The sequence below is a fragment of the Bacillus sp. NPDC093026 genome, assembly GCF_044754665.1.
Taxonomy (GTDB): Bacteria; Bacillota; Bacilli; order Bacillales; family Bacillaceae; genus Bacillus; species Bacillus maqinnsis.
On sequence record NZ_JBIVPN010000002.1, the window covers coordinates 287,754 to 403,096 of the forward strand.

A 115,343-nucleotide genomic window follows, 5' to 3' on the forward strand; every position below is an offset into this window, starting at 1 on the left:
TACGTATATATAAAAGAGTGAACATTCTGATCGTGATTTTTTACATAAATTTCTATTGAAGGGGCGAATGATGTGGACAGAAGGTATACGATGGTGTTGGTCATCGTCAGTGTACTATTGATTGTGAGTGCTTGCGGTAAACCGAGCTTTAAAAAAGAGGCGGCAGCATTTGGGGAAAACTATAAAAAAGCACAATACACAGTGAATCGAACGGATGACCTATCTGAATTGAAAGAGAAGTTGAAGTTTTATTTAACAGAGCATGAATATCAGGAATATACACAAGACAGTATGTTTCCAAGCGTGTTAGAAGCAGCCAAGGACCAAGATTGTCAAATTAAGCTGAAAAAAATAACGTTTACATCTTCAGATGAAAGCGATGACAGAATTGAGTTTGACTATAAAATGATGATTCAATTTATTGATCAAAAAGGAAATGTCAAAAAGGAAATCGAGAAAAAAGGACAAATGACTGTCATTCAAACGGAATCAGGTTTGAAAATTAGCCGAGATTGGGACGGAAGGCTTTATCCGTCTGACTACCAATCATCCCCCCAAAGTCGTTCATAAAAGGAACGGCTTTTTCATTTATCTCTCATAGTCTATTAAAAAATTCATTTTCTTGTTTATGAAAAGGGATTCCTGGACACAATGTTTGTAGCAAAGCGAAAAAGCGGGGGGAATCACATCATGTTAAAAAATAAAATGTTGATCTGTCTTTATATGTTTCTATTATTATGCGGAGCTTTTGCACACCTAGGTCAAGAGGAGACGGCGACAGCATCTGCCAATCAACCAGTCGTGATACCAGATGAAGCCATACGGTTACGTATTTTAGCAAACAGTAATCGTTCGGCTGATCAAGATGTGAAAAGAAGCATTCGAGATGAAGTGAACGCCAATATAACTGAATGGGTCAAAGACCTGACATCGATTGAACAAGCGAGACGTGTCATTCGGTCAAAGCTCCCAGAAATCAATCGAATGGCCAAAGCGAAATTGAAAGAACAAAATATCAATCAATCTGTATCGGTCAGTTTTCAAAAAGCCTCCTTTCCAACGAAACTATATGGAAACTTTGTCTATCCGGCCGGAGAGTATGAAGCGATTTTGATCACCTTGGGAGAAGGGGATGGAGCGAACTGGTGGTGTGTGTTATTCCCGCCTTTATGCTTTTTAGATTTCTCTAATGGAGAAGCTGTTGCTTCTCCAGAAAGTGATCATGAAGGTCAAGCAGTGCAAACAAGTGAGTCCGTCAATGAAGCGGTCAAAGAAGATGATGGCGAGACTGGTGAAGTGAAATTCTTTCTTCTTGAATGGGTCTCTAGTCTTTTCTCTTAAAAAAGGTATAAATCTGTTTTTGCCTCATAGAGTTGAAGTAAGAGAACAAAAAGAGGTGAAAGCATGTATTATCAATTAAGGATTGCCACAGAAGAAGATGCTCCAGCTATCAATGCTTTTCTGGAAAAGGGACAAGCCAAAGGTGGCGTGACGATCGCGGACCGTACACAATTTGTTGTCATGGAAGATGCAGATCATCAACTTGCGGGCTGTTTAGGCCTTGAACGGCTAAATGAACAAGAAGGGCTACTGCGCTCGCTTGTTATATCAGACAAACTCGGTCAAGGTCATATTGTATCTTTATTTCAAAGTGTGCAAACATTGGGAGAAAAACGAGGTGTGGATACTTTCTATGTAGTGGCGAATCATGCATCCTCTCAAGAATTTTTAGCATTAATGGGCTTCTCACCTTTAAAGGAAATGCCAAAAAGCATTTGGTTATCGGAGCATGCGAAAGAGTCATTGGGGATAGAACAAGCCATTGTGCTGCAAAAAAGGGCAGTTAGTCACAAAACATAGGACTTATACACATACTTATCCACTGATAAACAAGTGTTGTCCACAATTTGTGGACAACGCTTGTTTTATTTAGCGCCATCTTTTATACTTTCAAAAGGATAATTGAGATATATCAACAGTTTTATCTTTTTTAGAAGGAGTTTGTCTGATGTTAAATACAAAAAGGTGGTCTGTGGATTCAAAGAACGATTTATCCACATACTATCCACAAATTGAACAAGCAGCCCTGCTACTGCAACAAAACGAAGTTGTCGCTTTCCCGACAGAAACTGTTTATGGGCTAGGGGCAAATGCCAAAGAGACAGAGGCAGTCTTGAAAATTTATGAAGCGAAAGGACGTCCGAGTGACAATCCGTTGATTGTGCACATTGCGGAGGTTCAGCAGCTTCATGAATTTGCGCAAATAGCAAACGAGAAAGCGAAAGCACTGATGGACGCTTTTTGGCCAGGGGCTCTAACTATTGTTCTTCCTTGTAAGCCAGGTACTTTATCGAAGCATGTCACAGCTGGCTTATCCACAGTGGGTGTGAGAATGCCTGATCATCCTGTTGCGCTTGAACTCATTCGAACAGCTGGTCTGCCGATTGCCGCACCGAGTGCCAACCGCTCAGGTAAGCCATCTCCAACTCAAGCGGACCATGTCGCAAGTGACTTGGATGGAAGAATAGCCGGTATTGTCGATGGTGGGTCTACTGGTATAGGTGTTGAGTCAACTGTTGTATCATGCCTAGATGAGATTCCGGTGATTTTAAGACCAGGCGGTATTACAAAAGAGGCTTTGGAAGAAGTGGTAGGAACAGTTAACGTGGACCCAGGGTTAACGAAAAAGGACGAGGTTCCTGTATCACCCGGCATGAAATACACACATTATGCACCTGAGGCACATATGTATATCTTTCATGGAAGTGATGAAGACATGCAGCATCACATTTTTGCCTATCAGACTGCTGGTAAAAAAGTAGGTGTTCTTACAACAGAGGAAAAGAAGCACTTATTTTCAGCAGATGTTGTGTTGAGCTGTGGATGGAGGGAGAAGCCTGAAACCATTGCTGCCAATTTATATCATGTGCTGAGACAATTTGATGAAATAGACATAGACCTCATTATTTCAGAAGCTTTTTCAGAACAAGGAGTTGGTTCAGCCATTATGAACCGCTTGCAAAAAGCGGCAGGAGGGCGTACGCTCTCTTAGTTGTCAAACAGTTCTAACCTTTCTTGGACAAACATAGGTTAAAGGAGAATGCGTGTCCAAGGGGGATTTACATGTACGAAATAACTGGCGAATTGTTGACTCTCAGTATCATGGCTTTTGCACTTGGCATGGATGCCTTTTCGGTTGGACTTGGCATGGGGATGATTCAATTAAGAGCCCGCCAGATTATTTATATTGGTCTTGTGATTGGTGTATTTCACATGTTTATGCCGCTTTTTGGCATGCTAACAGGTCAGCTTTTATCTGGATGGCTAGGTTTCCTTGCGACCTATATCGGTGGATCGCTGCTTTTGGTACTAGGTTTGCAAATGATCATTGCTTCTATTAGTCATCAGGATGAACCATTTATTGTTCCTGTTGGGGGTGGTCTTGTACTTTTTGCCACCAGTGTCAGCTTAGATAGTTTTTCGGTCGGATTAAGCTTGGGAATTTACGGCTCAAGGGTGTGGATGACCATTTTATTATTTGGTTTTTTTAGTATGATGCTTACATGGATTGGATTATTACTCGGTAAACAGGTTCGTTCATGGGTCGGTTCATACAGCGGGACGCTTGGTGGAATTATTTTAATAGCATTTGGTATCAAATTATTATTTCCGCTATAGCCAACCTTCTTACATAACAATTAGAATGAATTCCATATATAATAGAAGAAAAGGAGGGCAAAACATGAATATCTTATTTGTTTGTACTGGTAATACATGCAGAAGTCCAATGGCTCAAGCCCTTTTTACTTCAATTGCTGACGAAAAACGATTGCAGGTAAAAGTGAAATCAGCGGGCATTTTTGCATCTGATGCTGGAAAAGCTTCTCCCCAAGCGATCGAAGCATTATTTGAGAAAAGTATTCCATTAAATCATTCTTCATCGAGACTGACAGAAGAACTTATTTCAGAAGCGGATTATGTTTTTACAATGACTTCCCAGCATAAACAGTTGATCTTGGAGCAATATGAGGATACAGAAGGGAAGGTATTCACATTAAAGGAATTTGCGACAGGGATAGATGGAGATGTATCCGATCCATTTGGAGGAAGCCTCTCCACTTATCAGGAAACACGTGATGAATTAGAAGATTTGCTGTATCAGTTGGCTGAAAAGTTGGAAAAGGATATAGAATCCACATAAATGAACAAACTGTTAAACCGTTGCGTTAACAGTTTTTCTGTCTTGTTTGCAATTAAGTAGGCAGAGGTTAAAATATAACTGTGAATATCAATTTAACAGAACGCATTTCAGATGAACTCACCATTAGGAGGAATTGTCCGATGAAAGTAGCCATTGCATCCGATCACGGCGGAACGAATATTCGAGAAGAAATCAAACAGTTGATGGACGAATTGAAGATTGAATACATTGATATGGGTTGTGAATGTGGATCAGGTTCAGTAGACTATCCAGATTATGCATTTCCTGTCGCCAATATGGTCGCAAACGGGGAAGTCGATCGTGGAATTTTAATTTGCGGGACAGGTATCGGCATGAGCATTTCGGCAAACAAAGTGAAAGGCATCCGCTGTGCACTAGCACATGATACATTTAGTGCGAAGGCTACAAGAGAACACAATGACACGAATGTTCTTGCGATGGGAGAGCGTGTTATTGGGCCAGGTTTAGCAAGAGAGATTGCACGCATTTGGCTGACGACAGAGTTTGCAGCAGGACGTCATGCGATTCGTATTGGCAAAATCACTGAGTATGAAGAAAAGCACCTATAAGGAGCGCTTGAATATGAACATTGGTCAAGATTGGCTTGAAATGTTAAAAGAATTTCATCAAACAGTCAAATTGCGGGCTGGGCAAATTCTGGTGATTGGTTGCAGTACTTCAGAAGTAGCTGGTGAGCATATCGGGACAGCTGGGAGTGAGCAGATCGCAGAGGTGATCTACAATGAGCTGAATCAACTTAGACATGAGACAGGCATTGAGCTTGCCTTCCAATGCTGTGAGCACTTGAATCGTGCGCTTGTCATCGAAGAAGAAATGGCCTGCCGGTTGCAATTAGAGATTGTGAAAGCTGTGCCCGTTCGCAAAGCGGGCGGCTCCATGGCTGCGTATGCTTATCAGCAAATGGAGCATCCAGTGTTAGTTGAATCGATTGCAGCGCATGCAGGAATTGATATTGGAGATACATTGATCGGGATGCACTTAAAGCGTGTAGCAGTACCAGTACGTATCAGTCGCCATCAATTAGGACAAGCGCATGTCACATTTGCGAAAACAAGACCAAAACTGATTGGCGGGGAACGAGCGGTTTATACAACACCGTAACTCGAATATATTTCTAATATAATGTTGAATGATGAAGGCGATTTACCACTCGAATATTCGGTTTTTCATAAAAAAGAAGTCATTTTTCCAAAAAAACTTTTACATTTTACTCAAAAACCGTGTACAATGAGATGGTAAAAACATCGAATGGAAATAGATTGGAGAGGATTTCGCTGATGAAACATTTACCTGAGCAAGACGCACAAGTATTCAAAGCAATTCAACTAGAGCGGAAACGCCAACAGGACAAAATCGAATTAATTGCATCAGAAAACTTCGTAAGCGAAGCGGTCATGGAAGCGCAGGGCTCTGTCTTAACCAACAAATATGCTGAGGGTTACCCTGGTAAACGCTATTATGGCGGCTGTGAACATGTAGACGTTGTAGAAGATATCGCACGTGAGCGCGCAAAAAAAATTTTTGGCGCTGAGTATGTGAACGTACAGCCTCATTCAGGTGCTCAAGCAAATATGGCTGTATACTTTACGATTCTTGAGCATGGCGATACGGTGCTAGGTATGAACTTGTCACATGGCGGACACTTAACACACGGTAGCCCTGTCAACTTTAGCGGGGTACAGTACAACTTTGTAGACTATGGTGTAGATAAAGAAACGCAGCTTATTGACTATCAAGATGTACTTCAAAAAGCACGTGAACATAAACCGAAACTAATTGTTGCCGGTGCAAGTGCATATCCTCGTCAAATTGATTTCAAAAAGTTCCGTGAGATTGCTGATGAAGTCGGTGCATACTTTATGGTAGACATGGCTCATATTGCGGGTCTTGTAGCAGCAGGTCTTCATCCAAATCCAGTTCCTTACGCAGACTTTGTAACAACCACTACACATAAAACATTGCGCGGCCCTCGCGGAGGAATGATTTTATGCCGTGAAGAGTTTGGTAAAAAGATCGACAAATCCATCTTCCCTGGTATCCAAGGTGGGCCACTGATGCATGTCATCTCTGCAAAAGCTGTTTCTTTCGGTGAAGTATTGAACGAAGATTTCAAACTATATGCACAAAACGTCATTGATAACGCAAAACAACTTGCTGAAACACTTTTATCTGAAGGCATTCAGCTTGTATCTGGTGGAACGGATAACCATCTTGTTCTCATCGACTTGCGCTCTCTTGGCATTACAGGGAAAATTGCAGAAAACGTTCTTGACGAAATCGGCATCACAGTTAATAAAAATGCAATCCCTTATGATCCAGAAAAACCATTCGTCACTAGCGGTGTACGTGTAGGGACGGCTGCAGTGACAAGCCGCGGCTTCGACAAGGAAGCGATGAAGGAAGTCGGTTCAATTATTGCGCTTGCTCTAAAACACCATGAAGATGAAGCGAAATTAGAAGAGGCGAAAAAGCGTGTGTCAGATTTGACAGATCGTTTCCCTCTATATAAAGGATTAGATTATTAAAAACAGACCCATTTGCCTATTTCTGGCATATGGGTTTTTTTTTGTAGGATTTGCGAATCATATTGAAAGATGATGTCTTTTTATGTAGAATTGTAGGAAGTGTGCAAAGTTCACCGGAAGATGACAGAAAAGGAGTTGTCGCAAGCAATGGCAAAGGTTTATGTATTTGATCACCCGCTTATTCAGCACAAACTTACATATATTCGTGACGTTCATACAGGAACAAAAGAATTTAGAGAACTAGTGGATGAAGTAGCAACGTTAATGGCATTTGAAATCACGAGAGACTTACCGCTTGAAGAGGTAGAAGTAGAAACACCTGTACAAGTAGCAAAATCAAACATCATTTCAGGGAAAAAACTCGGTGTTGTGCCAATTTTAAGAGCAGGTCTTGGAATGGTAGACGGGATTTTGAAACTCATTCCAGCCGCAAAAGTGGGACATGTCGGTTTATACCGTGATCCGAAAACATTAAAGCCTGTTGAATATTACGTGAAGCTTCCATCTGATGTGGAAGAGCGTGATTTTATCGTAGTAGACCCAATGCTTGCAACTGGTGGTTCAGCTGTCGAAGCGTTAAACAGCTTGAAAAAACGAGGTGCGAAAAACATTCGCTTCATGTGCCTGATTGCTGCCCCTGAAGGTGTAGAAGAAATGCAGAAGCATCATCCAGATGTGGATATCTACATTGCGGCATTAGATGAGAAATTGAACGAAAAAGGTTACATCATTCCAGGTCTTGGAGATGCCGGCGATCGTATGTATGGAACAAAATAAGGTCTATTTAAGTGAGAACCCACATGCTAAAGTGCATGTGGGTTTTTTGGAAAATATGACAAACGATTGATACCGATCTTAGGAGAATCAATGTATACTGAATATTAACTGTTTTTTTCAATGTATGTCATATCTCTCCTAAAGTTTGATGAAATTGTGAACATTTTGTGTGCTCTATCAGTATAGAAAAGTTTTTTAACTTTCAACCGATTGACACATCATAGACGCTATTGTATGCTAAACGAGGGTATTATGGTAAGGTTTTCATAGCCTGTAGCACTCTACTAATCCTCATTGTGAACCCTTTAATCATCAGGGTTTGCATCAGCGAATGAAGCAGAATCCCATAGATCTAAAGATTTCAAGTCTAATTGTACAATTAGACCGATGGGTGATTGATTTTTTTCGAACAGGACAGCTTATCATAAGCGTCTTCTACGCAGTTCTCATCACCATTTATCACCTTTTTTACAATATTTTTCATCGGGAGCCAGATGATGAATGAACGATCCAAATGCTATTTTCCGCAGACAGAGTAAATACATGATGTATCTATTGGCAATTTTTGTGTTTGGCTATGCCATGCCTGGTTTTAAACCATTGTTTCTTGGTTTCATTATCGGCACAATTTTTGCTTTCTTTAATTTATTCCTACTTATACGGAGAATGCATGTTTTTGATCGGGCGGTTAAAAAAGGGAAATCCATTCGTTCAATGGGAAGTACAGCCAGGTGGGCCAATGCAATTCTTGCAGTAGCGATTGCTTGGCGTTACCCTGATGAAGTTCATCTGGCAGGAGTGATTATAGGGTTAATGACAATATATCCTGTCATCATGATAGATTCCTTCATTCAACTTAAACGTTCTAGTATGGAAGAGAGGTGAATACTCTTTGGGTCACAGTTCAAAAATGATAGAATTTTTAGGGTTAACGTTCAATTTATCTAATATTCTCATGATCACGATTGCTAGTATTATCGTTTTTTTAATCGCAGTGTTAACTACTCGTGTTCTGTCAATTCGTCCAACAAAGGCGCAGAACTTCATGGAATGGATTGTTGATTTTGTTCGAAATATCATAGGTAGTTCGATGGACATGAAAACAGGAGCCCCATTTCTAGCGCTTGGCGTTACATTGCTCATGTACATATTTGTTTCAAACATGCTTGGACTGCCATTTTCGATTACGGTTGATCACAATTTGTGGTGGAAATCACCAACAGCAGACCCTGCAATCACAATGACACTAGCGATTTTGGTCATGGGATTGACCCATTATTATGGTGTCAAGGCAAAGGGTGTCAAGGAATATACGAAGGACTTTTTAAGACCAATCCCATTTTTAGTGCCGCTGAAAATCATTGAAGAATTTGCAAACACATTAACACTCGGTTTGCGTCTTTATGGAAATATTTTCGCTGGGGAGATTCTTCTTGGTTTACTTGCAGGACTTGCGACTAATTTCTATTCGCAAAACATTGCGCTTGGGATTATAGGTACATTAGGCGCTATTGTGCCGATGATTGTATGGCAGGCATTCAGTTTGTTTGTTGGAACAATCCAGGCATTTATTTTTACCATGCTGACAATGGTTTACATTTCTCATAAAGTCAGTGACGAACATTAAAAAAATTGAGAGTCCAAAAAGGACGTTAATTTAAAGGAGGAGCTTTTTAATGAATTTAATAGCAGCAGCAATTGCAATCGGTTTAGGAGCACTAGGTGCAGGTATCGGTAACGGTTTAATCGTCTCTAGAACAGTTGAAGGAATCGCTCGTCAGCCAGAAGCGGGTAGAGAACTAAGAACACTTATGTTCATCGGGGTAGCTTTAGTTGAGGCCCTTCCAATTATCGCTGTCGTTATCGCATTCTTGGCATTCTTTCGTTAATATGTGAGAAGCGTTCTAATATGAATTTTAATGGCGAAGATCAGATAAGTTCGAAACTTCGCCATTCCTTTATGTTTTGTTTCTTAACATATTATTTAAAGAAGGGAGTTGCCGTACTAAATGTCACAGTTACCAGTGGTTTTAGGAGCAGGAGGCTTAAGCTTCAACGCTGGGGATATGTTGTTCCAGCTTATTGCCATGCTCGTCCTGCTTGCACTTTTAAAGAAATTTGCGCTTAAACCTTTATTAGGTATTATGAAGCAGCGTGAAGACTATATAGGGAATGAAATTTCAAGTGCTGAACAAAAGCATGTTGAAGCTGAAAAGCTTCTAGAAGAGCAACGTGTCTTATTGAAAGAAGCACGCGAAGAATCACATACACTCATTGAAAATGCGAAAAAACTTGGCGAGAAGCAAAAAGAAGAGATCATTCAAGCAGCACGTCAAGAGTCAGAGCGCTTGAAAGAATCTGCTAGAGCGGAAATCGTCAAGGAAAGAGAACAAGCTGTTGCTGCACTGCGTGAGCAGGTCGCATCACTTTCTGTAATGATTGCATCTAAAGTGATTGAAAAAGAACTAGATGAACAAGCACAGGAGAAATTAATTCAAGAGTACCTTCAAGAGGCAGGCGAAAGCCGATGAGCGTGACTATTGTCTCTAAGCGTTACGCTTCTGCTCTTTTTGACATCGTTCTTGCTTCTTCGGCAGTAGACGAAACTGAAAAAGAGCTGAATGAGATCAAAAAAGTTCTAAAGACTGATCAAGAACTGAACGACTTTCTTGTTCATCCGAAAATTACTGCGGACAAAAAGAAACACTTGATTGCAGAAGCCTTCAAAGGTGTCTCAACTTATGTATTGCATACGCTGTATTTACTGATTGATCGTGGACGCACGAACATTTTTCCTGAGATGACTACGGAATTTGTGAAACTTGCAAATCGCACGAAACAAATAGATGATGCGATTGTATATTCAGTTAAACCGCTTAGCGGTACGGAAATTCAATCTTTATCTGAAGTATTTGCTAAAAAGGCTGGGGTCACATCACTTCGTGTTGAAAATGTGATTGACAAGGATTTAATAGGCGGAGTGAAAATCCGTATCGGAAACCGCATATATGACGGCAGCATCAGCGGAAAGCTTTCCCGCATTGAACGTCAGCTTGCAGGCAAAAATCGTTAGAAGGGGTGAAACCTTAGTGAGTATCAAAGCTGAAGAGATTAGCGCGCTGATAAAGCAGCAAATCCAAAACTATCAATCTGAAATGGAAGTAAAAGATGTCGGTACAGTCATTCAAGTAGGGGACGGTATCGCGCGTGTACATGGCCTTGACAACATTATGGCAGGAGAATTGGTTGAGTTCTCCAACGGTGTTATGGGCATGGCTCAAAACCTTGAGGAGTCTAACGTAGGTATCGTAATTTTAGGACCTTACACAGATATTCGTGAAGGTGATGACGTTAAACGTACAGGTCGTATCATGGAGGTTCCAGTAGGTGAAGAATTAATCGGACGTGTTGTGAACCCGCTTGGTCAGCCTGTTGATGGAATGGGACCAATTTTAACAAGCAAAACTCGTCCAATTGAAAGTGAAGCACCAGGCGTGATGGATCGTAAATCTGTACATGAGCCGCTTCAAACAGGTATTAAAGCGATTGATGCCTTGATTCCAATCGGACGCGGACAGCGCGAATTGATCATCGGTGACCGTCAAACAGGTAAAACATCTGTTGCGATTGATACAATTCTAAACCAAAAAGATCAAAATATGATCTGTATCTATGTAGCGATCGGACAAAAAGAATCAACAGTTCGTGGTGTTGTAGAAACACTTCGTAAACATGGTGCGCTTGATTACACAATCGTTGTAACAGCTTCTGCATCACAGCCAGCTCCACTTCTTTACCTTGCTCCTTATGCAGGTGTAACAATGGCTGAAGAATTCATGTATAACGGCAAGCACGTACTTGTTGTGTATGATGATCTTTCTAAACAAGCGGCAGCTTACCGTGAACTTTCTTTATTGCTTCGTCGTCCTCCAGGTCGTGAGGCGTTCCCTGGTGACGTTTTCTACCTTCACTCTCGTTTATTAGAACGTGCAGCAAAGCTTAGTGACGAAAAGGGTGGCGGTTCTATCACAGCATTGCCTTTCGTTGAAACGCAAGCTGGCGATATCTCTGCATATATCCCAACAAACGTAATTTCGATCACAGACGGACAGATATTCTTACAATCTGACCTCTTTTTCTCGGGCGTACGTCCAGCGGTAAACGCAGGATTGTCTGTATCACGTGTAGGTGGCTCTGCACAAATTAAAGCGATGAAAAAGGTAGCAGGTACACTTCGTCTGGATCTTGCTTCTTATCGTGAGCTTGAAGCATTCGCTCAGTTTGGTTCTGATTTAGACCAAGCAACTCAAGCAAAACTAAACCGTGGTGCAAGAACAGTTGAGGTCTTAAAACAAGACTTGAACAAACCGCTTAAAGTTGAAAAACAGGTTGCGATTCTTTACGCATTAACAAGAGGATACTTAGATGATATAGCGATTGCTGATGTGAAACGCTTTGAATCTGAGTTATTCATATACCTTGAAGAAAACCATCAAGACTTGCTTGATACAATCTCTCAAACAGGAAACATGCCTGCTGATGAAGAATGGAAAGTAGCAATCGAAGGCTTTAAACGTACGTTTGCGCCAAGCAACTAATTAGTCATCTTTCCGAGAGAAAAAGATTCTCTTTTTCTCTCTTTTCACGTAAATGAACACGGATTCCTGAAAAAAGGTGGTGAAATCTTTGGCCTCATTACGCGATATCAAGTCAAGGATCACGTCAACGAAAAAATCGAGCCAGATCACAAAAGCGATGCAAATGGTTTCAGCTGCGAAACTTAATCGTGCTGAAAACAATGCGAAGTCTTTTGTTCCTTACATGGAGAAAATCCAAGAAGTCGTTGCTGCTATAGCAAATGGAACAAGTACTAAGCACCCAATGCTTCTTTCAAGACCTGTCAAGAAAACAGGATATCTCGTCATTACATCTGATAGAGGGCTTGCAGGACCTTTTAACAGCTCGATTTTGCGTACCGCTTACCAAACCATTCAATCTCGTCATCAATCCGTTGATGAATATGCGGTGATTGTCATTGGTAAAATCGGACGCGATTTCTTCAAAAAGCGTGGTATTCCAGTCATTTCTGAAGTAACAGGGCTTGGAGACGAAGTGGCGTTTGCTGAAATTAAAGAGTTAGCAAGCAGTACAGTTCAAATGTTCTCTGATGAAGCGTTTGATGAACTTTACATGTTCTACAATCATTTTGTCAGTGCCATTTCTCAAGAAGTAACTGAGAAAAAATTATTGCCGCTAACGGACATTTCGACCGTAGCTACAACAAATAAGCGTTCAGCATCATATGAGTTTGAGCCTTCAGAAGAAGAAATTCTTGAAGTCCTCCTTCCTCAGTATGCAGAGAGCTTGATTTTCGGTGCGCTTCTTGACAGCAAAGCAAGTGAACATGCTGCAAGGATGACAGCAATGAAGAGTGCAACAGACAACGCAAAAGAATTGATCGACAACTTGACACTCTCTTATAACCGTGCTCGTCAAGCAGCGATTACACAAGAGATTACAGAAATTGTCGGCGGAGCAGCTGCCTTAGAATAGAAATAATTGTCAGGAGGGAATGCAATGAAAACAGGACGCATCTGTCAGATCATGGGACCAGTCGTAGACGTTCGTTTTGAAGACGGTCACTTGCCTGAGATTTATAATGCGATCAAAGTTTCGCATAAAGCGGAAAGTGAAAGTGAAGTTGATATCGACTTAACTTTAGAAGTAGCACTACATTTAGGTGATGATATAGTCAGAACCATTGCGATGGCATCAACAGACGGTGTTAAACGTGGCATGGAAGCTGTGGACCTTGGATCGCCAATTTCAGTACCAGTTGGTAACGCAACACTTGGACGTGTATTCAACGTACTGGGAGACAACATTGACTTAGATGAGCCACTTGGAGTGGAAGTACCGAGAGATCCAATTCACAGACAAGCTCCATCTTTTGATCAACTATCAACAGAAGTTGAAATTCTTGAAACAGGTATCAAAGTTGTTGACCTTCTAGCCCCATATATCAAGGGTGGTAAGATCGGTCTATTCGGTGGAGCCGGTGTAGGTAAGACCGTTCTGATTCAAGAATTGATCAATAACATCGCACAAGAACACGGCGGTATTTCAGTATTTGCAGGTGTTGGAGAGCGTACACGTGAAGGAAATGACCTTTACTATGAAATGAAAGATTCAGGTGTTATCGAAAAAACAGCAATGGTCTTCGGTCAAATGAACGAGCCTCCAGGTGCACGTATGCGTGTTGCTTTAACAGGTTTGACAATGGCTGAGCATTTCCGTGATGAACAAGGTCAGGACGTATTGTTCTTCATTGATAATATCTACCGCTTTACACAAGCAGGTTCTGAAGTATCAGCCCTTCTTGGACGTATGCCTTCTGCGGTAGGTTATCAGCCGACGCTTGCAACAGAAATGGGTCAGCTTCAGGAGCGTATCACATCTACAAACGTAGGATCGGTTACATCGATTCAAGCGATCTATGTACCTGCAGATGACTATACAGACCCAGCTCCAGCTACAACATTTGCTCACCTTGATGCAACGACAAACCTTGAGCGTAAGCTGACAGAAATGGGGATTTATCCAGCGGTTGATCCACTTGCATCAACATCTCGTGCACTTGCACCAGAGATTGTTGGCGAAGAACATTATGCCGTTGCGCGCGAGGTTCAGCAGACACTACAACGCTACAAAGAGCTTCAAGATATCATTGCCATTTTAGGTATGGATGAATTATCTGAGGAAGATAAGCTTGTTGTACACAGAGCACGTCGTGTTCAATTTTTCTTATCTCAAAACTTCCACGTAGCAGAACAGTTTACTGGTCAAAAAGGTTCTTACGTGCCATTAAAAGAAACTGTTCAAGGCTTTAAGGAAATCTTATCTGGTAAATACGATCACCTTCCTGAAGATGCTTTCCGCTTAGTCGGGCGCATTGAAGAAGTGGTTGAAAAAGCCAAAGAGATGGGTGTAGAGGTCTAATCTGGTCCTTAGGAGGGTAAAAGCATGAAGACCATTCAAGTCAATATCGTTACTCCCGACGGCCCAGTGTATCAAGCGGATGTGGAAATGGTCAGTGTAAGAGCAGAAAGCGGTGAGCTTGGCATTTTAGCTGGCCACATTCCAATGGTTGCTCCGTTAAAAATCGGTGCTGTTCGCTTAAAGAATGGGAATTCAACTGAATTGGTAGCTGTCAGTGGCGGATTCATTGAAGTTCGTCCTGACAAGGTGACAATTCTCGCTCAAGCCGCTGAAACATCAGAGCAAGTTGATGTAGAACGTGCAAAATTAGCAAAACAGCGTGCTGAAGAGCATTTGAACCACCCGAATGAAAGTGATGTACGCCGGGCGGAACTCGCATTAAAACGAGCGTTAAACCGTTTAAATGTAGCAGGGAAATAAAATGGAAAATCCTTCTTATCACTAAGATAAGAAGGGTTTTTTTAAGAATTACATGAACGAATGATATAAAGACACATAAGGATGAGATGCTTGTTTTTCAAGATATAAATGCTCACAAAACTGCATACTATGCCACGTTTTATTGTTTCGGCGCAAACCAAGCGTATATTGATGCGAGGAGTCCATATAAGGGCGCACGACCCAGTCAGCATCGGGATGATGTCGAATCACTACCTCTCCCACATATACACTCATCATGGCTTCTAATGCATCAATTGGCATTTTCCACTCAGCAAAAAGCTGCTGAGCAAAAGCATGAAAATATAAAAATTCTAGCTGATAAAGGCTCTCTTCTGAATAATCCAAAGAAATGTGATGAAAATGACACAATTGTGCTAATTCTTCTAGCTGTGACTGTCTATAATCAAAGTAGAATGCAATGGCCTCCCATTCATGATCGAAGGAGGGAAGCAGTTCTCCGTACAAATCAACAAAGTGGGGAACAGAATCTTTCAATATGTTCAGCTCCTTCCACACGCAGTATATCATCTCCTTGGCATCAACATAAGAGGAGATTCACACTAAATGTAGCTCTTTTTTCCAAATGAATCATCTTTCCGATTTTTCGGGGATATAATGAAAGGGAGTTTTCCTTTACAGAAATAAATAAAAGGAGGATCCAACTGTATGGAAGATCTGGGACAACAAGCAATTGTCAGTATTGTAATCCATCTATTTTTTATTGCTGTTACCTGGTGGGCTTTGCTTGCCGTTAATATTGAACCATTGATTAAAAAAGGGAAAGTCGTTCAAGCCAGATTGCTAATGATGCTACTCACCATTGCCATTGCATCAACAGTCAGCAATTTCTTCCTAGATTATTTAAATTTCTCCAGACAAATCCCTTATATGTTTTAAATGAAGGTTTGGCCACATCCACCTGCGGGAACATAAACAGAAGCGTCAAAAGTATGGCTTTTTAATCACTTTTTCCACGTATGCATTCCTCTCCTTGCGGCAACACTTGTAGCAAGGGGGAATGACAAGTGAGAAAGTATTTAAAGGGTTGGCCATTGTTTGCGTTTATTCTTTTATTTGTCCTTATGTTTCAGGGTGTTCGTGCCGAAGAATTATCACCGCTCGCTCAAATGGCGAAAGGTCTCAAACAACAGCAAGTGGAAGTCGATGGCTGGACACTTCACGCCAAAACAAATGTGGACATCACCTCAAAACAATTTTCAAAAAAAGTGAAACGTTTGAAAGACGAACTACGACAGTATGAGTGGACTGAAAAAAAAGAAAAACATGTCACCAAAGTTACTGGAACGTACAAAGACAAAAAAAATGATACATTTTCAAAAATTTTACTCGTAAAGACCGACACAAAAAACAAACAAAAGTCGTATTTATTATATGAGCAAAAAGGTGCTCGCCCCCTGAATACTTGGAATAATACATATGATCAGTTCGTACGTCATGCAAAAAGCATATTACAAGAAAAAATTGTGATTTTTACTTGTCTCGATGGTCATGTAAATGGTATGATGGATGTTGTTTTGCAAAAAAAAGCTGAAATGTTAGCTAATGAATTTCAAGCAAAGCCAGTTGAGTATCTCGTTGAGTCTAAATTTGTATCGCTTTCCGCTTACACAGATAAGTGGGAACAGTTCATTATGACTTCAAATGATAAAATGAATCTTCAAATTGCCATCAGAAGTTCGGAAATGAACGAAAAACATACGATTACGGTTGGCACACCAATCGTAACGACTGAATATTAATATAGAGAATTTGGGACGCGGAGGGGAAGACCTTGGAAAAAATCATCGTCCGCGGCGGTAAAAAGTTAAACGGCACAGTTAAAGTAGAAGGTGCGAAAAATGCCGTTTTACCAGTTATCGCTGCATCTTTGTTAGCAAGTACAGAAAAAAGCGTAATTTGTGATGTACCTACGCTCTCCGATGTATATACAATCAATGAAGTGTTACGTCATTTAGGAGCAGAAGTACATTTTGAAAATAACGAAGTATCAGTAGACGCATCTAATGCATTACAAACTGAGGCTCCGTTTGAGTATGTCCGTAAAATGAGAGCATCTGTGCTCGTCATGGGACCACTTTTAGCTAGAACAGGTCATGCAAGAGTAGCATTACCTGGCGGCTGTGCAATTGGTTCAAGACCAATTGACCAGCATTTAAAAGGTTTCGAAGCGATGGGAGCTAAAATTCAAGTAGGTAATGGTTTCATTGAGGCTGAAGTAAAAGGTCGACTAAAAGGTGCGAAAATCTATTTGGATTTCCCAAGTGTAGGAGCAACTGAAAACATCATTATGGCAGCAGCATTAGCAGAAGGAACAACAATCTTAGAGAATGTTGCAAAAGAACCAGAAATCGTTGATTTGGCAAACTACATCAATGCCATGGGTGGTAAGATTCGCGGAGCAGGTACTGGTACGATTAAGATTGAAGGTGTAGAAACACTTCACGGTGCAAAACATACCATCATCCCTGACAGAATTGAAGCAGGTACTTTCATGGTAGCAGCAGCCATTACAGAAGGAAATGTCCTTGTAAAAGGTGCAGTACCAGAACATCTTACATCGCTTATTGCGAAAATGGAAGAAATGGGTATTCAAATCATTGAAGAAGAAGAAGGTTTAAGAGTGATTGGACCATCTGAGCTCAAGCCAATTGATCTAAAAACAATGCCGCATCCTGGGTTCCCAACGGATATGCAATCTCAGATGATGGCGCTATTGCTTCGTGCGAACGGAACAAGCATGATCACAGAAACTGTTTTTGAAAATCGTTTTATGCATGCTGAGGAATTCCGCCGAATGAATGGCGATATTAAAATTGAGGGTCGTTCTGTCATTATCAATGGACCAGTTCAACTTCAAGGAGCTGAAGTGGCAGCTACTGACTTGAGAGCAGGAGCAGCACTTGTACTTGCTGGATTAGTGGCAGAAGGTCATACACGTGTCACTGAATTGAAGCACATTGACCGTGGTTATGTAAATTTCCATCAAAAACTTGCAGCAATCGGTGCGGATATCGAAAGAGTAAGCGAAGAATCGGCAGATATCACAAAGGAACAGGTCGTTTCAGATCTGAATGCGTAATAAAAAGGAATCAGTGTGTCGACAGCGGCATGCTGATTTTTTTTAGAATCATAGAATGAATAATTCAAAAGCTTATCATTAGTGTATCCAATTGTCTTACATTTTATTCATAAAGACGACCAGTAAATCTAATCAGAATGATCATATACCTAGTAGCATAATGACTTGTCTAATGAATGAAAGAAGCTGTCATATTAGCTTGTCCTTGTCCATAGGATAAAAGAGATTCAATGACAAATGGGGGCAGCCAAATATGAAACCAATGATATGGACAATTGCAGGAATATGCATCATCATCTTAATGATTCCAACCTTACTTGTGTTGCCGACGTTCCAAGGGGAAACGGCGGCCAATCAACACATAGCAGCAGAACCATCATTGAAAAAAGAAGTGAAAGGTTCAGTTAGATTGAAGCAATCACCCGTCTCCATACCCGTGTATCGTTCAGTGCATCAGCAGGTAGAGAATATCCCTTTAGAAGAGTATGTCATCGGGGTAGTAGCCTCTGAAATGCCGGCAGAATTTGAAATTGAGGCACTGAAAGCGCAGGCTCTCGCCGCCAGAACGTATATCGTCAGACAAATGATCATTGATAAGACAGTAAAATCACCTAAAGGATCACTTGTCGATGACACACAAATGTTTCAAGTCTACAAAAACAAGCAAGAACTAAAGAAAATCTGGGGGAAAGAGTACAATTGGAAACTGAAAAAGGTCACAGAGGCTGTGGCTAGCACACAAGGTAAAGTACTGACTTATGATGAAAAGCCAATTGATGCTTCTTTCTTTTCAACAAGTAATGGACAGACTGAAAATGCTGAAGCCTATTGGAAAAATGAAATCCCTTATTTAAAGAGTGTCTCAAGCAAATGGGATTCAGCTTCACCGAAATTTCAAAACACAAAAACGATGACGGTAAGTGAATTTCAGCAAAAATTAGGTGTGACCCTCAACAATCGAAATCAGGTTGGAGAGATCACAGAACGGACACCGGGAAATCAAGTAGCTAAAGCAGTCATAAACGGTAAAACCCTAACAGGTAGAGATATTCGAGAATCACTCGGACTCCACTCTGCAGACTTTACTTGGAAGCGAAAGGGTCAACAAATTGTCATTACAACAAAAGGATATGGTCATGGTGTAGGCATGAGTCAATACGGTGCACATTATATGGCGCAGTCAGGAAAAAAAGTAGAAAGCATCGTGAAACATTACTATAAAGGGATTCAAATTGAGTCAGCTGATCGCTTTCTCAACACATACATGGCAAAAAAATAAAAACAAAGGTGTCTCCTAAACGGGGCATCTTTTTATTTGTTCAAAAAGGTTTGAACAGATTGTGTCAAATTGAGACTTAAGACGCAGGTTAGGCAATCTTAAACATTTATGTCCTGACAAGCACTGATGGCTGATACAAAGTCGCTCGAAAGACAGAGAAATTTAGGAAAAAAATGATGCGTTAGGTGAAAATATCTAGACATCTAACTGCTTTATAGTGATTTAGATGAAAGAGAAAAAGGGATCGTGTCCTATACCATTCCAAGAAAGAATCTTTTACGATTAAGGTGTTTCAATCAAATACATAAGGAGGAATGAAAAGTATGTTAAAAAAAGTATTCACACTCGTAGCCTTAGCTGTATTGACATTATCAATGTCAGTCTCTTCACCAGTATTTGCAGAAGCAAAAGCAGCCAAAAAAGATCAGAAAGATGTAAGAGTGACAATCTTGCTTGATGCAAGTGGAAGTATGGCGAGAAAAGTAGATGGTGAGCGCAAATTTGACCTAGCAAAACAAGAGGTATTTAAATTTGCACAGTCACTTCCGAAAAACGCCAACATTCGTATGAGCTTGTTTGGTTCTGAAGGAAATAACAAAAATTCAGGTAAAGCTCAATCTTGTGAAGTCATTAGAGGAGTTTACGGCGTACAGCCTTATGAAAAACAAAGTTTTGAAAACTCATTAAACGGACTTGGACCAAATGGCTGGACACCAATAGCACGTGCTCTTGAAAGTGCAAAACAAACGGATATACAGTTGCATAAGGGAACCAAACATATTGTTTATCTAATTACTGATGGCGAAGAAACTTGTGGCGGAGATCCAGTGAAAGTAGCAAAAGAATTGCATAAATCAAAAGGATCTACTGTCGTAAATGTCATTGGATTAGACTTTAACGAAGGCTATGAAGGCCAACTGATTCAAGTTGCCAAAGCTGGTAAAGGTCATTACTATCAAGCCAGTACTGGAAAAGAGATGGAGTCTATATTAACGGCAGAATCATTAAAACTACACGAATAACTTGCTGAAGAGAAGGGGAACGATTGATTCGTGCTATCGTTTCTCTTTTTCCGTACAAAATGTGAAAAAGGAGTGTCACAATTGATGAAAAAGAATATCATCTTGACGATTTTAGCTAGTCTTGTCTTACTTCTTTCTTCACCGGTTCATGCTGTTACTAAGAAGGAACCTGCTCACGTGGTCATATTACTAGACTTAAGCGGTAGTATGGCACAATCAATTGAAGGTGAGAAGAAAATTGATATTGCCAAGCGCTCTATCCAGAGCTTTTCAAGTATTTTATCAGAAGATACGCAAGTCATGCTTCGTGTTTTTGGTCATGAAGGCAACAATAAAAATGCTGGAAAAGCCATTTCATGCGCTAGCTCTGAAGCAGTCTATGGATTTGGAACATATGAACAAACGGCATTTAATCAAGCATTAAATGTTTATGGACCAACAGGTTGGACGCCATTGGCGAAAGCACTAACTGATACAAAGCAAGATTTTGAAGATCATCAAGCCGAAGGAAAAAATATCGTGTATGTTGTCAGTGATGGTCAAGAAACTTGTGGCGGAAATCCTTCACAAGCAGCAAAAGAATTACATGAAGACGGAATTGATACGATCGTCAATATCATTGGCTTTGATGTGAAAGAAAATGAAGCAAAAAGTTTGCAATCTGTCGCAAAAGCTGGTGGTGGAAAATATCAGTCGGCAGCGAATGCAAAAGAGCTGAATTACATTCTGCAGAAAGAAGCGAGTTCATTCGGTCAGTAGACACTTAAGAGCAGCTGGGGAAAACAATGCCCCAGCTTTCTTTAATTTAAGGTTGTTTCAAGTTCATCGATTCGTTTCTCGACATAGCGCTGATCCTTTCTTGCATGAAAGGTTTCAGCTTTTTCTAATACCGCTACCGTATGATATTCTGGAATCTGAGAATAGCTCTCATACACGCCTTTCGGTATTAGCACGTTCCCTTCTGGCCAATAAATGGCGATATTGCCACGTTTCAACTCTCCAAATTGAGCGACACCTTGATAGGATCCATATTGATTAAAGAGAACAACTAGGTCACCCGCTTCGACATATAGCTCTTTTGCATCTTCTTCATTCATTAAAATAGAATGGCGCATTCCTCCATTAAAGGCATCCTTTTCACTGTAAATCATTGAGTTAAACTGTTTCCCTCGTCTTGTCGTAATTTTGAAATGTCCCTCCGTTTTCCGATATTTAGGAAGCTGCGCTGGAAGAAGGTGTCCTTTTCCATCTGGCGTCGGACAGATTCCATCTTCGCAAAGCCAAGCACCTCCCCATTGAAAAACGTCCCCTCTATGACGCAAATGCTGAATTCCATCATAGTTTCGGTTAGCAATTGCAATTTCACGACGAATGTCGTCAGCTCTTTCAAAATGTATAAGTTCTGCATCTTCTGGACGGACTCTTTTAGCAAGATCTATATAAATTTTCCATTCTGCTCTTGCTTCTTCAATACGTGGACCCTCAATTTCTGGACTGAAATAAACCATCCTTTCTGTGCTGGTCGACGTTCCTCCGCCTGGCTGTTCGTATCTCGTCATAGCTGGCAGGACAATTACAGCTTCTTCTGCCTCTACAAGTGTAGAGGTGTTCAATATAATATCTTGATGGACACGCAGTTCTAGTTCAGATAAAGCTTTTTCAATCGTTTCTGGATTAGGCATGGTTTCTAAAAAGTTTCCTCCGCTAGTAAACAGTATTTTGAGCTTTTGCGGGTGTTCTTTAGGAAGTGCCATCTTTTCAAAAGATTGACCAATGGTATCACCATGCCATTTAGGAAGATCAAAGCCCCATATTTTCTCGACTCTTTTAATATTCTCTTCATCAAAATCACTGCCTGGTAAAACAAATGGATCGGCACCCATTTCTCCTGACCCCTGTACACCGCTGTGTCCGCGAATCGGCATGACACCACAATGTTTTCTGCCAATAAATCCACGTAACATGGCGAGATTTGCGACTTGCGATATATTATCTGTTGCAAAACGATGTTGAGTCAGTCCCATGCTCCAAATAAAAACACCTGAATTGGCACTCGCTAGCAATACTGCGAACTCCTTCATTCTTTCTTTCGATATGCCTGATGATGCTTCTAAGTCCTCCCATTTTAGCTGCGAGACATGCTGCTCTAAATCCTTTATGCCTGTCGTGTGTGCTTGAATGAACTCATGGTCGAGAGCGGAATGAGGAGCTTTTTGCTCCATATCAAACCAGTGCTTCATGACGCCGTTCATAAATGCAATATCGCCCCCTATATTGACTTGGTAAAAATCATCAGCAATTTTTGTGCCGAATAGAGCACTTTCTGGGATAGAAGGAATCCAATACTTTTCCATAGCTGGCTCTTTATATGGATTGATAACAATAATCTTTGTTCCCTTCTTTTTAGCAGCATACATATATTTAGTGGAAACAGGTTGATTGTTTGCTGCGACAGAACCCCAAAAAACCAATACATCAGTTCCAATCCAATCACTGTAGTTACAGCTAGAAGCGCTTATTCCGAGAGAACGTTTAAGGGCTGTTTTGCTGGGCGAATGGCAAATGCGGGAAGCATTATCGATATGATTTGTACCAATAAATCGTGCAGCCTTAGCAGCGGTATAATAAACTTCATTCGTAATCCCTCTAGCCGTTAAGTAGAAAGCAAGCTGACGCTTATCAATCGATTTGATCTTAGCAGCGATTTGATCTAATGCATCATCCCAAGAAATTCGTGAAAAGGCATTCTCGCCTTTTTTTCGGATAAGTGGATAAGGAATACGCCCAAGTTTACGAAGAGAGGTGCTATCCATTTTTTGTAATTGGCGAATATCTTGAAACCATTTTGGATCAATGGCTGGCATGGTGTTAAGCCGAAGTAGATTTAGCCTTGTCGTGCATATATGAGGTCCTGCAAGTGTCTGATCGTGTAAACCTGATACACCAAGCGCACATCCGTCACAAACGCCCTGCGTTAAAATACGATAAGCGTAAGGAAGGTTATCTTTGTTTTCCCAAGCCACTTTCATTGTATCTCTGATATGTTTAGGTTTCACTTTTCCAATTCCCATAGGAGCAAAAGAGGCCCATAGCTTAGGCGAGGGTTTTTTATTGAGTTTAATAGGTCCCTTGTGTTTGCTTTTTCCCATGATATCATCACCCTCCTATACTTTTTTGAAGCGTTTTCATATCTAAAAATTACCTTTACATTGCGATTCTGTCAAATTTAATTTAAGTACGAGCAAAGATGGAAGAAGTGGCAGCGAGGCTTAATTCTCTAAGCTGATAGATATCCTTTCGAATGAGAAGGGATATGATGATGGCAATAAAAAATTAAGCCAGAGTACCAACAGAATCTATCATTCGTCAAAACACTCCATTCATGGAAATTCTATTGACAAATGGATTTCAACAGCAATCGTAGCGATAAGCCAACGATTTTTTGATTTGTTCATTGTGTGCCCACCCATATAAAGCCATTAAAAAGTTTGATAAGATAGAACCATGTTTCCTTTTTATGACTTTTAAAAAATATCATATTTCTATTGGTTCATATAAAAAATTGATGTTGAAAGGAAGATTATAAAATGAATCTATCTGTTAAAAAAGAACGAGTTATTCATCAATATCGTGCGGGCAAATTTAATTGCAAAACAGATGAAGTTGTAGAAGAATTTCCGTTAACCATTTTGGTAAATGGCGAAGAGTTTGTGACACTTGTTTGTTCACCAGACCATTTGAGAGAATTGGTTATTGGATTTTTAGCTTCCGAAGGAGTCATTCGATTTAAAAATGAGATCAAAAGGTTTACAATAGATGAAAGTATGGGTTTTGCCTATGTTGAATTGAATGACACAAAGAGTTTTCGTTCATCGGATTTTACCAAAAGGGTTATTGGATCTTGTTGCGGCAAAGGTAGACACTTTTACTTTCTTCAAGATGTGAAGACAGCTAAAACAGCAATTGATAAAATTAATATTTCTGCCGAAACCTGTATTCATTTGATGATGTGTTTACAAAATGAAAGTCAGTTATTTCAACATACAGGTGGCGTGCATAATGCTGGGCTGTGTGACACAGAGAAGCTCATCATCACTAGAACTGATATAGGAAGACATAATGCGTTGGATAAAATTTATGGATATTGCTTACTTCACCGAATTCTTGTAAGAGATAAAATACTTGTGTTTAGCGGTCGGATATCTTCAGAAGTATTATTGAAGGCAGCAAAGCTGGGAGTTTCAATTGTGATATCAAAATCAGCACCTACTGAACTAGCACTTGAAATGGCAGAAGAGTTAAACATCACAACCGTTGGATTCGTAAGAGGTGATTCTTTTAATATCTATACTCATCACCAGCGCATTATAGAATAGGAGGCAAAGAATGGTCAGTATTTTAGATAAAAGAAATCGGCCATTGCGTGATTTGAGAATATCGGTAACAGATCGCTGTAACTTCAGATGTACTTACTGTATGCCTGCTGATATCTTTGGACCAGATTATCCTTTTTTAAATAAAGAAGAACTGCTTAGTTTTGAAGAAATTGAACGACTTGCTAAACTCTTTGCAAAAGATTTAGGTGTTGTTAAATTGCGCATAACAGGCGGTGAGCCTTTAATGCGAAAGGACTTACCAATTTTAATAGAAAAGCTTGCTAAAATACCAGGTATTGAAGACATTGCAATGACCACCAATGGCACCCTTTTACCTATATACGCAGATAAGTTAAAGAAAGCAGGTCTTCAGCGAGTTACCATTAGCTTGGACTCATTGGACCCTGAACGTTTTAAGAAAATAAATGGACGACAAATCTCTATACAAAAAGTTTTTGATGGTATCGAAGCAGCGAAAAAAGCTGGACTTGCTATTAAAGTGAATATGGTTGTTCAAAAAGGTGTGAATGAGCAAGACATTTTGCCAATGGCATCCTATTTTAAAGAAGCGGGACTCATTCTTAGGTTTATTGAATTTATGGATGTTGGCAATACGAATAAATGGAATCTAGAGCATGTTGTGACTAAAAAAGAGATCATTGAATTGATTCATTCCGAATACCCTATCAAACCTGAAGCACCTCATTATGCAGGTGAAGTAGCAAATCGTTTTTTTTATGAAGATGGTTCAGGAGAGATTGGAATTATTTCCTCAGTTTCGGATGCCTTTTGTGGTTCATGCAATAGAGCAAGATTATCTGCGCGAGGCGAGCTGTTTACTTGTCTTTTCGCATCCTCAGGTTTTGATCTGAAGCAAATGATTCGTGCAACAGAAGATGATCAAGAAATAACGAAATTATTAAAGGAAGTATGGTCAAACAGACATGACCAATATTCAGCTGAGAGAGAGCAACAGAAAGCAAATAAATCAAATCACAAAAAAGTAGAAATGTCTTACATTGGTGGCTAGTGAGGTTAGTGACATCAATGTATCATGAACATTTATTCTTGAAAAGAAGAGAAAATGCCATAATAAATGAGGAAAATGCTTTTTTGAAAAAAGAACGATAAGAGTCTTAACTCAATCATCATAAGAAAAACAGCAGATATCCTGCTGTTTTTAAAATGCTATTTTATCTATCAGAAATGTCAGAGTAAGGTTGGAAAATAGATTTTTAATCATTGAACTCAGCTTTACTTTTACATGTTCTGTGATAAAATCAAATCAATCTTTACCAGCTTGATTTTCTCACTCCTGGAATATGACCTTTATAGGCAAGCTCACGAAATGCAATCCTAGACATTTTAAATTTTCGCAAATAACCTCTAGGACGACCAGTTAATTCACAACGATTCTTTAAACGAGTAGGAGAGGAATCTCTAGGCAATTTCTGCAAAGCCTCATTGTCACCTTTTTCTTTTAACTCTTTTCTTAATTCTGCAAATTTCAAAACGAGCTGTAGTCGTTTTTTTTCTTTTGCGATCTTTGATTTCTTGGCCACTCAAAACCCTCCTGCCGGTTTAATTTTGTATTTTCCATTGAAAGGGGTATTCAAACGTTGTCCAGTCTTGATTCAATTCCTTAGGTGTTAATAAGCATTAAATCAAGTGTATGAATGATGTCTGTTTTAGGCAAGTCTACACCGGTAAATACAAGTATTGTGTGTCGACCCGCCAAACTCTGCATCCCATTCATCAAGAAGCTCTGGTTCCTCATTGAAAATTCGAGATTTTTCTTTCTCAGACAAGGCGGCAATCCAATATACAATCGGTTCAATAGCAACTGATTTTCTGACCTGTGCAATTAAAATGGTTAGATCGTTATGTGTTACCAGCCATGCAAATCCTTTAGCGCGAACGATCTGTTCTAGCATCTAGCCATGTATTTAGCCTAGCTGTATGAAAGGGAAGTCTTCGTTTGTTAACAAAGGAGGAGAGTTGGTATTCTTCTGTTTCAGGCGTAAGCTGGGTATGTTCTGCGTTGATTTCTTTTATCTGCCTGCGGATGCACTTGATTTTTCAAAGTCAAACAGTCCAGTATTTAAAATGTCATTTGGCTGTACCTGTCCTTTTGAGGTTCCAATGATTTTTGCTTCTGGTTGAAGTGTAGTCAGTACATGCTCAAGTCAATTTAGTACAGAACATGATTTAATATAATTGTTTTTCCAGCGCCTAAAAATCCGCTTAATACAGTAAACAGGTATTCGTTTATTCATTTGTTTCTGTTCCTGTGATCATTTTCTTTCCTGTCGCCTTAAAGAGTAATTATTACGATTTGTAGTTTAAAAAATTATTTTGTTTCTCTATGAAGGGTGTATTTCTTTAATCGAGGAGAATATTTGTTTAACTCCAATCGATCTGGATTTGTTCGTTTATTTTTTGTAGTGATATAGTTTCTGTCACCTGTTTCAGTACAGGCTAAGGTAATTTTCACACGCATACGGAATGTCATCCTCCTTTATTTCGTAATTATTACGATTTGTATTCTAAAATGATTAGAGCTTATTGTCAAGTATCATTGTTGATGAGATGAATTTAGCAGAAAGGGGTAGCGCAAATGAATAGGATACCCCTTTACTTGAAAATTCACAAATGTAAATGCACATTTAATCTTCATTCATGAAGATAAAACTTCAAATGGTTCCTTATTGCTTCAATTCCTGCCTGATTTATACACGATCTTTATATAATGATGAAACTAAGGTGAGGTGACTGTCGTTTTACAACCGATTCTCATTGAAGAACAGGTGATCATTTTTCAAAGAAAATTTTTCTTCAAGAATGCGAAACAGTTTCAACAACTGTTACTCGCATCATAAAGCGACTTTTTCGCAGAGAGACGCTCTGCTTTAAAGTTCTTTTCCTAAGATATCTAGGTCGTATCGGCTTCCATCCATTTCAGCGATACGTGGCAAGTGTCCCCATGTGTGAAACCCGTGCTTTTTAAATAGCCTAATACTGGCTTTGTTGTGGCCAAAAATAAAGGCTAACAACGTACGAATGCCTAGTGAGGGTGCTAATTCAAGGGCTTCCTGTAAGAAGAGCGAACCTAATCCTTTTCCTCTATAATCTTGATTTAAATATATACTAATTTCAACGGTCCCGTTGTATGCAGGTCTCCCGTAAAACGTTTCAAAGCTGAGCCAGCCATAGATGGTGCCTTCATGATCTGTTTTGACATAGAGTGGGCGCTTTTCTGAATGATTCAAGAACCAGTTTCGCCGGTCTTCCACTGTGACAGGTTCTGTATCAGCTGTGGCTTTTCTTGAAGCAATGGTTGAATTGTAAATATCTACAATCGCTTTAAGATCATCTTCTGTTGCCAAGCGGTTAAATGTTTTCACGATAGAGTCCTCCATTTTTTTCATTCGTCATACATATTTTTTATGTGATTGCGCAAAATAAAAAGAAAAATGATTTCGTGTGTATATATTTTCTGAAAAGTGTTCAGAATGTTGCTGAGGTGATGAAAAATGAGAGAGGAAGAAAAGAAACGTACTTCCAAAATCACAAAAGTTCAGCAATTTTTCCGTAAGCGCTGGGTATTCCCTGCTATTTATTTGGTCAGCGCGGCGGTCGTGTTAACAGCAGTACTTTGGTATCAAGCGGTATCAAATGATGTGAAAGACCAACTATCTGATGGGAATCAAACAGGGCAAGAACAACGTGATGATGCCGTTGAAGTTGGAAAGCCAATTGAAAATGTTGCTATGCCGGTTCAGAATTCTGATAATGTTTCTGTCGTGAAAAAGTTCTATGAAGCAGATGCTGATCAAAAAGAAAAAGAAGCAGCACTTGTAAACTATAATAACACCTATACCTTAAGTAAAGGTATTGATCTTGCAGATAAAGATGGCAAAGTGTTTAATGTCACAGCTGCTCTTAGTGGAACTGTTGTTCAAGCGAAAAAAGATCCAGTCCTTGGTCACGTGGTTGAAATTGAGCATGAAAATGGTTTGTCGACTGTATATCAATCATTGTCTCAAGTGAATGTAAAAGAAGGCGATGAAGTGAAGCAGAATGATGTCATCGGTTCTTCTGGAAAAAATTTATATGGTGCCGAAAGTGGAAACCATGTCCATTTTGAAATTCGTATGGAAGGTCTAGCGCTTAACCCGCTTAGCTTCATTGATAAGCCTGTATCATCAATTGAAAAGGCAGCGCAAGAAGTGACGGAAGAAGCGAAGGAGCCTGCTCAGCCAAAAGCTGAGGATAAAGCGAAGGAACCTGCTACTGAAGATAAGACCAAAGAGCCTGCTGAAGATCAATCTGAAGAAAAGTCTGAAGAGAAGGGGAAATCCTCTGATCAAGAAAAGTCTTCAAATCCATCTAAAGATAGCAGTCAGTCTGAAGAAACAAAACAATCTTAATCTCTTGCAAGATCCTCTGTGCATTCGTCACAGAGGTTTTTTTGTTTCAAAAGAATCCTCCGCCTTATGGCGGGGGATGCGTTATAAAGCGGCAGGTCCTTCTTCACCTGTCCGGATGTTGATCGTATTCTCTATTTCATATATAAAAATTTTCCCATCCCCTGGCTCGCCTGTGCGGAGTACCTTTTGAGCTGTTTCGACAACCTGTTCGACAGGCACTTTGCTCAGCACAATTTCGATCTTTAAGCGTTCATATACATTGCTTTCTTTTTTGACGCCGCGATATAGCTCCGTATGTCCCTTTTGTAATCCGCAGCCGTGTACGTTTGAAAATGTGATAGAGGTGACACCTATTTTCCCAAGCTCCACCTTTAATGCTTCGAAATTAGCTGGACGTGTGACAATCTCCACTTTATACATTTTGCTCATACAGACACCCCTTTTCCTTAATCTTGATAAGCTTTTTCGCCGTGCATGGTTAAATCAAGACCTACTGATTCTTCTTCTTCGGTTGCACGAATTTTGAAGAATATATTGACGACCTTTATGATCACGTAAGTCACAATCGCTACAAAGAGGTAAGTTGCCACAATGGCCACAATTTGTTTCCAAAGCAAACTTGGATCTCCATAGAACAATCCGTTGGCTCCTCCATCATTGATGGATGTTGTCGCGAAAAGACCTGTTGCGATTCCTCCCCATGTACCACCAATTCCGTGAAGACCGAATGCGTCAAGTGCATCGTCATAGCCAAATTTTGCTTTGAGTGAGAAGACACCCCAGAAGCAGACGACTCCGCCGATCAAGCCTATCATAACAGAAGCAAATGGTGTGACAAACCCTGCCGCGGGTGTGATGGCAACCAGACCCGCAATGGCTCCTGAGATGGCCCCGAGCATGGTTGGTTTTTTATTGATCATCCATTCGACTAAAAGCCAGCCGATTACTCCAGCGGCGGCGGCTGTATTGGTGTTGATAAAAGCAAACATGGCGACACTGTCTAGTGTGAGGGCACTTCCAACGTTAAAGCCAAACCAGCCAAACCAAATGACAGCTCCGCCAAGAAGTGTGTAGATCAAGTTGTGAGGTGATGAACTCGCTGCTTCTTTTCGTTTACCTAGGACAATGGCAACGACAAGACCGGCTACACCGGATGAAATATGAACAACGTTTCCACCAGCGAAATCAAGTGCACCCATTTTGCCAATCCAACCGCCACCCCAAACCCAATGTGCGACTGGTGCGTATACGAAGGTGACCCACAGGAGTGTAAAAACAACCACAGCCGAGTAACGAATTCGTTCGGCGAAGGCCCCAGAGATGATGGCTGTCGTTAAAACGGCAAATGTCATTTGGAACATCATGAACAATGAATGTGGAATGGTGTCACTATATGGACCAGGCTCGAAGCCGACGTCTTTTAGACCAACCCAGTCAAAGCCCCCGATCAATGCGTTTCCTGGCGCAAAAGCCAATGAATAGCCAAACACGATCCAGACGATGGATACAATGGCTAGTGATGTTAAGCTATGCATTGTTGTACTTAACACGTTTTTGCTTCTCACGAGTCCTCCATAAAATAAGGCTAAACCCGGTGTCATTAACCACACGAGTAATGCGCAGAAGAACATAAATACTGTATCACCCATTTGCATGCTGTATTCCCCCGAATCATTCAGAATTAATAATTTCTTAATTCTTCATTATAGAGAGAAAAGTAATATATAACATAATTATGTTAGTTTATCTGACATTGTTTTTGGTTATTTTAAATATACATGGATGAAAAGTTCGTGAAAAATGAGAAGAAACGTGTGGTGACCGGTAAAAATGGAGGGCGTTTGACCTATAAAATAGAACTGAGAAAAAGTTTGGTTCGTTCCTCCTGAGGGGAATCGAACAATTCCTCTGGTATTCCTTGTTCAACAATGCGTCCTTCGTGCATATAAACTACTCGGTCCGCTACTTCTTTGGCAAAGCCCATTTCATGTGTAACGATCACCATTGTCATGCCGTCCTTTGCAAGGCTTTTCATTGTTTGCAAGACTTCTCCTACAAGCTCTGGGTCAAGAGCGGATGTAGGTTCGTCAAATAGCATGACATCAGGTTTCATAGCGAGAGAACGTGCAATTGCGACTCGCTGCTTTTGTCCGCCTGATAATTTTGATGGATACACCTTTTCTTTATCAGCAAGCCCGACTTTTTCTAACAAAACTTTGGCTTCAGCTATGGCCTGCGCTTTCTTCGTTTTCTTGACCATAACAGGCGCCTCAATGATGTTTTCAAGGACGGTTTTGTGCGGGAAAAGGTTGAAATGTTGAAACACCATGCCGATTTTTTGCCTCATTTTATTTAATTGGTCACGTTTTGGATGAATCGGATTGCCGTCGATCATAATGACTCCATCACTTTTCATTTCTAAAAAGTTCATACACCTCAGTAATGTGCTCTTTCCAGAACCGCTTGCACCAATTAAGACGACGACATCATTTTCATATACTGTCAGATTAATATCTTTTAAGACATGTAAGTTTCCGAAGTATTTATTTAATTTTTCAACACGGATGATTTCTTTTGACTCTGTCATGCTTCTCCTCCTATTGGTCACTGACTGAAAGTTTCTTTTCAAAGGCTTGGACTGCGAATGTTAACAGTAGGACTAGGATCAAGTAGTAAACAGCAACAACGAGCAAATACGTCATATTGTCAAAGCTGTTCGAGCCTTGAGTGGTGGCCACATTAAACAATTCATTGACACTGATAAAAGCTGCGAGTGATGAGTCCTTTAAGCCGATAATAAATTGATTTCCAAGAGGGGGAAGGGCACGCCGCATCGCTTGTGGAAGAATAATTCGTCTCATGGTTAAAAAACGTCCCATGCCAAGAGAGCGTCCTGCTTCCTTTTGCCCTTGGTCAATTGATTGGATGGCTCCTCTGAATATCTCTGCAATATAGGCACCATTATGAAAAGCAAGCGCAATGGAAGCTGCCCAGAAGTCAGGTATATTTAATTCTGTGAGTCCAAAGTATAAAATGAAGATTTGGACAATAAGCGGTGTTCCCCTCACAAGAAATATGTAGGCGTTGGCGATATAACCGAAAACGGCCACACGAGATATTTTCAGTAAGGCAAAGAAGAGTCCGATGACCATTCCAATTAAGATGCTAATCACAGTCAGTTGTAAGGTGAGCAGCATTCCTTCAATGAAAACCCCTCTAGAGCCAATGAGCGTTTGAAAAAAGTGTGATAGGCTAGGCAAAACCATCATCTCCATTTGAAGAAAGTGCGCCTTAGGGGGGCGCACAATCGTGGTTTTAATCTTGTTTGACAGTAATATCTTCGTTAAAGTACTTTTCGCTAATATGTCTTAATGTTCCGTCTTTTCTTAGGGCGTCGATTGCATCGTTAATTTCTTTGATCAGCTTTTCATTACCCTTTGACACAGCAATCGCTTGCTCACTTTGTCCGAGTCTTTTTTGCGCTTCGATTGTTAGTTTTTTCTTCATCGCTTCTGCTCCCGTGGCAAAATCAGTCACTACAGCGTCGTGCTTTCCATTGGCTAATGCTTCTAAGGCGACCACATCACTGTCGTAATATTTTGGTTCCTGTCTGCTATGTTCCTTTGCAATCTCGGCGTAGGATGAGCCTTTTGAGACAGCGATTTCTTTGCCTTTTAAGTCTTCAGCACTGTTGATATCTGATCCAGGTCTTGTAAAGATTTGTGGACCTGAGTAATAGTAGGGCTTAGAAAAAAGGACGTGTTTTTTTCGTTCCTCATTGATGGTATGACTGGCAACTGCAGCATCAAATTTTCCTACCTTGACGCCTTCGACAATGCCAGCGAATTTGTATTTTTTCTGTACAGGCTCTAGGCCGAGCTTGTCGCTAATCGCATTACCTACATCAATGTCAAAGCCGGACATATGGTTTCCAACCATATAACTGAATGGGTGAAATTCCCCTGATGCTGCAAAAATAAATTTTCCATCCTCCAAAATCGGGGACCCTTTCGCTGTAGAATTACGTTTATCTCCGTTCCCATTTGTTTCATTTGAACTACACGAAGACAGAAGTAATACTGCAACCGATAAAAAAACTGGGATCCAAAACCGTCTTTTTTTAAAAATATGCTTCTCCTCCTTCTTAGCCGTGCTCCTGATAAGGAGATCGTAGGCTTTAGATATGTGTGTGTTTCCAACAAGCATGCTTTTTAATAATGTATGTCTTGCTTTTCCGAGAGAGAACTGTCCTTTCTCATGAATTACAGGGGGTAAAAAAGGAAAATGAAACTCATAATAACGAAAGGACAGGCGAAGATGAAGTCAATTGTAAGGAAGGAGCCGGTGTATTGAACGTATCAAGAGACAACCGTAAAATCTTTTTAACCGCTATCGCATTTGGTACGATGCTAAACCCGTTGAATTCCTCGATGATTTCTTTGGCCCTACATCAAATTCAGCACGAGTTTGGTTTGTCGTTTACGACAGTTTCTTGGCTCATTTCGACATTCTATTTAGCCAGCGCTGTCACGCAGCCGGTGAGCGGACGAATTGGGGATGATGTGATGAGCCGAAGAACATTATTTTTATCTGGATTAGCTCTTGTTGCCATCTCTGCAGTTAGTGCACCGTTTGCTCCGACATTTGCGGTACTGATTGTGATTCGTCTTTTACAGGCGATTGGCAGCAGTGCCATCTATCCATCTGGTGTTGGATTAATTCGTGATCATATTAAGGTAAGACAGGCGTCTGCAATGGCGGTGTTGTCGATCTTTGCTTCTGCAATGACAGCGCTTGGTCCGACGCTTGGCGGATTTCTCATAACAATTGGCGGCTGGCCCGCTATTTTTTTAGTGAATCTGCCTTTTATCATCATCAGCTTTGCCCTTGGGATGTACTTGTTTCCTAAGGAGCAGAAAAAAAGAGGGCTTCGAATAGGAGATGTAGTGAGAAAGCTTGATTTAACAGGAATGCTCCTTTTTACATCTTGTATTGTGCTGTTACTTTCTTTCTTATTGTCACTAGTTGATGGCATTGAGTATGCACAGGGAGTACTCTGCCTATTAAGTGCCGGTGCTTTTATATGGTGGGAATGTCAAGTGGATCATCCGTTTATTCAAATTCGAATGTTTCGAGAGGAGAAGCGGCTTTCACTCGTATATGTACAATTTATAATTTTAAATATTTTCTTTTATTGTCTCTTTTTTGGTCTACCGAGTTATTTTCAGGATGAATTGGGCTGGCGGGTCGAGATGACGGGTCTTTTTATGCTGTGCATGTCAGGGGTGAGTATCATTGTGTCACCGCTGACAGGTAAGTGGGTTGATCGCAGTGATGAACGTCAACCGATTTTAGCAAGCACTGTTTTGATGTTGGCAGGGGCTTTTGCAATGACTTTCTTTTTTATTCTTGCGCCATTATGGGGGAAAGGAGTGATCCTTGCTTTGTTTGGCTTTAGTTACGGCATTGGCAATGTGGCGCTTCAAGCCGCGATGCTCAAAGCAAGCCCTCAGCAAATGGTTGGCACGTCTTCTGGGCTTTTTCAAACATGTCGTTATCTTGGTTCCATTCTTTCATCAGCTATTCTTGGGATGCTGTTTGGTCACGAGATTGCCAGAGCCCACTTTGAGCGTTTAGGCTGGACATTGATCATCATTTCTCTCATCGGCATTGGGGTGAGTCTGTATTTCTCAAATATGGTGAAAGGGAGAAAAGCAATAAAAAAAGCGACAGGATAGAGCAGAATCTTCATCACTTTATCACAAGTCGCTTAGGAGTTTGAAAGGCCAGAGCTTTGATTTTTTTGCTTCCTTCTGAATACTTTCCCGACAATTGTCTCATAGAATGTCACGATGCGATCAATTGGAGAGTCGAAGAATTTCCTTAATTTATTCATCATAAAGACAACCACAATTGACACGATAAAGCTGGCTAAGACATCAAATGGATAATGGTGACCGACCCAGATACGTGAGAAACCTGTTAGTAAACCAAAGATGAGCAAGAGGTTGCCAATCTTTTTATTACGGGACCTAATGGCTAATGAAAGAGCCAGAGCGCCTGTTGTATGGTCACTTGGGAAGGAAGCGTCTGCCGAGTGTGGAATGAGTATATCGACTTTATGTGCAACAAACGGTCGCTCTACATAATAAAACAGTGTAATGGCAAAATTGACAATGAGCGCCATGATGCCTGTTACACCAGAGAAAAAGACGTGCTTTTTAAAATTATGATTACCTAAAAACCAGCAAATCAGTAATAAAAGGACATATACTAAAATGGCTTTTTTCGTAATAAAAATCATGGTCTGATCTAAAAACTTAGAATGATGAGCCATCCCGTGTATGACTTTAAACAATTCGTAATTCAAAACATCACCTATACTTTCACTTAATGCCATCTATTTTTTTTAAACGAGTCTGTACGTTTTAATTGAAATATCCTATATTTTAGCATGTTTCAAGTGAAGTTTAAAACAGTATCCTATTTTGAGACTGAAACCTTTTTGGCTTTTGCCTCTTGAGGTTTTCGTTCACTCCAATAAAAAACAGCCATGCTCAGCAATACAAAGATACCTGCAACAAGATAAACGTTGGAAAAGTCTGTAAAGCTGACAAGGATGCCGAATACAAATGAGCCAGCAGCAATACCAGTATCATAAAGTGTAAAGAATGTAGCCGTTGCATAGCCTGTGCGGTGGGCTGGAGAGTGTTGAATCGCAAGTGTTTGCAGACATGGAACTAAAGAACCATAGCCAAGGCCGATCACAGCGCCTGATAAAAGAAGCATTGTCGCTGAGTGTATGGCTGTCAGCATACACAAGCCAACGGCAAAAAGAGCAATAGACGGGTAGATCACAATATTTGGTCCTACTCTGTCAAAAAGCTTACCTGTAAATGGGCGTGATCCAAGCATAGCTGCTGCAAACACAATGAAGAAATAACTGCTCGCATCCATGAGATGAAGAGAGTTTGCATAGACTGAAATAAATGAAATAATAGGCGAATAACAGAATGAAATAATAATGCCGACTGTCGCTGTTTTTAGTGCACCTTTTTCAAATAGGTGTGAAAACGTGAATCGGAATATGACACTTCCGCCTGTTTCAGGTTCTGGCTGTCTAATCATCATTGTAAAAGCTGCTCCGATGGTCACGATGATGGAAAACAGAAGGAATAATGAATGGAAACCTACTTTCCCTACTTGATTCAGTGCGATAAACGGACCGATGACGACTGCTAGGTTCATGGACATCACAAAGTATCCCAATCCTTCTCCGCGTTTATTTTTTGGAATCATATCTGCAGCGATAGCACTGGCTACTGTGGTCAAAATGCTGAAAAAGATCCCCTGTACAAAACGTAGCATAAGAAGCGATTGAAAATGATCAGTCGGAATGTAAAGATATGTTAGTAAGGCAAAAGCCGTGGAAGAGAAAATCGCCATTCGTTTTTTGCCGAATTTCTCAATAATGGCCCCGGAAAATGGCCTTGTCACAATAGCAGATAATAAAAACACAGTTACAAGCAGACCGCCTTGTGATTCTGTTCCATTTAATTCATTCATTGTGTAAATGGGCAACAATGTCAAAAGGGCATAAAAAGAGGTGAAGGTAAATAAATTCACCAGGACAATCATGATAAAGTCTCTCGTCCAAATGCGTTCGTTCATGAAATATGTCACTCCCTATTCAGTTGATAATTTGTGTAAAAGTGTATGGAGTAGTAGTTTCTCTTCATAGGTAAAGTCTGAAAGACATTCTTCTTCAAATCGTTCCATCGTAAGTTTGATTTCTTCAAATTTTGCCTTCGCATTATCCGTCATCACGATGAGATTTTCTCGTTTGTCTTTTCCTTGTACACGTTCCACCCAGCCGTTTGCTTCTAATCGGGTAACAGTTCGGGTAATAGTAGGAGCTTCGACATTTAAATACGTCCAAATGTCTTTTTGCGTTTTAGGACCAAATGTGTCCAAACAAAAAAGCACAGTCCATTGGGACATGTACAAGTCATAAGCAGCGAGCGCCTCGTTTGCCTTTTTAGAAAGCAGGCGTGCGCTCTGATGTATTTGATGTAAACACTCTCTGTTTAACGTATCCATATGCTCACCTTTATTAAATAGTTAGCTAGGTAAATAAAATGACCTTTCCTATTTTACGTGTTACTCACACCCTTGTAAAGTGAAAATGTACGGTGCTCGAAATGATTTTCTGTTTCGCATTTTCTGATAAATCCCTTGTCCCATCTTCATTTTTAGCATAATCCCTATGCAATGCTAATACACTGTTACAAACCTGACAAAGAGAGTGTTTGAGGTGAGGGGTCGTGTTTGGCATTTACTACCTAATGGATGTTAAATTAAGATGAACAAGTGCCGCTGAAAATGCATAGTCTTTATACGGATCTCATTTCACACTTCTCACATCCATTTTAGGGAGGTCGAGTGGTGTGCACGATTACATCAAAGAGCGAACAATCAAGATAGGCAAGTATATCGTGGAGACAAAGAAAACCGTTCGTGTGATTGCGAAAGAATTTGGAGTCTCTAAAAGTACTGTACACAAGGATCTAACAGAAAGGCTGCCAGAAATTAATCCAGATCTGGCTAATGAGGTTAAGGAGATACTGGATTATCATAAATCAATCCGACACCTTCGAGGGGGAGAAGCCACCAAGTTAAAGTATAAAAAAGAAGAAATTTTAGAAGGTGAGCCTGTTAAACAGTAAGCTTAGTTCTTTGTTCATAAACATGATATATATATCTTCCTCATATCGGTAGTTTCTAACCACAAATTTTGTAAAGACTTTTGTAAAGAAATATCTTTTTTTCAGCAAATTATGATAGAATATATAATTAGGGCAGAATGTGGTATTTGCTATGGAAACAGATTTTTCAAGGAGGATATATATAGATGTTTGCTAGGGATATTGGAATTGATCTTGGTACTGCAAATGTACTGATTCATGTCAAGGGAAAAGGAATTGTGTTAAATGAACCATCTGTTGTAGCGCTTGACAAAAACAGCGGGAAAGTACTGGCTGTTGGAGAAGAGGCTAGACGTATGGTTGGACGTACGCCTGGGAATATTGTTGCGATTCGTCCATTAAAAGATGGCGTGATTGCTGATTTTGAAGTAACGGAAGCAATGCTCAAACATTTTATTAACAAATTAAATGTCAAAGGGTTATTCTCTAAGCCGCGTATGCTCATCTGCTGCCCAACAAACATTACATCTGTTGAGCAGAAGGCGATCAAAGAAGCTGCTGAAAAAAGCGGCGGGAAGCATGTATTTCTTGAAGAAGAGCCAAAAGTAGCTGCAATTGGTGCAGGTATGGACATTTTTCAGCCAAGTGGAAACATGGTCGTAGATATTGGAGGCGGAACGACAGATATCGCTGTCATCTCTATGGGTGACATTGTGACCGCCTCTTCTATTAAAATGGCTGGAGACAAATTTGATTTGGAAATTCTCAACTACATTAAAAAAGAGTACAAGCTGTTGATCGGTGAGCGTACAGCAGAGGATATTAAGATCCAAGTTGCAACGGTATTCCCAGACGCACGTCACGAAGAGATCTCTATTCGTGGCAGAGACATGGTGACAGGATTACCTAGAACGATTACCGTTACAAGCAAAGAAGTAGAAGAAGCATTACGTGAATCTGTATCTGCTATTGTTCAGGCAGCTAAGCAAGTTCTTGAGAGAACACCGCCTGAATTATCAGCTGATATTATTGATCGTGGCGTCATCATTACAGGTGGCGGAGCACTTCTAAACGGGCTTGATCAATTGCTTGCAGAAGAACTGAAAGTACCGGTTTTCGTTGCAGAAAACCCAATGGACTGTGTGGCAGTTGGTACAGGTGTGATGCTTGATAATATGGATAAGTTGCCAAAGCGCAAACTCAGTTAATGAAATCCCTCATTCTTTTTTAGAAAGAATGGGGGATTTTGATTAAAGAACTTTAAAATATGCCGATATAGATCGTAGAAGATTGTGTACAGATTGTTTGACGTCATGAGAGAACATAATGAGGTGAGCGCACGTGTTAAAAGGACTCTATACAGCAACATCTGCAATGATCGCTCAGGAGCGACGGACAGAAATGCTTTCAAATAATATCGCAAATGCGAATACACCGGGGTATAAAGCGGATGAAGGGGCAATGCGAGCATTTCCAGAAATGCTGCTAAGCCGAATGGAATCTGGACGTTTTCAAACATCTTCAGGCAAAAGCTTTAGTATCCCGCAGCAAACGCCGATTGGTGGAATCAATACAGGGACATATATGCAAGAACTCATCCCGCAATTTACACAAGGGACATTAAAAACGACTGATCAAACAACCGATGTCGCATTAGTAGAAAATAATGTGCCAATGAATCCGGAGACCAACAAAAAAGCGGCTCTGTTTTATGCAGTCAATACACAAAATGGTGTTCGATATACGAAAAGCAGCTCATTCACATTAAATGAACAAAAGCAGCTCACCATTAATGGACGTGCACTTCTTTCAGTGACTGGTCAGCCGATTACTGTTCAAAGTGAGAATTTCAAAGTAAATGCGGATGGAATAGTGAGTGAAAATGGGCGAAATCTCGGACAAATAGATGTACGAGTAGCCATGGATACAAGAAATCTTGCACGTGAAGGAAATGATTTGTACCGCACGGCTAATAACCAGCCCCTTCCAAGTGCAGTAAATAACGGTCAAATGTCCTATACGTTAAGTCAAGGGGTATCAGAGCTGTCGAACGTAGATGTCACCAAATCATATACAGAAATGACAACGGCCTATAGATCGTTTGAGACGAATCAAAAAGTTGTTCAAGCGTATGATAAAAGCTTAGAAAAAGCAGTCAATGAAATTGGAAGAGTTTACTAATAAATAGAGAAAATAAAAAGGAAGGGAGGATTCGCATGCTAAGAACGATGATCAATGCAGCAGTGTCAATGAATGAGGTGCAAAAGCAGCTTGATATTATCAGCAATAACATTGCCAACAGTGAAACAACAGGGTATCGTTCGAAAAATACCCGCTTCTCAGAGCTTGTCAGACAGCAATTTAACCAGGTAGATGAAAAGAATGAACAGGTGACAAAAAGCCGACTGACACCTGCTGGACTTAGGCTTGGCACAGGAACCATGGTGAATGCCTCAATCAACTCATTACAAGGTTCCATCAAAGAGACAGGTCGAGATCTCGATGTTGCGTTTGGGGCACCATCACAATATTTACAGGTCAATGCAGGCGGTAATATTCGCTATACAAGAGATGGTTCTCTTTATTTGCAGCCTGGTACAAATCCTAATCAGGTCCAGCTAGTCACAAGTGAGGGCTATCCGATTCTTGATGAAAACGGAAAAGCCATTGTCTTGAATGCGAATTTCCGTGATATTTCAATTGATAAGAACGGAAGACTAACCGCCATTTCAAGAAACAATCAACCGAATCAGCAGGTGAATCTTGGTGTTGTTCAAGTGAATAATTCTTCAGCTCTGATCTCTGAAGGAGATAATTTATTCTCAGTAGACGGCAACTATCAAGGTGCGTTAACAGCACTAAATGGTGCGAATCGCCAAACCATCCAGCTTCAGCAAGGTGCACTTGAAACGTCGAATGTTGATATGTCTAAAGAATTAACAGACTTAATGACGACACAAAGATCTTATCAGATGAACGCAAGAACCATTACAATGGGCGATCAGATGCTAGGATTGATTAATCAAATGAGATAATAGAGAAGGCAGGCTTGTGTCAGCCTCTCATGATAAAAAAGGCGGCTCGCTCAAAGTCGCCCTTTTTTTTATAATAATCTGAGACGTCTGCAAGCAAATCCTCAAGATCAATCCAGGCTTCTTTTCTTTCAAGGCTTGTGACGAGCGTTGCAATTTGTTCGTCTGCCTTTGGTGTTTGGCTGTAGAGAAGAGATAAAATTTGGAACTTCATTCTTAATATATCAAACTGAGAGGCAATCGCTTCGTTTAGCCCCTTTTGGAGATACTTCTTTCCTTCCTCTGTTAAATTTTCTTTAAAACAGGATCGCACAGTTTCATATAAGCACGATACATATGAATGAGTTGATTTCCGGTATGCTGGGAGGCGAAGCGCCTTTTTAAAGTATTCAAGTGCTTCCTTATGCCGGTTTTGTCTTGATTTAATAAAACCAGCGTCATAATAAACGATGCCAAGCAGTTCTTGGTCATTGATCATCTTGACGTATTCGATAATATCAATAAAAATCGCTTCCGCTTCTTCATATTTTTTCTGGTCACTAAAATTAAGTGCGAGCACAATTTTACATCGATAGATACTATGGATATCCCCGTATTTGGAAAAGATGTCCATTGCTTTTTGAATATGACGAATCGATAACAATGAATAGCGGTTGTTATAATAAATACCGCTTGTGCGAAAGTGGAATTCCGCTTCCTCGAGTTCATCGTTAAGTGCAGGAAGTCTCTTTTCTGCCATTTCAATATAATGAATTGCACTGTTTTGATCACTTTTTACAGATTCGTATAATCCGAGAAAAAAGTAAAAGTAATATTGTAATTCTTCGTTCATTTGATCTTTGTGAAGCAGCAGCTGATGTTTGAGTTTCTCTAAGTCTTCTATCTGGTTCATCCAGAGTTGATGACGGAATAGCATGAGTTGATAATGTAAATATAGTTCCTGTTTCTTTGCTAATTTTCGTTTATATTTTGATAAAGTGGCTTTGATTTCTTCAGCCTTTGAAAAATGTCGATGCTTTAGCATTGTATACCAGGAATGGAGAAGTTTTTTAATGGATTTATCGCTTATAAAATTCATTTTTACCCTCTTATTCAATCATTGTTGTAATATATATTACCATATTTGTGAAAAAACAATGAGAGTAGAGTGGATTATATTTGAAGACAATAGGTAATGATTTATGTCAACTTTTACCATATGATGAGGTCAGACATTGAAAAATGACAGCATTCATAATATACTTCTAGAGGAATCAATTGATGATTAGCGATATATAAAAGAAGGAGAGATCAAGATATGCTTGATGCTCAGCAAATTAAAGAAATTATTCCACACCGTTATCCATTTTTATTGGTCGACCGTATTTTAGAGGTTGAAGATGAGAAAAGAGCGGTTGGTCTTAAAAATGTAACAGCAAATGAAGAGTTTTTTAATGGTCATTTCCCAGGATATCCTGTCATGCCGGGCGTGTTGATTGTTGAAGCACTGGCACAGGTTGGTGCGGTCATTATGCTAAGCAAAGAAGAAAACAAGGGGAAAATTGGTTTGTTTGCTGGTATTGACGGCTGCCGATTCAAAAGACAGGTCAAGCCTGGCGACCAGCTTCGCTTAGAGGTCGAAATTACGCGACTCCGCGGTCCTATTGGAAAAGGAAAAGCAGTAGCGACAGTCGATGGTGAGATCGCTTGTGAAGCGGAACTCACATTTTCTATCGGTCCTAAAGTATAGTGATATGTACGGCGGTTCATCTTGCATGAGCCGTTTTTATGTGGAATTGTTCAGCTTGGATAAGAACTTGCTTTTCTGATAAACAACATCACATGAAATAAAAAATGAGGGTGATACAGATGCTGAAAGAATTTAGAGAGTTTGCAGTCAAGGGGAACGTCTTTGACTTGGCTGTAGGTGTCATCATTGGGGGAGCATTTGGCAAAATTGTCACTTCTCTTGTGAATGATCTGATCATGCCGTTTGTTGGCATAATCATTGGAGGGCATGATTTTAGTCGTTTATCGATCAAGGTCGGTTCTGCTCAAATTTTGTATGGTAACTTTATTCAAACAGTGATTGATTTCCTCATTATCTCGTTTTCCATTTTTATCTTTATTCGTTATCTACATAAACTCAAACGGAAAAAGGTACAGGAAGAAGAGATAGTGGAAACACCAGATCAAACAGAAATTCTGTTAACTGAAATTAGAGATTTATTGAAAAATCAGAGCCAATCAAAAGATATGCAATAGAAAAAGAGCGGCTATCCGCTCTTTTTTACGTGTTTTGTTTAAAAGCATCCAGCAGTTTTTCTCCTGAGAGCCCCTCTTTGACGAGGTCTTTTAATACTTCTTCGGTTTCTGTTCTGTAACGATTTGTAATCATTTTACCGTCGAGTAAGACCGAAATGTGTTCTTCCAAGGCAACGATGTTTTTGACTTTGACAGATAGGTGAACAGGTCGGTTATTTTCTTTTGTAATCGTCACGAGAATCTTCACTTCTGTGTGCTGCTGAAAGAGCACTTCAAACACCTGTCTATGTTTCTTTGGGATGAGTGCCTCGATCATCCAGTGATTTTCACCGTCTTCTTTATTAATGATTAAACCGTCGCTAAGGGGTATACTGGACATTTTATCCTGCTTTGGATCAAGTTCGATTTTTAAGTCAATGAGCCTAAAGGTTTTCAATATTTATCACCTCACAAGCGTTCGTTATTCGTAAGTATCATTATAGCATACAACTTCTGTATAAATGAAACCGCTGCCCATAAAGTGAAAGGAGATGTTTTATGGAATCCTATAAACTTCGAGAAATACATTTTGACCAAGATAAGGCGAAAAGCAATATGCGTGTGTACTCATGGGAAGATTCGTTTTGTGATGTGTATATGGAAGAAGGTCAGTCTTTGATATTTCATGATGTAACGCAAGATCAGATGGACTGCTTAGAATTCCATTTGTCCATAGATGATGGGGAGCTTGACTTTTATTGGTTTGCATGGGATGGCTCGGATTATATTTATATGCCTTCTAGTAAGTGGATTCATTCAGATGTTTTTTATCAATTGATTAAAAATAAGTATTTCTTGAAGCAAAAGAAGATAATGTTTTATGCTCAGGCAGTAAAAACCAATAATTAAATGGTAAATAGAAGATGTTAAAGATGGAAGATACCATTTTAGCGTTTTGTCTTATATTTTGTTTCCGAGTAGACTAGGTGCTAGTTGAAAGGAAAGGAGGCGAGATTTTGAGATAAAAAGGTAAGGTTCTAGCGGTCAGCAGCCCCCCTCTAGCTAAGGCTGATAGACTTTGCCTGTTACACACTGCGTAATAGAACCAAATGCTTCAATGTCATGTCATGTTTCCCCTGCCAATCCTCGTAATTGTATCCGGTCATTTCTGGTGACCGGATACCCTTTTTACCATGCTAAACCGATCATCTCTTGCAAATTAGGGATGCTCATTACATAATGATGATTGATTTTATAAACGGATTTTCAGCTAAAAATGGAGAAAAAAGGAGAGAACCATGGCAAGCATTCAATTAATCGCGACGGATTTAGACGGAACTTTATTGAATAGTGAACACAAAGTGAGTCCAGAAAACGAACAGGCATTAAAGGAAGCAGTAGCGAGCGGAATTGAAGTTGTGGTATCAACAGGAAGAGCGTATTTTGATGTGAAGTCCATCTTTGATCAGCTTGGTATGAATACATGGGTCATTAGTGCGAATGGAGCCGTTATTCATGATCCATCAGGACAAGTGTATTATTCAGCCTCTTTACAAGAAGAGAAAGCCAAACAGATTTTATCATGGCTTGAGGAACGTGACTATTACTATGAAGTATTTACGAACGAGGCGATTTTCACACCGAATCATGGCAGAGAGTTGCTTGCAATAGAAATGGACCGCTTAAAAAGTGCAAATCCCAAAACAGATATGACGGTCTTAAAACAAGCAGCAGAAGTGCAATACAGCCAGTCAGGTTTTGCTTATATTGATACATATGAAGATTTGTTTCGTGAGGGTCAGGAGCTTTTATTTTATAACATCCTAGGTTTCTCCTTCCTTCAAGACCGACTGAAGGCCGGATGGGAGATGTTTAGACAAGATCCAAATGTAACGCTGGTCAGTTCAGCAGATTATAACTTTGAGATTGGTTCAAAGGATGCGTCCAAAGGGCAGGCATTGACAAGGTTAGCAGAGCGACTAGGCATTCCTTTAAGCAATACAGCAGCTATAGGTGATAGTTTAAATGACCGTTCAATGCTTCAAGTAGCTGGTGTAGGTGTCGCCATGGGGAATGCGAGGAAAGATATCAAAGAAATGGCTGATCAGATGACTTTAACAAATGATGAGAATGGCGTTGCTCATATGATTCGTCAACTTTTAAATATAGACTGAACGTATGTATTTGAAAAATTATATAGAATGAAGCGTCTTCTACGTAAGAGTAATTCGGGCTAAATCAATTTCATTTTCATAACAGGTACTGAAATGATTGTGACGGTTTTAAACGATGATAATGGGATAAATAAGAGAGGATTCCCTTTTTATATACTTTTATAAACGTGAAAATGCTTCTATATGAAATGATCAAAAGAGGACTTTTCGTCGTCATGAGAAAAGCCCTCTTATATTAGGATGATTGTGCTGAAGTACTTAATGTGAATAAATCTTCTAGTTCATTCGTCGATAGCTCTGTAATCCAGCTTTCGCTTTGGATAATTTGGTCATTTAAAGTTTGTTTTGTTTCGAGCATTTGATCTATTTTTTCCTCAATGGTGCCAGTTGTGATCATCTTATGGACATGAACAAATCGTTTTTGTCCAATACGATAGGCTCGGTCTGTCGCCTGATTTTCCACAGCAGGGTTCCACCATCTATCGTAATGAATGACATGGTTAGCAGCGGTTAAGTTAAGTCCGGTTCCTCCTGCTTTTAAGGAAAGAATTAAGATTTTAAATTCTTTGTTTTGGAAGCGTTCCACCATTCGATCCCGGTCATGTTTTGATAAGCTTCCGTTTAAAAATTGAACAGGCTCTCCAAACATTTTTTCGGCTAGCCGTCTGATCATGTTGCCCATTTCTATATATTGTGTGAAGATAAGACAGCTTTCTTCCTGTTCATGAATTGCTTTTAACAGCTCCGCTAATTTATCCATTTTTAATGAACGTTGGAGCAGCTTTACATCTGTTCCATTTTCCTTTAAATAAAGGGCAGGATGGTCACAAATTTGCTTTAATCTGCCAAGCATACTGAGAATGATTGCTTTACGCTGCATGCCTGTCAGGGATGCCATATGTTCAAATGTATCTTTTACCAATTGTTCATATAAAGAAGCCTGTTCAGCAGATAACGGGATGAATTCTTTCTCTTCTAGTTTCTCAGGTAGATTGAGGGCTACCTCTTCATCTTGTTTTGTTCGTCTTAATAAGAATGGCTTAATCAGTTGTTGTAGCTGTTCAATTCTTTTTTCTTCACGATCCTTTTCAATCGGAAGGACGAACTTTTTATGGAAACTTGTTAGGCTGCCAAGGTAGCCTTTGTTGATGAAGTCAAAAATGGACCAAAGCTCCGTCAATCGGTTCTCCATCGGTGTACCGCTGAGTGCAATGTGGTGTTGTCCTTTTAATTGTCTAATGGCCCTGGATTGTTTTGTATGTGCATTCTTGATATTTTGCGCTTCGTCTAAACAAATGGTACTCCACTGAGCAGAAGCCAGTTCATCACGGTCAGAGTGTGACAGTCCGTAGGATGTCAGTACAATATCTGTTGACTCATATGCCTTTGTAAAGTTCTCACCTTGTGGTCGTGATGGGCCATAATGCAACGCTACACGTAAATCCGGTGCAAACGTTTCAAGCTCTCTTTGCCAGTTTCCTAAGACAGATGTAGGTGCAATGATGAGAGATGGGTAGGCATTTTGCTGATGTTCTTTCAAATAGGTGAAATAAGCAATCATTTGAATGGTTTTACCAAGTCCCATATCATCTGCTAGACATGCCCCGAATCCATGAGATCTTAAAAATAAAAGCCAATTCACGCCTTGCTGCTGATACGGACGCAGTGTGCCTTTAAATGCCTCGCTCATTTCGTAGGAAGGGAGCTCGTGTGTATCATTTAACTGATGGACAAGTCTTCTTAATTGAGAAGAAAGTTCAAATTGGATATGGGCAAATGCCGAGCTGTCCAAAAGCTCTGGCATTGCTGCTGATGATGCCTCTTGATTTGCCAGCTCACGTGCCAATATGTCGGACATATGCAGCCCTTCGTTTTCGGCACGTTCCATCCATTTTTTCATTTGCTGGATGAAAGTCGGATCGATTTTAATCCATTGTCCCCGAATGTTGACGAGGCGGCGTTTACTTTGTACAAGCTCGTTGAATTCATCTTCAGTGAGCTCAATACCATTTGTAGCAAAACGCCAATTGAAATCCATTAAGGCATCCATTCCGACGTGCGAATCGCCTCTTGGTGTAGAGGAAATTCTTGCTTTTAGCATCATCGTACTTTCCTTCACGATTTGCCACCATGACGGAAGTAGGATCTCAATTCCCATATTCACTAGTGTTTCGCTTGCTTCAGATAAGAAGAGCCACGCTTCTTCTTCTGTCATCAGTGTTGTGCCAGATGTAAAAGAAAGCCAAGGCACAATTTGACTGAATCGTTCAAGCTCTCTCGTGATTTTATCTTGATAGGGACGCCATGATCTCTTTAAAGAACTTGAGCCTTCAAAAAAGTGAAGATCGTTCTTCTTTTTATCGCGCAAAAACATTTCAATTTTCCAATCATCACCGTCATATTCTGGCTCATTTAAGCGCAGACCGACAGTGAAAGGTGTCTCATCCTCGATCCAGCCAATCGTCTCCAAGAAGTCCTGCTCATCTAAAAAATGTCCTTGGAAGGATGAAAGGGCAGGTGATTGTGCAGTCATTCGGTTCCATTTATGCTGCAAGGCATCATCATATTGAATGTAGTCCTGTACAGCATAGGAGAACCAATCGGCTGTATATCCATCTAATAAGCCTTCTTTATCTTTAAATCGAAGTACACCTTCTGTCCATGCTTGATAATCAGGAACAAAATCTTCATCCTCAATGAATTCATAAATGGTAGAGGCTGTTTTCATAAGCGGCTCGGTTTCATCTGTTAACGTCACATGACTAAAGGTATTAAATGAATTTTTTCCTAACAATTCAACGGTCATCCAAGGGCTTAACAGGAAGGCAGGTGTCCCAATAAAACTTACATCTTCTAAAAAAGTTCCGTAAAAAGATGATTCATGCCATTGGAAAAGCTGCCTTTTCATTTCGTTTAGCGGTACAGGGTGTCCGTCCTCTGTTTGCGCCGAAATGGTGAAAGAGAAATCTTCTGTTTGTTCTGCATGAATGACAATTTGTTTATGGCGTGTCATCAATCAATTTTCCTTTCTTCATTTCCTCTTGGAATGCACGCAGCCGTTTTGTTGCACTTTGTAGCTGCTTTATATATCTTTCCCAAATTGCGGTTTTTTTCGTTTTATGATAGAGCGTACGTAGTTTTTTTAACATCTTTACAGACTCTCGATAGGCACTGCGATTCTTCTGATCAAGAAGCAGTGAAATCTCACGGTGATATGATGGGATCAAGGCTTCTGGTTCTTCTTTTGCAATCTGTTTGATCAGTTCCTTTTCCAGTTCGCTGATGGAAAAACCTACAAGGCTGTGAATTTCAATCCATTCTGCATATCGCTCCTGTGCATATAAAAGCTGGCTATACTCCGTGAAGGCGTAAGGCATGCAGATTTGGCAATAGTGTTCATATAAGTGAGCATCCTTTGTCTGCTTGTAATACGCATCTAAATAAAAGAAGAAATCACTGACTGCACCTCGTAGCTCTCTGTAGGAAAGATTCAGGTCACAGTACTCTTCTATTAAGTAAAAGATTTCATTGTACCAGATATTGAGTCGTTTCCAGTCTTTGCGGTTTGTGAGATCCTTCAGCCAATTCAGTACATTTGGCAGCATATTTGCATTGAGTAGACGTAAATGCTGAAAGAGATGTTCATCTTCTTTCAACAAGTAATCCATATGCATAAGCCCGATAGCGCGTTCTACCGTTTGTACTTGCTTTTGAGCGTTCTTCAGTAATTCGGTTTCTTTTTTAACCCATTTTCCTCTATTTAATATGGTTCCCCAAATTTCCATAAACACCGCCACTCGTTCATGCTGGAAAGGTCCATTGATTTGAAGAAGTGTCCGAACGGCAGTTGGCGTGTTTTCAAGAAAAGGATCGAGAGAAAAGGAAAGTGCATATGTTTTTAAATGATCAACTGAATCAAAAATGGTGTTCATAAGCTGTTCTATATATGGATTCATGGAGTAAAAATCTTTTTCAGCATCGAGTCGACCAAATGCTATAAGCTCATGTAACCTTAACCACACATCAATTGACATATGAATCGCATACAAACTTTTGAATTCAGGTGAAGTAGGTGCGTGTTTTTTCAGGATTGATAAATAACCGTAATACAAATGTTGTGGTGTCTGCTGATGCTTCGGTGTCCGTTTCAGCCAGAGGTTAAATTCCTCTTGGAAAAAAGTCAGCCAGCTTTGAAGTGATTGTTCGTCTGGGCGCTTCACTTGGAAGTGCTGTCGAATAAGTTCTTTACTACGCTGTAACTCATCCTTTTCTGACCAATTTTCTGTAAAGCCGGTCACACTCTCTACTTGAGCGTATAGCGAAAAGAAGACAGCGAGAATGTGTTTACAAAGTCCATCAGCAGGACAAGTGCATCTACTGATGATTGGTAGCAATAGTTGCAGATTAACCTTTGCTGCCACGACATCATGTACATAAGCTGACCATTCGGTATCAGACTCTTGCTTGAGACGATACACGCTGTCCTGTCTATAAGTAATCAAAGCTTTTTTGATGAGTTGTTTGTTTTCATCTGTTGTAGGAAGAAGTTCTTTGATCTGTTCGGCTGTTTGTTTGATTTCTTCTTCGTTGATGTTGTGCTGAAGCATTTGATCCGCTCCTAACCAAGTAAAAGATTCCAATTCTTTTATTATAGCTCAATGGTGATTGATAAAAAAGTTTTTCATGAAAATGGTCATAAATTTCAAAAGCTGTCGAATGATGTATTAGGGTATTGCAAAAACCAACTATACAGCATATAATAATGAAATTAGTGGAATCGAAAGGATATAGACATGGATAATAAGGGTTTAAATCAAGAAGAGTTTTTAAAGATTTTGATGTACGCTCATGATATTGGTGAAAATTCAAATGATGTCACAACAAAAGAAATGCTTGAAAATTTGATTACTCATATCCGAAATGGTCTTGTTTCATAAAGTTGCCTCCTGCTATGTACAGCAGGGGGTTTTTGTATGCTTTTAATGAATGTAAAGACCGTTCCTGGCATACGCTGACATTACAAGAATAAGGAGTATTGGGAGCTGATGGTGTCATGAACATTGCTATTGCCGGCTGTGGATATGTTGGACTTGTCACAGGGGTGTGTTTAGCGGAGGCAGGTCATGAGGTGACGTGTATTGATATTGATAGGCGCAAGATTCAGCAGCTCAAGCGGGGAAATTCACCGGTGTATGAGCCAGGTTTAAACCAGCTACTCAGACGGAATATGGGGCAAGGAAGAATTCGTTTTCAGGTAAATGGAGAGGAAGCCTACCGACAGGCTGATGTGTTAATGATTGCAGTTGGCACACCGCAGCAGGCGGATGGTCAAGCCGATTTGCAATTTGTGTTTCAGGTAGCAAAGGAAATGGGGAATGAAGCGAAACCGGGAGCTGTTCTCGTTGTGAAAAGTACGGTGCCTGTTGGAACTTGTGATCAGATTGATCGTTATGTTCATCAAGAACTTGGGCGGAATGAGCGGTTATATGTGGCTTCTAATCCAGAATTTTTAAGAGAAGGTTCAGCCATTTCAGATACATTGAGAGCGGACCGTCTTGTGATTGGGGCAGAAACAAAGGAGGTAGTCGACCGACTAGAGGAAATGTATGCTGATTTTCATCTTCCATTTGTGAAAACAGACCGTAAAAGTGCAGAAATGATCAAATATGCATCAAATGCTTTTCTTGCGACGAAAATCAGCTTTATCAATGAAATTGCATCGATTTGTCGAAAAACGGGTGCTGATGTCGAGTTGGTGGCAAAGGGGATGGGGCTCGATCAGCGCATTGGTTCTTCATTTCTCAGAGCAGGAATTGGATATGGAGGTTCATGTTTTCCGAAGGATACAAATGCACTCGTCCAAATTGCAGGGAATGTCTCTCATGATTTCGAGCTATTAAAAGCCGTGATTAAGGTAAACAATGAGCAGCGAACTTGTTTCATCCGCAACATACAAGAGCGGCTTGGATCGCAACTAGAAGGGAAACGAATCGCACTTCTTGGGCTGTCCTTTAAGCCCAATACAGATGATTTGAGAGAAGCGCCGTCTATTCCGATTGCTCATGAATTGCACCAATTAGGTGCGGAGCTTGTTGCCTATGACCCTGTGGCTATGCATCAGGCAGCGCGCAAACTGCCTGATGGTGTCAGCTTTGCCCAAACTCTAGAAGCAGCGATTAAGGACGCCGATGCGGTTTGTATTTTAACGGAATGGGCAGAAATTCAGTCATATTCGTTAAAGAAATACAGAGAATTGATGAAGCAGCCGATCATTTTTGACGGACGAAACTGTCATACGCTTGAAGAGGCAGAAAAGGCAGGTATCGAATATCATTCAATTGGAAGACGACCTATTTTACCTGTTTATATGTAAAAAATCGTTGTCAGATCTCGAGTATCGGTGCTCACGAAGGTCTTATTCACTCCGCATAAATTGCTCGGGTCTTCCTAGTCTTCAAGGGTTTTCGATTCACGCTAATAAAGAGGACAAAGAGCAAAAATAAAAACCATTTTAGCCCTTTGTCATATATCGGCTTTTTTAATGCGGAAGGATCAATCCTCCATATAAAAAGGCGGCGACAATGAGAAAGGCAGGGTGCATTTTGAGCTTTGATATAAAGAAAAATGAGATCGCAGCAATGGCAAGTGATTGGTTCCAGCCGATTGCTTTCACAGCATCGCCGGCAATTTCCCATGTTAATAATAGCATCATCATGGCAATAACAGGCTGTACGGATAATGTCATCCCTTTGACGACAGGAGATTGACGAAAGTGGTCAATGAGCTTAAGCAATAAAATGAAGCCTGCTGCGGAGGGGAACACGGTGGCAAGCAGCGCCACAATAAACCCTGGCCAGCCCATGACATCATAGCCCACATATGCCGCAATTTTAGTGGCAATAGGCCCTGGCAGCGCATTGGCCAAAGCCAGCATATTAGAGAATCCTTCATTTGTCATCCAATGAAAATGACTTACGATCTCTTCGTAATTCAAGGGAATTGACGCAGGTCCTCCCCCGTATCCCAGTAGATTTGATAAGAAGAATGCCCAGAATAAAAAGAGAATCAGCATCATGAAGAGACTCCTTTCTTTTCTCTTCTCTTTTTCCAGCGATTCTTTAGGTTCAAATGAAATGCACCATAGAATAAAAAGATGATGACGATAATCCCTGGGTGAATGGTCAGCACGTGAAGACCGATAAACGCAACAAGAAACAGTGCGACCCCGAATACCATGCCAAACCCTTTTAATGTTTTTTGACCAAATTCATATGCCATGATGCCTAAAAGAACGGCAATGACTGGTGTCACTGCACCAATCATGTTTTGAATAATAGGTGCAGAACTTAAGATGCTGACAAGTGTAACGAGTGCAACCATAGCTAGACATGTCGGTAAAATATGGGCTACTGTTGCGACGATAGCACCTGAAACACCCTTTAATTTATATCCAAGGTAAGCAGACATCTTGGTCGCGATCGGTCCGGGAAGTGCATTGGCAATGGCGAGTGTTTCTCCGAATTCGTCATCACTGATCCACTGATATTTCATCACAGCTTCATGGCGGATGAGGGGAATCACAGAAGGTCCTCCGCCAAAGCCGAGAATACCTGTTCGTACCATGGCGATCATCATTTCTATATATGAATTCAAGTTGTTCAACTCCCTTTCTATAATTTCATGCCCATTCGGCTTTTATATCGTTTAATAAGCATCTGGCAATCTACACTGACAACGCCTTCAAGCGGATACAACTTCTTTGTGAGGAACGTTTCCATTTCCTGTTCATTTTGAAAAATGCCATGCATATGCAGTTTGCTTGGTCCAGTCATATGATAAAGGCTTGTGACGGCTGTTTCCTGTTCAAGCTGCAGGGCAACAGTTTCTAAACATTTCGGCTCAACTTCCACATTGAAAAAGACCGACACATGAATCCCAACCTTTGCAGGATTAATCACAGCGGTAAATGTTTCAATGACTCCTGTGTCGATGAGCTGCTGTATTCTGGCTTGGACAGCAACACGTGATAGCCCTACTTTTTTACCGAGATCTGTATATGAAATGCGCCCGTCTTCATGTAAAATGGATAAAATTTGCTTATCTCTTTCATCTAATGTCAAGTTCGGAATGGTATATTCATTTGACACAATATTCCCACCTTTCTTCTGTTGGTATTTTATCATATTTACTTACGATTAGAAGTAACTATTTTAATATTGACGACGAAATGAAATTATAAAAGAAGTCTAATATTCTAATTGCATAAAAAAGCACCCCAGTTTGCGCTGGGGTGCTCTTCATCTTATTGGTTTGGGTTGCTTTCAGCACTGGCAATTTGCTGTGCAAGATCAGCACGATCAATGTTTGCTTGTAAAAAATCCTTTGTGTTTGGCAGATGTAAATTCATATGCCTCTTTTGTGAAATTCGGATGGTGACTTGATCGACGGAGTAATCAAACACGTGCCCGCCGACACGTCTATCATCATCAATAAAATGTAAATGGTATCCACTCACTGCAATTCCATGGGCGTATTGTGGTGTACGAAAGCCTGCGATCGTTCCTAGAATATCCTCGAAATCGAAAATCGGCTGTGATTTGACCGCTTCCACCATAGGGACATAAGGTTTTTCCTGTTTTTCAACAGTACGAGTTTGAACCTTTTTGAAAGCCCCATCAATGCGGATCGCATAGAAAACATTTTTACTTGGTAAAATGCGATCTATTTCCTCCTCTAATTCTTTGGAATTCATGGGTGTGTCAATGCGATGAACGATATCTGTTTCAAAGAATGCTAGAGAGCAGAATGGTGAATAATCTTGATCTGTTACTGGTGTTGCAGTCCCATCAGAACGAAGTCTATAAAATGCTCCGTCGAAACCGATCAGCTCTCCGTCTAATTGATTAAATGTACCAATGCCGAAATCACCGTGTTCAGGAATATGAGATAGTGAGAAATCACCATCATATACAGCTTCCAGCAAAGAGGTCATAGTCGAGACTTGATAGACCTCTTGTTTTTTGTCTTGTTGTCTTGCTTCTTTATGCTGATTCATTGGGTGCATAATATCCATATCTTCTCACTCCTTTGACGTACATATTATGGAAGGCTTATCTTACTTTCAATGTTCGTTTTTCACGAAAGACTTCTGGCCATTTTTGACTGGCGAGGTCTGAGTTGTCTTGATAGTCAATCGGAATATCGATGATGACGGGTCCTTCTATTTCTATACCCTTTTGAAGCACAGTTGAAAGCTCTTCAGGTGAGTTGACTCGTAACCCTGTTGCTCCAAAGCTTTCTGCATACTTCACTAAGTCGATCTGTCCGAATTCGATACAGGACGTACGGTCATATTTCATTTCCTGCTGAAATGCGACCATATTGTATGTGCTGTCATTCCAAACGAGATGGACAAGGTTTGTTTTCATTCGGACGGCTGTTTCTAATTCCATAGCAGAGAAGAGAAAGCCGCCATCACCTGAGACAGAAATAATGGTTTCGTCAGGATTTAATATAGAGGCAGCAATTGCCCAAGGTAACGCAACGCCCAGTGTTTGCATACCGTTACTGATCAATAATGTATTCGGCTCATAGGTACGGAAGTGACGTGACATCCAAATGGCGTGTGATCCGATATCACAGGTCACCTTCGTGTCATCAGTAATCAGACGTCTTAGCGTATGAATGACATCAAGTGGATGAGACAGTTGACTTTCTCTTTCTGGTGTTTTTTCTATTTCAGTTAATAGCTGCTGCAATTCAGCCAGTAACTCTTGTTTATCTTCGCATAGTGAGAGTGGAACGCTGTCATGTGCTAGATGTTCAACCGTGGCTGATATATCACCTATAAGTTCAAGAGCTGGTTCATAGAAATGATCGATATCGGCTGGAATGTCATCCACATGAATGACTTGGCGCTGCTGTGGCTTTATATTCCAATGCTTTGGATCATATTCTATTGGATCAAAGCCGATAGTTAATATCACATCTGCTTGTTCGATCAGAAGGTCTCCCGGTTGATTACGGAATAAACCGATTCTGCCAACGTATTGATGTTCAAGCTCTCTTGAGAGAACACCAGCTCCTTGGTACGTTTCTACAAATGGGATACCAAGTGTTTTCAATAATTTTCTTGTTGCTTTTGCAGCAGCAGGACGACTAGCTTTCATCCCTACAATGGCAACAGGTAAGTGTGCATTTTGGATTTTGGCGATTGCCGAACTAATGAGTGCATCCGGTGCAGGACCTAGTTCTGGAGAAGGGTGAGCAGACACAGGTGTTTGTGTGGTATGTTCTGTCACGACATCTTGCGGAAAGCTGATAAATGCTGCTCCAGCTTGACCTCTTTGTGCCGCACGAAAAGCATTTGTTAACGCTTCTGGTATATTTTTTACATCTTGTACTTCAACACTATATTTTGTCACTGGTTTGAATAATGCCGCATTGTCGAGTGATTGGTGTGTTCGTTTCAGCCGATCCGCACGGATGACGTTTCCGGCGATTGCTACAACAGGATCACCTTCTGTATTGGCTGTTAAAAGGCCTGTTGCTAAATTGGACGCACCCGGACCTGATGTGACGAGACAAACGCCTGGTTTGCCAGTTAAACGACCGACAGCAGCTGCCATAAAGGCTGCATTTTGTTCATGTCTGCATAATACAAGCTCTGGACCTCGATCTTTCAATGCATCAAATACAGCATCAATTTTTGCACCTGGAATGGCAAAAACATGGGTGACACCTTGAGCAATCAGCGTATCGACAATCAACTCTGCTCCTCGTTTTGTTAGGGGTTGTGTTTGACAATTCATGTATCCCGCACTCCTTTCGGCAAGTAAAATTTTTTATGAAAATATATTTTCATGATATGATTTACTATACATTTCATAAAATAAATTTTCCAATATATGTTTAACGTGGTTTTAATATGTTTTACGAATAAGTGTTAGAGGAGTGAAAGGATGGAACTGAGACATTTGCAATACTTTGTCACCGTTGCAGAGGAGCTGCATTTCGGCAGAGCGGCCGCACGGTTGAATATGACACAGCCTCCACTTAGTCAGCAAATTAAGCATTTTGAGGAAGAATTGGGATTTCCTTTGTTTCATCGGTCTAAGCGAGTGGTGGAGTTAACCGCTGCTGGAAAGGTATTTTTAAATGAGATTCGAGGGGTGTTGCATCAGCTCGATAAAGCTGTTGACCATGCGCGTCATACAGCAAGAGGAGAGCTTGGGAAAATCATTATTGGTTTTGTTGGGACAGCGACCTATGATATTTTACCCCCAGTCGTTCGTGAATTCAGGGAGATGTATCCCTCTGTCAGCATTGAGCTGAAGCAGCTTTCGGTTCTGCAGCAGCTACGTGAGCTTTTGAATGGTGAGATTGACATTGGGTTCTTACATCCAACCGCTCCCCATGATGAGCTTGTCAGCCGGAAGGTGAAGCAAAGTGAGTGTATTTTTGCGATTCCAAAAAATCACCCACTGGCTGAAAAGGAAGCAGTGACTATAGAAGACATTCGAAATGAACCAATTATTTCTTTATCGAAGGAGGCATGGCCGTCTCTTTATCAACATTTTGTCTTGCTCTGTGAAAAGTACGGATTCTATCCTAATATTGTACAGGAAGCAGAGGAATATCAAATGGTCATTGGGCTTGTCACAGCAGGTATCGGCATTGCTATTATTCCAAAATCGGCTCGTCGCTTATTCAACCTTGATGTCGTCTATCGGTCTATTGAACATGAGCAGCTACTTGCAGAGTGGACGATTTCATATAGACGTGAAAATCATAATCCTGCTTTATTCCACCTTGTCCATCACATTCTGAATCGGGTAGAGGCGGAGTAGCCTTCATAAAGGAATGAATGTGTTATGATGACGATAGATCAAGAGGAGGCGTTTGAGATGATTACTTTGCAAATGGATGAGCTGTCACAAAAAGAGGCTTATCAATTATTATCTGGTTCCATTGTTCCGAGACCAATTGCTTTTATCACTAGTCTTTCAAAAGAACATGTGGTAAATGCCGCACCATTTAGTTTCTTTAATGTCATCAGTGCCAATCCACCTCTCATAGCCGTTTCTATTGGACGACGAAATGGGCAGATGAAAGATACAGCGCAGCATATCACAGACAGGGAAGAGTTTGTGGTCCATGTCAGTGATGAAGACATCATTCAGGATATTAACGAGACCGCCGCTACATTACCACAGGGAGAGAGTGAGTTGAATCAAACCCGTCTTCACCAAGTAAAAAGCACTGCTGTGGCAGTTCCAGGTATCAAGGAAGCGCGCATTCGTTTTGAATGTAAGCTAGAAAAGCACATGACCTTTCAAAATGATGAAGGTGACATCACGGTTGACCATATCATTGGCCGGGTCGTTTGTGCACATGTAGATAAAGCCGTGTACGATGTGGAGAAAGGATATGTTTCAACGAAGTTATTAAAGCCTGTCGCGCGTTTAGCCGGAAATGATTATGCCCGTTTAGGCGAGTCTTTTGTGCTCAAAAGACCAGAATAAGGTGAAAACCCCCGAATTGAAATCGGGGGTTCCATGTTTACTTCTTTTGTACTAATTTGAGCGGGGCTGCAATGTTTTTTTGTACTTTCTTCCCGTTTAATACGTCATGTGCAGCATCAACTGCAAGTTTTCCAATGAGCTCTGGCTGCTGGGCAACAGTCGCAGAGAGCTTCCCTGCTTTGATTGAATTCAGTGCATCTTCGTTTCCGTCAAAACCAACGACGAGGATGTCCTTACCTGAGCTTTGGATTGCCTCTAAAGCACCAAGTGCCATCTCATCATTGTGTGCAAAGACTGCTTGGATGTCAGGATTTCCTTGAAGCAGGTTTTCCATGACGTTCAATCCTTTTGTCCGATCGAAATCAGCAGCTTGTTTTGCTATTACATCAAGGTCTTTGTCAGCTTTTTGGTGGAAGCCTTTCCCGCGCTCACGTGTAGCCGAAGCTCCAGGCACACCTTCTAATTCAGCAACCTTAGCCCCTTTTCCAAGCTTGTCAATGATAAAGTCAGCTGCCATCTCGCCACCTTTTACGTTATCTGAAGCAACGAGAGCTTCCACTTTCCCGCTTTCAGCTGAACGATCCAATGTGATCACAGGAATATTCGACGCATTTGCTGATTCGACAGATGTTGATATCGCAGAAGAATCGGCCGGATTAATGAGCAGTGCGTCGACACCTTGCTGAATTAAGTCTTCCACATCACTTGTTTGTTTGGCTGAATCATTTTGCGCATCTGCAATGACCACTTCAATACCAAGTTTTTTCGCTTCCTTTGTCACCCCGTTTTTTAGAGAAACAAAGAATGGGTTATTTAAAGTCGAGATCGACAGTCCAATTTTGATATCCTTTTTCTTGCCACCCTCTGATGACTTGGCCCACTCTGGTGGTTCAAGTGAGCAGGCAGAAAGCATGAACAACGAGAGAGTCATGATGAGAATCAAATATTTTTTCATAGCAGCTACCTCCTTAAGCAGATTTCTTTCTGTCTAGCAGGACTGCAATCAGGATCACAATCCCTTTGACGACAGATTGATAGAATGATGATACACCAAGTAAATTCATTCCATTGTTTAATACGCCAATGATGAGTACACCGATAAGAGTGCCGACTATTCGTCCTCTTCCGCCTGATAGGCTTGTACCGCCAAGAACAACGGCTGCAATCGCATCAAGCTCGTAGGAAGTACCAGCAGTCGGCTGTGCAGAGTTCAAACGAGATGTTAAAATAGCACCTGCCAGAGCAGACATGAAACCTGCCAGTGAATAAATCATGATTTTCACACGCGGCACTTTAATACCTGAGATGAGAGCTGCTTTTTCATTACCGCCAATGGCATACGTTTTTCTGCCGAAAGGCGTTTTATGAAGCAGAGTCCATAATACGATAAAGGTGAGAAGCATGGTGATAGCTGGAACAGGGATACCTAAGAAATAGCCGCGGCCAAATAGCTGAAAAGCATAATTAGAGCCTAGTCCTGTAATTGGGTTTCCATCTGTGTAAACAAGCGTCAAACCTCTGAAAATGGTCATGGTTGCAAGTGTGGCAATAAATGGGGCCATTTTTCCCTTTGTGATGAAAAGACCGTTGATCATTCCAAGGATGGCACCAATGATACATCCAATGATAATGGCTAGAATCGGGTCCATACCGGAAACGATAAAGCCAGCAGTCAGTGCACTGGACAGCGCAAGAATCGCACCGACAGACAAATCAATCCCCCCAGTTAAAATGACAAAGGTCATGCCAAAGGCAATCAATGCATTAATGGAGATTTGTCTGAGTAAGTTTAAGATATTTAATGGCTCTAAAAATGACGGATTTAAGATAGAAACGATGACAACAAGGAAGATGAGCCCTAAGAATGGTCCAAGTTTTTGCATAATGTTGTCAAACCGTCCATTTGAAGTAAGTGGTTTCATGTTACTTCCCTCCTGTAGCTAATGTCATAATTCGTTCTTGTGTGGCTTCGGTTTTGTCTAGTTCTCCGGCGATGGTTCCTTCATGAATGACAAGGATACGGTCGCTCATACCGAGAACTTCTGGGAGTTCAGATGACACCATCAAAATGGCAACACCGCGATCGGTCAGTTCATTCATTAATTGATAAATTTCTCGTTTTGCTCCGACGTCTACACCTCTTGTTGGTTCATCTAAAATTAGAACCTTTGGCTGAATTCCAATCCATTTGGCGATAACCACCTTTTGTTGGTTTCCTCCAGATAGGCTTCGTGCAGAGGTTTCAGAGGAAGCGGTTTTAATCGTCAGTCTCTTGATAAGGAGATCCACAAATTCCTGTTCGGTTTTCTTGTCAATCAATCCCTTTGGAGAGAAACTTTCTAAGTTCGGCAAACCGATGTTTTCCCGAATAGATGCATCTAACATCAATCCTTCATCCTTGCGATCCTCTGTGATAAAACCAATACCCAGCTTGACTGCATCACTTGGTTTTTTGATCACAGCCTTTTTCCCATGCACCCATATCTCGCCTTGATCAAGAGGGTTAAGACCAAACAGTGACTGCATTATTTCAGTCCGTCCAGCCCCCATTAGACCTGCAACACCAACGATTTCGCCTGCTTTTACAGAGAACGTGATATCTTGAAAGAGTCCTTTTTTCGTTGCATGTTTGACCTCTAGCACGACATCTCCTGTTGAAGGTGTGCGTTCTGGATAGCGGTCGGTTAATTCTCGTCCGACCATTTTTTTTACGACTTCATGGAAATCTGTTTCAGGTATTGCTTTCGTATCGACAGTTTTACCGTCACGCATGATTGTAATTCGATCACAGATCGTGAAGATTTCCTCCATTCTGTGAGAAATATAAACGATGGAGACGCCTTCCTTTTTTAATGATTTAATGACTTGGAACAGTTTTTCAATTTCACGTTCTGTCAGAGCAGCCGTTGGTTCATCCATAATGATGACTTTTGCATCAGTCATTAAAGCTTTCGCAATCTCAATCATTTGTTTTTGACCAACGGAACAACTTCCAGCTTCTTGATCAAGTGATAGGTTGACTGATAATCGATCCAGTTGTGTTTGGGCAAGCGTTTTCATTTTCTTCGTGTCTAGGAAACCGAGTTTCGTATAGATTTCTTTGCCAATGAAAAGGTTCTCCAAAACCGTCATGTCAGGCCAAATATTTAGCTCTTGATGAATGAAGGCAATCCCATGTTGTTCCGCTTCCTTCGGGTTTTTGAAAGCGGTTTCTTTTCCATCAATTTTAATCGTTCCTTGATCTAATGAATACAGACCTGTCAGCAGGTTCATCAGTGTGGATTTTCCAGCCCCGTTTTCACCCATGAGTGCATGTACTTCACCTGTGACGAGGTCAAAGGTGACCCCGGAGAGAACGGTGTTTTTTCCAAAGGCCTTATGGATGTTATGCATTTCAATGTTCATATGTGGCTCCTCCTTTTAAAAAATGACACCGGCATGAAGAATGCAGTTTGCATATGGGGTTGCTTCACCCGTTCGAATAACCGCTTTTGCTTGTTTGGTCATTTCTTTGAATGCTTCGTGATCTACATAGTCTAAGGATTGGGTTGTAATCGCTTTCTTTAGAAACGTATGTTCACGCTCATTGGCTTTTTTGATTTCATTTGCTATAGTGATTTTTTCAACCGCCATTTCTTGAAGAAGGAGGGAGGTGACCTCCTGAAAGGACGGTGTGCCGATAGATAAAGCAAGATCAATTTTGATCGGACCTTCTGGGACGGGCAGACCGCAGTCTGCGATGACCACTGTATCTGTATGACCAAGGTCAGCTAGCACCTTGGCAATATGACTATTTAATATGCCGTTCTTTTTCATTTCGCACGCTCCAGTTCTTCTCTTGTCGGCATGCCGCCTTGTGCGCCAAACTTCGTCACAGAGATTGATGCTGCCAAATTGGCAAAGAGAAGTGCATCATATAATGATTTGCCTTCTGTCAGTGCAACAGCCAAAGCGCCATTAAAGGTGTCACCAGCACCTGTCGTATCTACAGCCTTAACAGGATAGCCTGGCACAAGAACTTCTTGCGTCCCATCAAAATAGCGAACACCATTTTTCCCTTCTGTGATCAGTAATTTATTTGGATATTGACGTAACGCTTCTTCTGTCGTGAGACCGTCAAAAATAAGAGCAGCTTCGTGTTCATTCGGTGTCATGTAGGCAACTTGATTTAATACCTCTTGTTTCACCTTGCGAGCCGGTGCAGGATTTAAGATGACTGGAATCTCTTTTTCGTTGCAAATGGCGCATACAGCTTCTACCGTTTCTTCAGGAATCTCCTGCTGAATGAGGACAATACTGATATCGTCGATGGAATGAAGGGCGTCTTTTACATAGTCTGGTGTGACTTCCTCATTTGCCCCTTTGACCACGACAATGCTGTTATCACCCTCTGCTAAAATGATATGAGCCGTCCCGCTTTCCATTTCAGTAACCGGTTTCATATAAGTGGTACGAACACCTTGTGCGTGTAAATTGTTTAAAATATCCTGTCCATAAGCATCATCCCCAACTCTGCCGATCATATACACATCTGCGCCAAGCCTTGCACTTGCTACTGCTTGATTGGCTCCTTTTCCGCCTGGGACTGTTTTAAATGATTTGCCTAAGACGGTTTCTCCTGCATTCGGCCGTTTGTCCGATGTGACGACAAGATCCATTGAACAGCTTCCTATAACAACAATTTGACTCATTGTGAATCCACCTTTCTCGTTGTCTCTCGTTCAATAAAAGAGACGGGCATTTGAATAACTGGTTGATGTATCGGTTGTTTCTGAATGGCTTTGATTAATAGCTTTGCTGCTTCTTTTCCCATTTCATAGGCAGGTTGCCTGATGGTTGAAAGGGAAGGGAAGAGTAGTTCGCTTTGCGGGATATCATCGAATCCAATAATTTGCAATTCATCTGGTATTGGTTTCCCAAGCCGGAGAGCTTCATGCATCACAGCAATTGCGACGATGTCATTGCTAGCAATGATGCCATCTGTTTCAGGATATAACTGGAAAAGAGCTGTAGCGATTTTTCTAGCTTCCTGAAAGGAAAAAGAAGCAGTAGACATCAAGTGAAAATCGACACCTTTTTCAGTGAGGACATCCAGTGCACCTTTAAACCTTTGTTGTGCTGTTTGGAGATGAGCAGGTCCTTTTAGCAGTGTGATCTTACGGCTACCGCGCTTAATCAATTCCAGAGCCGCCATTTTTCCGCCTGTTTTGGCATCTGCATAGACAGAAGGAGCATTTGAAGCTGTGCGATCTAAAAACACAACAGGTAAATCATGATCATTGTACAACTCAGACTCGGGCTCATTTGTCACAGCGATGACACCCACTACTTGATTTTGTTTAAAGGTTTGCAAGTAGGCAAGTTCCTTCTCGTGATCTTCATCACTGTTACCAAACAATAAACGAAAGCCATGGGCATGAATTTCATCCTCAACGCCTCTTGCTAGCTGAGGGAAGAAAGGGTTTGTGATATCAGGTAAGATTAAACCGATTAATCGGGATTCTCTTTTAAAAAGGGATCTGGCCACTTCATTGGGAAAGTAGTTCAGCTCTTGCATCGCTTGTGTCACACGGGCTTTTGTATCTGCATGTACATAGCCAGTATTGTTGAGCACGCGTGAAACGGTGGCGACGGACACTTGTGCCGCCTTTGCAACATCTTTAATTGTAGACAATGGAGTGCCTCCCTTCTTAAATGTGTAACCGTTTACATGGATAGATTATCATGAAAGTGAGAAAAAGACAATCTTAAAAAATAAAAAAAGAAAAGAAAGATATCCACTTCCTTTTCTTAATTAATAATCCCTGTTTTTGTAATATTCACTTTGACTTTTGGAATGATTTTCACCTTTTGATAATCCTTTGTCCAGTTCATTTTCATATACTCATCATAGTGTCTTACCCGGTATTTTCTTCCAAGACTTAGGACGTCAGAATTCGTTTCTTGTAAGGTAGCGATGACTTTCTCTGCTTCCTTTGTCAAAATGGCTGATAGCCTCTTATTTAAGGCTTTAATCTTCTTATCTGTATCTAAATTATCCGGAGGGTATTCAAGGACAGACGTATTGAATTCATATTCGAGTGAGAATGTTAAGTCTCGATGATCAGGATTCACAATACGAATGTCTCTCTTTGAATCTGTGACTTGGATGGTGATGTAATTGTTCTCTTTCGATGCCATGTCATTTCTGATTTTCTTCGTGAAATTCGCATAATTGCCCATTTTCCCGTCCATGACAGTGAGAAGAATCGCATCTTGTCCATACAGCTCACCTTTCTTTTTCTCATTATCAAACAGGGCGACCCCTTTCACACTAATTAATTGCTTTGATTTATCAAAGTGGATTAACGGCAGTGTGAAGTCCTCTCCTGTTTGTAGCATTTTGGACCGGATACTTTGAATGTTTTTAGGTGATACTTGTGAGGATCTTGATGCGGTTGTAATTAAATTGTTTAAATAGTCGCTGACAATGAGTTTTTCTTTTAGTAGCTGGTTAATTACGTCTACACAACTTCCGCCTTCAACAACAGCGAGGTTTGCGAGTAAAGGGCTATTGGGATCACGATAAAACATATCTAAGTAAGGAAGAAGACGATCTTGGGCAAACTCATCACCTATCAGCATGACCCGCATTTTCGATATATCAATTTTTTGATCGACAATGCGGCTAAAGTTGCTTCTTGCTTTTCTTAAAGTGGGTGCTTCTGTTGTGAGCACGGTGGTTAGATAGCTGCCTGTGTTTCCTTGCTCCATGCCTTGAGACTGTTGTACTTTTCGATAGGTGATAGAAAATTTCGCATTGTTATCTTCTCCTTGATCAACAGCGGAAGTTAAGACAAGAGAGATGTTTTTTAATAAGTTTTGATCCCAACAGCCTGGCATGAAGGTAAGAGAAATACACATAATCAGCGTCAGCATATACTTATGACGCATGTGATTTCACCTTCCCTTTGCGATGTTTGATAAAGATGATAATGGCCATAAAGATCGGGAGTGTATAAATAAATGAATATTGAGCAATGGTTGTAAAGTCATTAAAGCGCTGAATTCTAAAGTTGTCATTTGAGAGAAAACAGCTAGCGACGTAGATCAAAATGGCGAAAAAATAGACATATGTTTTGTGTTTCTTTTTTTTGATAATGGTGGACATACCATTTGCACAGAAATAAAGGTAGTTGCTTAGCGTTGCAAGAATGACAAGCACCCAGAAACTGAGAAAAATTAAATCTGTCCTCTCAATGACACCAAAAGTAATCGTCTTTAATAGATAAAGGACAGGGTTTGGAATCACATCAAGCTCAATCGGACTAAAAAACATAAAACAAATCAATGTAATAAAAAGGTAGTAAAGCGTCGTGCATATATTTGAAATGGTCATCACTTTATACCGTTGTTTGATCGAACCTTTCATAAATGGAGAGATAATAAGGATCATCTCAAATCCATTCATTGATAGAACAACATCCTTTAAACCGAGCTGAAATTGCGATATATCTGTTTGGAAAAAGGGCATGAGATAGTCGATATTGGTTCCTTTTAACGAATAGAACATTAGCAAAGACAGCAGGAGTAAAAGGGGAGTCAAAATAAAGTTATACCGGACGATAGCTGTAATTTGTTCCTTTGCAATATAGATGATCGACGTTATGAGTAATAGGTTAATGACCCAGTTTGGTGTCAGTGGAAGCACCCAAATGCCAATAATTCTTGTGAAAATTGATAAAACGACAATGCAAACTGAGGCGAAATACAATGTATAGAGTACAACTAATATCCGCCCGATCCATTTGCCAAATACATCGACTAACACTTGGAAAAAAGATGTATCAGGATACTTATAAATGATGTAAATGAAAATCGTATTGATGATTTGGATAAAAAAGCATGCTAGGATAATGGCCATCCAACCGTCGTGGCCCATATCTTTCATTAGCAAATTAGGCAGTGCCAAAATGCCGACACCAATTTGAGATTGGATGATAAAAGAGACAGCTTGAAGGGGAGATATTTTATTTTCCATGTTTATTTTTCCACCCTCTCAAATCTTCAGTTTGTCTTTCCTTTTGAGGCTTTAAGTAAATAGGTCGCATTTTGTACATCCACATTGGTAAACGAATGATGGTGTCTTTTAAGTCTTGCCAGTTAAATGGAGCAACTGGTGATAAGTAAGGTACTCCGAGTGATTCTAGGCGGCATAAATTCATGAGCATCATTGATAGTCCGAATGAAATCCCGATAAAACCAAACATTGATGCCATGAACATGAGCGGGAAACGCAGCATCCGAATGGTTGCCGTCATTTCAAAGGATGGGAGAACAAATGAAGCAACGGCTGTTACTGCTACTACAATCACGAGTACATTGGATATGAGTCCTGCTTTTACAACGGCATCACCAATGACCAAACCGCCCACAATTCCAATGGTCTGACCAATTGGTTTTGGCAAACGTACCCCGGCTTCACGTATCAGTTCAATAGTAATCTCCATCAGCATGGCCTCAATCAAGGGAGGGAAAGGAATGCCGATAATCGAATTCTTCATGGTGATGGCTAATTCGTCTGGAACGACTTCATAGTGAAAGCCAATCACGGCTATATAAAAAGATGGCAAAATGATAGCAATCAGACAAGCAAGATAACGTAGAATTCGAATAAATGTCGCCGGAATCCAGCGGCTATTATAATCATCTGGTGATTGAAAGAAGCTAAAGAAAGTAACAGGCAGAATGATGACCATCGGACTGCCATCTATCAGCAGCACAATTCTGCCCTCAAGGATCGCAGACCTGACCTTATCCGGACGTTCTGTATCAATGAGCTGAGGAAAAATAGAAAACGAATCATCTTCAATAGCTTCTACAATGGAACCTGGGCTGATGATAGTGTCAACTTTAATAGAAGAAATCCGCTTGTTTATCTCTTCTACCTTTTCCTTATTCACAATATCGGATATATAAACGATGGCGATCTTTGTCTCCGATTTTGTGCCAATCTTATGATATTGCAGGGCAAGTTTTCGATCATTTAAGTGCGAACGTAACAAATAAATGTTTGTATCTAAACTTTCCACAAAACCGTCATGTGCACCCGTAATAATGCTCTCAGAAGAGGGCTCAGAAATAGAGCGCAGCGGCGGCTGCCCGACGGCAAATAATTTGATCTGTGAGGAGTTTTCATCAAGAAAGGCAATGCTCCCTGCAATAATACTGTCTGTGATGAGCGTCAAATCGCCTGTTTCAAGAGTACTGAGAGACTTTATATAATCTTGTTTGCCGGGAGTGCCCAGCAAATTTCCGATGATGAAATCGTTCAGTTTGCCTTCATCAATTCTGGTTTTAATAAAGAACAACACAGATTTCGTTTCATTCACCATGAACTCCCGATATTCAAAATCTCCACTGTGCTGAAATGTCTTTTTCAAAATTCTAATCTTTTCTTCAAAGTTGCCTGATAGAAAATGCAAGCGTGTTTGCTCATTTGTGTTTGGCATTTTTAGCCTCCTCTCACAGAATTTTTAACCATAGTGTAAGCTGAAGTACTGATTTTATTCGTCATCTGTGACATCTATCGACATATTTCAACTAAAAACATATTAAAAATGTTAAGAAATGATGAACCTTGATAAAAACAAATGAACTTTGTTTCATTGCTTAGGTCATAAGAAGCGGATATCGTTCAGTTGAGATACATCTATTAGATCAGCATTTACCTTTTTATACCAATTTTTCGTGACGCTATTATAAGCAAATCACTTGATTTTTTTGGTGGTGACCTTTGTCATAGGTCAGTGCGTAGCGTTCTGACCAATGAGGATGACTTTCAGACCTGTTCATTTAAAAATCGAAAAAATTCCAAAACACACACTATTCCGTTAAAGCGTTGATATGACTGACTTTATAGACATGAAGAGATTTTAAAACATTGATTTGAAATACATCTTATTAATTGTCGAAAAATTTAGGGAGAAAAGGACAAAAGATTTTTTAAAGATAGATGATAACGCTTTCTCTCATCTAAAGAGAAAAAACAAGCTGGATTTTTTCGGTCTTTTGACCTTTCTATTTGTGATACAGATAGGCAAATCCGCCCTCTGATTAGAGGAATTTGGCATACCATCAAGTGAAAGATTATGTTACATAATACCGATTGTGATTTTATGCTGAACAGATATACTGTTGATTGAATTTACATATCACACTCATAAAAAAAGGAGATGTAGATAATCGATGTGGTTAATCGTTATAGCCTGTGTCATCATGTTAGGGATTGGCTTTATTGAAAAGAAGCGTCATCAGAAAAATATCGATGCCCTGCCGGTGCGCGTCAATATTAATGGTATTCGCGGAAAGTCTACCGTGACAAGATTGACAACCGGTATCTTAATGGAGGCAGGTTATAAAACTGTCGGCAAAACAACGGGAACAGATGCAAGAATGATTTATTGGGATACGCCAGAAGAGAAACCGATTAAAAGGAAACCGCAAGGACCGAATATCGGAGAGCAAAAGGAAGTCATGAGAGAAACAGTTGAAAGAGGAGCAAATGCTATCGTCAGCGAATGTATGGCGGTGAATCCAGATTATCAAATTATCTTTCAAGAAGAACTGCTTCAAGCGAATATTGGCGTGATCGTAAACGTTCTTGAAGATCATATGGATGTGATGGGGCCGACTCTTGATGAAATAGCAGAAGCCTTTACTGCAACAATTCCTTACAATGGACACTTGGTTATTACGGATAGTGAATATACAGATTTCTTTAAAGAGATTGCGAAAAAACGCAACACAGAGGTCATTGTTGCCGATAATTCCAAGATTACTGATGAGTATTTACGGAAATTTGAGTATATGGTTTTCCCAGATAATGCTTCGCTTGCACTTGGGGTCGCACAAGCATTAGGAATTGATGAAGATACGGCATTCAGAGGAATGTTAAATGCGCCGCCTGATCCAGGAGCGATGAGAATTCTCCCATTAATGGATGCAAAAACACCTGGACACTTTGTAAATGGCTTTGCAGCAAATGACGCAGCATCTACATTGAACATTTGGAAGCGTGTGAAGGAAATAGGGTATCCAACAGATGAACCGATTGTCATTATGAACTGCCGTGCGGATCGTGTAGACAGAACGATTCAATTTGCAGAAGATGTACTTCCTTATATTGAAGCAAGTGAGCTTGTCTTAATTGGTGAAACGACCGAACCAATTGTGAAGGCATATGAGGAAGGGAAAATTCCGGCTGACCAATTACACAACCTTGAACATCAATCTACAGAGGAAATTATAAACATGCTTGAGAAAAAGCTTCATAATCGAGTGATTTATGGAGTCGGAAATATTCATGGCGCCGCCGAACCGTTAATTGAAAAAATTCAAGAATACAAAATTAAGCAGCTTGTCAGCTAGGAGGAAATATAGAAAATGTTCGGATCAGATCTTTATATCTCGTTAATTTTAGGAGTTCTACTCAGTTTAATCTTTGCAGAAAAAACAGGAATTGTACCCGCTGGACTGGTTGTACCTGGATATCTCGCGCTTGTATTCAATCAACCAGTGTTTATTTTAATCGTCTTATCTGTCAGCTTGCTTACGTATGTCATTGTACGCTTTGGCTTATCAAAATTTATGATTTTATACGGCCGCAGAAAGTTTGCTGCGATGTTGATTACAGGGATTGCCTTAAAGCTCATATTTGATTTCTTCTATCCAATTGTCCCATTTGAGATAGCAGAGTTTCGCGGAATTGGAATCATCGTACCTGGATTGATTGCGAATACAATTCAAAAGCAAGGTCTTACGATTACCCTTGGAAGTACGTTACTTCTAAGTGGTGCAACATTTGCCATCATGTATGTTTACTATCTATTTTAAGATAAGGTGTGTCCAATGATGAATAAAAAATTGAGCTTTCAGGAAAAGCTGCTGAAAATCACAAAGAATCAAAAGAAAAAGACGAATAAACATGTACTCATTGCATTACCGATCGTTATTGCTTGTACATTCCTATTTTCATTTATCGGGAAAGCACAAATACCAAATGTAGAAAAGAACCCAGAAGATATCCTGACTGCTTCGTTTGTCGGTGACATTATGTTTGGAAGAAATGTAGAGAAAGTAACCGAACGCTATGGAAAACAGCATCTCCTTCGCTATGCCGAACCGTATTTTGATGTATCTGACTATGTAACGGGGAACTTTGAGCACCCAGTTGCGTCAGATCAAGAGACAGCGGCGCAAAAGAATATTCATTTGAAAACAGACGAAGAGTCTGTTCAAGCGTTAAAGGACTTGAATTTCTCTGTTTTAAATATAGCGAACAACCATACAGCAGACTATGGCGAAAAGGGTCTGAATAATACAATTGATACGTTTGAACAAGCCGGCATGGATTTTACTGGAGCAGGGCGTAACCTTCAAGATGCGAAGAAGAACATTTCATACAAAAAGATCAACGGAATTAACATCGCAACACTTGGTTTTACAGATGTGTACGGTAAAGATTTTAAAGCAACAAATCATCAGTCTGGTATTCTGCCAGCAGATCCATCTATCTTTATCCCGATGATTTCACAGGCTGCTGAGAAAGCAGATATCGTGGTCGTTCATGCTCACTGGGGACAGGAGTATAACAATGAAGTAAACGATAGACAAAGAGAATTGGCAAGAGCGATGTCAAAAGCTGGTGCAGATATTATTATTGGTGCACACCCGCACGTACTCGAGCCGGTGGAGGTCTACAATGGAACGACGATTTTCTATAGTTTAGGGAACTTTATTTTTGATCAAGGATGGTCGAGAACACGTGATTCCGCTCTTGTTCAGTATCATCTGAATCAAGACGGAAAAGCCACATTTGAAGTTGTTCCAATGTATATAAAAGAAGCAACGCCTGCTCCATTAAAGGCTGGGTCTCTTGAGTCAAAATTAATTATCCGTCAGCTCACCAACGGCACGAATGTAGATTGGAAAGAAAAAGACGGACATATTTTCTTTGAAGTCAATCATGCTGATAAGGTTCAAAAATTAAAAGAAAACGGAGTGAAGAAAACGAAATGAAATTTCTAAAAGCAAGCTGGCCGTTTGTTGCATTAATTTTAGTATTTGTCTTTATGTCAGCCTTTAAATTTAGTGATAGTCTCTCAGATCATGAGAAACAAAAGATTTCGGTTGAAATGCAAAAGATTGAGCAACAAAAACAGTCAAAAGCGAAAGCGAAAGAAAGTAAATAATGAGTCAAAGCGAAAAGAGTACGCTGAGTCGTGCTCTTTTTTGTCTAAAAAAAGTGTAAAATGAAGAAAGTACGTCAAAACGATTAGAAAAGGAGAGATATGATGAAGAAATGGAAAGGACTGTTGATTGGAGGGTGTGCACTGATAGGGCTTATGATGATGCCTCAATCAGAGGTATCTGCTCAAACACAAACACCCTTGGAACAAGCTGAGACGCTCATTGGAACGCCTTATCAAAAAGGAGGAACAGATCCAAAAACGGGCTTTGATGCATCTGGATTCATTCAATATGTTTATAAAGAATCGGAATCATTTGATTTACCGCGGAAGGTGGTTGACCAGTATCAGATTGGGGAAAAGGTGTCATTGGAAAAAGCAAAACCTGGTGACCTTGTTTATTTTCGAAGTCTTGATGAAACAAAAGATGTTCCAACACATGTAGCCTTGTATGCTGGAAATCATGAGATCATTCACAGCACGCTCACACAAGGTGTCACTAAAATGGATGTCAGTAAAAGCAAGTATTGGATGGATCGTTATTATGCGACCAAAAGGCTGCCTGCTACACAGGGAATATCTGATGATAGTCTTGTCAAAGATGCGATGACGTATCTAGGCGTTCCTTATGTATTTGGTGCAGCGGACCCTAAGGTTGGCTTCGATTGTTCAGGCTTTTTACAGTACTTATTTGAAAAGTCACTAGGCATTTATTTACCAAGAAGCGCTGAACAGCAATGGCTGGTCGGTGAAAAAGTGACATTAGACCAAATCCAACCCGGAGATTTTGTATTTTTTAGCAATACCTATAAAACAGGAATATCTCATATAGGGATGTACATTGGGGGCGACCGCTTTATTCATGCGAGCCGTTCTGAAAGTGTCACCATTTCCTATTTATCTGAATCGTATTGGCAGGAGAAATGGACAGGGGTCAAACGGTTAACCGATTTGAAATTGGCGAAAGAAGACCCAGTCGTGTCAAAAGCTGCGACGTATATTGGTGAGGTCCCATATGTCAAAGGTGGTACGAGTCCGAAGGAAGGCTTTGATACAGCAGGGTTCACACAATATGTTTATCAACAAGTGCTCGGAATTGATTTGCCTCGCTATGCTTCTGGACAAGTGAAGGCAGGCACGCCTGTAAAACGTTCAGACCTTAAGCCCGGAGATCTTGTCTTTTTTAATGGGGCCTCTTTGACGCCGGCGATCTATGCAGGATTAGATCAAGTCATTCATGTGACAAGCTCAAATGGTGTTGTCCTTACCAATATGAAAACAAGCGCCTACTGGAAGGATAAATATGAGACAGCAGTGAGAATAAAATAAAGAAAAAGCCCGATTAACCATCATATCGGACTTCATTCTAGGCGCTGATCATACAAGCGTCTTTTTTTCATGGAATTGATTCTGTAAAAGCTCATCAATAAAATAGGCCACGCCATCTTCATGATTGCCTTTTGTGATATACGTGCTTTTTTCCTTAATGATATCAACTGCATTTCCCATTGCAATCCGGTGACCTGCTTCATCAAACATGGATAAATCATTTGGGCTGTCGCCAATGGCATAAATGTTTGAACGGTCTACGCCATAATGGGCGGCGAGTTCTCTGAGTGCATGTCCTTTCCCAGACTCTTTCGGCAACACCTCGATAATATGTTTTCCAGATGAGGTAAGTGAAAGTTCGGGTATTTCTCCGAGAAGATTTTTTGCCTCTTGCAGTTTATTCATATCGAATGAGAAGCAGAGTAACTTATAGGTCGCTTGATTCGTTTCGAAAATCTGGCAAATATCGTCCACTGGCTTGATGCCAAATTGTTTAAACTGCGTCATGGCCCCTTCCCATAAATCGGTCAAGTCCTCGTTTGGATTTGCACTTTTGATCAAATCGAACTCTGCTTGCAATTTCTCTTTTCCATCGAATGGGGATAGGAGGGCATCATCTGTATAAACTTCAAAATAAATGTGGCGCTCGACTAAAGCCTTTGCTGCGCGTTTTCCAGCTTCTCGGTCGAGTGGCATCCTGCTGAACAGTTTGTATCCCTCTGTATGGACTGTGCCTCCGTTTGCCGCAATAATAGGGATGTCTAAATCTCCAAGAAGTTCTTTGACGTCGAAAGTAGCTCGTCCAGTACAGATGGTGACAATATAGCCAGCTTCCTTTGCTCGAATCAGTGCCTCTCGATTTTTAGCTGAAATTTCACTTTTTGTATTTAAGAGTGTACCGTCTAAATCAATCGCGATCATTTTTTTCATCGGTGTTCCTCCTTCACTCATGCAATAACCTCTCATCAAAGTATGTACGATTTCCTCCATTCTCATGAAGAAGTGAGAGGCATTTAATCCCTCTTTATAAAGGCTAAACAAAAATGTCCCAATGATCAATGCTTACAATAGAAAAAGCGCCTGCATAGGACGCTTCTCTTTTAAGATAATTCAAGCTGCTTCTTCAATTGAGATCTCACTTCATTTAGCTGATTTTGATCTAGTTGGAAATAATAAACGCCGTTTGGCTGATAGTCTGAACCTTTCAACTGAATCGTGTCAACAGATTTTAACGAAGTAAGAAGCGGAAAGAGCCCGACCAGTTCCTTCATTGAAAGATTGGTTGTGACATTATCTCCAAGCGTATCAATAATATTGTCATATGATGGAATAGAGGTTAATGATTTTGATTTGTCAAAAATGGCTTTTAAAACCTCCATTTGACGTTTTCCGCGCATTAAATCACTGTCGGCTTTTCTTGTTCTCACATAAGCGAGAGCTTGATCGCCATCTAGTGTATGTGTTCCCGTTTGAAGTACTACTTTTCCTTTTGTATCCTTTTGAATTTGTTTCACAAGGTATTCATCATGAATGGTGATGGGCACACCATTTAGTTCATTGACAATTTCCTTAAATGCTTTGAAATTACTTTGAATGACAAAGTCAACCGGAATATCAAGTAAGTTTTCGACCGTTTCAACTGTTAGATCTGCACCGCCATATGCGTGCGCATGTGTAATTTTGTCATAGCCATGACCTGGAATATTGACATATGAGTCCCTTGGTATGCTTAATAATTTCACGGTTTTGTTTGTACGGTTAATGGTAGCTAAGACCATTGCATCGCTTCGTGCCTGCTTCACTGTTTCTCCTGACCGACTGTCGATACCAAGCAGCAAGACAGAAAAACTGTCTTTCCCAGGATCGAATGATTCTATGCGTTTGACAGATTGTGAGCCTCGATCTAATGATACTTGCGCTTTTTTGGCGGCATTTGTCACTTTATAGTAGGCATAGCCTGTGACGGAAGCTGTTGTGAGTAACAAAATTCCTAATATAAAAAGAGTGACTTTCACCCATGGTTTTAAGCGCTTTTTCCTTTTGCGTTTGCTTCGTGATTGATCCATATATTTTAAACCCTCGCCTATGAATTTTATAGTAAGACGTCTTTCTGATGGTTACAAACTAAAACAAATATACCTTAACACGGGATATCGTGCGACATTTTTTTCATCTAACGCTTAATTGACGTTCTCTTATCTAAAAAAGTTTCATTGATACGCAAATGAAATATATTTGTCATAAAACACTGAAACGTTTCAAACATCAGAATGTGAGGAAAATTGTTTTTTCATAGAGAAAACATATATAAAGTGGGGCTATGGTCAAGAAAAATCGTAATGGATGACTTTATTTTTTCGGCGAACTTGGCGGCGCTTTAAATGGTTATGATACAGGTGTCATCTCTGGCGCTATCTTATATATGAAAGAAGATTTAGGGTTAAATGCTTTTACAGAAGGGCTTGTGGTGAGCTCAATTTTAATTGGTGATCTTTGCAGTAAGTTGGGGTCCTGTGGTATGGGGTCATGCTGCCAAAGCTGTTTCCCGATGCCGTCATTGGAGTAGCTGCCTTTTTGTTTGTGAAATACTTGGTAAGAGAAACGAAGGGGGAAAGCCTTGAAGAAATTGAAGAAGATTTGAGAAATTGTGCTGTCGTGAAGGACGAAAGTGAAACGGTATAAAAAAGTCAGCTTGTTTTCCTCGTTTTTAAACAAACGTTTAATGAAGAAAAAGACAGACCCTTTATCTTCTGAACCTGCTTGATTTGACATACATATGAAACAGGCGGGTGAAAGGTGGAAATGAGATGAAAGGGAAAACAAGTATTGTCATGTTAACGTACAACGAGCTTCATTTAACAAAAAAATGTATCGACAGTATTAAGCAACATACCCCAAGTGAACAATATGAGCTCATCATTGTAGATAACGCTTCAACAGATGGCACGAAGGAATATATTAGAGAGCTAGAAGACGTCATTGTCATTGAAAATGAAGAGAATCAAGGCTTTGCAAAGGGATGTAATCAAGGGGCAAAAAGAGCGACAGGAGACAGTATTCTCTTTTTAAATAATGATACGATGGTGACAGAGAATTGGCTACCCCCTTTAATTGAAGCGTTATTTGATTCAGACCGGATCGGGATGGTGGGACCTGTATCAAATTATGTGAGTGGTCCCCAGATGGTACAGCCTTCTTATACAGATGTCGATCAACTCCCTTCATTTGCAAAGGAATATACAGCCGCAAGAAAAGGGCAGAGAACGTATGTACACAGGCTGGTTGGTTTTTGTCTACTTGTCAAAAGAGAGCTGATCGAGGACGTTGGGTTGTTTGATGAGCGATTTGTATATGGGTCATTTGAAGATGACGATCTTTGTTTGCGATCATTGCTGAAGGGGTATCAACTTCAAATTGTGCATGATTCATTTGTTCATCATCACGGGCATGCCACTTTCCATGCGAACCAAGATACGAATATTTCCACACTATTTGCTGAGAATCGGCATCGTTTTTTAGAGAAATGGGGGCTTGATTTAAATCTGATAACACCTCATCCTTACTTTGCGTCAATGCTTCCTAAAGATGCCAAAAATGTGCTGGATGTTGGATGCGGGGCAGGGGCAACGGGTCTTGAGCTACTCAATAGACAGCCTGTTGATATGTACGGGGTAGAAGTCGATTCACTGAAAGCGAAGATAGCCAATGCATATTACCGTGAAGTCACACAAGCGGCAGCTGATGAGTACCCATGGTCAGAGAAGGAAAACTTTTTTGATGCCATCTTGTTTTCTGATGTATTAGAGCATATTTCAGATCCGTGGCAAACGATCTCTCAAGCATACGCTTCGCTGAAGCCGGGCGGTGTGATCATTTGCTGCTTACCTAATATGTTGCATGCAGAAGTACTTCTTCCATTAATGACAGGGGATTTTACTTATCAAGATGTCGGAATTTTAGATCGAACGCATCTCAGGTTTTTCACACCGAAAACGATGCGTGCGCTTTTTCCAGAGGCTTTGTTTGATATCATCATTGAAAAACGAATCAATGTCCATATTGATCAAAACGTACAGTTATTCTTTGATGAAGTGGCGAGATTAGGAGAATCACTCGGATTTGCGACAAAGGCATTATCTGATCAGGTCAATCTATACCAGCTCCTGTTCGTGGCGCGTAAAAAAGGCGGTTCTCCCTCGGAGTAACCGCCTTTTTGCTACTACCATTTAAAGCTTTTCGTTGCACCTTCTGCTCCGAAGTTCAAAATGTCTACACTGACATCATACTCAATAGTCGCGTCTTGAAACAGTTCGTCCCATTCATCACGATGTTTCTCCCAAAAGTCAGGATATTTCATACGCACTTGGCGGTTTAAAAAGATCGGGTCAACCCCAACTTCTTTTTGCAAGTGGCTAACCGCTTTTTTGATGCGATGTTCAATTTGGTTTTCAAAAATATGTTGAAATCGCTTGATGTAATGTTTATCAAATGAGTTTTCGGGGGGATACTGATCTTCAGAAAGCATCCCGCTTGATTGTACACTGATTTTAAACGAAATGTTCCCATTTTTTAAGTAGGGTTCGACCTTTGATTTTGCATTCTTTATTTCATAGGTAATCGGATACCCCTTGTAGGTTGCTGGCACAACACCACCTGAAATACGATCTGTAACCCAGTTTAAAGATTGCACATCATTTGCTGAGATAAATCCTATCAGCTTTCGCGTTTTCCCATGAATAATTCCTGCTCCATCATAGACAAGCTCGTTGTTGATCACATCGACACTTTGAACAAGAAAGCTAATACTCATTTGAAAGTAATCAGACGCCCTGCCAATGCGAAGCGGGAGCAAAATTTTCCCGTTAAAGTTCCGATTTTTTGATGTTTCAAAGATATGCTCGACAGGTACTTTTTGCTGCGATTTTAATTTTTGATTGATGACCTTCGATGCATCATCTCGAGATACAAGGAGATAGCTGCTTCTTCGCACCTCATTATCTCGTATAAAGTGATTGAGAGTGCCTTGGATATCATGATGCTCTGCTTGACTTCTGCCGAATAAGAAAATCTTGAGATGATCACTGTATATAGGCGGTTCCTTCAATGAGACATTACTGACAGCCTCTAGCACATTCTTTCCTTTTGATACTACATTTACATAACCAGGTGAGTCTGCTTCTTGTGTACTGCCCATTTTCGGAACAAGATTTTGATAAGTGAGCTTTACACCTTGATCTTCTGTTTCGTCGATTCCGACTCCGCGTACAAATGACACTTTTTCAATATCCTTTATATCCCAGCATCCTGCTGATAGGAGAAAAAGAAAGCAGGACAGGGAGAATAATAGTAGACGCCATAGTCTCATGCAGAACGACCTCCCCATTTTTTGCGAATTATCAGCAGTAGGGCTGTTATAAAAGGAATGGCTAAAAAAGCGAACAGAGAATAACCGAGTAGAGTTGAATAGTAAAAGACCTCATTAAGATTTTTCGGAAAAAGGGATAATGCAGATGTGATCAAAAACAGCACCCACAGCAGTCTCGTTAAATTCCTCGTCTTAAAGACAGTGTTACAGCCTTTAATGGCAAATTGGAAAAAGCCGAGCATACAAATGAACTGCTGGCATGTCCAGATCGTAAGTAAGAAGATATCAAATCGCTCAATGAATACCCCTTCAAGTTCTAAAGCTTGTATGAGTGAAACCGTCGGCCACGTGAGTGACTTCGTTTCGCCGACTGTCATCGAGCCAATTACGACAAAGAGGGTAAGGGAGTAAATAAGCGAGGTAATCCCGACACCTATCGCTGCTGCCCATTTCGCTTTTGACCATTTGTCTTTGTAGATAAGCGGCACAATAAACAGGATGACTTCAAAGCCTGTAAATTGAATGAATGTTTGTGAAAAGAGTTTACTAAAATCTTTTAAGCCGTGCGCCATCACAGGACGTAAATAATCAAAATCAAACACTTTGAGGCTAAAGAGCATTAAAGCAATGTAAATAACCATCGTGATAGGATAAAAATACGTCACTATTTTTATCACTGGAAAGATGCCGCTTCTTAAATGGTAGATAGCCACGAGTAAGAAAATCATGATAATTACTGTCATCGGAGTGGATTGAAGCAGGAAAAACTGAACCACTTCGCCAAGTACACGTGCTTCAAAACCGACAATGGCCAATAAATAAGCGATCATCATCAAATTAAAGATTGTGCCAACGATGGCGCCAGCGCCTTTTATATTGGAATCAAAGATGGTATCAGGTGCATTCTTTTCTGCAATCCATCCTAGTAAAAAGGCAATAAAAGCAAAGAGAGCTCCCTGTAATAATACAATGATCCAGCCATCAGGGTAACCTGAACTGGCAGAACTGCGTGGAATGGTTAAAATTCCAGCGCCTATCATTGTAGAACTGCATAAAATGGTGACTTGTAACAATGATAGCTTCTCAGCTCTGTACATCGCTTACTCCCCTTGTCTTTTGATATTTTTTGTTTTAGCTGTTTTCGGTCTTGATTTAAATAGACCAACAGGCAAACGAACGTAAGTATCCTTTAAATCTGAAAATGGTGAAGACAGAACAGGTGTAAAATAGTCAAAACCAAATGTCTTTACTTGCATAAGATGGCAAAGCACAAATAAATAACACATGATTAATCCGTATAAACCGAACATCGCTGAGCTAAAAATGGCCATAAAACGAAGGATTCGCAAAGGAAAACTAAAGTCATACGATGGTGCTGTGAAATCGGCTAATGCTGTCAACGAGACGATAATGACCATTAAGGCACTAACGATATTTGCTTGAACAGCGGCCTGACCAATGATGACTCCGCCGATCAGTCCAATGGTTTGCCCAATGGCTCTAGGAAGACGAAGTCCTGCTTCTCGCAAAAGTTCAATGGTAAAGGACATGAGAATGGCTTCTACCACAGGGGGGAACGGTACATTTTGCCGGCTTCCTGCAATGGTGAGCGCCATTCGTGTCGGTAATAAGCCTGGATGATAGGAGACAAGGGCGATGTAAAGACCGGGTAAAAAAACAGTCAAAAGTACACCTATATATCTGAGTAAACGCAATAAAGTCGCACTCGTCCATCTTTGATAATAGTCCTCAGGTGATTGCATCAACGCGGCAAACGTCATAGGAAGAATGAGAGCAAAAGGAGTACCATCTAGCAGAATAGACACTTTCCCTTCAAGAACAGATGCAATTACCCGATCAGGACGTTCTGTGTTTTGAATCTGGGGGAAAATAGACAGGTGACTATCCTCAATCAACTGTTCGATGTAGCCTGTTTCGGGAATATCATCCAATTTAATATCTTTCAATCGAGAAACAACATCTTCAACAAGCGTTGGATCAACAATATCCCGAACGTACACGAGTGCGGCAGATTTTTTATTACGCGTGCCCACACAGATCTTTTGAATTACAAGGTTTGGATCGTTTGCCCGTTCGCGGATTAAAGCTGTGTTTTTTTCAAGGTTCTCAATAAACCCAATGCGTGGTCCTCTGACAAGCACTTCAGATTGCGGTTCTTCTACTTCTCTGAATTGAAAAAGGTTTGTTTGGAGGGCAAGTGCTTGAGCGGCACCATCTACAAATAAAATGGCCCTGCCACTATATAACTGCTCGATCGCAAGGTTCATATCTTCCAGCACATTATTTTGAATGCCAAAGAACTGCTTAGACAGGTAAGAGAATGTGGTGTGATCGACTTCGGTTACATCTAGCTCTTTTTGCATTGGAGTAATGATTTGCTTTGACAGCATTTCAAATTCCGTGAGTCCTTGTATGTACACGAGACATGCGGAGATAGCAGAAGGACCAAATGAAAAAGAATGGAACACGACATCATCGCTTTTCCCGACAAAGCTTTTGATGCGCTTGATGACGGTCTGTAAATCTTGCTCAATACGACTTTTCATAATGCCTCACCCTCATGTCTTGTTTTTTATAGAGTGACACCTAAGGAGGATAATTATACAAACAGAAAAAAGAGAATCCCTTTGCAGGAATTCTCTAAATGTATATTATCTCGCAAGCCATCCGCCATCAACTGCTAAAATATGTCCATTCATATAATCGGAAGCAGGTGAGCTGAGGAAAATAGCTGCACCAGCCAAATCGTCTGGTTTTCCCCAGCGCCCAGCAGGAATTCGTTTGAGGATCTCTTCATTACGATTCACATCCTCGCGAATCGCTTGTGTGTTATTGGTCGCTATATAACCAGGTGCAATGGCGTTGACCTGAATATGCTGATGCGCCCATTCATTGGCAAAAGCCTTTGTCAGACCAGCCACTGCATGTTTGCTCGCTGTATAGGCAGGAACGAAGACGCCGCCTTGAAAAGATAGGAGGGAGGCAATATTGACGATTTTTCCTCGCCCTTTTTCAAGCATTTGCTGTCCAACCTTTTGTGTAAGGAAAAAGAGACTATTCATATTCACGTTCATGACATCATACCAATTCTCTTCAGAATAGTGAGCGGCTTTTTCCCTTCTAATTGTTCCTGCATTATTGACTAAAATATCAATAGCGTGCGCTTCTAAAATGGCATCAACATCCCGCTGTGCGGACTTAGGATCGGCAAAATCAACTTCATACGCATAAAACGATCTGCCTGTCTGTTCTACGAGCGTTTTTGTGTCATCAAGCGGTGTGTGGTGGTACGTGCCGACGATGTCTGCTCCAGAACGTGCGAGTGCCACTGCAATGCCTTGACCGATGCCTGTTCCAGGACCTGTCACAAGTGCTGTTTTGCCTTCAAGTGAAAAGAGGGTCGCTATATATGATGTTGTGGTCATTGCGTTACCTCAACTGGTCCATCGGGACAAAATCCATATCTTTAAACGTATAGTTTTCGCCCGCCATTGCCCAAATAAATGAATAATTGGCTGTGCCTGAACCAGAATGAATGGACCATGCAGGGGAGATGACCGCTTCCTCATTTGCAACGACGAGGTGTCTCGTTTCAGATGGTTCCCCCATAAAATGAAAGACTCGTGCATCCGCTTCTACATCAAGATATAAATAAACTTCCATACGTCTGTCATGAATATGGGCAGGCATGGTGTTCCAAGTATTATTGGGCTCGAGCTGGGTAATCCCCATCATCAACTGACAGCTTTGGATACCATCTGCATGAATTACTTGATATAGATTTCGCACATTTGAAGACGCCGCTTCTCCTAAGTGATTTGGCGTTAGTTCAGCAATTGCTGCCTTTTGGGTAGGGTATGCCTTATGAGCTGTTGCAGAAACAAGATAAAACTTTGCCTGCTTGCCTGATGAACTAGCAAACTGTACATCTTTGTGTCCAAGTCCAATATATAAAAAATCTTTATGCTCTAGCACATAGGACTCTCCATCAACAGTGACTGTTCCTTGCTCACCCACATTCACAATTCCAATCTCGCGTCTTTCAAGAAAATAGTCTGTACGCAAAAAGTCTCCAGCATCCAACTTGATGGGAACCGCTTTGGGCATAGCACCACCAATAACCACACGATCCTCATGTGAATAATATAGCTTTAAATCACCACTAACGAACAGCGAAGGAATATGAAAGTGACTGCGAAGTTCCTCGGTAGTAAAGCGTTTGACTTGCTCGGGATGTACAGCATAACGATTTTCCATTGATAGAGCCTCCCTTTCATTGAAACGAAAAATGACATTTTATTTGGTATCGGTTTCAAGGAAAATTCTAGAGGAAAAAGAGGGTGGCGTCAACCGTTAATTTGAAATCGCTTTCTTCAATGAAAAGGATGATCTTTTTTCACAGTATCAGTTAAAAAAATCTTCTGATATCAGCAAATATGTGGTATGCTCTTGTTAAGTTTATTTGAAATCGGTTTCGAATTAAAACAGATGATAGACCGTAGGAGTTTTTGAATGAAAGAGAAAAAGCAAACGAAAGTAACGATTAATGAAGTCGCTGCTCATGCAGGTGTCTCAAAATCGACTGTTTCCAGGTATATCAATGGCAGAACAAATGAAATTTCTTCTGAAAAAGTAAAAAAGATTAAGAAAGCCATAGATGAGCTCCAGTATCGCCCGAGTCAGCTTGCTCAAGGACTGAAAGTGAGAAAAAGCAAGGTCATTGGCTTTATTGTTGCAGACATTACCAACCCATTTTCGGTAGCAACGCTTCGTGGTGTCGAAGAGATCTGTGATCAATACGGGTACAGCATCATGGTCTGTAACACAGATAATCGTCCAGAAAAGGAACGGGAAATGCTCTTAAAGCTGAATGCGCACTATATTGAAGGGCTCATCATTAATACAACAGGTCAAAACAATGATATCCTGCAAGATTTTAAGAAAAGCGGCGTACCGATTGTACTCGTTGACCGTAAACTACCTGAAATAAAGGTTGACACAGTCACAACAAATAACCGTGACATTACAAGCCGCCTCCTTCATCAAATGTATGAGAAGGGTTATGAACAAATCGCTTTCTTCACTGAACCGGTGGATGGTATCAGTCCTCGTGAAGAAAGAAAAGAAGCATATGAAAAGGTAGCATCTAGTAAAAATGATAACAAGCAACCGATTATTGCAGAAATCAATCTGAAACAAAAGGCACAAATACGAGAAGAAATTCGTCGTTTTTTACAATCAGGCAATCAAAAAAAAGCGATTCTAGCAGGCAATGGATTACTGATGCTTAAGCTGATTAGTGAGCTGGTTGAGCTTGGCATCAAGATTCCAGAAGAGATCGGCATTGCTGGTTTTGATGATACAGAATGGTATAAACTGATTGGACCAGGGATTACGACCGTTGCCCAGCCATCACATGAAATGGGGAAAGTAGCCATGCAAAAAATCATGACGCGGCTTGAAGGGGATGAAAGTGCTCCACAAACCATTCAACTGGATGGAGAAATTATAGAGAGAAAATCTTTATAATCAATCGAGATATAAAGAGAATGAGTATACATCTGTGCATACTCTTTCTTTTTGAAGCGATTTGAAACCGGTACCAAGAAAGGGGAGAAATGATGAAAGCGTTAGATGCGGTCACATTTGGGGAATCAATGGCGATGTTTTACGCAAAAGAAGTTGGAGAGCTTCACAGGGTGAACACGTTTCAAAAAGCACTTGCAGGTGCAGAAAGTAATGTAGCTGTCGGCTTGGCAAGATTAGGGTTTAATGTTGGCTGGATGAGCAAAGTTGGGGCAGACTCACTCGGCACATTTATTTTAGAGGAGCTTCAAAAAGAAGGAGTCGACACAGAGGCAGTGCTCCGGTCAAATGATGGATCCAAAACAGGCATATTGCTAAAATCGAAAGTGATAGATGGAGATCCTGATATTACTTACTATCGCAAGGGTTCTGCCGCAAGCACGTTGAACCCAAATGATTTTCCTTTAGACTATTTTCAAAAGGCGGGACACCTTCATATGACAGGAATTCCTCCTGCCTTATCCAGTGAAATGAGAGCGTTTTCTTTTCGTGCACTTCAAGCGATGAAGGAAGCAGGCAAAACCATTTCATTTGACCCAAACCTTAGACTTCAGCTATGGGAAGAGGAAGAAGACATGATTCATACGGTGAATCAACTTGCCTCTCAAGTGGACTGGTTTTTTCCAGGTCTTGCAGAAGGACAAAAGCTCACCGGTTTGCAGGAGCCGGAAGCGATTGCGGATGCTTATTTACAAAAAGGCGTAAAGTTTGTGGTCATTAAGCTCGGCGCAGCAGGTGCATTTTTTAAAAGTGCAGCTCATCAAGGCATCGTTGAAGGCTTTGAAGTTGATCATGTCGTTGATACTGTCGGTGCAGGTGATGGATTTGCTGTTGGGATCATGAGTGCGTTGCTTGACGGCTTATCATATGAAGAGTCAGTTACAAGGGGCAATGCGATTGGGGCGCTGGCGGTGATGTCTCCTGGAGATATGGATGGACTGCCAACCCGTGAGGAACTTCAAGCATTTTTACAGCAGGCCAAACGGCATAACAGACGAGAGCATGTAAAGGGGGATGATGTACATGGGGAAAGCAGCCAGTTTAATCGTTAAAGAGCAATTGGCAGCCTGTAAACTCATTGCAGTGGTCAGAGCGGATAGTGAAGCGTCAGGCATTGATATGATTCAACGCTTAAAGAACAAGGGGATTCGTGCCATAGAAGTGACGTATACCACACCAAATGCTGAACAAATCATTGCATCCTTTAGGCAGGAGCAGGAACTGATTGTGGGAGCGGGGACAGTTACGACAATTGAACAAGCACAATCAGCGATTCAGGCAGGTTCTCAATTTATGGTGAGCCCTGGATATCTTCCTGTGATCGGTGAGCATGTATCATTTCACGATACATTGTATGTTCCAGGGGTGCTGACACCAAGTGAAATCATGCAGGCAAAAGCAGATGGGTACCGTCTGTTAAAACTCTTTCCGAGCGGTTCGTTCGGTTTGTCTTATATGAAAAACTTGCGTGGTCCGTTTCCGGAGGTTGAATTCATTCCAACAGGCGGCATTCACCCAGTAGATGTACCTAAATGGCTAGAAGCAGGCGCGATAGCAGTAGGTGTTGGCAGCCAGCTCGAAAGCAGTACAGAAGAAGAGTTAAAAGCTGTTCTTTCTTCATCTTGATGAAATGTAGCATCCTCTCAAAAATCATGGTGGGCTCGTGAAAGGAGCTAATCATGCATGTACATGTTTACACAAACAGCCGGTTGGATGATGCCGGTTGTTTCTTCATTAATCTCACATAATAGAAGGAGTCAATCGGATATTTATGACAAAGGAATGTTAGAGGTTGAGGGAGTTTGCTTTAAGCAGCTCTTTTTTTATGTAAGAATGGAACGAGTTTTATTTGCTGTGATGACAATCGCTGATCAACAATCGGTCGTGGTCGCTTTGCAAATCTAACAGGCTATCAAATCAATCAGCGTGTAGACAAACCCTCGCATTCGTTGTCAGACCCTACGTGCTGATGCTCACAAATGTTCAATTTTCTCCAGTACTCGGGTCTTCCCTAGACTTCAAGGACTAAAAAGAGGACAAAGAGCTAAAATAAAAATCTGAAATGGCAGGTGCTATTTTGCGAGGACTGCTGACACTTTTGTTTATTCTTCTCGGAAAGTGATCGTTCTCATATGGTGCACTCAAAGGATTGACTTCTCTTTAGATAGCGTCATAATAAAAGTTGAGATTTGCTCGTTTAGATCATGTACCGCAAGGATTAGCAAAGGGGGGAGTCAGCCTAAATGAAGCAGTCACCAATATTTTTACTGCCTGAATTGAAGGAGAGAATATGGGGGGGTACAGCCTTAAGAGATCAATTTGGTTATGATATTCCTTCTGATCAAACGGGAGAATGCTGGGCAATTTCTGCTCATCCAAACGGGCCAAGTGTTGTGAAAGATGGTCCATATAAAGGGAAAACATTGATCGAACTATGGGACAATCATAGGGAATTGTTCGGGGGAATAGAGGGCGATCGCTTCCCGCTTTTAACCAAAATTTTAGATGCAAACCAAGACGTATCTGTTCAAGTTCATCCAGATGATGATTATGCTGAAAGATATGAAAATGGAGAGCTTGGGAAAACAGAGTGCTGGTATATCATTGACTGCAAAGAAGGTGCAGAAATAATTTATGGGCACAATGCAAGAACAAGAACTGAGCTTGTGACTATGATGAATAGTGGAGATTGGGAAGGTCTTTTGCGACGAGTGAAGATCAAACCTGGCGACTTTTATTATGTGCCAAGTGGTACCATTCATGCGTTGTGTGAGGGAACGCTTGTCCTTGAAACTCAGCAGAGCTCTGATACAACTTATCGAGTGTATGATTATGAACGGAAGGATCAAGACGGCAATGAGCGTGAACTGCATTTCACGCAAGCGATTGATGTCACAACGGTTCCTCATGTAGATGTTGATGCAGACGAATCAATTGAAACACTTCAAGGGATTACCATTAAAACCTTTGTTGAAGCTGAATATTTCTCCGTGTATAAATGGGAAATTGATCAAAAAGTAGAGATTTCTCAAGACCATCCTTTTTTGCTGTGCAGTGTGATAAAAGGGGAAGGCTCTTTAGCGCATGAGGGGATCACATATCCTCTGCAAAAAGGAGCTCATTTTATTCTGCCAGCAGAAGTCGGCAGTTTTTCGATGGAAGGAACTTGTGAATTAATTGTGTCACATATATAAAGAAAGTAGAGGGCTTCAAATAGAGAGGCACTCCTTTTTCAATTGAATCAATGAGTTGAAAGTGCACTTGTTTTTGTCGATAAATAGATTAGTAGACTATTATGCAAAGTGAGAGAGGGACAAGGAACGTGAAAAAAAACATCAAGATTATGTTACTCGCAGCCGCCGCCTTTGGTATGACACTACACACGGGTAAAGAAGTGCAAGCAGCCGCCTATGTCGATCAATCGATTTACACCATCAACACCTCAAAGGTATTTACAACAGAAGCAGAAGTGAAAAAAGCAGTTGAAACATTGAAAAAGGACAAAAATTGGACAGCCACTTATCAAACCTCCGGAAATATATCGACCTATCAGCTTACTGCCTCTGGATATGACTCGCAAGCTGCAGCAAGCGCAAGTGCAGCAGCACTAAAAAAAGAGGTGGGAATAAGCGGAACCGTTTCTCCAGTTGGTGACCGTCTTCCTTTGCAAAAGGTTGTTTCTAATCTCATCAATGATGAAAATCAGGCAAAAAAGCTCTCTTTAGAGCTAACAAAAACATCAGGATTAAATAGCTCCTATGAAGTAGTCAATCAAAGCCGACCTTTCTATCAGGTGATATCAGGAACTATTGATTCTGAAACGAAGGTCAAGGATATTCAAACTGAATTACAAAAGCAAGCCGGTGTTACTAGTACATACCAATCGGAAAGTAAAGCTGACACCATTTATCAACTTGTATCAGGTAACATTGTCGGACAGGGTAAAGCCAATATGATATTACAGGGCTTACAAAAAGAGTCCGGTTTAAAAGCAGTACTTCAAACGGTGGCGACAGGTAAACCATATTATATCGTCACAACCGCTGCACTAGCCAATCAGTCTAAAGCACAAACACTTCTTGCCCAGTTGCAAAAAGAAGCGAACATCAGCGGGAAGATTCAAAAGGCTGGGGCCGGTAAAAGTGTATATAGCATGGAATCGGGCTATTTTAAAGACAACAAAGAAGCAGCATCAGCTGCGGCTCAAATCAAGAAACAAACTGGCGCATCAGGTATTGTCCAGCGAGTGGGTAAGACCAAACATTATATCGTGAAGCTCAATCAATTAGACGATACGTCTTACTCAAAAACCGTGACCTTTTTTAAGAAAAAGAAATGGCATTATACATCCAAAAAAATCTCTTCAACACAGGCCTATCAAGTAGTGACTGGGGCTCTTCTAGGGGATGACCAAACGAAAAAAGCCACTGCTTTCTTTCAAAAGAAGAAAGTAGTCGCCACAACGAAAAAAACCGGTCAGTCATCTGATAGTACGTATCAACTTGTTGTGCATCAAGAAACAGATCAAATGAAAATAAATAAAGGTGTCGCATACTTAAAGGCGCAAAAGATCACAAGTTCAATCACGACAAGTAAGGGTCAATCGGCTAGTCGAGCATATCGCCTCATCACATCGTCTGTATATGATCAACGTAAAGTAAAGCAGGCCCAAGAGATCATGAAGAAAAATGGTGTAGCCAGCAGCACAAAAGCGATGACGGAAGCGGTGAAGCAATATCGTTTAACAACGGAGCCGACCGTCAATCAAACGAAAATAAATCAGGCGCTTACCTATTTGACGAAACAAAAAATGTCGGCTACTGTTCAAAAAACGGGTGCAACCGATTATGGACAATATCAAATCAAAACAGGTGTCATTTCGACCGCCGTATTACGGGATCAAGGTATGGCATTTTTCAAAAAACGGAATGAATCTGCCGTCTATACAACAACAACGAAACCGGCATACAAAATCATCATCACACAGCCATTCACAGGATGGCCAGATACAAATGCGGCCATTGCATTCGTAAAAAGCCAATATGGCTGGACAGCCACAGCAACAAAAATCAAAAACGGTCCAATGGTCATGCAAACGAATTATAATCTGACTGTAAATGAAATGGTGAATAAACAAATGAAAGTGTCACCGCAAACGGATGGCGCGGCATATGTATATGCTACATATGTCGATCAAGCGACGTCGACAGTGAACACAGACGGATTAAACGTACGTTCAACACCTGATGCAAGTTCTGCAAACAATATTGTGGCACAATTAAATAAAGGTACAAAAGTGAATCAAATCGGGAAAGAAGGAAACTGGATCAAGATCAACCTTGGCTGGAGAAATGCAAGCTCAACAGAAGTACTACAGTATGTAGACCCAGCGAATATCAAAGAAGGCACCGAATCGTATTTTCAGTTCCTGAAACTCTCGCAAGCTGCGAATCTCAATCCGGATGAAGTCAATACAAAAATCTTAGCGGGTAAAGGAATTCTTGCAGGAAAAGGACAAGCCTTTATCACAGCAGCTAAGACTTATAACGTAAACGAGGTTTATCTCATTTCTCATGCTTTACTCGAAACTGGTAACGGAAGCTCTATTTTAGCGAATGGTACAATGTTTAATGGAAAGAAAGTATATAACATGTATGGAATTGGTGCGTACGATAGCAATCCGAACTATTTTGGTGCTAAATATGCGTATGAACAGCAGTGGTTCACGCCAGAGGCCGCCATTATTGGTGGAGCAAAATTCATAGGGGACAGCTATATCAATAACGCCACATACAAACAAGATACCCTTTATAAAATGCGCTGGTCAGCTACTGCCTCTCATCAATATGCAACCGATATTGGGTGGGCTTATAAGCAAGTTGCCCGTATGTACAGTTTGTATCATTTACTTGATAACTATACACTGTATTATGATATTCCTGTCTATAACAAGTAAAAAAACGTCCGAGCTTCTTAATGAGAAGCCGGACGTTTTTTGCGTAAAAGCTGCTGGTCAATAAATGATAGCAGCCGCTCGCTTGATTGTCCTTTTGAATATTGATTCCATTCTTCAGCAAAGGCCTTTAGTTTGTCTCTATTTGCTGCCTCTTTCAAACCTAAAAGTTCCTTCAACAGCATGTCTTGAGTCAGACAAGCCTTTCCAGGAATGATGCATTCATAATGATTGACTAATCCGCGTTTTTCTCGATACGTGTCCAGATCATATGTGAAGAACAGTACGGGTTTTTGAAGCAGTGCATATTCAAACACAATCGACGAGTAATCCGTAATGAGTACATCACAGGCATAGAGCAGAGGATAGAGCGGCTTATCCGATACATCAAATATCCACTCCGAATCTGTCTCTGCCTGCGCTAGATGTTTGACTGCAGGGTGCAGTTTCACAAGCAGAATATAGTCACCGTTAAGCTGCGTCTGTAATTGTTCTTTTGAAAACGGTAGGACAAGACGATCCATCGCGAAGTCCCGATAGGTAGGTGCATATAGTAGCACTTTTTTACCTTGCGGGAGGTTGTCTGTATAAAAGGAAGATGGACGATCGTCATTATAATACACATCAGTGAGCGGCACGCCTGTTGGTAAAAAACGATCATCATTCTTCACGCCAAATGATTTTTTGAAAATCTCACGCATTTGATCAGAACCAGTGACGATATAATCGAATGATGCATACACTCGCTTAAATCGTTCAATATCACGTGGACTTCGGTGGAGGTTTGAAGCGTCTTCAAGGCCAAACTTTTTCAAAGCGCCATTTGCATGCCATACTTGAATACAAGTAGTGGAAGGGCGGTTTCTTAACACACTCGTCATGAGAAAGTAATTGTCCGTCACAACGACCCTACTTTTGAACAAAGTATAGATGCATTTGATGAGATGGAAGGGATTTTTTTCATTAAAATAGCGAAATGACATATGAAGCTCGCCCTTTTCTATAGTGGAAGCATGTTTCGTATAGAGGACAGTCAGCTTCATAGGCATTGTCGCTTGTTTTTGATATGCATGAATTAGAGCAGCTGCATTCTCGTGAAAAGAAACAAGCAGTGTCACCTGGTTTTCACGTGGTTTTACGCCGCTCATCAACGAGCCAAGTAAAGATACGAATGCAGCATAACATGAGGTCATCATCGAGCGTATATTCATCATTAATCAGTCTCTCACAGTTGCTTCGTCTGATCCTTTACTTGCTCAGGATAGTAGTGCTTTTTCCCTTTGTGTTCTTTCATGACCGCAAATGCGTACTTTGGAATATTCAGCATACGTTTCCATCTCCACGGATTAACAACAAGTCTATATAGCCATTCAGTATTTGTTTTAATCATCCAGCGTGGTGCACGCTTTACTGTTCCGCTGAACACATCAAAGCTTCCGCCTAAACCTATACAAACAGCTTGCGGGAATAAATGGCGGAATTCATAAATAAAGTTTTCTTGGTTCGGATACCCTAAAGCAACGAACACCATATCTGCTTTTGATCGTGCAATTTGTTTTGCTACGAAACGCTTATCAGCCTGATAGCCATCACTGCTGCCCGCAATGACCACATTTGGATATTCCGCATTAATCCGTTGTTTGACAGCCTCAAGCACTTCTTTCTTCGCACCGTATAAAAAGATTCTTTTAGACTGCTTGTTTGCAAGATCAAGCATAGATATAAACACATCAAAACCGGCAATTCGTGATTTGAGCGGACTTTGGGTGATACGTGACATCAAGACAACGCCCACCCCATCTGGTAATACATAATCTGCAGAAGAGACCACTTGATGATACGCATGATCCTTCATGACTGCATAACCAATCTCAGGATTTACTGTCGCAATCATGGCCCCTCTTCGTTGAGATATATGATGCTGATTGATATAGTGAATAAATTCATCTAAGTCGCCGTTCACATAAGAAAGGTTGGATACAACTTCTGTTTGCATTGTGTAGACCTCCTTTTTTGCTCATTTTATATATAACGTTCATTGTAAATTCATTCTTAGGCTACTATTCATTTTATCACAGTTGCTCCATGAAATATTAACAATAACTTTACAAACCTTTAAATTTAGTGACAATTTATTAAATTGATATGTTTAGAACACGATGAAACACTGATATTTCGGACTTTTACTACACCATCCAGCCAATTGGAAATCGTTTGTCTTTACATCTGCTTAACGTTTCATGGGCATTGTGATATAATGAGGTTCCGAAGAGCGAGAAAACATGATTGATAATAATAGGTTGACGGATAAACATGACTGCTTGAAAAAAGCAGACGAATAAGGAATGGAGAAAGGAGTTAATGTTTGCAATGAAGAAAGTTATTACTTATGGGACATTTGATTTATTACACTGGGGGCACATCAAGTTGCTCGAGCGTGCAAAGCAACTTGGAGATTACTTAGTTGTGGCCATCTCTACAGATGAGTTTAATTTACAAAAATCAAAAAAGGCTTATCACAGCTACGAGCATAGAAAGCTAATTTTAGAAACGATTCGTTACGTAGACGAAGTCATACCTGAAAATAGCTGGGATCAAAAAATCCGAGATGTACAAGAACATGACATTGATGTGTTTGTTATGGGAGACGACTGGGAAGGTAAATTCGATTTCTTAAAAGAATATTGTGAAGTCGTTTACCTGAAGAGAACGGAAGGAATCTCCACCACACAAATTAAGGAAGAAATTGCTGGACTTTAATAGATTGAAAAAAGTGCTTCTTATCTTTTGGTGAGAAGTGCTTTTTCATGTAAAATACAATAAGCAAGTCATCATTTTTTTAAGGAGAGTTTCCTTTGTTTCAAAATTGGATGAAGAAAAAAGTTGAACACGCATTCGATCAATCTGAAAAACAAGATGAAACGATGACATCAACAGAACTTCCTGATATGGACTACTACTTTATGACAGGTGAGATACCAGGATCTGATGAAGCTACTACGACGTCTTTCAACAAGAGACTAAAACCATTTGCCGAAAAACGGATGCGTGTATCTATATTGACATTGCATTTTGATGCCAATGCGAAAGAACGTATACTCAGTTTTCAGGAGAAAGTTGATATTGAGCCGACATATACAAGAATCTTGAACTTATTTGAACACTATATAATACCTGAGAGCGGGAGTAAAAGACGCTATACAGAGTTTATCTTAGGTGAAGTGACGCATTCGATCAATCAAGCCGTCATACCAACGGATGAGACAACGATTCGTGTTACCACCTATGAGCTGCCTTCATCCCCTATTCATTATATTGATCAATATAATGAACAGCAACAATTGGTGAAGCGGGAAGAATACAATTGGGAGGGAGCTTTGCGAAGAGTTCAGAGCTTTGTCCCTCAAACAGGTGCACTGTACATGGAGGAATTGATCAAGGGTGACGGTGACATCTACATGGAAAAGATTTATTCTGGTGATGCAAATAAGAATCCAGTCCGTCATATCAATTGGTTCAAAAAAACAGGAATTCAAACATTTGTAAAGAAAACGGATATAACACAACAATGGATTTCAACCATTCAATCACAAAATGACCGGCTTAAACTGTTTATTGCAGATGACAGAAAGCAGGACCGCCACCTATTTAAAATAGACAAACCTGACACAGCTTATTATGCTGCTTTTGTCCATAATGCTCATTATAAGGAAGACCTGCATCAGTTAGATGCTGAATATGAAGAATTGTTTAAGCATGTAAGAAAGCAGCATGTGGATGCAGTCTTTTTCAGACATAACGAGCATAAAGAAGAGGTAGAGAAGATTTTGGGAGAACAATTGTATTTTTACACCATATCATCTGATGAAGAGGCAGCTTGGAGCGCACCTCTCCAACATATGTTGGAAAACAGAGTACGCAAAGACGAGCTACGCAATTACATGGAGCGCACGAAATTTGTCTTGAGTGATTTGAGCTCTAAACATCATGTCCTTCATCTTCAGCTTGATGTGAAAGGAGAAATGGTCAATACGGATCATGTGAAAATTGATTTTGCAGGATATGATCGTGTCAATGGAGCTGAAATTATTTCACAAACGATAGACGAAAACAATCAAGTGAGCTTCCCAATCGGTCATTTTCAAACAAAGAAAAACATTGAATGTAACCATACGAAATATGTTGATTTTTATATTCGCTTTCAAACAGAGGAAGGGCACGAAGTCCTGCAACGCCTCGAAGTAGATGGAGAATTGCTCACTAGCAAGCCATCAACAGTAGATGGATGGTCATATCAAACAAAACAAGGAAACTATTCATGGAAAGTGAAGTAACAATACAACGGTAAGATTTCTGAACAGAGGAGATAAGCGATTAATGATTGAAGAGGTAATTCAAAAAAAGAGTGTCGTTGAAGGTTTAAAAAATCATCAAGAGAATTTAGAAATGCTTGTTCGCATTCATGATGACATGCCATTAACAGATAGAGAATTTTATTTGTTCATGAGAGAAAGAGTATCAAAGCAAGAAATATTTCTTCCGCTTGTTCATCAAGAAGAAAATCTATTTAAATTGGTGCTGAGTGAAGCATCGTTTCCACTTTCGTTGGAGCAAGGACAAACGTATAACTTATATGTTACGGACTACCTCAATACAAACGAGGAAGAGGATGAAGATGAACTTGAAGACTCTGCCTATGATTCGGATTTGGAAGAAGAGGATGAAGAATCAAAAGAAACGGAGATAAGTTCAGTTCCGGAATCAGAAGAGAAGACCCCTTATTATAAAAGACGGTTAAAAATGGGAATTGAGACACCGGAGTTGGCTTTTTTAGAAAATGAGGAAGCAATGTTGTATGTCATTCCTTATCGCACAGACAAAGGCAATGTCTCATTCAAAATTAAGCGTGAGTTGAAAGTTGTTAAATTCAATCAAATTGAGCTCAAGGACTCTTGTACATTATCCTTATCTGGATATGCAGGTGTTCTTAGTGCAGAGCATCCTTATCGCATCAAAGAAGTCAAGCTGCTCTTGAAAAAAAATGGAGATGAACCAGTTGAACACCGATTCCCAGTGGACATCCAGCATAAAAAAGACGAAGTCGTTCAATACCGTGATGATGGCCAAGTACCACAACTCTATCAATTTTTTGCAGAAGTTCCTTTAGAAGAATTGACGTATTCATTGCACGAACGCTTCATATACCGCTTTTATCTTGAATTTCATTGCGAAGTGAACGGAGTAGAGGAAACGTTAACGACATCTTCTCTTGTGCTTGGAGATCGATCAAATAAACTCAAAGGGCTTGTCCAAATTCATAAAAGAAATGACGTACCGATTCGTTATGAAGTATATCGAAAGAAAAAGAGACAAACCTTAGGTATACGAATTAATGATTACACCATGAAAACACGAGCCAAATACTATCTCAAAAGTAAGTGGAAGAGATTCAAAAAGCAAATCGGGAAAATAAAAAAAGTACGCAATCGTCTTGTGACCAGAACCTTTAAAACGACCTTTATGCTGGCGAGTAAACTGTCCGTGAAAAAGAAAACCGTTGTATTTGAAAGCTTTAATGGGAAACAATTCAGCTGTAACCCGCGTGCCATTTATGAATATATGAAAGAAAACCACCCTGAATATACGTTGATTTGGAGCGTCAAAAAAGGGCACGAAGCGCCATTTAGAGAAAAGGGCATATATTATATCAATCGTTTGTCACTCAAATGGATTTTTGCCATGGCAAGAGCAGAATATTGGGTTGTGAACAGCCGTTTGCCGCTCTGGGTTCCAAAACCTCCTCATACCACATACTTGCAAACATGGCACGGTACGCCGTTAAAACGACTTGCAATGGATATGGATGAAGTGCATATGCCTGGAACCAACACGAAAAAATACAAAAAGAACTTCACGAAGGAAGCATCTAATTGGGATTACTTAATATCTCCTAATGCTTACTCTACTGAAATCTTTACTCGAGCGTTCCAATTTCAAAAAACGATGATCGAGTCAGGATATCCGAGGAACGACTTCCTTCATAATGAAAACAATGAAGAAACGATGAGAACGCTCAAACAAAAAATGAACCTGCCACTTAATAAAAAATTAATCTTATATGCACCAACTTGGAGAGACGATCAATTTTATAAAAAAGGAGAATATAAATTTGATTTAGATCTTGACCTTCATGAGCTAAGAGCATCCATCGGGGATGAATATATCATTATCCTTCGTATGCACTATTTAGTCGCTGAAAACTTTGATTTAAGTCCGTATGAAGGGTTTGCATATGACTTCTCTCATTACGAGGATATCAGAGATCTTTATATGATTTCAGACCTACTCATTACAGACTACTCATCTGTCTTCTTTGATTATGCAAACTTAAAGCGTCCGATGCTGTTCTATGTTCCAGACATTGAGACATACCGTGACAAATTAAGAGGTTTTTACTTCGACTTTGAACAAGAAGCACCTGGCCCGCTCGTGAAAGACACAGCAAGTGTCGTAGACTGGGTAAGAGAAACAGAAAAAGCCGATTTCACACTTCCTGATTCATTTGCACCGTTTTATGATAAGTTCTGCTATTTAGAGAGCGGGGAGTCGTCGAAGCGGGTGGTGGAAGTGGTGTTCGAGTCGACTAATTAAAAGCAATATTTAATTTTAATCAGCTCTTGAGGAATCAAATCCAAAAGTGCTGATTTTTTTATTAATTGAAAGTCTAGTTTACTTAAAATTCAAAAAGTGGTTCTTTCGTCCTTTTAAAAATGGATATTGAAGTACATTATTGTAAAGGTGTATGATATAATATTTAAAAAAATGCAACTTTTGTATCCAACCTATTTTTGAATCTAGTTAGGATCTTTATAAAGAGATTAGAAAGGCGAGGTAGAAGTGATAAATAGTTTTCAACTAAGTAATGTGGAATCGAAGGAAGATAATTTTCACCTCCACATAGTATATAATGGAGATTACACTATACAAAAAATTATTTCATATATAGATAAAATAAAATTGATAAATCTAAATAACTTAGAAGAATATATCTTATCTTTTAAAGCTGAAATTGTAGAAGATAAAATCGCTTGTGAAATTGCAAAAGATTATTTTCCTTTAGATGAGTCCGAATATTCTATCATTTTCTCATTCATATTAAATAAAGATATTATAGAAATAAATTTAATAAATAGTTTAACAGAAACTTTTGTAGACAAAATAAAAAATAATCTGATTACTATTAACTCTTGTGAAAAAGAATTATCAACATGTTATTTCAGTGTTAAGAAAAAAAGTAACATTAACTTAGTAATCAGCGATGTTCATTCATTTAGAAATTCGACAGAATTAATTTTTGATTTTAAAGACAATCCTCTATTGACATATAATAATGCGGTAAAAGAAATATATTTGGAAAATAATTTTACGAAAGAAAGGTTAACAATAGAGCCCTCTAAACTTATTTGTAAAGAAAAAAAGGTAAAGCTGAAAATAAGCTTATCTAATACTATAACTTATGAAGGACCTTGGAGTATGGGTCTAATTTTAAAAGATGATGAAAAAAATGATTTTACTTTCTCACTTAACTCCTATGATGAATATTATTCTGAATTCACTAGTGTAGAAGGGGAACCAAGGGTGTACAGACTATATAGAAATCAGTTTGGACACCTCCAAATAGATCCGTTTAATTATACTGGAGAGTTATTAAAAAATACTGTGAATAATGTTTTATTAAAAGATAATAAAATGGAAATTCATTTCACTTCTGTATTTAATACTATGTTTACCCAGAAAGACAGTGTGATTTCTGTAGTATTCCGAAGTAGACATAATTATAGCCAAAAGGTATTTCCTGTAATTAATAATGGTTATAATACTTATAAAGTAGAATTAAACATTATGGAATGCAACAAAATGTTTGATGATGGTATTTGGGATATATTTCTAATTTATAATATTAATGACTGTACTGTAGAGTTTCCCATTAGTTCAAATCAAGAATTTATAAATAGTCTTGTAACCTTACCTGAAACAATATATAACAATAAAGAGATTAAATGTGCAAGGTTTTACTTAACAAAAGATAATAGACTAGCTTTGTTAGTAAAAAAAGACTTCTATATTGCGGATTTACATACAATTAGTATAGATGAAGGTAAAATGCTAATTAAAGGTTGGATTGATTTAAATACATCCAAAGTTATATTGAAACAAATGATCCTTTTAGATGAAAATAATCAAAACATAAAGACTAATTATAAAAGTAAAATTAATAACAATTGTTATCATTTTTCAATCGAAATTGATTGTAATGATGTTAAAGCAGAAATTGAATATCAAAAGGAATATAGTTTGTTAGCTACCCTTAAGTTAGGTGAAGAACTTTTAGTTTATCCTGTTTCGTTTAACCATGGAGAAAAGGAAAAATATAAATCACACATTTATCCAACCTTTAATGTAAACGAACAATATGCAATTCATCCAGAGTTTAATGTAGATAACTCTTTTGAATTAACTTTAACTCATACAATAAAACCTTATTGTTATTCTATTAAAAAGTCGGCTAAGAGAATTGAATTGATTGTTCATATAAGTAGTAACGATATACTATTTAATCGAACTCAATTAATCTTAATTAATAATAAAAAAGAAATAGAGTTATCTATAGACAATAATGATGTTATAAAAAACTCCATAGTTTTTCAAATTGATAAGTCAACTTTTAGTATAGATGAAATTAAAGATGAGCAGTGGGAGTTATTTATTCGTACTACTACGAAAGAAGGTGAAAATTTTTTATCTAGGTTAGCTCCTAAAGATGGAAGAGAGCAGTTGTTTCCTTCAACATTCAAATCTGGTTCGATTAAAGTGAAAAAGAAAAAACATTTAGCTGTATTTAGAACTAGAGATAATAATTTGAATATAGAAGTAAGAGATATCAAAGCTTATGAGAGTTATTTAGAAAAAATAAAGTTTTATGGTGCAAAGTTAGTTTCTAAATTCATCAAACATTTAAAGGTTAAGCCAATATGGTTCATTGGGGAAAATCTAGCCGAAGTTGCACAAGATAATGGTATTGCTTTTTTTAAATACTTGTATCACAACAAAAATGAACAGAGCTTTTATTATATAAGTGTAAAAGATAATAAAAATGGCGATGTGCTAGAGAAATATAATAAAAACGTCATTCAATACGATAGTTTTAAACATTACGTTTACTATCACTTAAGCGAGTTCTTAATAGTAAGTCATGGAATAAGAGATGTCGTACCGACATTTGTCCATAATAAAATGTCCAGAAATGAAAAACCGGTAATTTACCTTCAACATGGAATTACTGCAATGAAAAAATTAAAATTTAATCGCAAATCTTACAATGGAATGATAAAGAAATTTATTGTTTGTTCTGAATCTGAAAAAGATATCTTTGTTAAGCAAATGGGTTTTTCACCAGAACAAGTTTGTGTAACTGGATTTTCAAGATTTGATACATTAGAAGATATGAGTAGTCTGAAAAAGCAAAAGGAAATTGTTATTATGCCTACTTGGAGAGAATGGATTGACGATGCAGAATTTGCAACATCTCCATTTTACTTAAATTATGCAGAATTATTAAAGAGTGAGGAACTTAAAAAAGTTATAACAGAAAATAACATAAAACTTAAGTTTTTTATGCATATTGAGCTCCAAAGAAAATTTAATGAATATTTTCACGGGTTTGACAAGTATATTGAAATAATTAATGTTGGAGATCAAACTGTAAAAAGTATTCTTAGTGAAAGTTCTTTGCTGATTACTGATTATTCAAGTGTGATATTTGATTTTCATTATTTAGATAAACCTGTTATGTTCTATCAATTTGATTTAGAAGATTATTTAAAATATAGAGGGTCTTACGTTAATATGAGAACAGATTTATTAGGTCCCACTGCTACTACAAGTGAAGATTTAATTGCTTTGATAAAGGAATATATAAAAAGAGAATTCAAGGCAGAGCAAAGGTATAAAATTAAATCTAAGAAATACTATAGATACTTTGACAGGAACAATTCTGAAAGAATTTATAAAGAAATATTATCTGTCAAAGAAGAACAAAAGGGGACAGAGAATTGAAAATTACATTTCTTGTATATAACATTTATGGAATGGGCGGAACTGTAAGGACAGTTGCTAATACTGCTAATTTTCTTGCTAATCAAGGATATCGAGTAGAAATAATTAGTGTTCGTAAAACAAGAGCAACTCCAATGTTTGAATTAGATAAGAGAATAAAGCTTAAGCCAATTTTTGATGCCAGAAGAGGAATGCTATTTGGGAAAAATACTCCTAAATATAAGAAAGTGATAAAAACTGTGTTAATGAAAATACCTAGCATTTTAATTGACAAAAATGAAGAGCTATATCATATGTTTAATTTATTTGTTGACCTAAAAATTATAAATGCTATTAGAAAAATAGATGAGGGAGTTTTTATAACTACAATCCCTTCATTTAATTTATTATCTCCGATTTTTGCTTCGAAAGATTTAATTAAAATAGGTCAAGAACATAAATATTATAATGGTTATCATCCAAGGTTGCAGAAAAAAATAAAAAAATACTATAGAAAATTGGATTCTTTAATTTGCTTAACGGATTCAGAAATTGCTGTATATAAAGAAATTCTGCAAGGAAGTAATACTAAACTCTTTAAAATTGAGAATGCTACTAAAATGCCAAATTTTAGTTCAGATTTAAATGAAAAAACAATTATTGCGGCTGGGCGTTATGTTTATGAAAAGGGATTTGATATGTTAATTAATTCCTTTGAAATTGTTATAAATAAACATCCTGATTGGAAATTGAAAATTTTTGGTGCTGGAGAAGAAGAAGAAACATTAAGAAATTTGATATTTTCGAAAAAATTATATAATAATGTTTTTCTCATGCCGAAAACTAATAATATACTAGAGGAGATGAGTAAATCATCTATTTATGCTTTGAGCTCTAGGCAAGAATCGTTTGGTATGGTTGTTGTAGAAGCTATGTCTGTTGGAGTTCCATGTGTTAGTTTTGCTTGTCCTGGTCCTGCGGAAATTATAAAAAATAATGAAGATGGAATTGTAGTTGAAAAAGAAAATATTAATGCTTTTGCAGATGCTTTAATGTATTTAATAGAAAATGAAGACATAAAAAAAGAAATGGGTAAACTCGCAAGAAAAAACGTAAGAAGATATTCCTTTAATTCTTTAGGTGAAAAATGGATTGCGATGTTGAACTTATTTAATAAACAAGATTGTACCCAAGAAAAATCAAATGAGAAAATAATTTAAACATAAAAAGTCTCCATATAACAGGTATAATAGTGTGCCGTTGTTATTGGAGACTTTATTGTATTTAAATAAAGTCTACGTGTTGCTAAAGCTTATGAAAAGTGAAAAATTTTTTAATTTCTGTTACAATTATGAGCGGTGCTTTTAAATTTTAATAGTACTCAAAACTTTTTCTAAGGAAGATTAGAATGAACGCAATGTTGACGATATTAAAGGAGCAAATCAGCTCATTTTCACTGATTATGCGACTTGCTGTTTATGAAACAAAATCAAAATATCAGATGAATTATTTAGGCGTTTTATGGCAGTTTTTAAATCCATTGATTCAAATGTTGGCTTACTGGTTTGTTTTTGGTATGGGGATTCGTGGGGGACAGCCAATTGTGATTGGTGGCATGGAGGTTCCATTTATTATATGGATGCTTGCCGGATTGATCCCTTGGTTTTTCATTAGTCCGACAATCCTTGATGGATCAAATAGTGTGTTTAAACGCATTAATATGGTGTCAAAAATGAATTTTCCGATTAGTGCACTGCCATCTGTTGTGATTATGTCCAACTTGTTCAGCTACTTTGTCATGATGGGTGTGTATTTTATTGTGCTGATTTCCTACGGCATATATCCCGACGCACATTGGATACAATATATTTACTATCTCATATGTATGATCGCGTTCATGTTTTCGTTTAGTTTGTTTAATTCCACGATTAGTGTACTCGTGAGAGACTATCAATTTTTATTACAATCAGTGACACGCTTACTTTTCTTTTTACTGCCGATTTTTTGGAATATCTCTGAAAAGCTAACTGGAGACAACGCATGGATCGGTGATATTTTAAGACTCAATCCGTTATTCTACATTATTGAAGGTTTTAGAAATAGCTTATTAAAGGGCGAATGGTTCTTCCATGATGTCAAATACACGCTTTATTTTTGGCTGTTTACGCTTCTTCTCTTAACAGTTGGTTCATTGCTTCATATGAAATTTAGGGATAAATTTGTCGATTTTCTTTAAAAAGTAAGGAGATTATACGATGAAACTAAAGGTTTCGTTTCGAAACGTATCCAAGCAATACGTGCTATATAAAAAACAGTCAGATAAGATCAAAGGACTGTTTTTTCCTAATAAAAATGAAAAAGGTTTCTTCGCTGTTCGTGATGTGTCCTTTGATGTATATGAAGGTGAGACGATTGGTTTTGTTGGAATCAATGGCTCGGGGAAATCAACGATGTCAAACCTTCTTGCGAAAATTATTCCCCCAACGAGCGGCGAAATTGATATGGATGGGCAGCCTTCGTTAATTGCCATTGCGGCAGGACTGAACAACCAATTGAGTGGCAAAGACAACATTCGATTAAAATGCTTAATGATGGGACTAACGAATAAGGAAATAGACGAGCTTTATGAAAAAATTGTAGAGTTTGCGGATATTGGCGACTTTATCGATCAGCCTGTGAAAAGCTATTCAAGTGGAATGAAATCTCGATTAGGTTTTGCGATTTCAGCACATATTGATCCTGATATCCTCATTATTGATGAAGCGTTGTCAGTTGGAGATCAAACCTTCTATCAAAAATGTGTGGATCGTATCACAGAATTTAAAGAGCAAGGAAAGACGATCTTTTTTGTCAGTCACTCGATCAGTCAAATTCAAAAAATTTGTGACCGGGTCGCTTGGATGCATTATGGCGAGCTGCGTATGTTTGACGATACGAAAAAAGTCGTGAAAGAATACAAAGAGTTTGTTGACTGGTTTAACAAGCTATCCAAGAAAGAAAAAAAGGAATATCAACTGAAACATAAAGAAGGAAGAAAAGGTGTACAAAAGGCAGAAAAGGTCACGCGGTATCAAGAAGACGGGAAGCGCCGTTCATTTTTTGGACCGGCCTTTCAAGTGACGATTTTAACCATTCTGACCATCTTACTTGCCCTTTCGATGTTTTCGGATCGTCCGCTTCGTACGTTGGTGACATTTGGTGCTAGTTCATCAAATAAAACAGAGGTGCTTCAGTCAACGAGTCCTCACAATCAAGGGGCGTCTGATTTAAAAAAGGTGGACAGACAAGCCATTGTCATGGCTGATCCAATGACTGTTTACAAAGATCAAGCAATGAAAAAGAAAGCAGCATTCACTTTACCTTTTGGTGAACAAGTACAAGTTGTTGCGGAGAACAAGCAAACGGTAAAAATACGGACAGCTAATCAGACGTACTTTGTGAAACCGACTGCTCTGAAAAATGAAGACCAATTAAAACAACTCTCTATTCAGCAGGGACAGTTTAACTCCTATGTATCACCTGCATCAGCTGCATCTTATGAGTATTTACTTTCTTTCCTTGGGAAAGAAGAATCTGTACTTCTGCAAAGAATGCATACACTGAACTCGGTGAAAAGTGATCAAGGAGAAAACATTCAGCGTTTGGTCACAGAAAAAACGGATTATGTGATTCATCAAGGACAGGCTGATACCATTGTGTTTCGAGAGATCATGCCAGTGTCACCTTCAACACTCGGGCTGACAGAACAGAATGTCTGGAGAAATGAGAAACAAACGAAATTCGTTGTGAAGGGTAAAAATAATCTGTTTGTGATTAATAATGAACAGCATACGTTGACTATTTCAGCGATTAAATAAAAGCTGCCGAAGCCGGCAGCTTTTTTAGTTCACTTCTTCTTTTTCAAGCAATTGTTTCATAAATGGAATGAGCTTTTTTTTCAAGTCTTCATCTTGAAGAGCAAACTCAAGAGTTGTTTCAATAAAACCTTGCTTCTCACCGACATCATATCGTTTTCCTTCAAAGTCATAGGCAAATACGCGCTGAATGTCATTTAGTTTTTGAATGGCATCTGTCAGTTGAATCTCTCCGCCTGCACCAATCTCTTGTTGATCGAGATACATAAAAATCTCTGGTGTAAAAATGTATCTGCCTAAAATCGCTAGATTCGATGGTGCTGTTCCTTGCGGCGGCTTTTCAACAAAATTTTTCACTTGATAACGTCGTCCTTCTTGCGTGAGCGGGTCAATGATTCCGTAACGATGTGTATCGCTGTCAGCTACCTGTTGCACGCCAATGACAGACGAAAGTGTTTTGTCATACTCATCCATTAACTGACGAAGTCCAGGTGTTTCAGCCTGAACAATATCATCACCAAGTAAAACAGCAAATGGTTCATCGCCGATAAAATTACGTGCACACCAAACAGCGTGCCCAAGTCCTTTTGGTTCTTTTTGACGAATATAATGAATATCTGCAATGTTTGAGGACTTTCTCACTTTCTCAAGCAACTCGCTTTTCCCTTTTTCCTCAAGGGTACGCTCTAGCTCAGGCGCAAAATCAAAATGATCCTCAATGGCTCTTTTTCCTTTGCCAGTTACGATAATAATGTCTTCAATTCCTGATTCAACGGCTTCTTCAATAATATATTGAATAGTTGGTTTATCAACGATTGGGAGCATTTCTTTAGGCATGGCCTTTGTTGCAGGGAGGAAACGTGTCCCAAGTCCTGCAGCGGGTATAATCGCTTTACGTACTTTTTTCAATGAATTTTGCACCTACCTTAAATACTATGGTTTAAGAGAATACTACTAAATTCTACCTTACTTTTAAAAGTAAACAAACTCTTTTGTGTTGGTTAAAGTCATTTTAAATGAAAATTGTAAATATCAGCAATCTATTATGTAAAAGGTTTATGAATTTGTAAATGTGGTTCGATTATCATTTGAAGATATTTTTTGTATAATGGAGACATTATGTATGAGAAGGAAAGAGGCATCGACTATTGAAAACACTAAATGTAATGACTGTATTCGGAACGAGACCTGAAGCAATTAAAATGGCTCCACTTGTCCTTGAACTAAATAAACATCCACAAATACATTCTATTGTGACAGTGACAGCTCAACATAGAGAGATGCTTGATCAAGTGCTTGATGCTTTTTCTATTACACCAGATCATGATTTAAACATTATGAAACAACGCCAAACGTTATCTGAAATTACATCAAACGCTTTACTTAAGCTAGATCAGTTATTTCAAGAAGAAAAGCCTGATATTGTGCTTGTTCATGGAGATACGACGACAACATTTGCTGGGAGTCTAGCCGCTTTTTATCATCAAATAGCAGTCGGACATGTCGAAGCGGGTTTGAGAACCCATCATAAATATTCGCCATTTCCGGAAGAATTGAATCGCCAGATGACAGGCATCATTGCCGATATTCATTTTGCACCTACGAATGAGGCAAAGCAGAATCTATTAATAGAGAATAAAAAAGAAGAGACGATTTTTGTCACAGGTAATACAGCGATTGATGCCCTGCAAACGACTGTTACAGAACAATATCACCATCCTATTTTAGAGAAAATAGGAACAGATAAAATGATCTTGTTGACGGCTCATCGCAGGGAGAATCTTGGTCAGCCAATGAAAAACATGTTTAGAGCGATTAGGCGTATTGTAGAAGAGTTCGAAGATGTTCAGGTCGTTTACCCTGTTCATTTAAATCCTGCAGTTCGTGATGCAGCTCAGACAGAATTCAGCGATCTCGACCGCGTGCACTTAATTGAACCGCTTGAAGTTGTTGATTTCCATAACTTTGCTGCTGCCTCTCACTTTATTTTGACCGATTCAGGTGGTGTACAAGAGGAGGCCCCTTCTCTAGGAAAGCCTGTTCTTGTACTGCGTGATACAACAGAACGACCAGAGGGTGTCAAAGCAGGAACGCTCAAGCTTGCGGGCACAGATGAAGAGACCATTTATCAGTTGGCAAAAGAGCTATTAGAAAATCCATGTGAATATGAGAGGATGTCTAAGGCATCCAACCCATATGGTGATGGACAAGCGTCGAAACGGATTGTTGAAGAGTTGCTTCATCGTTTTGGATTCAGTGAAGAAAAACCAGCACCATTTAAATAAATAATTAAAAAGAAGACTACATCACCGTAGTCTTCTTTTTTACTGATCCAAGCTTTCTTTTAATTCCTTCTTCACATTCTCAAGGCTATTTTCGTCAAGCTGATAGTAATAAATGTTGTTGATTCTTGTACCAGTTCCTTTTAGTTCGTGCTGTTTGACATGTTGTCTTGCATCACGATAATCATTCATGATAGCCCACATGTCATCAAAGGACATGTTCGTTTTCATATTGTTTTCGACGACTTTAAACATATCGCCGAATTTTGTAATTGAAGAAATGTTGGCACCTTTCGAAATAATTCCTTCAATGACTTGGCGCTGTCTTTGCTGACGGCCGAAGTCCCCTTTTGGATCTTCTTTTCTCATTCTTGTATAGGCAAGGGCTTCATCCCCATTTAGGTTAATTTCCCCTGTCCCGAATGAATGTCCGTCATAGCTAAATGCAAACGTACTATTCACGGTGATCCCGCCAAGTGTATCGACAATATCTTTAAAGCTTTCCATGTTCACTTTCACAAAGTAATCAACAGGTACATCAAGCAATTCCTCTACCGTATCTGCTGCCATTTGTGTGCCGCCAAAAGCATAGGAGTGGTTGATTTTATCCATTGTTCCTTTCCCGACAATTTTTGTATACGTATCGCGGGGGATACTGACCATCTCGGTTGTTTTCTTTTTTGGGTTGACCGTCATGTAAATTAATGTATCTGCACGACCACGGTCGTTCTTTCGTTCATCGACACCCATCACTAAAATGGAAATTGGGTCTTTTTTACTTAAATCGACATCTTTGTCACGCTTATCTGACTTCTTTAAGTTTTCCTGAATGCCTGCGACTGTAGAAGCAGCTGTATGCCAAAGATGATATGCATATCCACCAGTTGCTAATACGAACAAGCCAATCATTGATAAAATAATCCAAAGAAGCTTTTTCTTCTTTCTTTTTCTCTCAGCCCTCATAATGTCCCTCACCTTTTCTATGATTCTTCCATGATTATAGGTTTACTAGACTTGATAGACAAGTAATTTTTTTACTCTGAACCTAGATATAGACGTTGTAACAAAAAAAAGGTTTCAAAAAACCTTAAATTTACTTTAAAATATAAAGTTATAAGACGATACAAAGACATGAGGTGAAAATTATGAAGAAAATCGTCGTTTTACCGTTCTTAATACTGCTACTTGGTATCGTGCTAACAGCATGCGGAACGGCTGAGCAATCCTCTGGGGAAGACAAGACAAGCAGTACAACCCCTCAGTTGTTAAAAGAAAAAGCTGAATTTATTGGAATGGCTGATACACATACAGTCGAAGTGAAAAAAGTGAATACGACATTAAGCTATGAGTTTACGGATAATTTTAAAGATGTTTTAAGTGAATTTAAACCAGGTGACAAAGTAGAGATCACTTACTCTATCAACGATAGTGGACAAAAAGAAATTCAGAAGATTGAAAAACAGAAGTAAAAAAGATGGGCGGGATGAAAGACATTGAAAAAAACAGGCGTTACCCTTATCGTTCTCATGACACTGACTTTAATCATAGCACCCCTTCAGTCTGCCATGGCTAGTTCGACAATTTCTGTGAAATTGTCTAATAATATCGGAAACTTAAAAAGTATGGATTTATCTACAACTGGAGAATACAAGCTTTCAGGATCGAATGTCGCTGTCACGAAAAGGTATGATGGAAAAAATCGATATGAAGTAGCCAATAGCATCGCTTCTGCTGGCTGGCAAAATCCTTCAACTGTTGTCGTGGTCAGCCGAGATGCATTTGATCATGCCATTTCTGTATCACCGTTAGCATACAAACTGGGCGCACCTATTTTGTATACGAACATTGAAAGGCTTACGAAAACAACCGAAAACCAGCTGAAGAAAATGAAGCCGGATAACATCCTGATTATCGGTAATACGAAAAGTATTTCAACAGCTACTGAGAAATCCATTAAAAAGTATGGCAAAGTCAGACGGATTAGTGGAAAAGACAAGTTTGAAATTTCCCAAAAAATCGCAAAGGAAATGGGGAACTATAAACAAGCCGTTGTTGTCGGTGGTAACTCCTTTATGAATGGGATTGCAATTGCTTCTTATGCTTCTAGAAAAGGGTATCCAATCTTGTTAACAAAAAAAGATTCCATCCCGTCTTACAAACTACCAAGTAAAGTCATCATCATTGGTAGTACAAAAAGTACTGGACAAAAAGTGGAGAATCAACTCAAAAAAACCTCACAGGTCACACGAATTAGCGGTGCAAACCGCTATGAATTATCTGTGAATATCATCAAAAAGCTAAACATCAATGCAGATAAAGTGTATTTGGCGAAAGCCTCCAGCTTTATTTATGCAATGCCGCTGTCACAATTGGCAGCTAAATCTAACAGCACGGTTGTATATGTGAAACCAGATTCCATTACAGCTTCATTAAAATCGCTCCTGAAAGAAAAGGGTACATACGCTTACCATCTTGCAGGTAGCACAAGTGCTATTCAAGACAGCTTGAAAAAATCTTTAGCCAAACAAGTCTACCTGAAGAAAAATCAAAACTATCAATTGAATATTGCTAACGGGAACATTTCGTTAAAAGGCATTAAGACATATAACACATTAAGAATTGTTCCTGAGAAATATTCAACGAAAAATGTTCTTCAAATTGCGGGTAAACCGTATTTAGGGAATGTAAATTTTGCAATTGAATCTGGATATATCAGACCGACTCTCGAAAATATTCCTTTTGAAGACTATTTAAAAGGTGTTGTGCCAAATGAAATGCCTGCAAGCTGGCATGTCGAAGCGTTAAAAGCACAGGCTGTTGCAGCAAGAACGTACTCGGTGAAAAGTATTGGAAAAGTCGTACCTGATACAACAGCCTTCCAAGTGTATGGTGGCTATAACTGGTATACCAATTCCACCAAAGCTGTCAATGCTACAAAAGGAAAGGTACTGACATACCATAATCAATTAATTTCAGCGACCTATTATTCTAGTAATGGCGGATATACAGAGGCGAGTGAAGAAGTGTGGGGGAATGCGCTGCCGTACTTAGTAGCAAAAGCCGACACGAAAGATCCCGTCAATGCTTGGACATTCAAGCTTTCCAAAAAGCAATTAGGCAACACATTTAGTGCAAGTACAGCATCGTCCCAATGGAGCACGGCAAAAGAGACAAATGCGACCGACTTAGCAGGGCTGAAATCATGGCTTTTGAAAAACAAAGAAACAGCAGCAACTGACATGAAAATTGCATCGATCTCAAGCCTTACCTTCTCAGGAAAAACAAAAGGGCATCGTGCAAAGACTGTGTCGATGAAGTTGACGTACCACCTTAAAAATAAAAAGGGTACGTATACAGTAAATAAAAGCACAACTGCGAACATGAAGATGACGGAATTTAGATCGATCATGGGCGCAACAAAGATAAAGAGTACGTTTGCGACAGTGAAAAATAATAAAAATGATTTCACGATTTCAGGAAAAGGATATGGTCATGGAATTGGTATGAGCCAATATGGGGCTAAAGCTAGAGCGGAATCTGGTAATTCGTATTCTTCCATACTCTCGTTCTATTATCCAGGTACAAAATTAACAAACTATTAAAGGTTAAAGGAGGATTTAGATGAAGCGATCAATGTTGAAAACAGTCATCCTCAGCCTTATCGCACTTTTCGTTATAGTTCCAACTGCGTCAGCGGACAATTCAGTCTCACGAATAGATGGTGGGAGTCGATATGCTGTAGCGGTGAATGTAGCGAAAAAAGGTTGGGGAACTGCTAGTACAGTAGTGTTAGTAGGGAAAACAGCATATGCAAATGCAACTGCTGGAATTCCACTTGCTTACCAAAAAAATGCACCAGTTCTTTATACAAACAGCGATAGTCTTTCGGCTGATACGAAAAAAGGATTAACGTCATTAAAAACAAAGACTGTCATCGTTTTAGGAAGCACATCTAGTGTGTCTAACAACGTCGTCAATCAATTAAAGAAAATGGGCATCTCAACACAACGTATTTCAGGAAAAAACCGATATGAGTTATCGGCAAATATCGCCAAAAAAATGAAAACCCCTGCAGGTGTAGTGATCGTTGAAGGTTCATTTTATGCACATGGGATCGCCATTGCACCTGTGGCTGCCCAAAAAGGATTTCCGATCCTATATACAGATAAAAAGGGACTTCGTTCTGAAATCGCTTCTGTAGCAAAAGCAAGCAATGTGAAACAAACGATTGTGGTAGGCGGAGAGAATCATGTCACAAAAGCAGCTTACAATCAGTTGAAATCTCCAACGCGAATTAAAGGCTCTACCCGTTATGACGTGGCTGCGAATATTGTCAAGAAGTATAATATGAGTACGAATAATACCTATGTATCAAGAGGATTTGGCTATGCCACTTCATCTTCTGCAGCAGGGATTGCAGCAAAACAAAACAAAGCACTTCTTCTTACAAATGAGAAGACTTTACCAAAAGTAACAAGATCGACGATTAGTAGCAAGAAAATCACAAAATTCACTGTAGTAGGCAGTACAAATACAGTGACTCCAACCGTCGTATCTCAATTGAAAAACCCTGTAGTCGGAAAAAAAGTCTTCATTGACCCAGGTCACGGTGCACAAGATTCAGGTGCTGTTGGATATGGATTATATGAAAAGAATTTGAACTTAGATGTTGCGAAGCGCCTGAATACTAAGCTGAAAAATGCTGGTGCCATCACAACGATGTCTAGAACTTCAGATACATTTGACAGTCTCCAAACACGTGTGAACAAGGGTGCGAATGCAAAAGCAGATATCTTTATTAGTGTCCATGCAAACTCAAACGATAACAGCAGTGCAAATGGAACAGAAACGTATTATGACAAAACATATGCGGCTGCAAACAGTTTGAAGCTGGCGCAAAACATTCAGCCAAAAATGGTCAGTGCGCTCGGCACGAGAGACCGCGGTGTAAAAACCGCTGGCTTCTATGTCATCAAATATTCTAAGATGCCGAGTGTCTTGCTCGAAACAGGTTTTGTTTCCAGCCCTGTTGATTCAAATATTTTGAAATCCGCCACCTATAAAGATAAATTAGCGGCTGCTATTTCAAGCGGCGTTTCAGGCTACTTTAGATAAGAAAAAATGAGGAGTGCCTGAGATACTCCTCTTAGGCTGTTCGAGAAAGTCTCTCGGCAGCTTTTTTTGTAAAGTGTTCATTGAAGTTGGTTCTAAGGTCTGAAGGGTCCATTCTAAGGAGGGTGACTTCATGCGTTTTGAAATCAAATGGCTCTTACTTACTGTCATCGTGTTATGCTTGTATACACCACCTGTATTTGCTCAAAATACGGCGATAAGAATTGATGGGAACAATCGTTATGAAGTGGCGGTGAATACAGCGAAAAAAGGCTGGTCTACTGCTTCTACAGTTCTTCTTGTAGGGAAAGATGCATACGCAGATGCAGTAAGTGCTGTCCCTTTTGCCTATCAACAAGATGCCCCCGTCCTATTAACGAATGCCGGCAGTCTTTCAGGAGCCACTAGGACAGGCCTTCAGCAATTGAAAACGAACCGTGTCATCATACTTGGCGGAACAGCGAGTGTTTCTGAGAAAGTTGTGACGCAGCTAAAAGCCATGAATCTATCAGTATCACGTATTACTGGAAAGAATCGCTATGATTTGGCTCTTCACATTGCAAAGCGAATGAAAAGTGCTGATGGAGCTGTCATCGTTAACGGTTCTGCCTATGCAGATGCAGTGGCGATTGCACCATATGCAGCAAAACAAGGATATCCCATTTTATTAACAGATGAGCAAGGGCTTCGTCATGAAACGGCAAATTTATTAAAAAATAGAGCGGTGAAACGAACCATTGTGATCGGTGGGGAATCCAGTGTCAACAAAACGGCCTATGGTCAACTTCCTTCGCCAACAAGAATCAGCGGAGCCAATCGCTATGAGGTTGCAGCTCGAATAGCTAAGACATATCCACTGAAGACAAGTCATACGTATATGAGTAATGGCTATGCCTATGCGGATGCCGCAGCCGCTGCAAGCATTGCGGCCAAGCAGGGGCAAACGCTTCTTCTCACGAACGATCAAACGGTGCCAAACGCAACAAGAAGTATCATAGGGGCTAAAAAGATATCGACATTTCATGTGTTAGGTGGTACATCAACAGTTAGCACAAATGTCATCTCACAGCTAAAAAATCCAGTTTTAGGTCAAACGATTTTCATCGATCCAGGTCATGGTGCACAGGATGCTGGGGCGATAGGGAATGGTTTGCTCGAAAAAAACGTCAATTTAGAAGTAGGATTAAAACTACAAACGAAGTTAAATCAAGCTGGTGCTCTTACTGCCATGTCAAGAACATCTGATACATTTGATTCTCTTCAAACACGTGTGAAAAAGGGAGCGAATGCCAATGCAGATGTGTTCATTAGCATTCATGCAAATGCGAACGATAACAGCAGTGCGAATGGAACAGAAACGTATTATGATACCTCATACGCCGCAACAGACAGCTTAAAGCTAGCGCAGAGAATTCAACCAAGGATGGTCAATGCACTTGGCACAAAAGATCGAGGCGTAAAAACAGCAGGTTTCTATGTTATTAAATATTCCAGAATGCCAAGTGTATTGCTGGAGACTGGCTTTGTCACAAGTCCAATTGACGCCAACGTGTTAAAATCCTCGACGAACAAATTACAGCTGGCATCTGGAATTGCGAATGGCGTATCAACTTATTTTGGGTCAAAATGAAAATGGTGCTTCGTATGTCAAGTTAAAATTATATTTCATTTCAGGTTATTTTTGTTATAATTGAAACATAAGGTGGATTTTTTACATGTTTACCTGCCATCGACAGCAAATCGACAAATCATGAAGAGGTGACAATATTGAAAAAATTAATCACGATGCCGTTTCTTATTTTGCTTCTAGGTGTACTGCTTACAGCATGCGGCACAACAAATCAATCAAACGACAGTACTACTAACCGCAGCAAAAAAGAAACATCTGAAGCCACTGATCAGAAGGAAAAAAACGGATCAGATCAAACAAATGAAGAGAAGTCAGCTAATGAAAAAGCAGACGATCAAAGCAAAGAGACGACTGCTCAAACGGAAGACCAATCAGGTCAATCCAATGACGACTCAAAAGAAAGCTCAAGTAAAGAAATCAAGAAAGAAGAAACAACCAACAATCAATCAAAATCAGAGTCTAAAACGAAAAAAGAATCCACAACAAATAAGAAAAATGAAGTCACCAAGGAAGGCACATATGTCGGTTTGGCTGATGGACATACAATTGCAGTGAACATTAACGGGAAAGAAGTAGCCATTCAATTTGGCAATACTTTCTCTAAACAAGTGAATAACTTAAAAGAGGAATCAAAAGTGAAAGTCACGTATACAAAAGATGCAAACGGAACACTTAGACTGAAAACAATAGAATCAGTGAAGGCAAAATAAAAAAAGTACCTTGGAATGGGAAACGGGACTGCCCGCATAAAGTGAGACAAACATAAAAAGCCTATAGCAACCAGTGCGCTCAGATACAATACCGGAGCGCACTGGTTTCATTTTTTTATCGTGATAATAGAATTGAATGTCTTTTCAATGAGCTTGTCCTTCAACCTGTTCCTTTAATTCATCTTGTTCTCCCTCCAGACTTTTAAGCGTTGTCTTAAGGTATCCAATAAAAGGATTGTCTGCCTTTGTATTTTTTCCTCTTTGATCTTCAAAAGACTTGCCCTCACGGTATGTTTTCACCCATTTTTTGAGCTGGGCTGAACTTCGAACACCTAATTCTTCAGATAACGTGTGATAGCTTTTATTTCCTTCTAAATACAGTTTGACAGCCTTCATTTTAAATTCTTTCGTATCGTACTGAAACTGTTGTTCTTTTTGCGCCATGAAAAACCCCCTCCACCTATCCGTGTATCCAAGAGTTTTTCCATTGTCTAAGTAAGAGAGAATCATACTAGAATTGCGGGTCTTTTTTACGTACAAAAGGGCATAATTTTGATATACGTGCACATTCTTAACACACTTTTACAAGACTTAACAACGCATTTACATTTGCTTAATGTTGCTCTGATAAACTGACTTTCATAGAACATCTCTTTACACAACAACTATTTGAATGGTGAGGTGCAGGTCAGTGAGCGCAGAAAAAGCGATGAATCTTTACAGAGAATTTGAAGTGAGACGAAATCACTCTTTTGCCTTAACAGAACATATGGTTCGCTATTTATTTGCAAAGCGTTTCATAGATTTAGTTTTCTCGTTCATCGGATTGATTTTGAGTACGCCAATCATTTTGCTTTTCGCCCTTTTAATTAAGTTAGAAACACCAGGGCCAGCCTTTTATATGCAGGAAAGGGTCGGGAAAGACGGTGTTTACTTTAAATTATGGAAGCTTAGATCAATGAGAACCGATGCAGAAAGCGGTGGGGCGAAATGGGCACAAAAAAATGATCCACGTATCACAAAAATTGGAGCCTTCATTCGAAAAACAAGAATTGATGAGCTACCACAATTTATCAACGTGTTAAAAGGAGAAATGAGTATTGTCGGGCCAAGACCGGAAAGACCTATGTTTACCGCAGAATTTAATCGAACCATTCCAGGTTTTACAAAAAGGCTGGCGGTCAAGCCAGGTCTGACAGGTCTTGCGCAGGTAAATGGAGGATATGAAATGAGTCCAAGTGAAAAATTATCATACGACTTACAGTATATTCAAAACTTGACATTTTCTCTCGACACGAAGATTATGGTAAAAACGTTAAAAGTCATTATGACTGGAGACGGAGCCAGATAAGTAAAGTAGGGAAGAGAAATGGCAAGTATAAAAAATCGCATGTTAAGTGGTGCGAAATGGACAAGCTTGTCCGCGGTGATCATTACCCTCATCCAAATCGGACAGTTCGCCTTTTTAGGAAATGTGATGTCGCTCAAAGAATTTGGACTCGTTGGCATGATCACAACTGTCACAATATTTACGCAGATTTTACTTGACTTAGGAATCGGAGCGGCGATTATCCAAAAGGAACAAGCAACTGATCGCCAGTTATCTACATTATATTGGATGAACTTATTAACAGGGGTCGTATTGTTTTGTCTACTCATCCTTGTAAGCCCGATCATTGCCGCCTTTTATTCTCGACATGAACTAGAAGGTCTACTCAAACTATTATCTATTATGTTTCTGATTGCGCCAATCGGTCAGCAATATCAGTACATGCTGCAAAAAGACTTAGCGTTTAAGACATTAAGTACAATTGAAACCTTTGCGAATCTTTTATCGCTAGTTGTTTTGCTCGTGCTTGCCTTTTTAATCAATCCAATCGTCGCTTATGTCATGTCTCAAGTGGTTTTGCAATCAGGAAAAGGTCTATTATATGCAGCGGCTTATTGGAAAAAGTGGCATCCATCACCGGTCTTTGCATTAGGGGAAGTGAAAGAATTTTTCTCGTTCGGTGCCTTTCAGTTGGCGTCTAGACTTGTCAATCGAGCAGGCTCTAACATTGACATGATTTTAATTGGCCGGTTTCTTGGGGCAGAGGCGTTAGGTATTTATAGCTTGGCTTATCAAATTGTGACGATACCCGTGCTGAAAATTAATCCGATTGTGACGAGAGTGGCATTTCCTGTGTTTTCAAAAAGTCAGCGTGACCACTCGGTGCTACGTGAAGGTTTTCTGAGTATGACGAATATGCTAGCACTCATTAGTTTTCCATTATTAATCGGTCTTGTTGCCGTATCAGATAGCTTTATAGAAGTCGTGTTTGGAGAGA

The 115,343-nt window shown here is 39.8% G+C and carries 114 protein-coding genes and 1 pseudogene (1 of these 115 only partly in view); 70 read left to right on the plus strand and 45 right to left on the minus strand.

What is annotated here, in order from left to right:
- Positions 1 to 90: 90 nt before the first annotated feature.
- The 19 genes from ACIQCE_RS06385 to ACIQCE_RS06475 all read left to right on the plus strand — a co-directional run bounded on the left by ACIQCE_RS06385 (position 91) and on the right by ACIQCE_RS06475 (position 14,964).
- On the plus strand, positions 91 to 570 hold the full coding sequence (locus ACIQCE_RS06385) for a hypothetical protein (RefSeq protein ID WP_400494475.1): 480 nt from the start codon (positions 91 to 93) through the stop codon (positions 568 to 570).
- A gap of 120 nt (positions 571 to 690) precedes the next feature.
- Entirely contained in the window at positions 691 to 1,341 is a 651-nt protein-coding gene (gene spoIIR, locus ACIQCE_RS06390; RefSeq protein ID WP_400494060.1) for a stage II sporulation protein R, read from the plus strand.
- Between the two features lie 63 nt (positions 1,342 to 1,404).
- Entirely contained in the window at positions 1,405 to 1,860 is a 456-nt protein-coding gene (locus ACIQCE_RS06395; protein ID WP_400494061.1) for a GNAT family N-acetyltransferase, read from the plus strand.
- A gap of 148 nt (positions 1,861 to 2,008) precedes the next feature.
- Positions 2,009 to 3,052: an L-threonylcarbamoyladenylate synthase gene (locus ACIQCE_RS06400; RefSeq protein ID WP_400494062.1), complete on the plus strand. Its 1,044-nt coding sequence runs from the start codon at positions 2,009 to 2,011 to the stop codon at positions 3,050 to 3,052.
- Positions 3,053 to 3,123: 71 nt separating this feature from the next.
- Positions 3,124 to 3,678, plus strand: coding sequence for a manganese efflux pump MntP (locus ACIQCE_RS06405; protein WP_400494063.1), 555 nt, complete (start codon positions 3,124 to 3,126; stop codon positions 3,676 to 3,678).
- Positions 3,679 to 3,742: 64 nt separating this feature from the next.
- On the plus strand, positions 3,743 to 4,201 hold the full coding sequence (locus ACIQCE_RS06410; protein WP_400494064.1) for a low molecular weight protein arginine phosphatase: 459 nt from the start codon (positions 3,743 to 3,745) through the stop codon (positions 4,199 to 4,201).
- Positions 4,202 to 4,341: 140 nt separating this feature from the next.
- Positions 4,342 to 4,791, plus strand: a complete 450-nt coding sequence (gene rpiB / locus ACIQCE_RS06415; protein WP_353854331.1) for a ribose 5-phosphate isomerase B — start codon at positions 4,342 to 4,344, stop codon at positions 4,789 to 4,791.
- A 13-nt stretch (positions 4,792 to 4,804) separates the two neighbouring features.
- Positions 4,805 to 5,344, plus strand: a complete 540-nt coding sequence (locus tag ACIQCE_RS06420; RefSeq protein ID WP_400494065.1) for a TIGR01440 family protein — start codon at positions 4,805 to 4,807, stop codon at positions 5,342 to 5,344.
- Positions 5,345 to 5,520: 176 nt separating this feature from the next.
- On the plus strand, positions 5,521 to 6,768 hold the full coding sequence (glyA, locus tag ACIQCE_RS06425; RefSeq protein WP_400494066.1) for a serine hydroxymethyltransferase: 1,248 nt from the start codon (positions 5,521 to 5,523) through the stop codon (positions 6,766 to 6,768).
- A 147-nt stretch (positions 6,769 to 6,915) separates the two neighbouring features.
- A complete protein-coding gene (upp, locus tag ACIQCE_RS06430; RefSeq protein ID WP_353854334.1) occupies positions 6,916 to 7,545 on the plus strand; it encodes a uracil phosphoribosyltransferase in 630 nt (209 codons plus the stop codon).
- Positions 7,546 to 8,046: 501 nt separating this feature from the next.
- Positions 8,047 to 8,430 (plus strand): ATP synthase subunit I, encoded by a 384-nt coding sequence (locus tag ACIQCE_RS06435; RefSeq protein ID WP_353854335.1) that lies wholly within the window; start codon positions 8,047 to 8,049, stop codon positions 8,428 to 8,430.
- A 25-nt stretch (positions 8,431 to 8,455) separates the two neighbouring features.
- Complete coding sequence (gene atpB, locus ACIQCE_RS06440; protein WP_400494476.1) at positions 8,456 to 9,172, plus strand: F0F1 ATP synthase subunit A; 717 nt, start codon at positions 8,456 to 8,458, stop codon at positions 9,170 to 9,172.
- 49 nt (positions 9,173 to 9,221) lie between these two features.
- On the plus strand, positions 9,222 to 9,434 hold the full coding sequence (gene atpE / locus ACIQCE_RS06445) for a F0F1 ATP synthase subunit C (protein WP_353854336.1): 213 nt from the start codon (positions 9,222 to 9,224) through the stop codon (positions 9,432 to 9,434).
- Between the two features lie 120 nt (positions 9,435 to 9,554).
- A complete protein-coding gene (gene atpF, locus ACIQCE_RS06450; protein ID WP_353854337.1) occupies positions 9,555 to 10,076 on the plus strand; it encodes a F0F1 ATP synthase subunit B in 522 nt (173 codons plus the stop codon).
- Complete coding sequence (locus ACIQCE_RS06455) at positions 10,073 to 10,618, plus strand: F0F1 ATP synthase subunit delta (protein WP_400494067.1); 546 nt, start codon at positions 10,073 to 10,075, stop codon at positions 10,616 to 10,618. The genes atpF and ACIQCE_RS06455 overlap by 4 nt, the downstream gene beginning before the upstream one ends.
- A gap of 16 nt (positions 10,619 to 10,634) precedes the next feature.
- The gene (gene atpA / locus ACIQCE_RS06460) at positions 10,635 to 12,143 is read left to right on the plus strand and encodes a F0F1 ATP synthase subunit alpha (RefSeq protein WP_400494068.1); all 1,509 of its coding nucleotides are present in this window, start codon (positions 10,635 to 10,637) and stop codon (positions 12,141 to 12,143) included.
- A gap of 88 nt (positions 12,144 to 12,231) precedes the next feature.
- Positions 12,232 to 13,098 (plus strand): F0F1 ATP synthase subunit gamma, encoded by an 867-nt coding sequence (locus ACIQCE_RS06465; RefSeq protein ID WP_400494069.1) that lies wholly within the window; start codon positions 12,232 to 12,234, stop codon positions 13,096 to 13,098.
- A 24-nt stretch (positions 13,099 to 13,122) separates the two neighbouring features.
- On the plus strand, positions 13,123 to 14,544 hold the full coding sequence (gene atpD, locus ACIQCE_RS06470) for a F0F1 ATP synthase subunit beta (RefSeq protein ID WP_400494070.1): 1,422 nt from the start codon (positions 13,123 to 13,125) through the stop codon (positions 14,542 to 14,544).
- Between the two features lie 24 nt (positions 14,545 to 14,568).
- Entirely contained in the window at positions 14,569 to 14,964 is a 396-nt protein-coding gene (locus ACIQCE_RS06475) for a F0F1 ATP synthase subunit epsilon (protein WP_353854342.1), read from the plus strand.
- 48 nt (positions 14,965 to 15,012) lie between these two features.
- Here ACIQCE_RS06475 and ACIQCE_RS06480 read toward each other — a convergent pair whose 3' ends face one another.
- A complete protein-coding gene (locus tag ACIQCE_RS06480; RefSeq protein WP_400494071.1) occupies positions 15,013 to 15,480 on the minus strand; it encodes a hypothetical protein in 468 nt (155 codons plus the stop codon).
- A gap of 171 nt (positions 15,481 to 15,651) precedes the next feature.
- Here ACIQCE_RS06480 and ACIQCE_RS06485 point away from each other — a divergent pair, with 171 nt between their 5' ends.
- The 6 genes from ACIQCE_RS06485 to ACIQCE_RS06510 all read left to right on the plus strand — a co-directional run bounded on the left by ACIQCE_RS06485 (position 15,652) and on the right by ACIQCE_RS06510 (position 21,145).
- Positions 15,652 to 15,882, plus strand: coding sequence for a DUF1146 family protein (locus tag ACIQCE_RS06485; protein ID WP_353854344.1), 231 nt, complete (start codon positions 15,652 to 15,654; stop codon positions 15,880 to 15,882).
- 128 nt (positions 15,883 to 16,010) lie between these two features.
- Positions 16,011 to 16,745, plus strand: a complete 735-nt coding sequence (locus ACIQCE_RS06490) for a YwmB family TATA-box binding protein (protein ID WP_400494072.1) — start codon at positions 16,011 to 16,013, stop codon at positions 16,743 to 16,745.
- Between the two features lie 32 nt (positions 16,746 to 16,777).
- Positions 16,778 to 18,085 (plus strand): UDP-N-acetylglucosamine 1-carboxyvinyltransferase, encoded by a 1,308-nt coding sequence (gene murA / locus ACIQCE_RS06495; protein WP_353854346.1) that lies wholly within the window; start codon positions 16,778 to 16,780, stop codon positions 18,083 to 18,085.
- A gap of 253 nt (positions 18,086 to 18,338) precedes the next feature.
- The gene (gene spoIID / locus ACIQCE_RS06500) at positions 18,339 to 19,364 is read left to right on the plus strand and encodes a stage II sporulation protein D (RefSeq protein WP_400494073.1); all 1,026 of its coding nucleotides are present in this window, start codon (positions 18,339 to 18,341) and stop codon (positions 19,362 to 19,364) included.
- A 323-nt stretch (positions 19,365 to 19,687) separates the two neighbouring features.
- A complete protein-coding gene (locus tag ACIQCE_RS06505; protein WP_400494074.1) occupies positions 19,688 to 20,386 on the plus strand; it encodes a VWA domain-containing protein in 699 nt (232 codons plus the stop codon).
- An 84-nt stretch (positions 20,387 to 20,470) separates the two neighbouring features.
- The gene (locus tag ACIQCE_RS06510; protein WP_353854349.1) at positions 20,471 to 21,145 is read left to right on the plus strand and encodes a VWA domain-containing protein; all 675 of its coding nucleotides are present in this window, start codon (positions 20,471 to 20,473) and stop codon (positions 21,143 to 21,145) included.
- Positions 21,146 to 21,186: 41 nt separating this feature from the next.
- Here the strand turns inward: ACIQCE_RS06510 and ACIQCE_RS06515 are convergent, their stop codons facing one another.
- A complete protein-coding gene (locus tag ACIQCE_RS06515; protein ID WP_400494075.1) occupies positions 21,187 to 23,535 on the minus strand; it encodes an FdhF/YdeP family oxidoreductase in 2,349 nt (782 codons plus the stop codon).
- A gap of 438 nt (positions 23,536 to 23,973) precedes the next feature.
- Between ACIQCE_RS06515 and fdhD the strand changes: the two genes are divergently transcribed.
- Positions 23,974 to 24,762: a formate dehydrogenase accessory sulfurtransferase FdhD gene (gene fdhD / locus ACIQCE_RS06520; protein WP_400494076.1), complete on the plus strand. Its 789-nt coding sequence runs from the start codon at positions 23,974 to 23,976 to the stop codon at positions 24,760 to 24,762.
- A gap of 10 nt (positions 24,763 to 24,772) precedes the next feature.
- Entirely contained in the window at positions 24,773 to 25,792 is a 1,020-nt protein-coding gene (gene moaA / locus ACIQCE_RS06525; RefSeq protein ID WP_400494077.1) for a GTP 3',8-cyclase MoaA, read from the plus strand.
- A gap of 262 nt (positions 25,793 to 26,054) precedes the next feature.
- On the opposite strand, the gene rpsN is transcribed toward moaA, so the two are convergent.
- From rpsN to ACIQCE_RS06550, 5 genes are all read right to left on the minus strand, one after another.
- Complete coding sequence (gene rpsN, locus ACIQCE_RS06530) at positions 26,055 to 26,324, minus strand: 30S ribosomal protein S14 (RefSeq protein ID WP_400494078.1); 270 nt, start codon at positions 26,322 to 26,324, stop codon at positions 26,055 to 26,057.
- A 126-nt stretch (positions 26,325 to 26,450) separates the two neighbouring features.
- Positions 26,451 to 26,696, minus strand: coding sequence for a CobW C-terminal domain-containing protein (locus ACIQCE_RS06535; protein ID WP_400494079.1), 246 nt, complete (start codon positions 26,694 to 26,696; stop codon positions 26,451 to 26,453).
- A gap of 257 nt (positions 26,697 to 26,953) precedes the next feature.
- Positions 26,954 to 27,034, minus strand: a complete 81-nt coding sequence (locus ACIQCE_RS06540; RefSeq protein WP_400494478.1) for a GTP-binding protein — start codon at positions 27,032 to 27,034, stop codon at positions 26,954 to 26,956.
- A gap of 78 nt (positions 27,035 to 27,112) precedes the next feature.
- On the minus strand, positions 27,113 to 27,262 hold the full coding sequence (gene rpmG / locus ACIQCE_RS06545) for a 50S ribosomal protein L33 (protein ID WP_353854354.1): 150 nt from the start codon (positions 27,260 to 27,262) through the stop codon (positions 27,113 to 27,115).
- A gap of 409 nt (positions 27,263 to 27,671) precedes the next feature.
- Positions 27,672 to 28,181: a GNAT family N-acetyltransferase gene (locus ACIQCE_RS06550; protein ID WP_400494479.1), complete on the minus strand. Its 510-nt coding sequence runs from the start codon at positions 28,179 to 28,181 to the stop codon at positions 27,672 to 27,674.
- Positions 28,182 to 28,295: 114 nt separating this feature from the next.
- Between ACIQCE_RS06550 and spoIIQ the strand changes: the two genes are divergently transcribed.
- The gene (gene spoIIQ, locus ACIQCE_RS06555) at positions 28,296 to 29,192 is read left to right on the plus strand and encodes a stage II sporulation protein SpoIIQ (RefSeq protein WP_400494080.1); all 897 of its coding nucleotides are present in this window, start codon (positions 28,296 to 28,298) and stop codon (positions 29,190 to 29,192) included.
- Between the two features lie 81 nt (positions 29,193 to 29,273).
- Here spoIIQ and ACIQCE_RS06560 read toward each other — a convergent pair whose 3' ends face one another.
- The 5 genes from ACIQCE_RS06560 to ACIQCE_RS06580 all read right to left on the minus strand — a co-directional run bounded on the left by ACIQCE_RS06560 (position 29,274) and on the right by ACIQCE_RS06580 (position 33,398).
- Entirely contained in the window at positions 29,274 to 29,621 is a 348-nt protein-coding gene (locus ACIQCE_RS06560) for a P-II family nitrogen regulator (RefSeq protein WP_353854356.1), read from the minus strand.
- A 17-nt stretch (positions 29,622 to 29,638) separates the two neighbouring features.
- Complete coding sequence (locus ACIQCE_RS06565; protein WP_400494081.1) at positions 29,639 to 30,847, minus strand: ammonium transporter; 1,209 nt, start codon at positions 30,845 to 30,847, stop codon at positions 29,639 to 29,641.
- A gap of 191 nt (positions 30,848 to 31,038) precedes the next feature.
- Positions 31,039 to 31,779 carry an amino acid ABC transporter ATP-binding protein gene (locus tag ACIQCE_RS06570; RefSeq protein ID WP_400494082.1) on the minus strand — a complete coding sequence of 247 codons (741 nt, stop codon included), beginning with the start codon at positions 31,777 to 31,779 and terminating at the stop codon, positions 31,039 to 31,041.
- A 10-nt stretch (positions 31,780 to 31,789) separates the two neighbouring features.
- Positions 31,790 to 32,467 (minus strand): amino acid ABC transporter permease, encoded by a 678-nt coding sequence (locus ACIQCE_RS06575; protein WP_400494083.1) that lies wholly within the window; start codon positions 32,465 to 32,467, stop codon positions 31,790 to 31,792.
- 40 nt (positions 32,468 to 32,507) lie between these two features.
- Positions 32,508 to 33,398 (minus strand): transporter substrate-binding domain-containing protein, encoded by an 891-nt coding sequence (locus ACIQCE_RS06580; protein ID WP_400494084.1) that lies wholly within the window; start codon positions 33,396 to 33,398, stop codon positions 32,508 to 32,510.
- Positions 33,399 to 33,541: 143 nt separating this feature from the next.
- Here ACIQCE_RS06580 and ACIQCE_RS06585 point away from each other — a divergent pair, with 143 nt between their 5' ends.
- Positions 33,542 to 34,930, plus strand: a complete 1,389-nt coding sequence (locus ACIQCE_RS06585; protein WP_400494085.1) for an MFS transporter — start codon at positions 33,542 to 33,544, stop codon at positions 34,928 to 34,930.
- A gap of 32 nt (positions 34,931 to 34,962) precedes the next feature.
- On the opposite strand, the gene ACIQCE_RS06590 is transcribed toward ACIQCE_RS06585, so the two are convergent.
- The 3 genes from ACIQCE_RS06590 to ACIQCE_RS06600 all read right to left on the minus strand — a co-directional run bounded on the left by ACIQCE_RS06590 (position 34,963) and on the right by ACIQCE_RS06600 (position 37,292).
- Positions 34,963 to 35,562, minus strand: coding sequence for an undecaprenyl-diphosphatase (locus tag ACIQCE_RS06590; protein ID WP_400494086.1), 600 nt, complete (start codon positions 35,560 to 35,562; stop codon positions 34,963 to 34,965).
- A gap of 113 nt (positions 35,563 to 35,675) precedes the next feature.
- Positions 35,676 to 36,863 (minus strand): MFS transporter, encoded by a 1,188-nt coding sequence (locus ACIQCE_RS06595; RefSeq protein ID WP_400494087.1) that lies wholly within the window; start codon positions 36,861 to 36,863, stop codon positions 35,676 to 35,678.
- A gap of 15 nt (positions 36,864 to 36,878) precedes the next feature.
- Complete coding sequence (locus tag ACIQCE_RS06600; protein WP_400494088.1) at positions 36,879 to 37,292, minus strand: MarR family winged helix-turn-helix transcriptional regulator; 414 nt, start codon at positions 37,290 to 37,292, stop codon at positions 36,879 to 36,881.
- A gap of 347 nt (positions 37,293 to 37,639) precedes the next feature.
- Between ACIQCE_RS06600 and spoIIID the strand changes: the two genes are divergently transcribed.
- From spoIIID to ACIQCE_RS06620, 4 genes are all read left to right on the plus strand, one after another.
- Positions 37,640 to 37,918 (plus strand): sporulation transcriptional regulator SpoIIID, encoded by a 279-nt coding sequence (spoIIID, locus tag ACIQCE_RS06605; protein ID WP_008343327.1) that lies wholly within the window; start codon positions 37,640 to 37,642, stop codon positions 37,916 to 37,918.
- Between the two features lie 185 nt (positions 37,919 to 38,103).
- Positions 38,104 to 39,105, plus strand: a complete 1,002-nt coding sequence (gene mbl / locus ACIQCE_RS06610; protein ID WP_007497573.1) for a cell shape-determining protein Mbl — start codon at positions 38,104 to 38,106, stop codon at positions 39,103 to 39,105.
- 133 nt (positions 39,106 to 39,238) lie between these two features.
- Positions 39,239 to 40,078, plus strand: a complete 840-nt coding sequence (locus ACIQCE_RS06615) for a flagellar hook-basal body protein (protein WP_400494089.1) — start codon at positions 39,239 to 39,241, stop codon at positions 40,076 to 40,078.
- A 35-nt stretch (positions 40,079 to 40,113) separates the two neighbouring features.
- Positions 40,114 to 40,932: a flagellar hook-basal body protein gene (locus tag ACIQCE_RS06620; protein ID WP_400494090.1), complete on the plus strand. Its 819-nt coding sequence runs from the start codon at positions 40,114 to 40,116 to the stop codon at positions 40,930 to 40,932.
- A 19-nt stretch (positions 40,933 to 40,951) separates the two neighbouring features.
- On the opposite strand, the gene ACIQCE_RS06625 is transcribed toward ACIQCE_RS06620, so the two are convergent.
- On the minus strand, positions 40,952 to 42,007 hold the full coding sequence (locus tag ACIQCE_RS06625) for a tetratricopeptide repeat protein (protein ID WP_400494091.1): 1,056 nt from the start codon (positions 42,005 to 42,007) through the stop codon (positions 40,952 to 40,954).
- Positions 42,008 to 42,226: 219 nt separating this feature from the next.
- Between ACIQCE_RS06625 and fabZ the strand changes: the two genes are divergently transcribed.
- Positions 42,227 to 42,658 (plus strand): 3-hydroxyacyl-ACP dehydratase FabZ, encoded by a 432-nt coding sequence (fabZ, locus tag ACIQCE_RS06630; protein ID WP_353854368.1) that lies wholly within the window; start codon positions 42,227 to 42,229, stop codon positions 42,656 to 42,658.
- A gap of 119 nt (positions 42,659 to 42,777) precedes the next feature.
- Positions 42,778 to 43,173 carry a large conductance mechanosensitive channel protein MscL gene (mscL, locus tag ACIQCE_RS06635; protein WP_400494092.1) on the plus strand — a complete coding sequence of 132 codons (396 nt, stop codon included), beginning with the start codon at positions 42,778 to 42,780 and terminating at the stop codon, positions 43,171 to 43,173.
- 25 nt (positions 43,174 to 43,198) lie between these two features.
- On the opposite strand, the gene ACIQCE_RS06640 is transcribed toward mscL, so the two are convergent.
- A complete protein-coding gene (locus tag ACIQCE_RS06640; RefSeq protein WP_353854370.1) occupies positions 43,199 to 43,609 on the minus strand; it encodes a YwpF-like family protein in 411 nt (136 codons plus the stop codon).
- 101 nt (positions 43,610 to 43,710) lie between these two features.
- On the opposite strand from ACIQCE_RS06640, the gene ACIQCE_RS06645 reads away from it, so the two are divergent.
- Together ACIQCE_RS06645 and ACIQCE_RS06650 are read left to right on the plus strand one after the other, a co-directional pair.
- Positions 43,711 to 44,061 (plus strand): hypothetical protein, encoded by a 351-nt coding sequence (locus ACIQCE_RS06645; RefSeq protein ID WP_400494093.1) that lies wholly within the window; start codon positions 43,711 to 43,713, stop codon positions 44,059 to 44,061.
- Positions 44,062 to 44,459: 398 nt separating this feature from the next.
- On the plus strand, positions 44,460 to 45,326 hold the full coding sequence (locus tag ACIQCE_RS06650) for a Cof-type HAD-IIB family hydrolase (protein WP_400494480.1): 867 nt from the start codon (positions 44,460 to 44,462) through the stop codon (positions 45,324 to 45,326).
- A gap of 235 nt (positions 45,327 to 45,561) precedes the next feature.
- Here ACIQCE_RS06650 and ACIQCE_RS06655 read toward each other — a convergent pair whose 3' ends face one another.
- Both ACIQCE_RS06655 and ACIQCE_RS06660 read right to left on the minus strand, forming a co-directional pair.
- Positions 45,562 to 48,339, minus strand: coding sequence for a DEAD/DEAH box helicase (locus ACIQCE_RS06655; RefSeq protein WP_400494095.1), 2,778 nt, complete (start codon positions 48,337 to 48,339; stop codon positions 45,562 to 45,564).
- On the minus strand, positions 48,326 to 49,933 hold the full coding sequence (locus ACIQCE_RS06660) for an SWIM zinc finger family protein (RefSeq protein WP_400494096.1): 1,608 nt from the start codon (positions 49,931 to 49,933) through the stop codon (positions 48,326 to 48,328). The genes ACIQCE_RS06655 and ACIQCE_RS06660 overlap by 14 nt, the downstream gene beginning before the upstream one ends.
- Before the next feature lie 186 nt (positions 49,934 to 50,119).
- On the opposite strand from ACIQCE_RS06660, the gene ACIQCE_RS06665 reads away from it, so the two are divergent.
- Complete coding sequence (locus ACIQCE_RS06665; protein WP_268372870.1) at positions 50,120 to 50,263, plus strand: YwzD family small protein; 144 nt, start codon at positions 50,120 to 50,122, stop codon at positions 50,261 to 50,263.
- A gap of 116 nt (positions 50,264 to 50,379) precedes the next feature.
- Positions 50,380 to 51,699, plus strand: a complete 1,320-nt coding sequence (locus tag ACIQCE_RS06670) for a UDP-glucose dehydrogenase family protein (protein WP_400494098.1) — start codon at positions 50,380 to 50,382, stop codon at positions 51,697 to 51,699.
- A 165-nt stretch (positions 51,700 to 51,864) separates the two neighbouring features.
- Here ACIQCE_RS06670 and chrA read toward each other — a convergent pair whose 3' ends face one another.
- From chrA to alsS, 5 genes are all read right to left on the minus strand, one after another.
- On the minus strand, positions 51,865 to 52,398 hold the full coding sequence (gene chrA, locus ACIQCE_RS06675) for a chromate efflux transporter ChrA (RefSeq protein ID WP_400494481.1): 534 nt from the start codon (positions 52,396 to 52,398) through the stop codon (positions 51,865 to 51,867).
- The gene (chrB, locus tag ACIQCE_RS06680) at positions 52,398 to 52,961 is read right to left on the minus strand and encodes a chromate efflux transporter ChrB (RefSeq protein WP_400494482.1); all 564 of its coding nucleotides are present in this window, start codon (positions 52,959 to 52,961) and stop codon (positions 52,398 to 52,400) included. Before chrB ends, chrA begins: the two co-directional genes overlap by 1 nt.
- A 35-nt stretch (positions 52,962 to 52,996) precedes the next feature.
- Positions 52,997 to 53,473, minus strand: a complete 477-nt coding sequence (gene chrS / locus ACIQCE_RS06685; protein ID WP_400494099.1) for a chromate efflux transcriptional regulator ChrS — start codon at positions 53,471 to 53,473, stop codon at positions 52,997 to 52,999.
- A 155-nt stretch (positions 53,474 to 53,628) separates the two neighbouring features.
- Positions 53,629 to 54,399, minus strand: coding sequence for an acetolactate decarboxylase (gene budA, locus ACIQCE_RS06690; protein ID WP_400494100.1), 771 nt, complete (start codon positions 54,397 to 54,399; stop codon positions 53,629 to 53,631).
- A 37-nt stretch (positions 54,400 to 54,436) separates the two neighbouring features.
- The gene (gene alsS, locus ACIQCE_RS06695) at positions 54,437 to 56,137 is read right to left on the minus strand and encodes an acetolactate synthase AlsS (RefSeq protein ID WP_400494101.1); all 1,701 of its coding nucleotides are present in this window, start codon (positions 56,135 to 56,137) and stop codon (positions 54,437 to 54,439) included.
- A 150-nt stretch (positions 56,138 to 56,287) separates the two neighbouring features.
- Here alsS and alsR point away from each other — a divergent pair, with 150 nt between their 5' ends.
- A complete protein-coding gene (gene alsR / locus ACIQCE_RS06700) occupies positions 56,288 to 57,175 on the plus strand; it encodes an acetoin biosynthesis transcriptional regulator AlsR (RefSeq protein ID WP_400494102.1) in 888 nt (295 codons plus the stop codon).
- A 57-nt stretch (positions 57,176 to 57,232) separates the two neighbouring features.
- Positions 57,233 to 57,850, plus strand: a complete 618-nt coding sequence (locus tag ACIQCE_RS06705; RefSeq protein WP_400494103.1) for a flavin reductase family protein — start codon at positions 57,233 to 57,235, stop codon at positions 57,848 to 57,850.
- Positions 57,851 to 57,887: 37 nt separating this feature from the next.
- Here ACIQCE_RS06705 and rbsB read toward each other — a convergent pair whose 3' ends face one another.
- The 9 genes from rbsB to ACIQCE_RS06750 all read right to left on the minus strand — a co-directional run bounded on the left by rbsB (position 57,888) and on the right by ACIQCE_RS06750 (position 67,341).
- Complete coding sequence (gene rbsB, locus ACIQCE_RS06710; protein ID WP_400494104.1) at positions 57,888 to 58,805, minus strand: ribose ABC transporter substrate-binding protein RbsB; 918 nt, start codon at positions 58,803 to 58,805, stop codon at positions 57,888 to 57,890.
- Between the two features lie 13 nt (positions 58,806 to 58,818).
- Entirely contained in the window at positions 58,819 to 59,772 is a 954-nt protein-coding gene (gene rbsC, locus ACIQCE_RS06715; protein WP_400494106.1) for a ribose ABC transporter permease RbsC, read from the minus strand.
- A 1-nt stretch (position 59,773) separates the two neighbouring features.
- Positions 59,774 to 61,255 carry a sugar ABC transporter ATP-binding protein gene (locus ACIQCE_RS06720; RefSeq protein ID WP_400494107.1) on the minus strand — a complete coding sequence of 494 codons (1,482 nt, stop codon included), beginning with the start codon at positions 61,253 to 61,255 and terminating at the stop codon, positions 59,774 to 59,776.
- Between the two features lie 15 nt (positions 61,256 to 61,270).
- Positions 61,271 to 61,666 (minus strand): D-ribose pyranase, encoded by a 396-nt coding sequence (rbsD, locus tag ACIQCE_RS06725; RefSeq protein WP_400494108.1) that lies wholly within the window; start codon positions 61,664 to 61,666, stop codon positions 61,271 to 61,273.
- Positions 61,663 to 62,541, minus strand: a complete 879-nt coding sequence (rbsK, locus tag ACIQCE_RS06730) for a ribokinase (RefSeq protein ID WP_400494109.1) — start codon at positions 62,539 to 62,541, stop codon at positions 61,663 to 61,665. Before rbsK ends, rbsD begins: the two co-directional genes overlap by 4 nt.
- Positions 62,538 to 63,524, minus strand: a complete 987-nt coding sequence (locus tag ACIQCE_RS06735; protein WP_400494111.1) for a LacI family DNA-binding transcriptional regulator — start codon at positions 63,522 to 63,524, stop codon at positions 62,538 to 62,540. The genes rbsK and ACIQCE_RS06735 overlap by 4 nt, the downstream gene beginning before the upstream one ends.
- Positions 63,525 to 63,640: 116 nt before the next feature.
- Entirely contained in the window at positions 63,641 to 64,783 is a 1,143-nt protein-coding gene (locus tag ACIQCE_RS06740; RefSeq protein WP_400494112.1) for a Ger(x)C family spore germination protein, read from the minus strand.
- Positions 64,773 to 65,870 (minus strand): GerAB/ArcD/ProY family transporter, encoded by a 1,098-nt coding sequence (locus ACIQCE_RS06745; RefSeq protein WP_400494113.1) that lies wholly within the window; start codon positions 65,868 to 65,870, stop codon positions 64,773 to 64,775. Before ACIQCE_RS06745 ends, ACIQCE_RS06740 begins: the two co-directional genes overlap by 11 nt.
- Positions 65,860 to 67,341, minus strand: coding sequence for a spore germination protein (locus ACIQCE_RS06750; RefSeq protein ID WP_400494114.1), 1,482 nt, complete (start codon positions 67,339 to 67,341; stop codon positions 65,860 to 65,862). Before ACIQCE_RS06750 ends, ACIQCE_RS06745 begins: the two co-directional genes overlap by 11 nt.
- 736 nt (positions 67,342 to 68,077) lie before the next feature.
- On the opposite strand from ACIQCE_RS06750, the gene pgsB reads away from it, so the two are divergent.
- From pgsB to ACIQCE_RS06775, 5 genes are all read left to right on the plus strand, one after another.
- On the plus strand, positions 68,078 to 69,259 hold the full coding sequence (gene pgsB / locus ACIQCE_RS06755) for a poly-gamma-glutamate synthase PgsB (RefSeq protein ID WP_353854387.1): 1,182 nt from the start codon (positions 68,078 to 68,080) through the stop codon (positions 69,257 to 69,259).
- A gap of 15 nt (positions 69,260 to 69,274) precedes the next feature.
- Positions 69,275 to 69,724 (plus strand): poly-gamma-glutamate biosynthesis protein PgsC, encoded by a 450-nt coding sequence (gene pgsC / locus ACIQCE_RS06760; protein WP_353854388.1) that lies wholly within the window; start codon positions 69,275 to 69,277, stop codon positions 69,722 to 69,724.
- Between the two features lie 18 nt (positions 69,725 to 69,742).
- Positions 69,743 to 70,909 (plus strand): CapA family protein, encoded by a 1,167-nt coding sequence (locus ACIQCE_RS06765; protein ID WP_400494115.1) that lies wholly within the window; start codon positions 69,743 to 69,745, stop codon positions 70,907 to 70,909.
- Entirely contained in the window at positions 70,906 to 71,082 is a 177-nt protein-coding gene (gene edmS / locus ACIQCE_RS06770; protein ID WP_353854389.1) for an extrachromosomal elements maintenance protein EdmS, read from the plus strand. The genes ACIQCE_RS06765 and edmS overlap by 4 nt, the downstream gene beginning before the upstream one ends.
- 99 nt (positions 71,083 to 71,181) lie before the next feature.
- Positions 71,182 to 72,408, plus strand: coding sequence for a C40 family peptidase (locus tag ACIQCE_RS06775; RefSeq protein WP_400494116.1), 1,227 nt, complete (start codon positions 71,182 to 71,184; stop codon positions 72,406 to 72,408).
- A gap of 48 nt (positions 72,409 to 72,456) precedes the next feature.
- On the opposite strand, the gene ACIQCE_RS06780 is transcribed toward ACIQCE_RS06775, so the two are convergent.
- Positions 72,457 to 73,338 carry a Cof-type HAD-IIB family hydrolase gene (locus ACIQCE_RS06780; protein ID WP_400494117.1) on the minus strand — a complete coding sequence of 294 codons (882 nt, stop codon included), beginning with the start codon at positions 73,336 to 73,338 and terminating at the stop codon, positions 72,457 to 72,459.
- 170 nt (positions 73,339 to 73,508) lie between these two features.
- Positions 73,509 to 74,474, minus strand: a complete 966-nt coding sequence (locus ACIQCE_RS06785; protein ID WP_400494118.1) for an LCP family protein — start codon at positions 74,472 to 74,474, stop codon at positions 73,509 to 73,511.
- A 281-nt stretch (positions 74,475 to 74,755) separates the two neighbouring features.
- On the opposite strand from ACIQCE_RS06785, the pseudogene ACIQCE_RS06790 reads away from it, so the two are divergent.
- From ACIQCE_RS06790 to ACIQCE_RS06800, 3 genes and pseudogenes are all read left to right on the plus strand, one after another.
- A pseudogene (locus tag ACIQCE_RS06790) lies at positions 74,756 to 74,932 on the plus strand (sugar porter family MFS transporter); the annotation flags it as partial.
- Positions 74,933 to 74,934: 2 nt separating this feature from the next.
- Positions 74,935 to 75,090, plus strand: a complete 156-nt coding sequence (locus tag ACIQCE_RS06795) for a hypothetical protein (protein WP_400494119.1) — start codon at positions 74,935 to 74,937, stop codon at positions 75,088 to 75,090.
- Between the two features lie 125 nt (positions 75,091 to 75,215).
- The gene (locus ACIQCE_RS06800) at positions 75,216 to 76,613 is read left to right on the plus strand and encodes a glycosyltransferase (RefSeq protein WP_400494120.1); all 1,398 of its coding nucleotides are present in this window, start codon (positions 75,216 to 75,218) and stop codon (positions 76,611 to 76,613) included.
- Positions 76,614 to 76,627: 14 nt separating this feature from the next.
- Here ACIQCE_RS06800 and ACIQCE_RS06805 read toward each other — a convergent pair whose 3' ends face one another.
- The 5 genes from ACIQCE_RS06805 to kduI form a co-directional block, all read right to left on the minus strand.
- Positions 76,628 to 77,773 (minus strand): Ger(x)C family spore germination protein, encoded by a 1,146-nt coding sequence (locus ACIQCE_RS06805; RefSeq protein WP_400494121.1) that lies wholly within the window; start codon positions 77,771 to 77,773, stop codon positions 76,628 to 76,630.
- A complete protein-coding gene (locus ACIQCE_RS06810) occupies positions 77,770 to 78,870 on the minus strand; it encodes a GerAB/ArcD/ProY family transporter (protein WP_400494122.1) in 1,101 nt (366 codons plus the stop codon). Before ACIQCE_RS06810 ends, ACIQCE_RS06805 begins: the two co-directional genes overlap by 4 nt.
- A 3-nt stretch (positions 78,871 to 78,873) precedes the next feature.
- Positions 78,874 to 80,340 carry a spore germination protein gene (locus ACIQCE_RS06815; protein ID WP_400494123.1) on the minus strand — a complete coding sequence of 489 codons (1,467 nt, stop codon included), beginning with the start codon at positions 80,338 to 80,340 and terminating at the stop codon, positions 78,874 to 78,876.
- Between the two features lie 105 nt (positions 80,341 to 80,445).
- The gene (gene kduD / locus ACIQCE_RS06820; RefSeq protein WP_400494124.1) at positions 80,446 to 81,219 is read right to left on the minus strand and encodes a 2-dehydro-3-deoxy-D-gluconate 5-dehydrogenase KduD; all 774 of its coding nucleotides are present in this window, start codon (positions 81,217 to 81,219) and stop codon (positions 80,446 to 80,448) included.
- Between the two features lie 4 nt (positions 81,220 to 81,223).
- On the minus strand, positions 81,224 to 82,051 hold the full coding sequence (gene kduI / locus ACIQCE_RS06825; protein WP_400494126.1) for a 5-dehydro-4-deoxy-D-glucuronate isomerase: 828 nt from the start codon (positions 82,049 to 82,051) through the stop codon (positions 81,224 to 81,226).
- Between the two features lie 255 nt (positions 82,052 to 82,306).
- Between kduI and ACIQCE_RS06830 the strand changes: the two genes are divergently transcribed.
- The 6 genes from ACIQCE_RS06830 to ACIQCE_RS06855 all read left to right on the plus strand — a co-directional run bounded on the left by ACIQCE_RS06830 (position 82,307) and on the right by ACIQCE_RS06855 (position 89,336).
- On the plus strand, positions 82,307 to 83,323 hold the full coding sequence (locus ACIQCE_RS06830) for a LacI family DNA-binding transcriptional regulator (RefSeq protein ID WP_400494127.1): 1,017 nt from the start codon (positions 82,307 to 82,309) through the stop codon (positions 83,321 to 83,323).
- A 92-nt stretch (positions 83,324 to 83,415) separates the two neighbouring features.
- A complete protein-coding gene (locus tag ACIQCE_RS06835) occupies positions 83,416 to 84,432 on the plus strand; it encodes a sugar kinase (protein ID WP_400494128.1) in 1,017 nt (338 codons plus the stop codon).
- Positions 84,404 to 85,006, plus strand: coding sequence for a bifunctional 4-hydroxy-2-oxoglutarate aldolase/2-dehydro-3-deoxy-phosphogluconate aldolase (locus tag ACIQCE_RS06840; protein WP_353854400.1), 603 nt, complete (start codon positions 84,404 to 84,406; stop codon positions 85,004 to 85,006). The genes ACIQCE_RS06835 and ACIQCE_RS06840 overlap by 29 nt, the downstream gene beginning before the upstream one ends.
- Before the next feature lie 57 nt (positions 85,007 to 85,063).
- Positions 85,064 to 85,285, plus strand: a complete 222-nt coding sequence (locus ACIQCE_RS06845; RefSeq protein WP_400494129.1) for a hypothetical protein — start codon at positions 85,064 to 85,066, stop codon at positions 85,283 to 85,285.
- A gap of 338 nt (positions 85,286 to 85,623) precedes the next feature.
- A complete protein-coding gene (manA, locus tag ACIQCE_RS06850; protein WP_400494130.1) occupies positions 85,624 to 86,574 on the plus strand; it encodes a mannose-6-phosphate isomerase, class I in 951 nt (316 codons plus the stop codon).
- A gap of 128 nt (positions 86,575 to 86,702) precedes the next feature.
- On the plus strand, positions 86,703 to 89,336 hold the full coding sequence (locus ACIQCE_RS06855; RefSeq protein ID WP_400494131.1) for an SPOR domain-containing protein: 2,634 nt from the start codon (positions 86,703 to 86,705) through the stop codon (positions 89,334 to 89,336).
- A gap of 17 nt (positions 89,337 to 89,353) precedes the next feature.
- Here the strand turns inward: ACIQCE_RS06855 and ACIQCE_RS06860 are convergent, their stop codons facing one another.
- Both ACIQCE_RS06860 and ACIQCE_RS06865 read right to left on the minus strand, forming a co-directional pair.
- Positions 89,354 to 90,547, minus strand: coding sequence for a CDP-glycerol glycerophosphotransferase family protein (locus tag ACIQCE_RS06860; RefSeq protein ID WP_400494132.1), 1,194 nt, complete (start codon positions 90,545 to 90,547; stop codon positions 89,354 to 89,356).
- Positions 90,548 to 90,558: 11 nt separating this feature from the next.
- Complete coding sequence (locus ACIQCE_RS06865; protein ID WP_400494133.1) at positions 90,559 to 91,329, minus strand: WecB/TagA/CpsF family glycosyltransferase; 771 nt, start codon at positions 91,327 to 91,329, stop codon at positions 90,559 to 90,561.
- A 374-nt stretch (positions 91,330 to 91,703) separates the two neighbouring features.
- Here ACIQCE_RS06865 and tagD point away from each other — a divergent pair, with 374 nt between their 5' ends.
- The 7 genes from tagD to tagH all read left to right on the plus strand — a co-directional run bounded on the left by tagD (position 91,704) and on the right by tagH (position 103,285).
- Positions 91,704 to 92,093, plus strand: coding sequence for a glycerol-3-phosphate cytidylyltransferase (tagD, locus tag ACIQCE_RS06870; protein WP_353854405.1), 390 nt, complete (start codon positions 91,704 to 91,706; stop codon positions 92,091 to 92,093).
- Positions 92,094 to 92,188: 95 nt separating this feature from the next.
- Positions 92,189 to 93,667 carry an alpha-glucosyltransferase N-terminal domain-containing protein gene (locus ACIQCE_RS06875; RefSeq protein WP_400494134.1) on the plus strand — a complete coding sequence of 493 codons (1,479 nt, stop codon included), beginning with the start codon at positions 92,189 to 92,191 and terminating at the stop codon, positions 93,665 to 93,667.
- 43 nt (positions 93,668 to 93,710) lie between these two features.
- Entirely contained in the window at positions 93,711 to 95,984 is a 2,274-nt protein-coding gene (locus tag ACIQCE_RS06880; RefSeq protein ID WP_400494135.1) for a CDP-glycerol glycerophosphotransferase family protein, read from the plus strand.
- 246 nt (positions 95,985 to 96,230) lie between these two features.
- Positions 96,231 to 99,449, plus strand: a complete 3,219-nt coding sequence (locus tag ACIQCE_RS06885; protein WP_400494136.1) for a CDP-glycerol glycerophosphotransferase family protein — start codon at positions 96,231 to 96,233, stop codon at positions 99,447 to 99,449.
- Positions 99,446 to 100,648, plus strand: coding sequence for a glycosyltransferase family 4 protein (locus ACIQCE_RS06890; protein WP_400494137.1), 1,203 nt, complete (start codon positions 99,446 to 99,448; stop codon positions 100,646 to 100,648). The genes ACIQCE_RS06885 and ACIQCE_RS06890 overlap by 4 nt, the downstream gene beginning before the upstream one ends.
- 188 nt (positions 100,649 to 100,836) lie before the next feature.
- The gene (locus ACIQCE_RS06895; RefSeq protein ID WP_400494138.1) at positions 100,837 to 101,664 is read left to right on the plus strand and encodes an ABC transporter permease; all 828 of its coding nucleotides are present in this window, start codon (positions 100,837 to 100,839) and stop codon (positions 101,662 to 101,664) included.
- A gap of 19 nt (positions 101,665 to 101,683) precedes the next feature.
- Positions 101,684 to 103,285, plus strand: coding sequence for a teichoic acids export ABC transporter ATP-binding subunit TagH (tagH, locus tag ACIQCE_RS06900; protein ID WP_400494139.1), 1,602 nt, complete (start codon positions 101,684 to 101,686; stop codon positions 103,283 to 103,285).
- A 24-nt stretch (positions 103,286 to 103,309) separates the two neighbouring features.
- Here tagH and galU read toward each other — a convergent pair whose 3' ends face one another.
- Complete coding sequence (galU, locus tag ACIQCE_RS06905) at positions 103,310 to 104,191, minus strand: UTP--glucose-1-phosphate uridylyltransferase GalU (protein WP_400494140.1); 882 nt, start codon at positions 104,189 to 104,191, stop codon at positions 103,310 to 103,312.
- A 239-nt stretch (positions 104,192 to 104,430) separates the two neighbouring features.
- Here galU and wecB point away from each other — a divergent pair, with 239 nt between their 5' ends.
- Complete coding sequence (gene wecB, locus ACIQCE_RS06910) at positions 104,431 to 105,567, plus strand: non-hydrolyzing UDP-N-acetylglucosamine 2-epimerase (RefSeq protein ID WP_400494141.1); 1,137 nt, start codon at positions 104,431 to 104,433, stop codon at positions 105,565 to 105,567.
- Between the two features lie 39 nt (positions 105,568 to 105,606).
- On the opposite strand, the gene tagU is transcribed toward wecB, so the two are convergent.
- A complete protein-coding gene (gene tagU, locus ACIQCE_RS06915) occupies positions 105,607 to 106,527 on the minus strand; it encodes a polyisoprenyl-teichoic acid--peptidoglycan teichoic acid transferase TagU (protein ID WP_400494142.1) in 921 nt (306 codons plus the stop codon).
- Between the two features lie 182 nt (positions 106,528 to 106,709).
- On the opposite strand from tagU, the gene ACIQCE_RS06920 reads away from it, so the two are divergent.
- From ACIQCE_RS06920 to ACIQCE_RS06940, 5 genes are all read left to right on the plus strand, one after another.
- Positions 106,710 to 107,033 carry a LytA gene (locus tag ACIQCE_RS06920; RefSeq protein ID WP_400494143.1) on the plus strand — a complete coding sequence of 108 codons (324 nt, stop codon included), beginning with the start codon at positions 106,710 to 106,712 and terminating at the stop codon, positions 107,031 to 107,033.
- Positions 107,034 to 107,057: 24 nt separating this feature from the next.
- Entirely contained in the window at positions 107,058 to 109,166 is a 2,109-nt protein-coding gene (locus ACIQCE_RS06925) for a SpoIID/LytB domain-containing protein (protein ID WP_400494144.1), read from the plus strand.
- A 19-nt stretch (positions 109,167 to 109,185) separates the two neighbouring features.
- Entirely contained in the window at positions 109,186 to 110,679 is a 1,494-nt protein-coding gene (locus ACIQCE_RS06930) for an N-acetylmuramoyl-L-alanine amidase (RefSeq protein WP_400494145.1), read from the plus strand.
- A gap of 130 nt (positions 110,680 to 110,809) precedes the next feature.
- Positions 110,810 to 112,306, plus strand: coding sequence for an N-acetylmuramoyl-L-alanine amidase (locus ACIQCE_RS06935; protein WP_400494147.1), 1,497 nt, complete (start codon positions 110,810 to 110,812; stop codon positions 112,304 to 112,306).
- A 128-nt stretch (positions 112,307 to 112,434) separates the two neighbouring features.
- Entirely contained in the window at positions 112,435 to 113,016 is a 582-nt protein-coding gene (locus tag ACIQCE_RS06940) for a hypothetical protein (RefSeq protein WP_400494149.1), read from the plus strand.
- 144 nt (positions 113,017 to 113,160) lie between these two features.
- Here ACIQCE_RS06940 and ACIQCE_RS06945 read toward each other — a convergent pair whose 3' ends face one another.
- Complete coding sequence (locus tag ACIQCE_RS06945) at positions 113,161 to 113,460, minus strand: transposase (protein ID WP_400494150.1); 300 nt, start codon at positions 113,458 to 113,460, stop codon at positions 113,161 to 113,163.
- A 247-nt stretch (positions 113,461 to 113,707) separates the two neighbouring features.
- Between ACIQCE_RS06945 and ACIQCE_RS06950 the strand changes: the two genes are divergently transcribed.
- Both ACIQCE_RS06950 and tuaB read left to right on the plus strand, forming a co-directional pair.
- Positions 113,708 to 114,367 carry a sugar transferase gene (locus ACIQCE_RS06950; protein ID WP_353854421.1) on the plus strand — a complete coding sequence of 220 codons (660 nt, stop codon included), beginning with the start codon at positions 113,708 to 113,710 and terminating at the stop codon, positions 114,365 to 114,367.
- 18 nt (positions 114,368 to 114,385) lie between these two features.
- Positions 114,386 to 115,343: the 5' portion of a teichuronic acid biosynthesis protein TuaB gene (gene tuaB / locus ACIQCE_RS06955; RefSeq protein ID WP_400494151.1), read on the plus strand. It continues 494 nt past the right edge of the window; only the first 958 of its 1,452 coding nucleotides appear in the window; it begins with the start codon at positions 114,386 to 114,388; its stop codon lies beyond the right edge, outside the window.

Excerpts from the sequence above, each read along its gene's own strand:
- ACIQCE_RS06385 (WP_400494475.1), top strand. The coding sequence starts at position 91 with ATGGTGTTGGTCATCGTCAGTGTACTATTGATTGTGAGTGCTTGCGGT.
- spoIIR (WP_400494060.1), top strand. The coding sequence starts at position 691 with ATGTTAAAAAATAAAATGTTGATCTGTCTTTATATGTTTCTATTATTA.
- ACIQCE_RS06395 (WP_400494061.1), top strand. The coding sequence starts at position 1,405 with ATGTATTATCAATTAAGGATTGCCACAGAAGAAGATGCTCCAGCTATC.
- ACIQCE_RS06400 (WP_400494062.1), top strand. The coding sequence starts at position 2,009 with ATGTTAAATACAAAAAGGTGGTCTGTGGATTCAAAGAACGATTTATCC.
- ACIQCE_RS06405 (WP_400494063.1), top strand. The coding sequence starts at position 3,124 with ATGTACGAAATAACTGGCGAATTGTTGACTCTCAGTATCATGGCTTTT.
- ACIQCE_RS06410 (WP_400494064.1), top strand. The coding sequence starts at position 3,743 with ATGAATATCTTATTTGTTTGTACTGGTAATACATGCAGAAGTCCAATG.
- rpiB (WP_353854331.1), top strand. The coding sequence starts at position 4,342 with ATGAAAGTAGCCATTGCATCCGATCACGGCGGAACGAATATTCGAGAA.
- ACIQCE_RS06420 (WP_400494065.1), top strand. The coding sequence starts at position 4,805 with ATGAACATTGGTCAAGATTGGCTTGAAATGTTAAAAGAATTTCATCAA.
- glyA (WP_400494066.1), top strand. The coding sequence starts at position 5,521 with ATGAAACATTTACCTGAGCAAGACGCACAAGTATTCAAAGCAATTCAA.
- upp (WP_353854334.1), top strand. The coding sequence starts at position 6,916 with ATGGCAAAGGTTTATGTATTTGATCACCCGCTTATTCAGCACAAACTT.
- ACIQCE_RS06435 (WP_353854335.1), top strand. The coding sequence starts at position 8,047 with ATGAACGATCCAAATGCTATTTTCCGCAGACAGAGTAAATACATGATG.
- atpB (WP_400494476.1), top strand. The coding sequence starts at position 8,456 with ATGATAGAATTTTTAGGGTTAACGTTCAATTTATCTAATATTCTCATG.
- atpE (WP_353854336.1), top strand. The coding sequence starts at position 9,222 with ATGAATTTAATAGCAGCAGCAATTGCAATCGGTTTAGGAGCACTAGGT.
- atpF (WP_353854337.1), top strand. The coding sequence starts at position 9,555 with ATGTCACAGTTACCAGTGGTTTTAGGAGCAGGAGGCTTAAGCTTCAAC.
- ACIQCE_RS06455 (WP_400494067.1), top strand. The coding sequence starts at position 10,073 with ATGAGCGTGACTATTGTCTCTAAGCGTTACGCTTCTGCTCTTTTTGAC.
- atpD (WP_400494070.1), top strand. The coding sequence starts at position 13,123 with ATGAAAACAGGACGCATCTGTCAGATCATGGGACCAGTCGTAGACGTT.
- ACIQCE_RS06475 (WP_353854342.1), top strand. The coding sequence starts at position 14,569 with ATGAAGACCATTCAAGTCAATATCGTTACTCCCGACGGCCCAGTGTAT.
- ACIQCE_RS06485 (WP_353854344.1), top strand. The coding sequence starts at position 15,652 with ATGGAAGATCTGGGACAACAAGCAATTGTCAGTATTGTAATCCATCTA.
- spoIID (WP_400494073.1), top strand. The coding sequence starts at position 18,339 with ATGAAACCAATGATATGGACAATTGCAGGAATATGCATCATCATCTTA.
- ACIQCE_RS06505 (WP_400494074.1), top strand. The coding sequence starts at position 19,688 with ATGTTAAAAAAAGTATTCACACTCGTAGCCTTAGCTGTATTGACATTA.
- ACIQCE_RS06510 (WP_353854349.1), top strand. The coding sequence starts at position 20,471 with ATGAAAAAGAATATCATCTTGACGATTTTAGCTAGTCTTGTCTTACTT.
- ACIQCE_RS06515 (WP_400494075.1), bottom strand. The coding sequence starts at position 23,535 with ATGGGAAAAAGCAAACACAAGGGACCTATTAAACTCAATAAAAAACCC.
- fdhD (WP_400494076.1), top strand. The coding sequence starts at position 23,974 with ATGAATCTATCTGTTAAAAAAGAACGAGTTATTCATCAATATCGTGCG.
- moaA (WP_400494077.1), top strand. The coding sequence starts at position 24,773 with ATGGTCAGTATTTTAGATAAAAGAAATCGGCCATTGCGTGATTTGAGA.
- ACIQCE_RS06535 (WP_400494079.1), bottom strand. The coding sequence starts at position 26,696 with ATGCTAGAACAGATCGTTCGCGCTAAAGGATTTGCATGGCTGGTAACA.
- rpmG (WP_353854354.1), bottom strand. The coding sequence starts at position 27,262 with ATGCGTGTGAAAATTACCTTAGCCTGTACTGAAACAGGTGACAGAAAC.
- ACIQCE_RS06550 (WP_400494479.1), bottom strand. The coding sequence starts at position 28,181 with ATGGAGGACTCTATCGTGAAAACATTTAACCGCTTGGCAACAGAAGAT.
- spoIIQ (WP_400494080.1), top strand. The coding sequence starts at position 28,296 with ATGAGAGAGGAAGAAAAGAAACGTACTTCCAAAATCACAAAAGTTCAG.
- ACIQCE_RS06560 (WP_353854356.1), bottom strand. The coding sequence starts at position 29,621 with ATGAGCAAAATGTATAAAGTGGAGATTGTCACACGTCCAGCTAATTTC.
- ACIQCE_RS06565 (WP_400494081.1), bottom strand. The coding sequence starts at position 30,847 with ATGCAAATGGGTGATACAGTATTTATGTTCTTCTGCGCATTACTCGTG.
- ACIQCE_RS06570 (WP_400494082.1), bottom strand. The coding sequence starts at position 31,779 with ATGACAGAGTCAAAAGAAATCATCCGTGTTGAAAAATTAAATAAATAC.
- ACIQCE_RS06575 (WP_400494083.1), bottom strand. The coding sequence starts at position 32,467 with ATGGAGATGATGGTTTTGCCTAGCCTATCACACTTTTTTCAAACGCTC.
- ACIQCE_RS06580 (WP_400494084.1), bottom strand. The coding sequence starts at position 33,398 with ATGCTTGTTGGAAACACACACATATCTAAAGCCTACGATCTCCTTATC.
- ACIQCE_RS06595 (WP_400494087.1), bottom strand. The coding sequence starts at position 36,863 with ATGAACGAACGCATTTGGACGAGAGACTTTATCATGATTGTCCTGGTG.
- ACIQCE_RS06600 (WP_400494088.1), bottom strand. The coding sequence starts at position 37,292 with ATGGATACGTTAAACAGAGAGTGTTTACATCAAATACATCAGAGCGCA.
- mbl (WP_007497573.1), top strand. The coding sequence starts at position 38,104 with ATGTTTGCTAGGGATATTGGAATTGATCTTGGTACTGCAAATGTACTG.
- ACIQCE_RS06620 (WP_400494090.1), top strand. The coding sequence starts at position 40,114 with ATGCTAAGAACGATGATCAATGCAGCAGTGTCAATGAATGAGGTGCAA.
- ACIQCE_RS06625 (WP_400494091.1), bottom strand. The coding sequence starts at position 42,007 with ATGAATTTTATAAGCGATAAATCCATTAAAAAACTTCTCCATTCCTGG.
- fabZ (WP_353854368.1), top strand. The coding sequence starts at position 42,227 with ATGCTTGATGCTCAGCAAATTAAAGAAATTATTCCACACCGTTATCCA.
- mscL (WP_400494092.1), top strand. The coding sequence starts at position 42,778 with ATGCTGAAAGAATTTAGAGAGTTTGCAGTCAAGGGGAACGTCTTTGAC.
- ACIQCE_RS06645 (WP_400494093.1), top strand. The coding sequence starts at position 43,711 with ATGGAATCCTATAAACTTCGAGAAATACATTTTGACCAAGATAAGGCG.
- ACIQCE_RS06655 (WP_400494095.1), bottom strand. The coding sequence starts at position 48,339 with ATGACACGCCATAAACAAATTGTCATTCATGCAGAACAAACAGAAGAT.
- ACIQCE_RS06660 (WP_400494096.1), bottom strand. The coding sequence starts at position 49,933 with ATGCTTCAGCACAACATCAACGAAGAAGAAATCAAACAAACAGCCGAA.
- ACIQCE_RS06665 (WP_268372870.1), top strand. The coding sequence starts at position 50,120 with ATGGATAATAAGGGTTTAAATCAAGAAGAGTTTTTAAAGATTTTGATG.
- ACIQCE_RS06670 (WP_400494098.1), top strand. The coding sequence starts at position 50,380 with ATGAACATTGCTATTGCCGGCTGTGGATATGTTGGACTTGTCACAGGG.
- chrA (WP_400494481.1), bottom strand. The coding sequence starts at position 52,398 with ATGCTGATTCTCTTTTTATTCTGGGCATTCTTCTTATCAAATCTACTG.
- chrB (WP_400494482.1), bottom strand. The coding sequence starts at position 52,961 with ATGATGATCGCCATGGTACGAACAGGTATTCTCGGCTTTGGCGGAGGA.
- budA (WP_400494100.1), bottom strand. The coding sequence starts at position 54,399 with ATGGATATTATGCACCCAATGAATCAGCATAAAGAAGCAAGACAACAA.
- alsS (WP_400494101.1), bottom strand. The coding sequence starts at position 56,137 with ATGAATTGTCAAACACAACCCCTAACAAAACGAGGAGCAGAGTTGATT.
- alsR (WP_400494102.1), top strand. The coding sequence starts at position 56,288 with ATGGAACTGAGACATTTGCAATACTTTGTCACCGTTGCAGAGGAGCTG.
- ACIQCE_RS06705 (WP_400494103.1), top strand. The coding sequence starts at position 57,233 with ATGATTACTTTGCAAATGGATGAGCTGTCACAAAAAGAGGCTTATCAA.
- rbsB (WP_400494104.1), bottom strand. The coding sequence starts at position 58,805 with ATGAAAAAATATTTGATTCTCATCATGACTCTCTCGTTGTTCATGCTT.
- rbsC (WP_400494106.1), bottom strand. The coding sequence starts at position 59,772 with ATGAAACCACTTACTTCAAATGGACGGTTTGACAACATTATGCAAAAA.
- ACIQCE_RS06720 (WP_400494107.1), bottom strand. The coding sequence starts at position 61,255 with ATGAACATTGAAATGCATAACATCCATAAGGCCTTTGGAAAAAACACC.
- rbsD (WP_400494108.1), bottom strand. The coding sequence starts at position 61,666 with ATGAAAAAGAACGGCATATTAAATAGTCATATTGCCAAGGTGCTAGCT.
- rbsK (WP_400494109.1), bottom strand. The coding sequence starts at position 62,541 with ATGAGTCAAATTGTTGTTATAGGAAGCTGTTCAATGGATCTTGTCGTC.
- ACIQCE_RS06740 (WP_400494112.1), bottom strand. The coding sequence starts at position 64,783 with ATGCGTCATAAGTATATGCTGACGCTGATTATGTGTATTTCTCTTACC.
- ACIQCE_RS06745 (WP_400494113.1), bottom strand. The coding sequence starts at position 65,870 with ATGGAAAATAAAATATCTCCCCTTCAAGCTGTCTCTTTTATCATCCAA.
- ACIQCE_RS06750 (WP_400494114.1), bottom strand. The coding sequence starts at position 67,341 with ATGCCAAACACAAATGAGCAAACACGCTTGCATTTTCTATCAGGCAAC.
- pgsB (WP_353854387.1), top strand. The coding sequence starts at position 68,078 with ATGTGGTTAATCGTTATAGCCTGTGTCATCATGTTAGGGATTGGCTTT.
- pgsC (WP_353854388.1), top strand. The coding sequence starts at position 69,275 with ATGTTCGGATCAGATCTTTATATCTCGTTAATTTTAGGAGTTCTACTC.
- ACIQCE_RS06765 (WP_400494115.1), top strand. The coding sequence starts at position 69,743 with ATGAATAAAAAATTGAGCTTTCAGGAAAAGCTGCTGAAAATCACAAAG.
- edmS (WP_353854389.1), top strand. The coding sequence starts at position 70,906 with ATGAAATTTCTAAAAGCAAGCTGGCCGTTTGTTGCATTAATTTTAGTA.
- ACIQCE_RS06775 (WP_400494116.1), top strand. The coding sequence starts at position 71,182 with ATGATGAAGAAATGGAAAGGACTGTTGATTGGAGGGTGTGCACTGATA.
- ACIQCE_RS06780 (WP_400494117.1), bottom strand. The coding sequence starts at position 73,338 with ATGAAAAAAATGATCGCGATTGATTTAGACGGTACACTCTTAAATACA.
- ACIQCE_RS06785 (WP_400494118.1), bottom strand. The coding sequence starts at position 74,474 with ATGGATCAATCACGAAGCAAACGCAAAAGGAAAAAGCGCTTAAAACCA.
- ACIQCE_RS06795 (WP_400494119.1), top strand. The coding sequence starts at position 74,935 with ATGCTGCCAAAGCTGTTTCCCGATGCCGTCATTGGAGTAGCTGCCTTT.
- ACIQCE_RS06800 (WP_400494120.1), top strand. The coding sequence starts at position 75,216 with ATGAAAGGGAAAACAAGTATTGTCATGTTAACGTACAACGAGCTTCAT.
- ACIQCE_RS06805 (WP_400494121.1), bottom strand. The coding sequence starts at position 77,773 with ATGAGACTATGGCGTCTACTATTATTCTCCCTGTCCTGCTTTCTTTTT.
- ACIQCE_RS06810 (WP_400494122.1), bottom strand. The coding sequence starts at position 78,870 with ATGTACAGAGCTGAGAAGCTATCATTGTTACAAGTCACCATTTTATGC.
- ACIQCE_RS06815 (WP_400494123.1), bottom strand. The coding sequence starts at position 80,340 with ATGAAAAGTCGTATTGAGCAAGATTTACAGACCGTCATCAAGCGCATC.
- kduD (WP_400494124.1), bottom strand. The coding sequence starts at position 81,219 with ATGACCACAACATCATATATAGCGACCCTCTTTTCACTTGAAGGCAAA.
- kduI (WP_400494126.1), bottom strand. The coding sequence starts at position 82,051 with ATGGAAAATCGTTATGCTGTACATCCCGAGCAAGTCAAACGCTTTACT.
- ACIQCE_RS06830 (WP_400494127.1), top strand. The coding sequence starts at position 82,307 with ATGAAAGAGAAAAAGCAAACGAAAGTAACGATTAATGAAGTCGCTGCT.
- ACIQCE_RS06835 (WP_400494128.1), top strand. The coding sequence starts at position 83,416 with ATGAAAGCGTTAGATGCGGTCACATTTGGGGAATCAATGGCGATGTTT.
- ACIQCE_RS06840 (WP_353854400.1), top strand. The coding sequence starts at position 84,404 with ATGGGGAAAGCAGCCAGTTTAATCGTTAAAGAGCAATTGGCAGCCTGT.
- ACIQCE_RS06845 (WP_400494129.1), top strand. The coding sequence starts at position 85,064 with ATGTACATGTTTACACAAACAGCCGGTTGGATGATGCCGGTTGTTTCT.
- manA (WP_400494130.1), top strand. The coding sequence starts at position 85,624 with ATGAAGCAGTCACCAATATTTTTACTGCCTGAATTGAAGGAGAGAATA.
- ACIQCE_RS06860 (WP_400494132.1), bottom strand. The coding sequence starts at position 90,547 with ATGATGAATATACGCTCGATGATGACCTCATGTTATGCTGCATTCGTA.
- ACIQCE_RS06865 (WP_400494133.1), bottom strand. The coding sequence starts at position 91,329 with ATGCAAACAGAAGTTGTATCCAACCTTTCTTATGTGAACGGCGACTTA.
- tagD (WP_353854405.1), top strand. The coding sequence starts at position 91,704 with ATGAAGAAAGTTATTACTTATGGGACATTTGATTTATTACACTGGGGG.
- ACIQCE_RS06880 (WP_400494135.1), top strand. The coding sequence starts at position 93,711 with ATGATTGAAGAGGTAATTCAAAAAAAGAGTGTCGTTGAAGGTTTAAAA.
- ACIQCE_RS06895 (WP_400494138.1), top strand. The coding sequence starts at position 100,837 with ATGAACGCAATGTTGACGATATTAAAGGAGCAAATCAGCTCATTTTCA.
- tagH (WP_400494139.1), top strand. The coding sequence starts at position 101,684 with ATGAAACTAAAGGTTTCGTTTCGAAACGTATCCAAGCAATACGTGCTA.
- tagU (WP_400494142.1), bottom strand. The coding sequence starts at position 106,527 with ATGAGGGCTGAGAGAAAAAGAAAGAAGAAAAAGCTTCTTTGGATTATT.
- ACIQCE_RS06920 (WP_400494143.1), top strand. The coding sequence starts at position 106,710 with ATGAAGAAAATCGTCGTTTTACCGTTCTTAATACTGCTACTTGGTATC.
- ACIQCE_RS06930 (WP_400494145.1), top strand. The coding sequence starts at position 109,186 with ATGAAGCGATCAATGTTGAAAACAGTCATCCTCAGCCTTATCGCACTT.
- ACIQCE_RS06935 (WP_400494147.1), top strand. The coding sequence starts at position 110,810 with ATGCGTTTTGAAATCAAATGGCTCTTACTTACTGTCATCGTGTTATGC.
- ACIQCE_RS06945 (WP_400494150.1), bottom strand. The coding sequence starts at position 113,460 with ATGGCGCAAAAAGAACAACAGTTTCAGTACGATACGAAAGAATTTAAA.